Source organism: Prevotella pallens (genome assembly GCF_900454935.1).
GTDB classification, from domain to species: Bacteria; Bacteroidota; Bacteroidia; order Bacteroidales; family Bacteroidaceae; genus Prevotella; species Prevotella pallens.
Genome location: NZ_UGTP01000001.1, coordinates 1,384,114 through 1,499,456 on the forward strand (window position 1 = coordinate 1,384,114; position 115,343 = coordinate 1,499,456).

A 115,343-nucleotide genomic window follows, 5' to 3' on the forward strand; every position below is an offset into this window, starting at 1 on the left:
TAAATGAAGAAAAATAGAAGTTTAGTAGAAACAAGTGTTATATTTCTTGTTGCAAGCATTTTTCTTTTTTCGGCTTGTAATAAAGATAATAATGATAACGAGAAGACAGCTATATCAAATAATAACTCAAATCAAAATTTTCCTAATCCTTATACACATCGGTTAGAATTTCCAAAAATACGAGGAGGGAAAAGTATAATAATCACCCATATTGACCAAAGTACCAATGAAGTGAACTATAGTCTCGAGTGGGACGGAGAAAAGAAATCGAATCGTTGGACGTGCTATCAAATATACAACAGTAATAGTATATGGAATACAGGTAGATGGTATGGAAATCCTCAATACCCAGCTGACCCATTAATTTCTTCTTCAATGACCTTCGGTTACGATCCATATTGGGGAACAGGATACGATCACGGACATCTTTGTCCATCAGCTGATAGAAGAAGCACAGAAGAGGCACAAAGACAAACTTTTTACTTAAGCAATATGCAGCCACAACTTAGTGCATTTAATGGAAGTGTGAAAGGTGGTGGAATATGGCTAACAATGGAAAATAAAATACGAGATTCATTTAAGATGGAATCAATTGATACAATGTATATATGTAGAGGTGGTACCATTGATCAAACTTCACAAGTAAAAGCCTTTCTTCGCAATGGTTTTATTGTACCAGGATATTTCTTTTCTGCAGCTCTGTTAAAATATTATAGCAAAACACAAAAGAAATGGGAATATAAGGCTATTGGATTCTGGTTTAAACACGAAAACAATCAAGCTGCATCGCTCAAACCTTATGTTGTAAATATAAAACAACTTGAAGAACTCACGAATATAGATTTCTTCTGTAATCTTCCTGACGATATTGAAAGAAAGGTAGAAGGAATTAACAAAGATATTATCATTAGATTGTGGAATATAAAATAATTTTCGCTGGAACCTCAGGATTTCAGGAAATGATTTATAAGTTTTTGCAGAAAGAAAATGGCAAATAGAAGAAATTACATAATTTGAAAACAAGAATATTATAGCGTGATTACAGAAATATACACAAGTAAGAATAAAAGCATTTAAAGATACTGCAGAATATCGCTTATCTCACTAACTGTAACTAAATTCGTGTGGTCGTATTCATCAATATATTCGTGTTGCCACAATGTTTTAGATGGTACATAAATGGCATTTCCACCTAATTCTAACACTGGAGCAATATCAGAACGGAATGAATTTCCTACCATTACAAGTTCATTTACAGAACAATTGAAACGCTTACAAAGGTATTCATATTCATCGGAAGTCTTATCGGATACTACAATAGTTGCATCGAAAAAAGATTGCAATCCAGAACGTCGCAGTTTATTTTCTTGATCCAATAGTTCACCTTTAGTAAAAACTACCATCTTATATTTACGTTGCACATTGTTTAATGTCTCAAGCACGCAGCGGACACCCTGCAATGGAGTTGCAGGCATATTCAAAAGTTTTTTTCCACAATTTAAAATCTGACCAATTTTATTGGCTGACAATTCTCCATTGCTAATCGAAATTGCATTCTCTATAAGCGAAAGTACAAAGGCTTTACAGCCATAACCTAACAAAGGCATATTAGCTGTCTCTGTTTCAAATAATCTCGATGAAATTTCAGTAGCCGTTCCATAATCGCTTAATATACTTTGGTATTCCTTTTCCACAGCATCAAAATGCGATTGACAATCCCACAGAGTGTCATCAGCATCAAAAGCAAGCAGTTTTATCTTATCTTTTTCTATCATTCGGCAAAATTACTAAATAAAATATGAAAAACATTCTATATTTGCTATTTACACTAAAGGTCGTCAAAAAAATATAGTACCTTTGTAACACTAACAATATTAAGCTCACAAAACATAAACATATATGACACTTCAACAATTAGAATACGTAATGGCAGTTTATCGTTGTAAACACTTTGCGAAAGCAGCCGACTATTGCAATGTTACCCAACCCACTCTAAGTTCGATGATTCAGAAGTTAGAAGAAGAGTTAGGCGTAAAAATATTCGACAGACGTAAACAACCCATTAAGCCTACTGTTGAAGGAATGCTCATCATAGAGCGAGCTTGGAATATTCTCGTGCGAGCAAAGCAACTGAAGGAAGTTATTGAAGAAGAACGACAAACTCTTTCAGGTACCTTCCACATTGCTGTACTACCTACCATAGCACCTTATCTTATTCCACGTTTTCTTCCACAACTAATGAATGACTATCCACAGTTAGATATTAGGGTTAGCGAAATGAAGACAGAAGATATACATAGATCTCTTAAACATGGCGATATAGATGCAGGCATTGTGGCAGAAGTCGAAGGTCAAGACGATTTTAACAGACAACATTTATACTACGAGAAGTTCTTTGTTTATGTTTCAAAAGGCGACCCATTATTTAAAAATAAAGCAATACGTACATCTGATCTTACTGGTGAATTTCTTTGGCTACTCGATGAAGGACACTGCTTCCGCGAACAACTTGTGAAATTCTGTCACTTAAAGTCGGCAGCAAAAAGCAAAAAAGCATATAATCTTGGAAGCATAGAAACCTTTATGCGTATTGTAGAAAGTGGCAAAGGCGTAACCTTTATTCCTGAACTTGCAATAAAACAACTTACAGACGGACAGAAAGATTTAGTACGTACTTTCGCCCACCCTATTCCAACTCGCAACATCATACTGCTAACACAAAAAAGCTTTATACGAAACTCGATAAAACAACTTATTATTGACAAAATCCGTGCTTCTGTTCCAGCAGAGATGCAACAAATCAATAGAACTCAACAAGCATTATAAACTTCACAAGATATATCAAATGTCATTACAAAGTTGCATAAAAAAACTCTAAAATACGCTGTAAAAGCAGTAATAAAGCACATTAACGAAATAGAAACATTGCACACGTGTTATTTTGTGTAAAATGTTTGTCCCTGTCATTTCTTTTTTATACTTTTGAAGTCGCAAAGATAACATTACTCTAAAGAAGGATAACAAACTGCACGCTATATATAAAGCAAGCTTAATACCCTTCTAACAGTAGAAAATAAAAGTAAAGAATATTTTTAACAATACATTTACAAAGGTAAAATTATGAAGATTGAAAAAGTACACGCTCGTGAGATTATAGACTCACGTGGCAATCCCACAGTTGAAGTTGAAGTAACACTCGAGAATGGTATAAAAGGTCGCGCTAGTGTACCATCAGGTGCATCTACTGGTGAAAATGAAGCATTGGAACTTCGCGATGATGACAAAAAACGTTTCGGTGGTAAAGGTGTTCTGAAAGCAGTAGAAAATGTAAACGATAAGATTGCTCCTAAATTGAAAGGTTTCCGCATCACAGACCAACGCGCAATTGACTATGCTATGTTGGCTCTTGACGGAACTCCAACTAAGAGCAACCTTGGTGCAAATGCTATTTTAGGTGTTTCTTTAGCAGTAGCTCACACTGCAGCCAAAGCATTAGGATTACCTTTGTATCGTTATATCGGTGGTGCTAACGCTTACGTTCTACCTGTCCCTATGATGAACATTATCAATGGTGGTGCACACTCTGATGCTCCTATAGCATTCCAAGAGTTTATGATTCGCCCAGTTGGCGCAGATAATATTCGTGAAGCTTTGCGTATGGGTGCCGAAATCTTCCATACATTGCAGAAAAACTTAAAGAAACGTGGTCTTTCAACAGCTGTTGGTGATGAAGGTGGGTTCGCACCTAAGTTCGAAGGTATTAAAGATGCACTCGATTCTATTATGCAAGCAATAACAGATGCTGGCTACGAACCTGGCAAAGACGTAAAGATTGCTATGGACTGTGCTGCTTCTGAATTTGCTACATTGGAAGATGGTAAGTGGTACTACGATTACAGCAAACTTAAGAATGGTATGCCTAAAGATCCTAACGGCAAGAAACTTACTGCGGACGAACAAATTGCATACTTGGAAGAACTTATCACAGAATATCCTATCGACTCTATCGAAGATGGTCTCGATGAAAATGACTGGGATAATTGGGTTAAACTTACTAAAAAAATTGGCGACCGTTGCCAATTAGTAGGCGATGACTTGTTTGTTACCAATGTTAAGTTCCTAGAAAAGGGTATCAAGATGGGTGCAGCAAACTCTATTCTTATCAAAGTAAACCAAATTGGTTCTTTAACAGAAACTCTCGAAGCTATAGAGATGGCTCATCGTGCTGGTTATACAACAGTAACTTCTCACCGCTCTGGCGAAACTGAAGATACAACTATTGCTGATATCGCTGTTGCTACAAACTCTGGACAGATTAAGACAGGTTCAATGTCTCGTACTGATCGTATGGCTAAGTACAATCAACTTATCCGCATTGACGAAGAGCTCGATTGCACTGCACGTTACGGTTACAAGAAAATCAAGTAAATTCTTTTTTCATTATAATAATAAGGAGACAGCCTGCTTGTTCTGTCTCCTTATTTTTGTTATATAGAAGTAAGGAAATATCAGAATAATTAAAGTTTCTTTTGATAGATTGGGAAGGATATACTAATGAAAAATATAAAAAACACTGTACATTGGAAAGAAAAACAATACATAAAAATTTCCTTCTCGAAAATAAAATCCTGATTACTAATAACTTAAATTAGTTTATTGATATTCTCAATTGTATGATAGATATTTTCTGTTGGTTACTTTATTGTTTAATACTAACTTTGCAGCGTAAACAAATTAATAATAATATTAATCGGTATCCAACGATATAAATCAGAGGAACCTAAAACAGAATAATAAAAATATGGAGACAATTATCAATGCAATGGCTCCTGAATTTAAAGTTCAGGCTTTCCAAAATGGAGAATTCAAAACAGTATCAAACGAAGATATTAAAGGCAAGTGGGCTATTTTCTTCTTCTATCCAGCAGACTTCACATTCGTGTGTCCTACCGAACTTGTAGACCTTGCAGATAAATACGAAGAATTAAAAAAAATGGGTGTTGAGGTTTTCTCAGTAAGTTGCGATACTCATTTTGTACACAAAGCATGGGCAGATGCTTCTGACAGTATCAAAAAGATTAAATACACTATGCTTGCAGACCCACTCGCAGTGCTAGCAAAAGGGTTCGGTGTTTATAAGGAAGATGAAGGCTTAGCATATCGTGGTACATTCCTCGTAGATCCAGAAGGTAAAATTAAATTGGCTGAGATTCAAGATAACTCTATCGGTCGTAATGCTGACGAGCTTGTTCGTAAAGTAAAAGCAGCACAATTTGTAGCCTCTCACCCTGGTGAAGTTTGCCCTGCAAAATGGAAAGAAGGTTCTGAGACCCTAAAACCAAGTATCGATCTTGTAGGTAAAATATAAGTAACACCACAGTAAAAGCCTTTTTCACTATACATAACATTATGATTTATCTCTCACTCTCCTATCAAACCTCTTTTTAATAAAAGGTAAGATAGGAAAGTAAGAGACTTTTTTTTAGCCACCTATAAAGCTTTTATAAAATCTCTCATTAATTCTTTCTATACCTTTTATAGTGGACAAATTATTGCATTATATAACAAGAATATAGTAGGTTACAGGATTAGAGGTTAATAAAATGTCAATAGGAACACAGGAAGCAATAGAGAGTAATAGTATATAAAAAGATAATGACTCTTAGGGTCTAATAATATTAAAGATTGCAGCTCTATACGAAACAAAACGAATTCATAAGAAATAGAACTATGTTAGATAATAATATATTAAACCAAGTAAAAAGTATATTTGCATCGCTAAAATCGCAAATCACATTTGAAGTTATAGGTAATAAGAATGATGAAAAGAAAGATGAACAACTGGATTTTCTCAACAATATAGCTTCAACATCAGAAAAGTTATCTGTTAGTTTCACTGAAAAAGACAATACACAACTTTATTTTAGACTAGTAAAAGATGGTAACAATACTGGGATTTCTTTCCGTGGTCTACCAAATGGACACGAATTTTCTTCGTTTCTTCTAGCTATTCTCAACACAGATGGACAAGGCAAAAACTTCCCTGACGAAATAATACAACGCAGAATTAAGTTATTAAAGGGAAAAATAACACTGAAAACATACGTATCACTCACTTGCACTAACTGTCCTGACGTGGTTCAAGCACTCAACCTTATGGCACTTATCAATCCGAATATTACACATGAAATGGTTGATGGTGGCATTTATCAACAAGAAATAAACAACTTAAACATACAAGGAGTTCCTGCAGTGTATTGTAATGATGAGGCATTACACATAGGAAGAGGTGATCTCAGTATACTTTTACAAGAGTTGGAGGATATGGTAGGTAGCGAAGTTCCAGAAAACGAAGAAACTATAGAGTACGAATACGATGTAATTGTTATAGGTGGTGGCCCTGCTGGTGCATCGGCAGCTATATATTCTGCACGAAAAGGATTAAAAGTTGGATTGGTTGCAGAACGTATTGGCGGACAAGTAAATGATACCACAGACATTCAGAATCTTATTTCAGTACCTAATACAAATGGGACAAAGCTAGCTAATGACTTAAAAGTGCATCTCACAAACTATCCTATAGAGCTCTTCGAACATCGAAAGATAACAAAAGTAAATTTAAATGGGAAGATAAAAAGAATCAATGTGAAAGGCGGAGAAATATTCAAAGCTCCAGCTATAATTATTGCAACGGGGGCAAATTGGCGTAGACTAAATGTTGGAGATGAAGCAAAATATATAGGGCATGGTATTCATTTCTGCCAACACTGCGATGGACCTTTCTATAAAGGAAAAAATATTGCAGTGATTGGAGGTGGAAACTCTGGTTTGGAAGCGGCTATAGATCTTGCTGGTATTTGCAATAAAGTTACAGTGTTTGAGTTCAGCGATACTCTTCGTGCCGATACTGTGTTACAAGAAAAGGCTAAGCAACTAAAAAATATAAGTATCTTTACGAATGCACAGACAACCAATGTAAAAGGCGATGGTATAAAATTAACTGCACTAACAGTTAAAAATAGATTGACAGAAGAAGAGAAAGATTACGAATTTGATGGCGTCTTCGTGCAAATTGGTCTTGCTCCAAATAGTGAACTTTTCAAAAACGAGTTAGAACTGACATCACGTAACGAAATTAAGGTTGATGAATCTTGTCGCACTAATATTCCGGGTATCTATGCAGCGGGAGATGTTTCTACTGTGCCATATAAGCAAATAATAATTGCAATGGGCGAAGGTGCGAAAGCAGCATTATCAGCGTTTGATGATCGTTTGCGCGGAATTATATAATGAAAAGTTAGATAAAACTTGAACAATATAGGCAAAAGAGATGAACAACTCTCATTTTCCTATATTGTTATACAACTATAGTTCTATAAATTAAGGCTATATCTGTTTGATAACACTTATCGACTAGATACAAAAAAAAGACTGTAAATTCTTATATGAGATTTACAGTCTTTTAGTTGTGAACAAAGATTAAGCTTCTGCAGGAGTCTCTGTCTCTGTTGCCTCAGGCTGAGCTGCTTCTGCTTCTGCAGCTTTCGCAGCATCTTCAGCTGCCTTTGCTGCAGCTTTCTTCTCTGCTACCTTCTTTGCAATAGCTTCATTAGCCTTTTTCTCATCTTCGAGATTCTTTGCAGCACTTGCCTTCTTCTCATCAGCAGTCTTCTTTTCTAATGCTTCCTTAGAAGTATCTTTAACTTTCTTCCAAGCATCAAACTTCTGTTGACATACGGTTTCGTCAAATGCACCTTTCTTTACACCACCACGAAGATGTTTCATCATATAAACGCCTTCTGATTTCAGCAAGTTACGAACAGTATCGGTAGGTTGTGCACCTGTTTCTACCCAATACAGTGCGCGTTCGAAATTCAAATCTACTGTGGCTGGATTGGTATTTGGGTTGTAAGTTCCAATCTTTTCAGTAAATTTACCATCACGTGGTGCGCGAACGTCCGCAATTACAATTCTGTAAACGGCATAGCCTTTACGACCTCCGCGTTGCAATCTGATTTTTGTTGCCATAATTCTTTAATTTTATAATTAGGTTTGAATTTTATACTATTATCTCGTAATAGCGACTGCAAATTTACAGCTTTCTTTTTAAGTATACAAACTATCAAGCTATTATATTATTCTTTCACAGTCTATTTATTTTATTTCTTATTTCTCAGTCTATTCCTGCAACTTAATATTATCTTTGTAATATCCAGTTGATGGCAGTTATTTTTCCATTCTCTATTTGTGCTTTAATCGTATATTTGTTAGAACCCTTACCTCCTTCACGTACTATTTCTAAACGAGCAGGGATTGTTATCTTCTGCACTGTTGTTCCATCGTCAGACTTATCAGTCGTAGCATTTAAAACCGTGCCTAATTGCCATGTTATTTCCTTTACGTCTGCTTGATAAAGCTTTTCACGCATATATTTCGATACATCGGCTATTGTTGCCCCACCAGCACCAAGAAAATTAAATGAGCTTGCTGTTACTCCTTCTATTTTCGAGGTACTTTTGCTATTAAGTCCTTGCAGAAACTGACGTACAGCAGACACCGCAACTTTTTCTTCACTGGGAGTTGATGTATTATCTAGCATTATCTTCAACTTCTCATCTGCCTCCTTCACATGAATTCCTTTTGGATACTTCTCTCTATAGCCTAAATAGGCAGCCTCTGTATTCTGGTTTACAACTTCATTCCAATACAACTCTTCTACCCGCTTTAAAATTTCATTTTTATAGGAAGTATTAGGGTGAGTTTCAAGATATGCTTTATATGATGCAATTGTATTCTGTTGGATTACACGCCCCCACTCATCATTATTTTGTTGAGTTTGTTTCAATAAATCTCTAATACTATTAATATGTATTAGCGGAGCATTTGGATAATCTTCCAAATATTGTTCCATCACCTGACGATTGTTACTTTTTAATGCTATTTTATATTCCTCAGCTTCATGATTGTCATTACCTCGCTTATAGAAAAACAAGAGCACTGCACATATAACAAGCGCAATCAGTAAAGATACAAAAAGTGGAGTATGATTATTATTCTTTGATTCTGGTTTTACAATCATATCATCGGTAGATACTTCGGCATCACTAGATGGAGATTCTATAGTTAAAGTATCTTGCGTAGGTGTGCCATCTAAACGAGGTTCTTCTTCGATTGATTCAGCAGACACTACTAACTCAACTGACGATGGTTCTGCCTCAGAATAATCTCCATTATTCTGAGAGTCGTCCTTTACAGGTTCCGTCTTTACATCATCTTCGTTTACACTATTGTCTGTAGACGCCGAGTGATGACAATTGGGACAAACTGCATCTTCCTTTAAGTAAATTTCTCCACAGTAGGAACATTTTATAAGATGTCCTGCAATCTCTACTCCACAACTTGGACATATTGGAGCTTTATCGCTGACTTGATGTCCACATTCTGGACATTTTATTATCATTGCTACTTTTTAATTTTAAAGTTATGACTTTGATAGTAATCGAACATTATTTTTGCCGATTTATCCATTTACTAATAATAATGTATATTCGTCTTACGCCGTGGAAATCTAATTTCACGCATACTATGTCGCCCCATTAACCTACTTTTATCAACATAGCCTCGAACTCCATTAATATACCCCTTACCAGTATATTGCCATGCAAAAATATCACGACCGTCATTCAATACAGGCTCACGAGAAGTATACTGCGCAATAAACAGTTTATATCCGGTTAATGAACCCATAAGATGGCGATTATAGAAATTTGTATAAGTATAAACCAATGGGCGAACACCATATTCTTTTGTCATTAAATCTAAGAACTTCAGTAGACTATCTTGTAAAGCATAATCACTCAATCCACCAGTAGTCTCGATATCCACCATTGGTATTAAATCCTGATCTTGAGGTCTACATTGTGCACGAAAGTTTTGTAGCTGTTCCATTTGCGACACTTGTGGACGGTAGAAATGATAAGATCCAACATTCATTCCATTACGTTTGGCAGCTTGTATATTTTCATAATACCGTTGATCTATTAACGAGCTGCCTTCTGTCGCCTTCAAATATACATAATTCAATTTGTGATTACTATTCGTTGCTACAGTCTCCCACCATACATCTCCTTGATAATGACTCATATCTAAACCGTGGACATGATCGCACGTATCTTCACATTGTATGTTATATTGTGCCTTTATCCCTAAAAGCGAAAACATCCATAAAACAACAAATATATATATCTTTTTGCTCATAGTTGCAAAGTTACTATTTATAATTGATATGTAGAAATAGTACATCTTTTTATTAATCGTTTCCTTATATTTTTAGTATTCTTTTACACGTGCATATACCAAAACTGATATTGCATCTTACTACTCATAGCTTTTCTAAACGACTATAATTTACAAGAGAAAACAACGCTTATTAATCATATTTTAAGTTCATTTAAAATATAGAACGATAGAATCTTATATCTAATAATCAATAATTCTTGTTAGTTATATTCTTATTGTACTCCTATAGAAAATAAGTAGAGAAAATCACAAACAGAGTCTACGGATATTCTCTGATGTGTTGTAACCCCCCAGACATAAGTTACTCTTATTTCAGATATCTATCACACTTGTCTTAGATATCTATTACGCTCGTCTTAGATATCTACTATTTTTAGATTAGATATCATAACCTAACTGCAATATTTATGGTTCCAGATTATAAGACTTAAAAGATATTTTTTTTGTGATGAATAGTATGAATTTCTTTTTCGTATATTTAAAATTATGTGTTACTATAAGCTGTTGAGCAATAATATATTGTTTTAGACCCGACTATATAGTCATTCCCTAAAAACTATATATATCCTTTCACACCTTTATAAAAGTTGCGAGATAATCGGTGGTCTGCTTTAAGATGTCCTATTGTTGGTTCTATACCTGCTCGTTTACAAAATAGTTTGTGTTTCTTTTTCTTTTGGTAGTAGCTGTCTTTAGCTTTAGGAACGTCTGGAATGAGTATCTTTGTCTTCCCAATCTGCTTTATACCTCTATACCCTCTATCTCCTGCTAACTTATCAACCTTCCTTCCTGTCATCCTTTGGGTTTGTTACAACGTCTTTTTGGTAGTATGTCCATCATATTCATTCCTAAAAGAACATGCACCAAGAATAAGTCCTGACCATGAGCGAAGAATAGATACTTTATTACCAAACTCATATTGCTTATGCTCCTTACCTTTGCTGATACAAACTACATCTGGTTCGTGCAGAGAATATACTTTGTTCTTTGACTTCCTATTCTGAGAAAGAACTTTGTAATATAGCTCAAACATCTTCTCATATCCTTTCCTTCTCCCAAGATTACGCTCTAGCTCTCTTACCAATCTTCCTGCTATGGTTCTTAGTTGCCTATCTGCCTTAAGAGCTTTCTTACGATTCTTGGGATGATTACGAAAACGTTGGGAACGGTAAATCCCTTTCAACGTACGCGTATAACTTTGTCGCAGAGGAAGACACTTGTCATGAACTATCTTCAGAACGTTTTTGATTATCTTTTTATGCAACTTCGCATCTGTAGGATAGGTTATATTCTTCTCCTGCACGGTAGAATCAATGAAAGCCGTATCAAAATGATCTTCGTTATCATGGTCGGTATTAACGCGGATGCTTTCTGCTAATATTAATTCCATACCTTCCTCGCCTATACGATTTCTGAAGTGAACTAACTCGGAAGCGTCACAGGGTTGTTTGGGCATAAATTCAAGTCCACCACAGAAATATTGGTAGTAAGCATTCTCGCTCCATTGAGAAACCACCATTTCATCTGACACATTACGCAAATGTTTTAAGATTAAAAGACCACACATCAGGCGAATAGGATGAGCCGGGCGACCATTAGTGCTGCAATACAAAGGAGAAAAAGCATTTTCAAAACTCTCCCAATTAATCTTATTACTAAGTTGGAAAAGGGGATGTTCATGGCTAAGCATGTCCTCTAAAGAAGAGAACATAGAGAGCTGTTTGGATATACGTTTAAGCAGGCGTAATGGACATTTGGTAGGCTGAAAACCTCACGTGTTTTAGTAATGGACATTTGGTAGGCTGATCATTCCAGCCTACTTTTTGTATTTATGAATCCATCTATAAACTTCTTCTTGTTAGCTTCATTCAATCCATTATGATTATGTAGTGCCCTTTTAAGCTGTGAGTTAAATCCTTCCAATAGATTTGTTGTATTAGGAATTTGTAATTCTGTATAATCCTCATACGTATAGAGCCATTTAAGATGAGTCTTAACAGAACGTCTTGCAGTTCTCAGTCTTCTATGTGTATAGGTCGTCTTGCCAGAGATTAGAAGAGTTCGTTCGTCTAGAAACTCTTTCCATTGTTCACACCATTTCTCAAAAGCTGTTATAAACTCTTCTTTTCCCAAAGAGAACATACTTCTCATTAAAGTTAATAGTTCAACGCCTGCAGGTAAATGTGGATTGTTAGTAAGAAGCCTTCTAACTATCTGGAATTGGTGGAACTGACACATTTGTACGGGACAGAAACTTATAGCTTGTAAAAGTCCCATGTGTCCATCACATACCACTGCTTTTATTGTAGTTCCACGCTTCGCAATATACCGAAGTCCATCAAGATAATCCTTATTAGTTTCGTTCTTAACAAACTTGCGATAAAGTATTTTACCTGATGATGCGTCCTGGAAAAGCATCACGCCAAATGTCTTGGAAAAGTAAGTCGTATCTATTATTATTACTGCAGATTTGGGATAAGTAGCAGTAAAACTATCCACCACTAAACTTAACCTACGTCGTATGGTTCGTTCTGAGCATTTATAAAGAATGGATAGGTCTGAGATTGTTCTATTTGCAGCAAGATTGTCATTCCAGAGAGACACATTATTTATACGTAATCCACCTTGGAATTGCCTACCACAATCCCTGCAAAGATACATCTGAACATTACGTCGATGACCATTCTTTTTAACATTTGAGCTGTTGCAGAATATACAGTTTTTTATTCATAGGTTTTCAAATGCTGCAAAGGTAGTAAATAAAAGCGTTCCGTGAGCTTTCAGCCTACCAAATGTCCATTACGCCTTTAAGCATAAATATCTGCAAGAATTATAGTGTAAAGGTACAAAAACTTGCAGATATAAACAAATAATTTACAGGATAATGTACTATGAATCAGCAGAATATTAGGTTTATAAGGGAGGACTATGTAGAGGATAAGAAGGTAAGGTAAATCAGATATTACGGCGTAATGGACATTTGGTAGGCTGAAAGCTCACGGAACGCTTTTATTTACTACCTTTGCAGCATTTGAAAACCTATGAATAAAAAAACTGTATATTCTGCAACAGCTCAAATGTTAAAAAGAATGGGCATCGACGTTCTGTTCAGATGTATTCCTGCAAGGATTGTGGTAGACAATTTCAAGGTGGTCTGCGTATAAATAATATTTCTCTATGGAACGACTATCTGACGGCAAATCGAACGATATCTGATCTATCCACTCTTTATAAATGTTCAGAACGAACCATACGACGTAGGTTAAGTTTAGTGGTGGATAGTTTTACTGCTACTTACCCCAAATCTGCAGTAATAATAATAGATACGACTTACTTTTCCAAGACATTTGGCGTGATGCTTTTCCAGGACGCATCATCAGGTAAAATACTTTATCGCAAGTTTGTTAAGAACGAAACTAATAAGGATTATCTTGATGGACTTCGGTATATTGCGAAGCGTGGAACTACAATAAAAGCAGTGGTATGTGATGGACACATGGGACTTTTACAAGCTATAAGTTTCTGTCCCGTACAAATGTGTCAGTTCCACCAATTCCAGATAGTTAGAAGGCTTCTTACTAACAATCCACATTTACCTGCAGGCGTTGAACTATTAACTTTAATGAGAAGTATGTTCTCTTTGGGAAAAGAAGAGTTTATAACAGCTTTTGAGAAATGGTGTGAACAATGGAAAGAGTTTCTAGACGAACGAACTCTTCTAATCTCTGGCAAGACGACCTATACACATAGAAGACTGAGAACTGCAAGACGTTCTGTTAAGACTCATCTTAAATGGCTCTATACGTATGAGGATTATACAGAATTACAAATTCCTAATACAACAAATCTATTGGAAGGATTTAACTCACAGCTTAAAAGGGCACTACATAATCATAATGGATTGAATGAAGCTAACAAGAAGAAGTTTATAGATGGATTCATAAATACAAAAAGTAGGCTGGAATGATCAGCCTACCAAATGTCCATTACTAAAACACGTGAGGTTTTCAGCCTACCAAATGTCCATTACGCCGATATTACCATAATCTAATATATGGAGAAACACAACAAGGGCTGGCACCGAAGACATTAAGATCTACGACGTCAGCCCTTAATAAAATCTATATGGCTTAGCTCATCTCTAACGTTGATGCAACTTAAAGAACTTCCGCATAAACAGTATATATATAATAGATAATATTATAATCTGGCAAAAGAGTGTAAGATAACCTGGATACAGAATATACCAAATACAACATAATAATTGTACTGCCATATACACTGCAGAAACTATCACATGAGGAACTTTTAGCTCATTTGCCATAATCTGAAACAAATGCTTTCGATGAGGTTGAGAAATATTCTCATGCAACATTAACCGATGTAAAATAGTCAAACAACCATCAACACCATAAACTACGAGGAAAGACAGCCAGGAAAGGTTTCCGGTATTTACTACAATAAAACCAAGAGAAAACAGGATAATAAAGGCGATTGAAACGGAACCAACATCTCCTGCAAAGCACTTGGCTCTACTACGGAAATTAAAGAAACAAAATACAAGGGCAGCCGATAAAACTATCTTTAATAAAGATACAATGGTCTCAACTTCTGATGACTGACCCAACAAAGTTTCTTTATCTAAAATGAAAAGTATAGCTGAAAGAACTATTAATGAATATCCACCTGTTATTCCATTAATACCATCCATGAAATTAAAAACATTCATAGCTCCCGTACAAATCACCAAGCCCAAAACAAGAATAAGGACTATAGTAAAGAATCCACTACTGTTTATATCTATTATACTATTATTCCCAAGAATTAACTGGGATAATAACAGTAACATTCCTATAAACTGCAATGGTAAACGTAAACGTGCACTTAAAGAATGTATATCATCGACAAAACTAAGTATAGAGACCATACTAAGTCCTGTAAAGAAAAGCCAATACTCCGTCCCATAAAACAAGAACCATATAAAGGCGCTAATATAAAAGATAATACCACCTCCTCTAAGAGTAATAAACTTTGAAGAACCACGTTCTGATGGCTTATCTATAATATTAAAGTAATCAGCAACCTTAAAATATAAAACTTCAAGAATGAAAAGCGAAAGAAATATAATTGCTATCTGCAACATGCTTACTTATTTTAATATATCTTGTTCTGTTATAGGAGTATACGGACCATCCTTTGTTTCGAAGATTATAGTACCAGACTCTAAAACTTCCATAGAATGCCATACCCCAGCAGGGATATGAACACCATAACATCCATGAGATTGGTCGAGAACTTCCTCGTCAATAATTACTTTCTCTTCATTATAGAAAAATATCTTAAGCTTTCCACGCAGTAGTATATAAGTCTCTGCTGTATGTCTATGACGATGGATAGGGACAAAAGTTCCAGGTTCCAAAGCATTCAACATACGCTGACATGGAGCCTCTAAAGTTTCATGAAAATTATGATTCATCCGCAAGCGTTCTGACGACTTTGCTGCTACACTTACAGTATCTAACAAATTCTTATCTATGATTTCCATTTGCTATTTTTCCTTAAAACTATGTATCGTATAAGAAAGACCTTCACGAGCAGGAACAGGCATTCTGTCTATCTTTAACGCATTCTTAATCTTGCTATTATCAACAATATAGTTCTCTGTAAGCTTAGCCAAACGTTCCGTGGTTAGAGGTAAATGCAACTTGTCACCAATCTTAGCTAAAGATGACATAGCAGAACGTCCAAACTTCCAGATTCGTGTTGGACGACCTAAGTTGTCACAAATAATACTAATCAGCTCATTTGTAGACAGCACTTCATCATCAGCCAAATTATAAGTCCCACTATTTACATCAAAAGCCAAAAGCTGCCCCACTACAAAACAAACATTGCTTATGGAACAGAAAGAACGCTTATTCTCAAAGGCCCCTAATGGCCAAGGTAATCCTACATTTACAACTTTATATAGCAAATTCAAATTACCTTTATTACCAGGCCCATGCATCATACAAGGACGCAAAATATACACGTGACGAGAGTTCTTTTGATTCATGTCCCAATTACTCCATACCTCATTTATTTCCTTCTCTGCCTCTGCCTTACTTTCCCCATAAGGACCTTTAGGCGTCATCGGCATGTCCTCATTCAAAGCTTCACCATTTACTTGGTCAGCCGCAGCCTTGACAGAAGAGAAGAATATAAACTTTTCTATATTTGGATGATTGATGAAGTAATTAAAGACTTTCATCGTCAAATCAACATTAACTTTGAAATAAACACCAGCCTCTGTCTGATTCTTCGTATCATGTGCTTTACCAGCAAGATGAATTATAGCATCCACTTCTGGCAGTTTATTGCTTTCTAAATCTTCCCACAAGTAATCTCCCGAGCGGCCAAGCCCATAGATAACATGTCCCTTCTCTTTCAAGAAAGGTATAAGATTTTGTCCGACAAAGCCATGATAGCCGGTAATAAGTATTTTCATATCAATATAATTTTTCTATTTCTTTCCAAACAATATGATTCTCAAAGTTATCACGAACCCACTTGCGTGCCTTTATACCATCTATACTTGTTTCTCCATTGTGAATACAACGAATAGCTGCAGCCAACTCATCAACATCATGCCCTACAAACAATCCTGTCTCATTTTCAAGTATAGAATCACAGCACCCTGTAGCATGAGTCGTAATAACAGGGACCTTCATTGACTGAGCCTCCAAAACACCTGTAGGAAATCCCTCACGATAAGATGCAAGGACATAGACGTTCATCATTGCGTAAAAATATTCCATATCACAATTCTGAAAGTCAGTCCATATAATCTGAGTATCTTTCTTTATATCGTCTTGTACATCATCGGGAAGAGCATCACGAACCTCAAACATTCCAACAAGAAGAAGTTTATAGTGAGGGTTATCCTTCTTTACCGAACGAAATGCTCTTACCAATTCTATTATACCTTTGTCTTTCACTAAACGACCGGAATACCCTATCACCCAATCGTTAGTACCAATGCCCCACTTTCTTCTCATAGAAGATAGCTTAGCTGTATCTATATTATCTGGATTAAACTTCCCTTCGGTATCAATACCACAGCACGTCCCTTTATGAAGAATTAATTGTTTAGTAGCTGGTGCTAAATGATCCTCGACAGAGTGTTGTAAAACAGAAGGAGACACACATACTATCTTGGTCGCACAAAGAGATGCCAATCGATCTACACTTATAAGGATAAAACGTTTTAGTCCACGTGAAGTTTGATAGACAAGCCCATGACGAAAATAAATACGATTTGGCACCCTCATTAACCATCCGGATATCATCGACAACAAACCACCTTTAGGCGTGTGTCCAACAACTATCCCTATTTCCTTTTCTTTAATATATCGACAAATACCAACAATGGTCTTAAAATCTTGAAGAATATTAATAGATCTCAAAACAGGCATCACACGATAATCAAAACCGTTATCCTTGGCATAAACTTCCAAGTATTCTGACGCCGAACACACAACGTGGAAACGATACCCCTTCTCTTTAAAGTACTTAAATTGCCCTCCTATAAAATAAGGAAGTACAAAGTAAATATTTACAACATGGAGTATGCTTTTATTTTTATATTTCATTATATACCTTGTTATAACCAACAACCATCTTACTGATATCAAACTCTAAAGCTCTATTGTAACAGCGTTCAGCAATCTCGTTATAATAAGTCTCATCACTTGCTAATCGGTTGATTTCTTCAGCCAATGCCTTTGCATCCTCATGTGGAAAAAGAATACCATATCCTTTAGTAACCTCTTTCAAGCCATTAACATCAGAGGCTATAAAAGGTTTATGCGCACTCATACCCTCTACATTGCTAAGACTTAATCCTTCCCAATGAGATGACATCACAATAACATCTGCAGCTCTCAGAACATTTGGAATATCAGTACGTATGCCTAAAAATCTAACTCGCTCACTAACCCCAAGTGAATCTGCTAACTGCTTAACAATTTCTTGACGTATACCAACACCAGCAAACCAAACCTCAAAGTCACTGTTATTGAGTAATCCTAAAGCTTTAACAACCGTATCCTGATCTTTTGCATCTCGAAATCCAGCTACCATCAAGATTGCCTTTCTTTGTTCCTTTAATGACAACAAAGCATTATCTGGAGTTGCATCACTAATAGCCTTAACATCTACGCCATTATTAATCGTTGAGATTTGCTTATATTGAGGATTAGTCTTATCTAACCAGACTCCTCCCATATACTCTCGCAATTTATCTTCGGCAATCTGACTTATACAAATCACATGATTATATTGCCCATACATCCAACTCTCAATAGGTGCATACCATTTCCAATCACGCTTACGATTAGAAGTTGTATGTTCTGTAGAAACCAGCTTTTGCGAACAAAATAAGTTGGTAATAGCAACAAATAGTTGTGGTGAAGAATTATGCGTATGAACAATATCATAATTCTTCATTATCTTTATTAGCTTTAATATATAGAGAGGATTATAAACCTCATTTCCTAACGCATATATCTTTGTCTGTGGACTCTCTTTTCTTAATCGCTGAGTCAATGGTGTTTCTTTTCCATTAAAGATACATAAATCCACAGTATTCCCCAAAGCCTGCAACCTTGGTATCAAATTAACCACCAAAGTCTCAGCCCCACCCATATCCAAAGATGTAATGACTTGAAGTATCCTCATTATTTTATATTAAATTAAATCGCTTTAATATCTTACGTATCCACATTCTATCAAATCCTAAAGTATCTGTAACTATAATATTCTTATAAGAGTTAAACGTATGACTCCCGACATTCAAAGTAGGATGTGTAGAATAAATCCTTCTAAGCTCTTTGAAACTGAAATTTTTTATATTTGTTTCTTGTAATGTGACTGCGTGCCCATACTGCAAATTACATTCTTGTGTCGGGCGTATAAGCTTATTATTATAATAAAAAAAAGCTCCAGACATACGAGCAACATTTTCCTTAAAGGATAATGATTTCAAGAAAACAAACTTTTTTTCTTCAGAAAGCCATTTATATATATGTAGAATATTTCCATTAGGATTCTCTCTCGGAGTACAGAATAAAAAAGTTTGATTATCAATAAAGAAAGGAACAGCATCCTCAACACCTTCATCCAATACATTGTATAAGAATGCGATTTTATTTGATAGTGGGAAATATCTATATATGCTTAAATGTCCACTTTCCCCATTTTCAGGTAAGATATATACATAAGGCTCATTAAAGGAATTTACATGAGTATCTATATCTCTAATAAAAAAAGACAAAGGGTCTTCTTGCCTTATGATAAAAGGAAAAGAAAGGTGTGTTGTTAAATCAAGGATAACATCACAACTCTGCAAGTCGTTTGAAGCTCTATCTATTGTTAGCTTAGAAATTCTCCCTTTATTTGCTGGCTTAAAAAATTCTTCTACTAAAAGTTCTATTTTCTTTTCAGTTACATCCAAAATAAATGGATCCGCAAACCATGAATTTTTATAATTATGTTTAATCCAATTCACTTTTAAAGGGGAATTATTCAATATGTCTTCTATAGAATTCTGAATAAAACCAACATTCCAACGTTCTTCTGTTAGTTTCTTAATTTTCTTTTTTAGAAACATAATATACATATCTAATGATTGAACAAAACGTTAATATTCATCTTACAATATATGAAGATAGTTAGTTACAGTTTACTTCTTCATTTTACATAACTTACATAACGTTAAGATTATCTTTTATACTATCATTGCAAAGCAATAAAAAACCAAGTAATATTCGTAACTATTCAGCGATAAGGTGTATAAACTATTATTGATTATCAATAAGTTACATAAATGGATACATGCAAATTCTAATAAAGAATGTCATTTCGAGCCTTTTTTGCCACAATGTTACGTTTATAAGTTCTTGATATTCAACGTTCATTATCGCTGAATAGTTACTAATATTCATTCATATTTTAATTAAATAAAAAAATATTTTCCATACTATTCATCTATCCTTATCAGTATTATTTATCTAAAAGATAGACATCCTTTATATGCATTCCCCAACCTATTAGTGACGCAACATTCCATATACCTCTTATTTTCGGAAAAGAACCTTTACCATAATAACAGAATCTAAATCGCCAATAATTTATTGCGGCCTTTAATTTATAAATATATGGGATATCGTTTTGTAAAATCTCTGCATAACACATCATAGAGGCAATAGGGCTTTGCATACGTATCTTTACTATTTTAGATGTTAGACCTCCCTCTAAATAATCACGCAAATAAATAACATCATTAATAAAAAGTAACTTGAACTTTTTTGCTATTCTATTTAAGACTAAATCTTCTGGGCAAAATCTCTCATTTTTAATTTCTGGGAAAGGGAACATTTGTAAAATTCTTGTTTTGAAGACTTCACAAAGATCCCCTTTAAAACCATATTTATAGCGCATCTCAATAGAACTAAGGGGTTCTGCTTTTGTAATATTTCGACTCCCGATTACAGTCCCATCATGATGTGCCATTAAGCCACAAATACCGCCAATGGAATGATCGTCTTTTATCTTTAAATATTCCTCATTTATCAAAAATAAAGAATTGCAAGGAAGACTATCATCACTGTCTGCTATTAAAATAAGTTCACCTTTCGCTTCTTGCACTCCCCTATTTATAGCAGTATGTTTTCCCCCATTTTGTTTATAGAAATACCGAATAGGAAACTTATCCTTATTCTTTTCTATTATTGCTTCTATAACCTTTTTAGTATAGTCTGTACTCCCATCATCAACAATAAGCCATTCAAAATTATTAGTAGTTTGTTCTTGAAGACTTTCATACAATCTTGGAAGAAGATCTGCCCTGTTATAAGTTGGTGTAAATACGGTTATCAACATTTCCTTAACTGTTATCTATAGAATTTATCTCTATCATATCCATCATCGTATTCATACTTATTGAAGATATAATCATTTTCTCTATGCCCATTAGTCAGAAAGGGTTTATATGGATACAATAAAACTCCCCATGACGTGAGAATACGCAAGAAAAGGACAAAGCCAACAATAGAAAGCTGTAAGCCCATCTTTATTTTCTTCCCATAATTGGTAGTCGATAACTGTGTCAGAGAAAATATTAACCCATATACAAAATACCAACTTAAGCGTCCTCCGTTCTCAGACCGAATAAACAATAATAAAATAGTACAAAATCCTAAGGCTATATTATATAAAACAATACTTTGCCTGATATTTGGTAAATACTTATAAGACTTAATTAGAAAAAAAAGAAAAAATCCTGATTCTAAAATGTAGGCAACTCGTGTGTCCTCTTGAGCAGCATAATCAGTATGGGCTCCACGAGAAGAAATATCATCAAAGAGATTATAAAGGCCACTTGTTATTCCGCTAACACCTATAATAAAACATACAGACGTTAACAACAATATATGTGTTTTCGAGTACTTCTTATTTGCAATAAAGTACATTGGAAAGAATATAATAGCTGAATTATGGAATGAAAAAGCAATAAGAAGTATAGCACAAAATTTTAAGAATTCTCTTTCGATAATATACTTTATAGATAGTCCTATAATTGCAGCAGCAAACATTTGTCGTAGATACGTAAACGAAAAGAAGAAAATCAAAGCCATAAACAAAATAGACGCTAAGTAGTAGTTCTTCGCATATTTTTTAAAACATTCTATAATAATAGCATACATGCATATAGTATAACAGAAAATAAAAATATACCTATTATTTGTAATGTGGGCTATAAGCCAATTTAAACCAACATATCCGAATTCGGAATGATAAGCAATAAATAAGCGAGAAGAAGTTGTAGGAATTCCTATTCTTAATTGGTCTGCCAAATTATCGAACAACTCACCATAAATATAACGGTCATAACCACCTAACATATCTCCCAATCCAACAAATAAAGCTAACGCAATAAAAAAGATTATGAATGGTTTATAGGGTACCTGTTGCTTCTTATTATAACAGAAATATAGGATAACAGGGATGAAGAAAAGTAATATGTATATAGCCATAATTATAATCTCATAAAAAATATTATCTTTTAATTGTAAAAAAGTCAGCTATTCTCTTTATCAGAAGAACCATAGTCTCCCAATTAACCAATAATACAAACAAGTTAGCTTTCCTATTATATGTAAACCTTAAAGGAAAGAGTCCTTTTGAACGATATTTATTTATTCCACGTCGCAAACTATTTAATGAATAGAATCGAACAAGACTATATAGATGCCCAATGATACTAAAATTTTCTATTTCCGACAAGATTTTTCTTTTATCTCCATCTTTTGTTTCTAAATATTGATTAAGGGCCGTATGTATCATAAAAGAATCTTGGCTCAGTTTTATAAGATTTCGATTATTTCGACATCGTGAAGTCGAGTTTATATTAAGATTGTTGTATGTATAACCATATAGGTTCTTACAAAAAATTTTATCCATATCAACTATGGTTTCCAAACAAAATAACATATCTTCTATATTCTTTGTCCCATTTAGGAAACGAATATTACCAATAGCAGAACGTTTGAAAATTTTGTCCCATAAATAGAGGCGATGGTGAAGACTTAAATACCCTACTCCATCATATTCTTTTGACTGATGGAAGTTTTCATTCTTATCTATAGATCTTTCATTTTCAACATAATAATTGAAACAAATTAAGTCAATATTTTCCGAGAAATCCGTATTCAATTCATTAATTAAATTCGTTGCCTCAGAACTTATTTTATCATCACCATCAACAAACCAAACCCATTTCCCCTTAGAGATTTCTAATCCTTTATTTCTTGCAGCAGAAGCTCCGGCATTCTTCTGAGTTACCAACCGGAAATTTGAAAAAGTATTCTCGTATTCTTTACATATTATATAGCTATCATCTGTACTACCATCATCAACAACAATTACTTCAAAGTTCTCTTTATTTAAATCAATAGTATTATAAATACTATCAAGACAATTCCTTATAAAGCTTTGACAGTTATATAATGGTATAATAAAGGAAAGTAACATTTTTAGTTATAGGTATTTTGTATATCAATCATCTTAGTTAACTAATCCTGTATGATATTTGATAAAGTTAGAGATAATCCATAAATTAGCAATAAACTTCACCAAAAGAGTGGAAGTAATATGTAACAAAGTCCATTCTATGGGGGAGCAATGATAATTGTATTGTTCGATATCATGCATAAGTCTTTTCATGTAAGGGTGTCTTTTTACACATATAATATCTGGAGTGTTAGCCGCAATAGCAACCAACCCGTTTATCCTGTTATGCAATATATATGGCATATAGGCTTCTTTTAAATGTGGAGGGATAGATAGGGAACGAACAGAATCAAAAATTTCTTCATGTTCAATGCTACTAACTTTTGTATGAGACACACTTATCGGATTACGTCGAAAATTGTATACTTTTTTAAATATAAACCGTGGAGGACGTTCTATCTTAAAAAATAAGCGGATATTCATAATCATATCTTCTTCTCCGTCTATTTCTCTGGGGAAGTCAAAGACATCGTCCGACAATATATTTCTTCTGTATAATTTAGCCCATGGTGTTGGTGGAACTCGTTTCCCAGATATTAGAAATTGTCTACATTCTGTAAGTGTTAGTTGCTTTTTATGGCATGGTGTTTCTGGAAAACCAATAACTATGTCTGTATTATCTGTAAGGCAAAACATATCGCTTAAAGCATCTGCTGGTAAAGAATCATCATTATCACAAAAACAAATCCAAATGCCTTTAGCTTCCTGTACACCACGTTTCCGAGTTGCATTTATTCCTTCATTTTGTTTATGTATAACTCGTACCCTTTGGTCTTTCTTTGCATAATTATCGCATATCTGACCAGAGCCATCTTTGCTACCGTCATCAACTAATATTAATTCAAAGTCTGTGAAACTTTGATTAAGAATGCTATCAATGCACTCATAGAGATAACGTTCCCCATTGTATACAGGGACAATAACAGATATTTGTGGATTCATTTTTTATTATATTTATTCCATTCACGATTCCATCTTCTCCAAACGAGGCGTCCTGGTTCCTTATGTGAGATGACTTTTGCGGGGTTCCCTGCGACAGTACAACCTTCTTCTACATCTTTTACAATTACAGAACCTGCTCCTATTGTTACTCCATCTCCTATCTTTACATCCTCCACTATACAAACAGATGGACCTATATAAACATTATTTCCTATCTGAGCAGCTTTTAAAAACATACTACCTATTGTCGTATACTGATAAATATCAACATTATCACCTATCGTTGCAGAAACATTTATAACTATAGGTCCATTATGTACTATTCTTAGTCCATAGCCTATTTTAGTCTGTCGGTGTATAGAAATTTGATATTTCAATCCTAATATTTGATAAAAGAAACGACTTACCCCTCCAACCAACAAATTATTACAGTTAGACAAACGTAGCCAAAACAAAAAGTGAAATCCACCATCTAACCATGTTGTAATCCACATTTTAAAGATGTTGACATCGCATTGTCCGTATATACGATAATAGTCACTCCTTATATAATCTAGACATTCTTTATATTCTATGCATTTAAATTAATTGTTTCAAGAGACTTATCCAATCTTTTTTAATAACTTCTCCTTCAAATCTAAAAGAAGAATCTAACGCTTTTTTTCCCATCATATTACGCAAATTATTATCTTCTATAAGTTTACAAATACGATCAGATAAAGTATATATATCTCCTACTTTGTCTACAAGGAAGCCATTTTCACCTTCCTGAATAATTTCATTTGGACCTTGATGACAATTAAAAGATATCATAGGTAAACCACAACTAGATGCTTCTAATAGAGCCAAAGGAAAACCTTCTGCACGAGAACTCATAACATAAATCGAATGTTTACCATACTCCTCTTCTATTTGCTTTGTTACACCACACAGCCTCACTTTATCATGTAACCCTTTTCTGTCTATCTGATGTTGTAATTCTAATCTATCTGGACCTTCTCCAAAAATATCCAAATGCCAGTCTGGATGTTTATCATCAACCAACACCCAAGAGTCTATAAGAAAGTCGAAACCTTTTTGCCATCCAAGCCGTCCTACCGCTATCACAGATTCTTCTGAAAGATTAGAAATTACCTTTCTATCGATTGTGATTGGGTTGTAAATGTATTTAACATTATTACAGAATCTACTCCATGAGTCACAATCCGATTTTGACAAGACAACTATTGTATCAAATTTCTTTGCAAAATAAATCCTACGTATTGTATGGATATAATATAATAAATTCAATTTCCAACCATGGAATCTTTCGCTCAAGAACATTTTCGAAACATCAAATGCGAAATGAAACCACATAACTTTTTTGCTTCCATCTTTTATCTGAGGTAAAAAAAATAGTTCTAATCCCGCTAAAGAAATTACAACACTAAATCGATGATCTTGTAAATATCGAGTTAACGATTTCTTATATTCTTCTTTATAATTTGTACTACTTACACATAAATCAACAACATTAATATTCTGTGCAAGATTATATGCATGTTCCCTACCCCTTTGATTAGCAACAATTATCGTTATCGAATAAATATCAGATAAAAGATTTGCACACACCGATAAAATTCGTTCCATACCGCCATGGTTATAAAAACCTTCTATGCAATATGCAATATTGTATTTCATTTTGCTTGAATAAAATTTTCACATATATTTTTTAACTTTTCAGCTATATTATACCATAGCGGTTTATTAGAAAAGTTACTTTTATATGTTAAAGGTAATTCTATTGGAAATAAAGATCGCAACACGCCATTGTCATTTTCAATAATATTAAAAAGCTCTCTTAAACCATCTAGTCGACATGCACTTGTGTCTGATTGTTGTTTATTCTCAACATATATTACTGGTGTCTCTAATCCTAAACATGGAAGAGCACAATGTATTCTTGAAGTAACAACATATTTTGCTTGGGCATATTCTTCTACTAATCGTTGAGCTTCTGCAAATCGCTCTTCTTCATCCTTAAAATTATTTTTATATCGTTTACTTTCTTGGCAAACATATTCTGCATTTAACAACACCTCTTTTGAGAACAACTTAATATATTGTCTATAAAAAGATGTAACTACAACTCTATGAAAAAAACCTCTATGCCAGTAAAATTCAAATTTAGAAGCTATAACACAAATCGTTTTCCAGTGTTTCAGTAGATAGAGAGAATTATAAAGAAATTCTTTAAGAGAGGAAGGAGTTTTAAAATAAGGATCTACAAAGTAAATCTTATTGTTTTTTTTCTCAGAATGATAACAACAACCTAAAGTCAATGTCATACATCCAGAAAAGAATGCATCAATTCCCTTAGCTCTCAATATATTCATCGTATAATAATCCCTACATCCTATAGGCCCATACTTTTTTAAATATTCAATAGCTTTAGGCGAAAGCAGTTGCTCTTTAAAATTAGAGTTTATATGTAATGCTACAAATAATGGAATGATTTGTTTAGATGGTGGCCAATTCTCTGGATAATGCATATACCATCCATTCATTATTACTTTAGACAACTCCCCTTCATATTTGCCAACAAGCTCTCGATCTATAAATCCATCTAACCGCGGGAGAAACTGTGCAGAAGCAACCCCTTGGATATAGTCCCCTATATTTATAAAATCAGTAGGTATTTTTTTACCAATAGATAAAACCTGATATTTCATCTTTTTAAAATTTTATTTATTTTACAAAAATATCTATTCTGTAGTTTTTATTTTAACATCTAACAATCGTAATAGAGGAGAACAAATAAGTATCCTAAACCTATCAATCACTATTGCACATACGAAAATCCCAAATAAAAGAGCAATGAATCCAAGAATTACTAAAATCTCAGTGGAAAAAGTATAGATATTTCGACTTAACTTATAAATAAGTGTTGCAATCCCACCCCTATTCGAAAAAAGATAAACAGCCAACATAGATTTTGCTACATCATTGACAAACTTGATGTTTCTTATTTCTAATCTTGCAAACCAACTAAAAACACAAACAGCAGAGATAATAACAAAAGGAGAATTATAATAATGAAAATTCCAATACTTCATTCCAAAATAACTTAAAATAATAGTTATAAACGAAGAAACCAAATATAATAATATAAAATATTTCTTCTTAATTTCACACAACGTTTTAAAATGTTTATGTATTAAGTGCCCTAAATAATATATATAAATAAATTGTGATAAATTGTACCCACTATTATTGACATCATTATGCAAAAAAAAGCCAAGATAAACATTTATAAGAGAAAGGCATATTAAGATTAATACATCCAATTTCTGATCCATTTGTTTGAAAGCTAAGTTAAGTAAAGGTGAGAATAAGACTAAACAAAAATATACATTCATAAACCATCCTCCAGGATGACTAAAAGCCATAAAAGCTTTTATGTAATCACCAGGAGTATGAACTATATCAAATAATATTGAGTCAAGAAAGACATGAAGTAGATTAAAAAATAAACATAAAAAGAAAAGGTTCAGTAATGAACTCCATCTAAGTTTTATAGAAAAGAATCCTGATATCAACAGAAAAATATTGACCCCTATAATTGTGATAGAATCAAGCGCTTGTATTATAAAGCCTCCACTTTCTATTCCATAAATACATAAATGATGGAGTACAATTAATAACATTGTAACAATCCTTAATATTTCTATGTTAGATTGACGAGAAACACATTTGCTCTTATTTATAGAACCTATCATATATATACGCAAAATTATTAATAATAAACTTCAAAATATATGTTTTCCATGAAGAACATGCTCCTTTAATAGGAAAGAGATGCATTTGATATGCCTTACACATGAACTGTCTCTTAAATCCATAACTTAAATCACTATTGTTAGCTAGGTGTAAACATAAGCCAATTAACTGCGAATTTGATTTTCTTATATAGAAAGACTTTAGTTTATCACTTAAAGATTCGTTGAGACTAAAATCTACTAAATTTTTGCATATTTGCAAATCTGATAGAATTGAACGTTTTTGTTTGTTAATGTCCATCAATCGATCAGTTGATTCTGGATTATAATAATACGTATAAACATATACATGACAGAACATAAAACGTTTAATATGAGCAAACAACTTAAGCTGGAAGTCTACATCTTCGTGCATAATATCCGTCAAGAACTGTATACCAGAACGAAGTAAAAAATCTCTCTTAAAAAAATGCGCACAAACTGAAGCTGGGAAATATCCATGCAACAATAACCATGAACCCGTATAAACCTCTACTTCGGAGAAATTTGGAGCATTAACTTTGGCAGGTTTACCGGAAGGTAAAAGACGTTTTATACGCATACAACATACCTCCAAATTATTGTCTATTGCTTTTTGGAGGCAATCTTTAATCTGATAGTCTATTAAATAATCATCAGCGTCAATAAACATAATGTAGTCACCAGTAGCGACCTCAATACCAAGGTTTCTTGCGCTACCCTGTCCGCCATTACTTTTGTTAAATATTGACAAATTAGAATAAAAGTCTTTCATTCTATTTAGAACAACAGATGTATTATCAGTTGACCCATCATTAATAAGAAGAACTTCAAAATCATTTATATTTAGCCCTTGATGATATACAGATTCCACACATCGTTCTATATACTTCGCTGCATTATACATTGGGATTATAAAAGATAGTTTTACCATCACTTATTTTATTTATAATATATTTTATTTATAATATAAGACTTTGTTAGTTCAGAAGGTGGATTAATCTTCTTATTTGTAATAGCAACAGGAAATATTTTTTTATATAATAATATTTGTAATCTAGAATATAAAAAACTTGGAATAGACCTTTGAGACTATAATACATTTTTATATTCTTGGCTAATTATAATTTTCACTTCGTACTCCTATGATTTAAATATTTATTTACGATTATTTATCTTGGAGGTTAATATTATAAATATTCACTTACTCATTTCTTATAATTGCACTGTTAGCTTTGAGAATATGAACAAAATATTTATAATTTTAATTTAGTGCTATTTCTAAATATTTTAAAGAAAGTTCTACTTCTCTATTCAATTTTTCATTTACTTTTGAATAGTTTATCACTTCAAAATTAGGTTCCTCTCCTATTTCTAAGCAACGATTGTCTAGATCTAATTTATTCAGTAAAGATAATAATCTTAAATCTGAATTTGATTTTTGTTTTAAACAATAAAACTCCTTGTTGTATATAAGAGAAAATGCTAAACCATGAAAAGATGTTGTAACAACAAAAGAAGCATTTTGAAAGTATCCTATAAACTCTGATGGAGAAGCTGTTTGGATTAATCCACTTTTGGGTATTATTGGATGTGATGTAATTTCTATAATTTCAAGATTTAATTTTTTAGCAATTTTAACTGCTAATCTATTTAGTTCTTTCCATTGTCCTATTTGGTATAAAAGAAGGTATTTATTCTTTTTAGATGGTATAGCTATCTTGTCAAAAATTCTTCTACCAGCTAAAAGGGTAGGATCAATAACTATTTTAATTTCTTTATCAATTAAAGGTTGTAATAAACTTGCTAGAGAATCTTCCCTTACACTAATATGCTCTATTTTTTGTAGAGCGTTTGAAAAAAAATCTTTTTGCTGTTTAGATAATTTTTCAAATCTACTACTTGCTGCATACGAAACAATTTTACATTTAGCATCATTCCCAAAATAAACTCCATCAAATTTCCCACCAGTTATTCCAGGATTCCATATCTGATCACTTCCTAACACTAAAACATTATATTCTGAAAAATCCTCATTTCTTTTATAAGGATGCAGGTCTAAATATCTATTCATAAAATTTTCAAAAGCATACCATCGTTTAATTCTTATCGGTTTTACTATTAACTCTATGAATAGCCTTATGATACATTTATAAGGGTCCCTTGATAACCAATTTCTAAGATTATTTTTTTTATATGCATTAACTATGTAGCGAGGTCTATAGTTAATTATATTTACTGAATACCCTAGTGTTTTTAAATATTCTTTTAGGGCATAAGCTTGTAAGACTGCTCCATAATTATGTGCACATTGAAAAGTAATGATTCCTATTTTCATAATTTCTTTTTTATAGTTGAAAGTATTTTTGCTATAAATATTTTAGTTTTATAAATCTTACCCATATCTCCATATTTATGAGCTACATACTTGAATCCTCTTTTCTTATAGTCTTTAAGGAAATTCTTACGTTTTATATTTGGCTGTATGCATTTTCTTAAAACATCCTGCATACATTCTTTAGTATTACTTGGTAATATTTCTAAGAGTTTAGATGCTTCTTCAAATATTTTTTTTCCTATTGACGAGTTAATAAGAACTAATGAAATTCCTTTATTATCTCTAAATTCGTTATAAGATGTATCCTCCCAATGCCAAAAATCACCTAATGAAATATCTCCTACACGTTTTAAGTTTGTATAGGGACAATTAAAACAACTTTCTCTTTGGATGTAATGCGAAAAATAGAGATAAAGGTAAGACTCTGTTATAATCCTCTTTTTATTTTTAAAGGTATATGTTTCTATTCCACCTTTCCAACCTAAGAGCTTATTTCTCATATTTACATTTTGCAAAGAGGAAGAATACTTAACTTCAAGATAATGTAAATAATCCTCCCACACCTTTGGAGCCCCCACGCCATGGCACAATATATCAATAGTTATCAATTTTCCTCTTTTAAGTCTTTCTGTTTGCTTCCTTAAGTTTTCAACTTGGCAAGGTACTCCTGAAAATAAAACAAGCTTATCATTTTTTAATTCATTAATCACATCTAAAAATATACCATCCAAGTTACTTTGTACATATTTAGAACCCTTTATAGAATTTAACGCCTCTTTATTTGTTATTTTACAATGACTAATTTTATAGTTTTCAGAATAAGCAACACCATAAACGACACCACCTCTTGCAAGTATTGTTTCCGCAATTGCAGAAAATACACCACCACTTTGACTTTCTCTTAATTTCTTTTCATCTTTAAATCGTGCAGCATATACGAGTGGCTCCTCAAAATCATTAAATATTTTATAAGATGGTATAAACTGACAATCTCTAAAACACTTTCCACAATTAGTACATAGATTATTATCTATTAAAGGATAATTAAATCCCAAGTCATCAGGATTCATCTTTATAGCCGCAAAAGGACATGAAACAACACATGCCGTACAACCACAACATTCTTGGGGTATTTTACTATCGACTCTTAGTTTTTCACTCATTAAATAAGTTTTTTGATTAATTTATATATAGAGCTTTTAATAGTTTCTCTTTCAGATGAGGAGCAACCTATTATATAAATTACAAATATAGTCAAAAATAATGTTATACCTGTTACAACTATAAAAGATGAGAAGCTATTAGATAAATTTAAAGATAAATAAATAGGGAAGGCCGAAGAAATAATACCTACAAAACCTACTTTAACAACTACATTCTTTATGTAATTTCTTACTTTTAACCCTATCATTTTTCGTAATAAAATCAAGCGGACAATCAAACAACAGAAGTTTAAAATAACTGCAATTATAAGAGTTATTTCTGGGAAAAAACCGTTTTCTAAAAGAATATATGATAAAGGTAAACATAGAAATTGAAAGGCTCCTATCATTAATTGATAATTTCTAATATTGCCAGTAGCAAGAATAGCTGTGATTAATGGTCGAGAAGCAGAGTCGCATAATGCATAAAAAAGGATTAATCTGACAAACCATACAGTGTGTTCTGGAACTATTTTTAACCAAATAGTTAGTAAATATGATGTTTCTATCATAATTGGCAAAGATAAAAATAGTAGTAGGAATAATGAGAATTTAGCACTTTTATAAATTAAGTCAAGCATATATTCTTTCTCATTAGCTGCATAAGATTTTGTTATTTGCGGATTTACAGCTGTCATAAAATTCGAAGCGAAACTATTCACAGCTCCATTTACCTGTTCTGCTATGCCACGAGCAGCATTAACAATAGGACCTGCATATAAGTTCAACAAGATATTTGAACCTTGATCTCTTAAAATGGCAGAAGAAGAACCAATAAAAGTCCATCCAGAAAAAGCAAACATCTCTTTCATTAAAGTTTTATCAATGTAAAAGTGCCAATCCGATTCTCTAAAATTACGTTTACAATATATACCATTTAGAAGTCGTATTATTATATATGTAGATACAAGAAGAAAGGAATAAAGTATTAATTTATCAAAGACAAAAAAAGGTAAGATTAGTGCTATCCCCAATTTTAATAAGATATGAACAATCCCCAAATATGCAAATGCCTTCATATGTTCATGAGCTATAATAATAGCATTGTAAGGAATGGTTATGAGATCAAGTACAAGTACAAAAACAGAAGTATGAAATACGCATTTTGCTGCAAACATTCTATTTGGTTCTATATTCATTTTTTCAGTTAGAAACCATAAGCCTAAGGTTTCTGAAACTATAATAATTAAGATAGATAATATTACTTGAATATTAATTGATGTACAAAATACTTTATTTAGTTTACCAATATTTCCTTTACCTAACTCAAAAGTTAAGAATCTGCTGATAGCCCCAGAAAGTGAAGAAGATAATATTGTGAACATACCGACAAAACCGCCAACAACATTATATATACCATAATCGGTTACACCTAATTCATTTAGAATTATACGACTTGTATAAAGAGACACAACTAATGAAAAAAATGTTCTAAAATATAGTGCTAATGTATTTTTAGCAATTCGTTTGTTATTAGATGAGATATCCGACATATAATAATAAACTAGATTATCTTGAAAATCATAGTCTTCTAAGGTAAGTAGTGATTGAAAAGGATCATTTCTCCAAATTATGGTATTACATACTATACCTCACTATTGTTACAGTTTACTTCGCCATTGGTTTTTACACCATAAAGTATGCTTGAATATATTTCTATCCTATAATTTCCTTAAGATATATATTAAGCAACAGATAGATAGAAAGAGCTATAAAACGTGAAGCACATCATTCTCTGAACCTCTATAGATAGGGATATTATATTTATCTAAACAAGTCTCTATTACATCATTATTAGGATTTATAGATGTAGCAACAACAATGTTTATATCCTCTATTTGTCTCAACTTTTCTATTAATAACTCTAATATACATTTGCCTTTATAAAAGGGTAATAATATCTTATTGGGGAGTCGACTAGAACCTACACGTGCTTGTATAATGAACGTTATATTTTTATTAATAAAGTATGACATATTTTTTTCTTCAAATATTTGAATCACATATTATTAGTCTCTATGGTAATTTGTAAATCCATAAAGAGTATGCTTTAATGGCGATGTTACGGTGATAATTTTGTTATCCATATTTATTTATTTTACTCTTCTTCCCACTCAAATGGTTTGGAGTGTGCACCGCTAGCGTTGCCTTCTCCTATTTGTGTTCCGAATTCAATGTTTCTGTTATTATTCATTCCACTGGGGAGAGTTCCACTATTGTGTGAAGAACCTGCAGTTAGGAATATTGAATTTTCAATATGTATTACTTTTAATATTGGTTGCTCGTATACTTTTTTGTGTTTCATTTTTAGTAAAGATTATAGGTTTTATATCTTTTCTTTTTAAACTCTGTTTCAGAGTAGTATAAAGTTTACGCTAAAGTTTTTATTTCATATTAGTTCACATATATTTTCCTCCCATTTCTAATATATATTCCTGTTTTTAAGTTACTGGTAGAATATACTTGTCTTCCGTCTAATGTGTAAACCCTCTCGTGTGTTTTAGATGGAATATCGTTTGTATCGTGTAAAACAATAGTAGTTGTTCCATCTAATGATATATTATATTGTGATTGTTTTGCGTGCGATGCATTTTTTATTCTGAAGAATGCACGCATTCCATTTATCTTTTTATCGTTTGCAGACGGTTTATAGAGATTATCTTTGTCGCCAAGAAAAAGTTCTGTCCCGTCTGTTTTTAATTCAGTTGGACTATATGCTCCTACAAATGCATAGTTTCCTGTTTCGTCTGTTATTATTTTTGGCTCAACTTCCGTAATAGTAACATTACGAAATATTGGATTTACAACATCTTTCTTTGGCTTTATGATATATGGAATTTCTGCTTTTATTTCTGTTGCATCTTTAAATAGCATTGTAGTGCCATCTACTTTTCCGGTAAATTCTCTTAATTCTGGATCATTTAAATACAATTTTACAGAATCTTTATCGACATTGAATGGTAAACAGAATGTATTCCAATAATCTTTTGAAAGGGTACGTGTAACCTGAATGATATTATTTTCTATGCCTTTGTTACTTGTGATAGTTGTTGAATTATCTTCGTTTTGATCAATTTCGTTTGTAACTTCAATACTTTGTACTGCTATAAAATAGGTTTTATTTTTATCGTAGAAGATTTCTATCTTAGGTCTGTCATTGATAACTATATTCGCAAATGTAAAAGAGATGATAGAATCATTAATATAACCTTTTTCCACAGGAGATATTCTTTTGTCATCAACAGCCATAACAGTATTCAACAATTTTCTGAGTTTATCATCGGTACTGGTTTGTAAAGATATAACTATTTTTCTTATTTTTGATTTACTAATATCTGGTTTTAATTCTAAATAAGAAGCTCCACTTGACGATGTACCAACTTTAAGACAATATGTATATTCATCAAAATCTCTTATTACAGCATCTGTTTTTATATCCCAACGTCGTCCATTTATATTTGCCCAACTGGTATAAACTTTATTTTTTTTTGGATTCCTATTTTTATAAAAATCATTTGTTTTAAAGCTGTAATACTGTGCATAAGATTTACAAAATGCAAGATTACATAAAACGAAAAACAAAAGTAGTTTTAAATTTTCCCAGCTATAGAGTATTGTGTGTTGTTTCGATGGTATCATATTAATTATATTATATAAGGTGTTAGTTTTCTAAAGAGTGTTGATACCATTTATATAGTTTCTCAACCCCTTCTTCTATCTCTATTTTATGTTTCCACCCTAACGAATGAAGTTTATCTACATTGATAAGTTTCCGTGGTGTACCGTCTGGTTTTGTTTCGTCCCAAACTATTTTACCCGTAAAGTTTGCAGTTTTTGCTACTAATGCAGACAATTCTTTTATGGTAAGTTCTTTACCCGTACCTATATTAATATGGCAATTTCTTATTTCTCCGAGTTCTGGTATTGCACCACCACGCCCTTCGCTATTGTTGCGGTTTACCTCGCCATTGGTTTTTACACCATAAAACACGCTTGAATATTTTTCTATGCCAATGATGTCCTTAAAATCTACGTTAAGCAACAGGTAAACAGAAGCATCTGCCATATCTTCGCTCCAAAGAAATTCGCGCAATGGAGAGCCAGTTCCCCAAAGTGTTACTTTATTGTTTTCTATTCCATAGAAAGCTAAAGCCTGTAAGATACGTTCCTTTGAAGAATTACCATCTACATTTTCTGTTCCAATTTGTTTAGCAAGTTTGGAAACAGGGTTAATGGGGCGTTTATTCATATCTACTTTTATGGCGTCCCAATTATTTTCGTGAATAAGTTTTGCTAGATATACTTTGCGCATCATTGCTGGCATTACGTGGCTATTCTCTAAATGGAAATTATCGTTAGGTCCATAAAGATTAGTTGGCATTACAGCAATATAATTTGTTCCATATTGCAGATTATAGCTTTCGCACATTTTTAATCCTGCAATTTTAGCTATGGCATATTCTTCGTTGCTATATTCTAATGGAGATGTAAGCAGTGCATCTTCTTTCATTGGTTGTGGTGCATTTTTAGGATAAATGCAGGTAGAACCTAAGAAAAGAAGTTTTTTTACCTTATATTTATATGCGGTTGAAATGATGTTGCATTGCATCTTCATATTTTGCATTATAAAATCGGCACGATAAAGACTATTTGCCATTATTCCACCAACAAAAGCAGCGGCTAAAACAACGGCATTTGGTTTTTCTTTTGCGAAGAAATTTTCTACAGCTTGCTGGTCTGTAAGGTCTAATTCATGATGAGAACAACCTATAAGGTTTGTGTATCCACGTGCATTCAGATTGTTCCAAATAGCAGAACCTACCAAACCTTTATGTCCAGCAATATATATTTTTGATGATTTTTCTAACATCTTTATATTGTGTTATTTATGGATTATTTTTATAGTATTTCTTTAAAATTTCCGTATTCGAATTTTAATAGTGGAATACTCTTCTTTGTATTGCTTTTTTAGAAATCTTACGAAAGGAAATTTTATAATCTGGTATAAATAACTTTGCTTATTCTGAGAATGTGTTATATGTTTACTTGATGTGGTTATTTGATAAAAGGGACTCTCCCTCCCTTTCTGAAAAGGTTGGAACATTTATCCCTCTAACGCACTCTCCGCCTATAGGTTTTTTATTACCCGCAGAGTTATTTAGTCAGATTCGTTTATATATCGGTTGCAAAGATACACATTTTATTTAATAATGGCAACAGATATTAATTGAATTTTTGAGGTAACTTGACGAGGTTGCAAAACAAAGTGGCTACACCTTTGCAACAAAGTTTGTTGTTTTGCATAACAACAAAACAAATTTTATTAAGGTGCTAAGAATGGTTTGGGTTAAAGGCATATTTTTTAATTATAAAATAAAAAATTGTAATTACATTTTTTAATTTTGTAATTACAATTTCTATGAGTTTTTATTATATTCTATACTGATAGAACCTAATGTTGCAGATTTTAAGCATTATCACGCATTTTGCGTAAATGTTCTTTTTGGTTTTCTGTTAACGAAGTAGGTAGTTTTACCCTATACGTTAATATTGTATCAACCGAATTGTCTTTTCCTTTAATCTTAACTTTGGTACCGTCTTGGGTATAAGGTTTTACTTTCAGTTTAATTTTTCTTCCTTCAGGTAACATTACAACAACTTCTCCCCCTAATAAAGCTGTATATATATCTATACTAAGTTCAACTTCTCTTTCTTGTGGAGCAGGTTTTCGGTAAGTTGTTCCTCTTTTAAATCCGCCTCTTGCTCCTCCGCCAAATAAATCTTGGAAGAAACTGCTGAATCCGCCTCCCATTCCATTAAAATCGAAGCCGTCGAAAGCTGTATTATAGTTGCTAAAACCTTGTTCTCCTCCTCCTGACTGTTCAAAAGCGTCGGCGTTTCGCCATTGTTCTCCATACTTATCGTATTTTGCACGTTTATCTGGATCGCCAATTACATCGTAAGCTTCTGAAAGTGCCTGAAATTTAGCTTTTGCTTTTGGGTCGTTTGGGTGAAGATCGGGGTGGAATTGTTTTGCACGTTTCCGATAAGCCGCACGAACTTCGTCTTGTGGTATATCTTTTTTTACACCTAAAATTTTATAATAGTCTATGAATGCCATATTCTTAATCCTTTTCTATTTGTTTTTTGCTAATTATTTATACAAAATATGTGCCATAAGTGTTTTAATGGCACATATTATCAGACTACTTTTTTGAAATAATTTTATAAGTGTATGTAAAAGAAGGTTTAATCCATACGGAGTTTATAATCGTTGTAATTAAAACTCCGCAAAGTTTCTATTTCTCCATTCTGTTTTAATAGAGCAATATCAGGGTGTGTTATGCCATTAAACATATTAGTTTTAACAGTAGTATAGTGAAGCATATCTTCGAAAATAATATTTTCGCCTATTTTTAATTCGTGATCAAAAATCCAATAGCCCATCCAATCTCCGCTCAAACAACTATTTCCTCCTAAACGATAAATATGGTCTGTGTGTTGGTCGTTATTTTCAATATGTTTTGCAAATCTGACATTAGGATAATATGGCATTTCTAAACAATCGGGCATGTGACAAGTGAAACTAACATTTAAAATTGCTGTGGTTATACCTTTATCTTCCACAATATCTACAACTTGCGATACAAGTGGTCCTGTTTGCCAAGCAAAAGCACTACCTGGTTCTAATATTACTTTAAGCCATGGATACCTTGATTTAAATGCTCTAAGAATATTAATTAGCAGTTTTGTGTCGTAATTTTTACGTGTCATTAAATGACCGCCACCAAAGTTTATCCATTTAATTTGTTTAAACCACGGAGCTAATTTCTTTTCGACGTGCTGCAATGTGCGTTCGAAAACATCGCTTCCATTTTCGCAATGGCAATGAATATGAAATCCCTCGATATCGGTAGGCAATTGTGTAGGAAGTTTATCAGCAGAAACACCAAAACGCGTGCCAGGTGCGCACGGATTGTAAAGTAAGGTTTCTACTTCCGAATATTCAGGATTAATACGTAAACCAATACTAATTTTATTGTTAGCCTGTTTAGCCTTTAAATGAAAGTTGTTGAATTGTGAGAAAGAATTGAAAACCAGATGCGATGAACATTTGGCAATTTCGTTTATCTCATAATCTGTGTAAGCTGGCGAGAAAGTATGCGTAGGAGCACCAAATTCATAATAACCTAATTTAGCTTCGTTAAGCGAAGAAGCTGTAGTAGCATTAATATATTCACGAATAATTGGAAATGTTTTCCAAAGTGCGTATGCTTTGAAAGCCAAAATAATTTCGATATCAGCCTCTTTTGCTATTTTCGCTATAAGCGACAAGTTGCTACGTAGTTTTGTTTCGTCTAAGATATAAGCTGGATGCTGCAGCTCTTCGAATGTTATTGCATTTATTTTCATGCTGCAAATATACAGAAAAGTTTGTAAAAGTCGGAAATATTATTTACCTTTGCAACAAATTATTGGGTATGAAACTGGTCGTTATGACTAAATCCACATACTTTGTGGAGGAGGATAAAATATTGACAGCACTCTTTGAGGAAGGACTTGAGAATCTCCATATCTCAAAGACCGATGGTACCGCCCTTTACTTAGAGCGTTTACTGTCGCTTATTCCCAAAACCTATCATAAACACATTACTATTCATCAACATTATTATCTTAAAGCAGAAAAACAGTTGGCAGGTATTCATCTTGATACAGAAACCGCAGTTCCACCTATAGGGTATAAAGGTCAGATAGGACGGACATGTAGGAACTCTATGCGATTAAAAGAAATGAGAAAGAGTTCGGACTATGTTTTTTTAGACAATATATACGATGACAAACACAATGTTGCTACAGACGAACATAAATTTTCTAGTTTAGAATTAACTGAACTGAAGAAGCAAGGATTGCTTGGAAAACGAGTATATGCAATGGGAGGAATTTCCTTAGAGCATATTCCTGATATAAAACAATATGGTTTCGGTGGCATTGTTGTGGGAAAAGAATTTTGGAAGCACTTTGATGTGTACAATGATATTAATTATAAAGGTATAATAAAATACTTCTATAATCTTCAGAAGGCAATAGAATAAACAAATAACACCTATATTTAACAACTAATAGAAATGAGTGAAGAAAACTCTTTTTTAGTATTCTCGGGAACAAAGACGAGATATTTGGCAGAAAAAATCTGCGCAAGTTTAGGTTGTCCATTAGGCAACTCTTTAATGACACGCTTCTCTGATGGAGAATTTGTTGTTTCTTACGAACAAAGTATTCGTGGAAAAGATGTGTATCTTGTGCAAAGTACATTTCCTAATTCAGACAATCTGATGGAATTACTCTTGATGATTGATGCTGCAAAACGTGCATCTGCTCGCAATATTATAGCAGTTATGCCATATTTTGGTTGGGCGCGCCAGGACAGAAAAGATAAACCACGTGTAAGTATTGGTGCAAAATTGGTTGCCGACTTACTAAGTGTGGCAGGAATTGACAGACTTATAACAATGGACCTACATGCCGATCAAATTCAAGGTTTCTTTGATGTTCCTGTAGACCATCTTTATGCTAGTGGTGTATTGCTTCCGTATTTGCAGAGCCTACGATTGAAAGATATGGTAATTGCTAGTCCTGATGTTGGCGGTTCAAAACGTGCAAATACATACGCAAAATATCTTGGTTGCCCATTAGTGCTTTGCAATAAAACACGTGCTCGTGCTAACGAAGTTGCTTCAATGCAGATAATTGGTGATGTAAAAGATAAAAACGTTGTTATTGTAGACGATATGGTTGATACGGCAGGAACAATGACAAAAGCTGCTGATATTATGAAAGAAGCTGGAGCAAAAAGTGTTCGTGCATGTGCATCGCACTGTGTTATGAGTGGTCCTGCTAACGAACGTGTTGAAGCTTCTGCATTAGAAGAAATAGTATTTACCGATTCTATTCCATATACCGATAGATGTTCTAAGGTAAAGCAGATTTCGGTTGCAGATATGTTTGCTGAAACTATTCGTCGTGTAGTAAACAACGAAAGTATATCTAACCAATATCTTGTTTAAAATTAAAGATATTTGATTAGAAGAAGTAAATGATATACAGCCTTTAAAATCAATTTTACAATCAGAATAACAGTAGTAGCTAAAAGTAATAGAAATTATAAGCTAACGATTGATTTGATATTATAGGTGCGTATAGGTCGGATAATAATAGCCAACATAAACAAAACATAAAAGGGGTGCCAAAACTGACACCCCTTTTATTTATTATCACTATTAATAATGAAACTAATTGTTTATTATTGTTGATAAAATTAGTTATTAATAGAACCACCTACAATATCTAACAATTCTGACGTAATAGCTGCTTGACGAGATTTGTTATATTGTAGCTTTAATCCACGAAGCAATTCATCAGCATTGTCGGTTGCAGATTGCATTGCAACCATTCTAGCAGCATGTTCCGATGCATTATTATCTAATAAAGCCGTATACACCATTAAATGAAGTAACTTAGGAATTAAAGAAGTTAGAACGGTTTTCAAATCAGGCTCAACAATAAAATCATCGTTCAGTGGTTTTATTATTTCGTCTTTATCGTTTGATTGCATATTCCGTTTATGCTCCTTTAAATACTCCTGAGCCTTTTTGGTTGTGATATTCGAGGTTAAATCGCGTTCTTTATCGAGACTCAATTCTGTATCTAAATCTATTGGTAGATAAGTTTTTCGTGTAAGAATCTGACTTCCTGCACTTTTAAAATGATGATAAATCATTTCTACCCTATCAATATCATTATTAAGCCACAGTTTCTCAATCTCAACAGCAATATTTCTGCACTCTTCTGAATTAGGCTTTTCGGCAAGTTCCAAGAAGGTTCCTGCACTTTTAAGTCCCATTTTAGCAACCTTTTCTGCAACTTTACGCCCAATTGGATAGACAATAATGTTATCTTTAGTTACACCTTTTGCCAAATAATCATTTAAAGTGCTTTGGAGCATCTTTATAATATTTGTATTAAATCCGCCACACAAAGAACTATTAGAAGAGAAAACCAACAAAGCTACTCGTTTTATTTCTCTTTCTTCACTAAATGAAGTATTTGTATCAGGAGTAGACACTAAAAATGCTTTCAGAATATGTTCAAGCAAATTTTCATAAGGAAGCATATTTTCTATTGCAACCTGTGCATGATGAAGTTTGCTGGAAGCTACCATCTTCATAGCACTCGTAATTTTACGAGTACTATTAACACTGGCAATTCGATTCTTTATTTCTTTTAAAGATGGCATTTATTTGGTTTTATTTATATTGCGCAGTTATATTACTCATCACTTCTTCAATAACCTTAATATCGCTATCAAGAAGATTACCTAATGCTAAGTTATCTAAGACTTCTTTATGCATATTACGCATTGCTTCCAAGAATTGGTCCTGACATTCTCTAACCTTTTCAACAGGAACTGCATATAGTAAACCATGAACACCACAATAAAGAATAGCAATCTGCTCGCCAACTGGCATTGGTGAATATTGTGCTTGTATCAACAACTGGTTATTCTTTCGTCCTCTATCCAAAGTCATTGCTGTAACCTTATCCATATCAGAAGAGAACTTAGAGAATGCTTCCAACTCGCGATATTGAGCCATATCTATTTTCAATGTACCTGCAACTTTCTTCATACTCTTTACTTGTGCAGAACCACCCACACGAGAAACAGAAATACCTACATTAATTGCTGGTCGGAAACCTTGGTTGAATAAATCGCTCTCCAAATATATCTGTCCGTCAGTAATAGAGATAACATTAGTAGGAATATATGCAGAAACATCGCCAGCTTGTGTCTCAATAATAGGAAGTGCTGTTAACGATCCACCACCTTTTACCTTGCCTTTCATACATTCAGGCAGGTCGTTCATTTTTTCTGCAATTTCTTGTTGATTATTAATACGTGCTGCACGCTCTAATAAACGAGAATGGAGATAGAAAACATCGCCAGGATATGCCTCACGTCCAGAAGGACGTCGAAGAATTAAAGATACTTCACGATAAGCAACAGCCTGTTTAGATAAATCATCATAAACAACAAGTGCAGAATATCCACGATCGCGGAAATATTCTCCTATCGCAGCACCTGCAAAAGGAGCGTAATATTGCATTGCAGCAGGGTCGGCAGCAGTAGCACTTACAATAATCGTATAAGGTAAAGCACCATTATCGCGTAATATCTGTACAAGATTTGCCACTGTGGAAGCCTTCTGCCCTATCGCAACATAAATACAATATACAGGATTTCCTTTTTCGTATGAAGATTTTTGATTTATAATGGTATCAACAGCAATAGCTGTTTTACCCGTTTGGCGGTCGCCAATAATAAGTTCACGTTGTCCACGCCCAATAGGGATCATAGAATCAACAGCCTTTAAACCTGTTTGTAGTGGTTCTTTTACAGGTTGACGATAAATTACTCCAGGAGCCTTACGGTCTAAAGGCATTTCAAAAGCTTCTGATAAATCAATATCTCCTTTACCGTCAATTGCTTGACCAAGTGGGTTTACAACACGTCCTAAAAAATTATCATTAACTCGAATAGAGGCAATACGATGTGTACGTTTAACTGTTTGTCCTTCTTTTATATCCGTAGTTGAACCAAGAAGAATACAACCTACATTATCCTCCTCTAAGTTCATAACAATAGCCATTGTACCATCATCAAACTCTAAGAGTTCATTTGCCTCAGCATTACGAAGACCATAAATACGAGCAACACCATCGCTGACTGTTAGTACTGTACCAACTTCATCGAATTTTTCTTCTGCATTTACGCTCTGAAGTGCCTTTAAAAGGACATCAGACACTTCGCTTGGTTTTATCTTATTCGACATATTTATTTCTATTTCTTTAATTGTGTGAGGAGTGAATTTAGTTTTGTCTTCACACTTGCATCCATTCTGTACGTATCATATTCAAGAATGAAGCCTCCTATTATATCAGGATCTATTGTTGTGGTAAATTCTACAGTTCCACCTGCATTTGAATGTACCAACGCCTTCATTTTCTTTTCAATAATAGGCGAGACTGGGACTGCTGTTATAAGCTTTCCTTGAATAATATCCTTTTGCTTCCTATATAACGTAATATAAGAGTTTGCGATGAATTGTAAAAATCCCTCGCGTCTCTCCTTCAGAACAAGAGCAAAAAATGATTTTAAGAGAGAACTAACATCGCCTCCACTTGCAATTTCTAATAACTCTTGCTTCGCCTCTTTAGATAGCATTGGGTTATTCATTGTAGAATGCAATTGTGGAAACTCAGTATAGCTACTGAATAACGTTTGCATCTCCGCATAAATTTTATCTTCTTGCTTTGCTATTGTTGCTCCTTTTAAAAGTGCACGTGCATAGCGAACAGAGACTATCCCAATATCCATAATACTAATTTTAATTCATTATTTACTGGGAGAAGAAACATTATCCAGCAATTTTTCTATCAACTCCATCTGCTTTTTATCGTCAGAAAGTTGTTCGTGGAGAATTTTCTCTGCTACTTTTATACTGAGTTCCGCTACTTGACCACGAATATCATTAAAGGCATTTTGCCTTTCAGTGGCAATCTCTAATCTCGCCTCTGCAATAATTCGTGAACTTTCTTCATTCGCTTTATCCTGTGCCTTCCCAACTATAATATCATGTGTAGCAGTCGCTTCTTTTAATAGAAGCGCTTGCTTTTCACGTGCTTGTTGTATGACGGATTCACCTTCTTTTTGAATATTAGACAGCTTTTCATTGGCTATATGCGCCTTACGAAGACTTTCATCTATAAACTCCTTACGTTCGTTTACCATATTAATAATAACAGGAAAACCAAACTTAATAACAATAAATGCTACTATAAGGAAGACAAGAGTCAACCAGAAAAGGAGTCCACTATTGGGGACTAATAAATCCATACGCTGGTTTTATTCTTTCTAAACTAATCTATATTACGTGGATTAACACGTAGTATCCATAATTACATTACAATTGCAAGGATTGAAACGATTACAGCCAAAAACGCAACACCTTCTATCAAAGCTGCAGCAATAATCATAGATGAACGAAGGTCGCCAATTTTTTCTGGTTGGCGTGCTATTGCATCCATTGCTTGTCCACCAATGCGTCCAATTCCCATACCAGTTCCAATTGCAACTAAACCTGCGCCAATGGCTGCTCCTAATTTTGCGATAGCAACATCTGCTAATAATAATGATAACATAATCTTAATTTTTTAATTTATTATTAATATTTATTTTGTTCTATTCTATTTTACATATTAGGCTTTATGCTCTTTTACATGTGCTTGTGCTATAAACACTGCACTCAACATTGTAAATACTAATGCTTGAATATAACTAACAAGGAATTCAAGTAGCATCATAAAGACGCTTAAGAGTACACCTATAATTGACATACTAGTTCCAGCACTCCAATTCACTAAAGCATTATTAGAAATGCTAAACATTATAAATATAATTGCACAGAAACATAATGCAATAGCATGCCCAGCAAACATATTTGCAAAAAGTCGGATTATCAAAGCTAAAGGTTTTGTGAATATACCAAAGAGTTCAATAATCGGCATTAGAGGTATTGGAAATTTCATCCAAACAGGAACATCTGGCCAGAATATTTCTTTCCAATATTCTTTTGTACCTGTAAAGTTTGTAATGAGGAAAGTACATATTCCTAAAAAGAAAGTACAGGTTATATTACCAGTTAAATTACCACCACCTGGAGGAAATGGAACTAATCCCATAAGGTTTGCGAAGAAAATAAAGAAGAAACACGTAAGTAGCCAAGGAGCATACTTCGGAGTTTCATCACCCAAGCAAGGCTTTATAACTTCGTCATATATATTCATAATGAACATGTGCATTAGTCCTGTGAATCCTTTAGGAGCTGGATCATCTATCTTATGTTTACGACACCAATGAGCAGGTATCAAAATAACCAAAAGAAGCAATATTCCATCTATAAAGACTGTACAAACAACTTTTGTTATAGAAAGATCAATAGGACGTACTTCTTTATTACCAATTTTCTCAACTATTAAGTTTGGATTTACTTTATCATCTCCACTTTTTATAACAAGATTGTATGGTCCAGGTCTATCTCCATTTGCATCTCTCTCTTCAGCAAACATACCACTACTAAAGATATGCCAACCAGTAGATGTCTTTACTATTATGGGAAGATGTATTACTACTGGGTGAATATTTCCCTCAGTTCCTAAATCTGTAATATGCCATTCATAAGAGTCTTTTATGTGTCCCCATAGGATTTCCTTCACATCTATATTTTCTTTTTTCGACATATCTCGTGAGAATGTCAATATAGGTGTAGTAAATAGAAACAACAAGAGAAGTACTCGTCTAGTAAATTTCATATAGTCTTATTATTTATTTTGTTATTTTTCTCAATGCGGAAGAAATATACAGAGTCAAAAAACATTATCGAAATATAGTAAAAGGCAAATACAAATACATACGTAAGCATCTTTTCATTATCTCCTCGAAAAACTAATATTCCAATAAAAGTTATAATAACTGCAAGAAACATTCTCAGCATAGAACCTACAAGATAGAATTTCCCTAAAGCCATTGGAGAGTTAGTTGCAAAATACTTCCATAATTTTCCATATATCTTATTTGTTATAATGAAAAATATCGCACTAATTATCAATGGGGTTATTAGAGTTTGCTGCAACAATATCTGAGACATTATCAAACCTATCAAAGTAATTGCTACCAGAATCCAAAGATTAATCTTATTATAATTCTTTTCTATATCTGTAATACTCATAGATTTAAATATGCTTAAAGAGACATTGAGAGTGTTTATTCTATTAACAATTATAGTTCTACACAAAGATTTACTTCATTTTTCTTAACTTCTACAAAACCTCCATTTATCGTAATTTCCTTCTTTTCAGAACCAATGGTATAAACGATGCGCCCTTTTATTAATGTAGAAATAATTGGTGCATGATTCATTAGAATTTCAAACTCTCCCAATTCACCAGGAACTAAGACATTCTCCACATTGCCTTTAAAAAGGATTTTCTCGGGTGATATAATTGTTAAAAATAACATTGTAACTATATCTATTTGTCAATTAATTATTCTTAGCTGCATCAAGAAGTTTCTTTGCTTTCTCTTTCGCATCTTCAATTGTTCCAACATTAAGGAATGCTTGTTCAGGAAGATCGTCTACTTCGCCATTCAAGATAGCATTAAATCCTTTAATTGTATCTTCAATTGGCACCATTACTCCTGGAATTCCTGTAAACTGTTCAGCAACAGTAAATGGCTGAGATAGGAAACGTTGTACGCGACGTGCCCGATTTACAACTAAACGGTCTTCATCTGACAATTCGTCCATACCCAAAATAGCAATTATATCTTGCAATTCGTTATAATGTTGCAATAATTGCTTTACTCGTTGTGCACATTCATAATGTTCTTTACCAACAACTAATGGGTCAAGAATACGTGATGTACTTCCTAACGGATCTACGGCTGGATAAATTCCTAACTCTGTTATCTTACGACTCAACTCAGTTGTTGCGTCCAAGTGTGTAAAGGTTGTTGCTGGAGCAGGGTCAGTTAAGTCATCTGCAGGTACATATACCGCTTGAACAGAAGTAATAGAACCTCTCTTTGTAGAAGTAATACGTTCTTGCATTGTTCCCATTTCGCTAGCAAGCGTAGGTTGATATCCAACAGCTGAAGGCATACGCCCAAGAAGAGCTGAAACTTCAGAACCTGCTTGTGTAAAACGGAAAATATTATCAATAAAGAACATTATATCAGCTGCCTCACCATCTTTCCCTCCATGATCGCGGAACTCTTCTGCTACTGTTAATCCAGAAAGTGCAACTGATGCACGTGCCCCAGGAGGTTCATTCATTTGCCCATAAACAAGGGTTGCCTGTGATTTTTTTAGTTCTTCTTTATCGATAAGAGAAAGATCCCACTTTCCTTCTTCCATTGCTTTTAGGAACTTTTCACCATATCGAATAACTCCAGATTCAAGCATATCGCGTATCAAGTCGTTTCCTTCACGAGTTCGTTCACCTACACCTGCAAATACAGAATATCCATTATGTCCCTTTGCTATATTATTGATAAGCTCCATAATAAGCACAGTTTTACCAACACCAGCACCCCCAAAGAGACCAATTTTTCCACCTTTCATATATGGTTCAAGTAAATCAATCACTTTGATACCTGTCGCTAACATTTCTTTCTGTGTAGACAATTCATCAAACTTAGGTGGTTCGCGATGAATTGGATAAGCTCCTTGCATATTAAGAGTATCCATACCATCAATAGGTTTACCTATTACATTCATCATTCTTCCCTTAATTTGTTCGCCTGCAGGCATTACAATTGGACTTCCAGTTGGAATAACTTCTAAGTCGCGTTGCAACCCCTCTGTATTATCCATCGCTACACATCGTACTGTATCTTCACCGATGTGTTGGTGCACTTCTATTATCAGGTCGTCTTCATTATTCGGTCTCTTTACGCGAAGAGCATCGTAAATCTTCGGGAGGACTTTTTCTGGATCTTCACCTTTAACATCAAAGTAGACGTCTATTACAGGCCCAATAATCTGAGAAATGCGTCCATTAATCTGTGACATATATTTAATTTTTTATTATTTAATGCTTTATTTTTTACTACGTATTATATACTAAGTACATCTAAAACCTTTATTAGTTTCTTATCAAATGGTTTATCAGAACGAATTGCTTCTGAAAGGGGTATATATACGATAGAATCGTTATGAATTCCTACCATTATATTTCGCTGCCCTTGCATAATAGCTTCTATTGCGCCATAACCAGTTCTACTCGCCAAAATTCTATCTTTTGCAGATGGTCGTCCGCCTCTTTGTAAATGTCCAAGTATTGAAACCCGCACATCGAAACCTGGAAATTCCTTCTTTACACGATTTGCATAATACATTGCTCCACACTTGGGACTTTCTGACACAATAACAATGCAACTTCGTTTAGATTTTCGAATGCCACGTTCCATAAACTGGGCTAACTGGTCTACATCTGTAGAATCTTCTGGAATAATTGCTGCTTCAGCACCACTTGCTATTGCAGAGTTTTGTGCAAGAAAACCTGCATCGCGACCCATTACTTCAACAAAAAATATTCGTTCATGGCTTTCTGCCGTGTCGCGTATTCTATCTACACATTCAATAATGGTATTCAATGTTGTATCGTAACCAATAGTACTATCGGTTCCATAGAGATCGTTATCTATAGTGCCTGGCAAACCTATACAACAAAAATCATATTCTTGAGCAAAAAGCATAGCAGCTGTTAAAGAACCGTTACCACCAATTACGACCAATGCGTCTATTCCTTCTTTTACTATATTATCATAAGCCTTTTTTCTGCCTTCTTTGGTCATAAACTCTTTAGAGCGCGCGGTCTTCAATATAGTTCCACCTTCACAAATAATGCCACTAACATTTTCTGTTGAAAATGGTTGTATCTCCCCTGAAAGCAGCCCGTCATATCCACGATAGATTCCTTTAATAGAAAAGCCATAATATATTCCAGCACGTGTAACAGCTCTAACAGCAGCATTCATACCTGGAGCATCTCCGCCCGAGGTTAAAATACCTATTGTTTTAACTTTTGCCATACCTTTATCTATTTGTATAAATCGTAGTATTTAAATTCAGCGCAAAGTTAATAAAACTTTTCATAATACAAAAACTTCCTGGTGTTTTTTATAATTATCAGTTTTACACTAATTGGTTTTGTTTGTTTTCTTTGTTCGCTTTGGGGTTCCGCGATTTGGGAAATAGATTATAAAACAAGAATATCCTGTTTTTTTAAGTTTGATTGGAATATTCTAACGAATTGGTATTAGACCATAACTTCAAAATGGTTTGTTTATATTATTGATGGTTTAGTAGAATAAGAAGTGGACATTCAGATTTCCAAGCAAGCAAATTATGGGTTCTTGCACGTCTAGTAATACCAAGTGTCTATTAGTCCAATATAGATTCTAATTCTACATTCAATTATCCTGCAGATACAACAGGAAAATGTCTACCAAGATAATTAATATAATCAAAAAGAGTCTAGCAAAATCAAGAAAAGCCATATTAAACGATATCAACTCTTATTTCAGATATCTATCACGAGCGTCTTATATATCTACTACGATCATCTCAGATATCTATCAACTACAAATTAGATATCACAAAAAACTACAACCGTTATAATGCCATGTTATAATAGATAGAAGATGTTTATTTAGATGAAAATTATGACTTCAATATTTCACTCAACAATGTTGTTACTGTTATTCACTATGACATTCTAATATCTATTGTTGATAAAAATAAAACTTGTTTTGTTTTTTATTCAATTTTCTTTTGTATTTTTGTATCGTCATAAATATAGGAACTATTTTACAAGTAAAAAGAAATCGGTTTAGAACATACTTTATATACATATTTATATTTGTTTTATGTTCTTTTTTCTCATCTTGTTCACAAGTAGATAAACAGAAAGTGGATAAGTTGAATAGTTTGTCTTATTCATTTCATTATCGCAATATAGATTCTGCATATTTCTATGCAAATAAAGCATTACATTTATCAAAAGATTACGATGCAGGGCAGGCAGAAGCATTAAATAACTTAGCTTTTGTGGACATTGTTAGAATGAACTATAAAAGTGCTTACAAAAAGTTAGATAGTGTTCTTTTCATCACGAATAACCAGGTAGAACTTTTGGTTGCCGATGTACAACTAATGCGACTATGTCAAAGAGAATCGAGAAACAAAGAATTTTACGATTTTAGAGAAAAGGCGTTAAGGAGACAGAAACGCATAGCTGAAGAAGAAGACTTACTAACAGAACATTTACGTAAACGTATGGTTTATGCTAATTCTGAATTTAGCATAGTGTCTTCCACATATTATTATTATGTAGGTTTGCGTAATTTGTCGGCACAAGCAATGGCATCAGTAAACGAAGAACAAATTGCTCGCGATGATACTGCACAATATCTTAAATATCTTTATAATGTAGGAGCAGGAGGAGTTTTAAGTACTGGAACACAGAATGATGTTAATCAACAAGAATTCGATTACTTAATGCGCTGTTTTATTATGGCACAACAAACGGGATATGTGTATTGGCAAGCAAATTCATTGCAAGGTTTAAGTGAGCATCTCCTATTGACAGAACATGATAGATTGATAAAAGATAATTATCCATCAATACGATTTATAAATACAGACAATGTCCCCGATAGCTTATTAGCAGGTAACTTAGCCGAACGAGCAACCGATTTGTTTATTAGATATGGAGATGTTTATCAAATTGCGAGTGCTTTTCGTACATTAGCTTCCTGTTATTGGCAGATAAAAGATTACCAATCTGCTATTGTTTGCTTACAAGATGCATTGGAAAGGAATAAAGCTATAAATCAAGCACCAGACTTAATAGCTTCTATTCGCGAACAGTTGAGTGTCGTATATGCTGCTGTAAATGATAAACAAGGAAGCGACTTTAACCGTAACATCTATTTAGATTTACAAGAACAAACACGACAAGATAGATATTTAGAATCTCGTGCAGGAATACTTGAAAAGAGTTCGCACCAACTGAATCTTATGATAATTGCAGTGTTGCTGATGATAGTGTTAGTGGTAAGCCTGCTTCTGTTATTCCATTACTTAAAGAAAAGAAGAAATGCAGATGGAAAATCATTAAAAGAACTTCTTACACCTTTAGACGAATGGCAAGTACAGAATAAGAAAGAACTTGAGAGGTTAAACGAAGAATATCAAGAAATACAAGAAAATTATAACATAGCTGCTACCAATGTAGTAAAAGATAAGAAGAGAAATATAGAGAAACGTTCTAAGCTGTTTCTTGCTAATACACTAAATCCACTAATAGACAGAATGGTCCATGAGATTAGTCAATTAAAGAAACACAAAGAAACCAATGAACTTAGATATGAACGTTATAATTATATAGCCGAACTAATAAACGATATCAACAACTATAATAATGTGTTAACTCAATGGATTAAGTTACAACAAGGAGAACTATCGTTGCATATTGAAAGCTTCTCTCTACAGCAAATATTCGATATAGTAGCAAAATCTAGAATGAGTTTTCAACTAAAAGGTATAACGTTAAATATAAAAGAAACACAATGTGTAGTGAAAGCTGACAAAGTGCTTACTTTGTTTATGCTAAACACATTGGCAGAAAATGCACGTAAATTTACGCCTACTAACGGCTACGTATCTATATATGCTGATGAAAAACCTGATTATGTTGAAATATCAGTGAAAGATACTGGCATTGGCATCGACGCCGAAACTAAGAATCATATCTTCGATAGAAAGACTATTATAGACAATAAAAACGAAAAGTCGCATGGATTCGGACTTATGAATTGCAATGGAATTATAAATAAATACAAGAAACTTAGTAAACTTTTTGCCGTTTGTATGATAGGCGTTGAGAGCGAATCAGGAAAAGGTAGTAAGTTTTATTTTCGTCTTCCAAAAGGAATTATCCGTGTTCTATTTTTAATTTCCTTGTTTACAACCTCCTTATTCTCATATTGCAAAGATATGAGAACTATTATTAATATTTCACCAAACGGTCAAAATACATCTTTACAAGAGTTGGATATGGCGAACCGTTATGCTGACTCTGCTTATTTCAGTAATATAAAAGGAACTTACAAGCGTACACTAGATTTTTCAGATACTTGCCGATATTACCTAAATAAGTATTATCTAAAATTGCAACCCAATGGCAGACATTTAATGAAACGTATTGCAGACGACAATATAATACCTGCTGAGGTTTATTGGTTGCACGAAAACTTACCAACAAACTTTAGTATAATTCTCGATATTCGTAACGAAAGTGCTGTTGCTGCTTTGGCTTTACACGATTGGGACTTATATAAGTATAACAATAATGTTTATACGCTATTGTTTAAAGAAAATTCGGCGGATAAGAATTTAAGTGCTTATTGCAGAATGATGCAACGATCTGAATCGAATAAAAATGTTGCTATTGTTTTGTTGATATTACTTCTTCTCTCTATATTCCCATTATATTATTTTATGTACTATCGACAACGATTTCGTTATCAATCGTATATTGAAAATATCCGGCAAATAAATGCTATACTTTTAAGCAATGGAACTCTTCCCGAAAAGCAACAAATGATTAAGGCTATCGGGACAAATAAGTTTCCTGAAAGTTTAAAAGAAATTACTCTGAAGATAAACAATGCACTGAAAGAGTTTATTAAACAGTATAATATAAGTTCTACTAATATAGAGTTAGCGAAAGACGAATTGCACAGAATGGAACTTGAAAGCAATAGACTACACGTAAACAACAATATTTTAGACAACTGTCTTTCTACTCTGAAGCACGAAACTATGTATTATCCTTCAAAGATAAGCCAGCTACTATCTAAAAGAGATGCAGAGTTAAACACTATCGATGAACTCTCTATATATTATAAGGAACTATATTCTACACTAAGTATACAGGCTATACAGCAAGCTTCTATGCTTAAACCTATGTATAGCCGGATAGAAGTTAATAAGCTACTTACAAAAAATATGAAACTTTTATCGCCCGAAAAAGGTAAACTTGTAGTTTTGGGAGATATAGATTTGCTGAAATATCTATTCGAGCTACTACAGAAACAAGATAGTGAAGAGAATATAATGATTGATGTTGACGATTTATCGCCAAAATATATAGTATTCCATTTATATATGTCCCAATTACAATTATCTGATGAGGACTGCACCAATCTGTTTGCGCCCGATATTAAACATATACCATATATGGTTTGCAAACAAATAGTGCGCGAAAATGGTGAATGTTTCAACCGACATCGTTGTGGTATTATTGCACACAATACAAAGCAAGGTACCACACTTAGTATAACATTATCGCAAGCAAAGAAAGAACAATAAAAAATATGGAGAATTTTAAAGTAATTATTGTTGAAGATGTGCCTTTAGAATTAAAAGGCACAGAAGGTATCTTTCGTAATGAAATACCAGAAGCACACATTATAGGCACTGCAGAAAACGAAGTTGCTTATTGGAAGTTAATGAAAGCAGAATTACCTGATTTAGTGTTGTTAGATTTAGGATTAGGTGGTTCAACTACAATTGGAGTAGAAATTTGTAGACAAACTAAAGAACTGTATCCGAATCTAAAAGTGCTTATATTTACGGGAGAACTACTTAACGAAAAACTTTGGGTAGACGTATTAGATGCTGGTGCTGATGGAATTTGTTTAAAGAGTGGCGAATTACTTACACGTGGTGATGTCTCAAGTGTTATGAGTGGAAAGCGTTTAGTTTTTAATCAGCCTATTTTACAAAAGATAGTAGAACGATTTAAAAATAGCATTAATAGCGAACTTATGCACCAAGAAGCTCTGATAGATTACGAAATAGACGAGTACGATGAACGTTTCCTACGCCATTTAGCATTAGGATATACAAAAGAACAGATAACAAATCTGCGTGGTATGCCTTTTGGAGTAAAAAGTTTAGAGAAACGACAAAACGAACTTGTACAGAAATTATTTGGTAGCGAACGTAAAGGAATGAGTATAAATGCAACCCGATTGGTGGTACGTGCATTAGAATTACGAATTATAGATATAGACAATCTGTATTCAGATGAAGAATAAATATGGGATTATAGCATTAAGCTTAATAGTGTTGCAGCTATTAATCGTGTTTAGTTCATGGTTAATTACTGCAGCATTCCCTTATGTCAATATTAACTCTTTATTAAGTGGCAGTGGACTACGATGGTTTGCAGGACAATTTACTAACAATTTAAAAAGCAATATGTTAGTATGGCTATTGCTCTTATCTATTGATTGGGGTGTTTATAAAACAAGTGGTCTTCACGATATTGTATATAAATTAATATTTCGACACAATAGATTTTCTGAACTCCATTATAGAGAACGAGTAGGAATAAGATTTGCACTGTTTTGTTTCTTTTGTTTTATAGCTCTAAGTATAGTATTCACTATTTTACCTGAAGCACCCCTATTAAGTGTTACGGGAAGTTTATTTCCAAGTAGCTTTTCGTCAGGACTTATTCCTGCTTTGTCTTTCATTATTGTTGTTTCGTCTCTATCGTATGGAATGGCGTGTGGCAAACTAAAGACGCTTTCCGAAATATACAATTCGCTTTCTAGTGGTTTAATATTTTGCAGTAAACTATTTCCGATGTATATCTTAGTTGTCCAACTATTTTATATGGTAGTTTACGTATTCAATCTAAACATATCTATCAATATTATAAGTATATAAACGTAAAGTATCAATAAAATTATTGTATTCAACTCACATTATATTGATATTGTTTTTAAACACTCAAATGTTAAGAACGAATGGTCGAAATCTAATTTCATTATTTTTTCTTTGTAATCTTCGGAAATAACAATATTAAAAGCCCCACCCCACTCTTTCAATCGAAACACTTGCGTTTTGGGTGGAATTTTATTTCCTCTTAATACTGGTTTAATAAAGAAACGACCTCGTTTATTTTGCCAATCTGCAATTTTGGTTCCTTCTGGCCAACGATCTACTTCGGATAAATCCCAATCAACACAATCTATCGACTTATCGTTGTTCAACAAAAGATATCTATTATTTGCTTTTTTGCTTTCAATAACAACCATATTATCTTCTTCGTTAAGAGAAAGAATATCTGAAATCGAAGCATCAAATACGATAAAGTCTGCACCTATCGAATTAATTGGGGGTATTTTACCATCACGTAGAGTTGTATATTCTATTTGTTTTCCGTTTCTTAACAAATCTGGATCAGTAAAAAGTTTTGTACTTGTTGTCTCAATATTATCTACCCAAAGTGATGACGAAATATTTTCGTATTTCGCCCATTTCTTACTGCTTGGATTTATTCCTAACTTATAAAACATGTCTATTGCACTTTATATATATTCTTTTTCAACTATAAACTAAAAATACTGCGGACAAAAGAGTTTGCTTACTATTAAACTAACAAAGAATAGCTTGCTGCTCTACTTAAGTTTCTATATTATCTGCAAAGAAACATTTTTTATCAATTCTCTCTCTTTTTTTATGAGTTTTCCAATTCCCATTAACATCTTTGAATTTAAAATTGTATCGTTCAAACTCACAGTCAGATAGTTTGTATTTAGTCCCGTCAGATAACAAAAAATCTTTCTCATCAACTATCTTTCCTAATCGAACATTTAATAGTTTGGCTCCTTTTTCTATTTGCTGATGCCAACCCGCTAAGTCTTTATTGTAAGAAAAGCCATAAAAATATCTATTCGTTGGCGTAATAATGATAAAATTACTATTCAATACTGCACCACTCTGAGGAAGAAACGGACGATATGCATCTATTATTTTATCAAGATGTCCACTTCGGTCTCGTTTTATTATATCGTTTTTACCATCAGGAATTACATCACCTGATGGAACTTCAGCAAAAAGATATGCTCTTGTTTCTGTATCTTTTATTCCTTCAAAGTTTATTCTCATAATATAATTGTACGTTGTCAAACAAAAGTGTACAACTGCAAATGTAGCTATTTATTTTCTTATTTTTCATATTCTATCTTTATTAGTTCCTTTCTTAAGAGAGTTTATTTAAGTTCTGATACTTCTTTCCAAATGTTGCGTAACTCTTTTTCGTATTTAGTTGGCTGTGCTATGTGTGTTCTTTTTAGGTATTTACCTAATTCCGTAGGCTGTTCTTTTAGTAAATAATATTCGATTAGAAATGAAACTAAAAAGTTTTTATAGTAAGGAAGTTCTTCAATGGTATGAGGTTTATCGTCGTCTAAAATTTCTTCTCCTTCGGGATATTCATCATCTTCATCGAAGTTATATTGCATCTTTTTTAGAACAAAACACAAAGTTTCCTTCATGTTCGAGCTAAACAAACATTCTAATTCTTCTATTGTAACTTGAGTTGCCTTTAATCTTTCATTATCATAATCTAACAACGCAAAAGGAACATTATCATCAATTTCTATGTTACATATTGTTTGCACATTTTTCAGGAGAAGTTCATAATTTTCTCCGTTTATAAACTCATTTATATTATCCATATTGTCAGGTGTTTGTTCTCTATTTTGTTTTATCTTTTAAGTGCAAAACTCAATATCTGTATAAACAATTAATGAATTTTCTAAAGTGCTGATTTACAAGAAGTAGTTTGCCAAGAAAAAATTATAATTATATTTTAGCAAATTTATAATAATAAATTACTCGAATTTTAATTATAAATTTTTATTTTGTAATTATAAATTTTCAACCTACACGTAATCAATGCAAAAGCGCATAGCTAAGTTCTCTAAATTAAGTATGTATTTTGTTTCGCTTACTTTTTATTCCCTATACTATTAAGGTACGTTTTAACATCTATATCATATTCTTCGTAGACAGAATCGCATATCTCCTTGAATTTAGGAAGATTGAAATACTTCTGTTCGTAAAGATATTTGTAGAAGTTTTTATTGTAATATAGCTCTTCTCCAAAAAAAATTGGATTCGTTTCTTTATACTTTGCCCTTAGTTTATACAAATAATATCCGAAATAAGCTGCTGCCTTATATCGTTCCTTTTTTGTAAAGTCGAAATACCAAGCATAAGTGTCTTTGGTTCCATCTTTTATGAGGAATCCTATATAATTATCAAGCATTGCTAACCATAAACTATTCTTTTCATTTACTGGTAAGCGCAGAAGAGACTTTAATAAGCCTTCTCTAAGTTCCATGTGCGGTTTGTTATAAAATATTTTACGTATGAAGGTGTTAAACATACCAGATACACTTCCGTCTTGATCATATCTATTTAATATATCTGCTAGAACAACATTATTAATTTTTTCGTTCGTGTCGTAACCATAAGTCTTAAGAAGACCTATCAATAATAGCGGAGTATTTTGTTTTAGCCATAAAAAACTGGCTTTATCATCGTTTAAGAAGAACTTATTAAGATGCACTATTTCGTCGTTTAAACTAAATACGACATTATGCTTCTTTTCTTTTAAGTAATCTGCAATATATGTTGTTGGCAAAATAAAATTGTATCCTTTTACATAAATATAATTTGAAACTCCATATCTAATATAGTTAAGTTCCTTTTTATCAATACCATCTTTAGCTACCTCATCATACCACCCAGCATCAAGAGGTGGCATAGAAAAATAGTGTTTAGTTTCATTGATTATTGGAATTTTCTTCCTTTCTTGCATCTCCAAGCCCAATATTTTTAGTTTATTCTGAAATTGAGTTGCAGACAAAGGCACAAATCCTCGCTTTATCAAATCGTTAAAAGCATAAGGAATTAAAGTTTTTATGTACTGTTCATTATTTGGAAACCATTCTGGTTCTTCATAATCATCACCTTCGGACTCATCAGCTAAAGCACTTTTATAATCTTGTATCAGCGAATCCATTCTTATAGAATCAAATGGCAATATCATATCTTCCGATATTCCCAACTGTTGTTGAATTGCTAAAGGCAAAGAGCTTTTGTTCTCCATATTAAGCACTTTAGTTGAATCGTTGTTATCAGAATTATTTTCTTTTGTATTTGAATTATGTTTGCAGCCAAATAAAATTAAGATGGGTATTAGTAACAAATATTTTTTCATTATTTCGTTGTTTTATTTTTATTCTTTTTTCTCATTATCAATTCACCTTTCAACTTTCGCGATTAAGCAAAACACTCTATTATTTAAGGTTATTATCTTATCGCTTTAAGGATTATTTCAAGTTCGTTTCTGTTCATTTTTCTTACTTTAATGATACAAACTTACTTCTTTTTTTCAAATTATAAGTTTCTTTAGACAGAGAAAAAACAATTTTAATATTTTTCTGTTAAATCATACACAAATTAGATGTAGAAAAATATATTTAAAATATGGTGATAGTGGTAATATTTTGTATTTTTATAGTTGATAATAAAGCTCTTACCGAGTAATTAGCAACAATTAATAAACGCCAGAGGTTTTGAAATTTCTTATTAAGGGGTTAAATCAGAATTTGAATGTTAACCAGAACAATACACTATATTTGATTATCTATAATGGTTATGGAAAGTATTGTAAGAAATGGGAGAATATATTGTTTTTTAGTGTAAAACAAAATAAATTATACAAATATAGGTAGGCTCATTTGTCTATTTATAACAAAAAAGCCCACCTATACTTGTAGAAAGTCAGACAAACAACAAAGTCTGTCTAACTCATTCTAATATATTATATAAGGTGTAATTGCATTTAATCGGGCAATAGCTGATAAGGTTTTTCTATAAAAAGAGTAGCTCCGTGCTCTATTAAGAATTCTTTATCTCGAAATCCCCATAATACGCTAGCACAAGGCATATCACAATTTTTTGCAGTCATAACATCTACATCGCTATCGCCAATATATACTGCTGTTTCTTTTGGTGCATTTAGTTGTCGTAAAGCTTCTATTACTGTATCGGGAGCAGGCTTTTTTCTAATATTTTCGCGTTCGCCAATAGCAACTTTAATGGTATCGGGAAAGAAATGTTTAGCAAGTTCTTGCGTAGCAGCATAGAACTTGTTGCTTACAATAGCGAGTTTTTTTCCTCGAGCCTTTAATTCGGTAAGCATTTCTGGTATACCCTCGTATGGTTTAGTGGTATCGAGACTATGTTCTAAATAATGCTGGCGAAATGTAGCATAAACTTCTTCAAACTGTGGATTACTTATACCATTAGGAATAGCTCTCTCCATTAGTTTCTTTACACCATTGCCCACAAACATTCTAACATTTTCTATAGAATGTTCTGGCATATTATGCGTTCGTAAAGCATAATTGGTACTTGCTGCTAAATCTCTCAATGTTTCAAGGAGAGTACCATCTAAATCGAAAATATAAGTTTCAAATTCCTTCATTTTAGTTATACTTTTATCTTTTGTGTTATTATCTGAAAACAGACGACTGTCTACCTTCGTTTATCGTCGATTTTTCTTTTTTTTATTCCAATCTTTATTCGGGTTGTACGATTCCTTATTGCGATTTCCCCGATTGTTAGAAGGACTACTTCCTATAGCCTTAGGGTCGTAGTTCACTTTTCCGCGGAAAGGTTTATTATCGTAGAGTTTACCAATAAGGTCAATTCTACCAATTCGTTTCAATTCTTTTTCAATATTTCTTCGTTCTTCAGGCTTATACCAAAAGAAGAATTGACGTTGTGCTAACTTTTCACGTGGAGTCTTTGCAGAAAAAACTTGTTCTAATGTATAAGGGTCGTAGCCAGAATACCACGCTTCTGTAGAAACAGTCATAGGTGTTGGAGTAAAGTCTTGTACCTGTTCCAGGTGAAAATCAAGATCTTTTGTTATTACTGCAAGTTCTGCCATATCTTCTTCTTTACAACCAGGATGCGAAGATATAAAATAAGGAATAATTTGTTGCCGTAAATTTTCTTCTTTATTTATTTTATCAAATATGCGTTTAAATTGATAGAATTGCTTAAACGAAGGCTTTCTCATAAGATATAAAACACGATCGGAAGTATGTTCTGGGGCTATTTTTAGTCGTCCGCTTACATGATTCTTTATTAATTCACGTGTATATTCTTGTGTAGAGTGGTTTGTTTTTTCGTCCTTTACATTATGCAGCAATAAATCATAGCGTACTCCTGAACCTATAAAACTTTTCTTTATACCAGGTAGAGCATCTACAGTTCTATATATATCGAGTAATTTAGAGTGGTCAGTATTAAGATTCGGACAAATTTCTGGGTGTATACAACTGGGACGCTTACAATGTTCACAGGCTTTTATATTCTTACCTGCCATACCATACATATTTGCAGAAGGTCCACCTAAGTCAGAAAGATAGCCTTTGAAGTCAGGCATTTGTATTACTTGCTTTACTTCTTTTAGAATACTTTCTTTAGAGCGACTTGCAATAAATTTACCTTGATGAGCCGATATTGTACAAAAAGAACAACCACCAAAGCAACCTCGATGGATATTTACACTGAACTTTATCATTTCGTAAGCAGGTATCACCTTTCCTTTATATTTAGGGTGTGGTTCTCGAGTGTAAGGTAAATCGTATGTAGCATCAACTTCTTCAGTAGTCATTGTAGGATAAGGCGGATTTACCACAATATATTGACTGTCTACTTTTTGAAGTATTCGTTGAGCATGTTTTTTATTCGATTCTTCTTCGATATGCTTAAAGTTTTCTGCCTGAAATTTCTTATTATATAAGCATTCTTCGTGCGAATGCAATACTATATCATTTGTAGTAATCCCTTCAGGAATATCTCTCTCTTTACAAAGATAAGCTGTTTGTGGTATATCCTTTATAGCTTTTATTTTCCTACCATTCTCTAAAGCTTGTGCAATGCTGATAATCTGCTTTTCACCCATTCCATAAATTACAATATCAGCACCAGAATCGCACAACACACTTTTACGAATACAGTCTTTCCAATAATCATAATGAGTAAGACGACGCAGCGAAGCTTCAATTCCACCCAATACAATAGGAACATCTGGATAAAGTTGTCGAAGAATATTTGAATATACAATAGAAGGGTATTCAGGACGTAAGTCGTGGCGACCATTTGGTGAATAAGCATCTTCAGAACGTAAACGTTTATTAGCAGTGTATTTATTCACCATAGAGTCCATTGCACCAGCGGAAACTCCAAAAAATAAACGTGGACGCCCTAACTTTTTAAAATCTCTGAAATCGCCGTGCCAATCAGGTTGTGGTATAATTGCTACACGATAACCGGCAGCTTCTAAAACACGCCCTATAACAGATACTCCAAAAGCTGGGTGATCTATATAAGCATCACCAGAAAAAAGAATAACATCTAACTCGTCCCACTCTCTTAGCTCAACTTCTTTCTTTGTAGTAGGTAGAAAGTCGGTGAGCATAAAACGTGAGTTAGTTTGAACAATTTGATTCTTGTTCTTTTGTTCTCCTGTATTTAAATCTTTTTGTAAAGGCTTTATATTTGCCTTATAAGAGGGTTTGTTTTGCCTTCTTGTGGATTTATTGTTACTCAAGTTATATCCTCTATTTTATATTCTGTTTGTCTTACAAAAAATAATGCCAGCTATACGCATCTCATCTGGTAAGACAAGATAAAAAATATGATATCATATTTTTATATACGAAAGTCAATGCAAGAAGCGCTTATAGCGAACTTTCTTCTGTTAGTTCTTCTTCGGATTGTTCTAAAGATTCTTGTTCTTTATTCCATTGTTTATAAAAATCTACAAGGTTCTTTAATCCAAAAGCCTTCATATTCTGATTATAAATTACATCTAAGCATAGGTCGAGCAACGCACTATCTTTTCCCGCCTCTGATTCTAACAAACTGCGTACATTCAGTTTTAATTTATCAAGTATTGTTTCATCTATTATTCCTGTAGAGCCAACAAGATTAGATAATAATGAATATTTTTGTAAGGTCTCAAAATGTGTATTACTAACCTCTATATATCTTGTTCCAGATGCGTTTGCTTGAATTTTGTACATCATCTCTCATTTAAATTTATGTTCAACTCTCGTATTCCGATTTCATTAATTTAGCAGATAAGCCACAATACCACGCATTATTCTATTACGTATTTCCTTATTCTTAATACACTCAAATGGAAAAGCCATAACAAAAGTGCGGAAGTCTGAACCTTTATAAGCTACAGCAGCACTAGTATTATCTGCATATTTCATAACACTAAATGCTGTATCTAAAGGTTGCAATATATCAGGCGAATAAGCTCCATAATGCTCTTCATTTATTGCCCTATATATATCAAATTGTGAACCTAATCCATTAATTATTGAATTATAATTGTCCTGATTACTTCCTGCTGCAGAAACCTTAAAGAATTTGGCAAGCCATTCTTGCTCAACATTACTTTTCATATCAGTAGCAAAATAAGCTCCGTTAACAAGAATTCTACCACCACGCATTAGATAATTTGCTATTTGAGTTTGCATACTGGGACGGAGAGCCTTATAATAGCATAGACTATGTCCATCATCTTTCTCCAATCCTAAGGCTAAATCTACAAGCGCATATTTTTGAAGTTTTACATAACCATTCTCAATCGCCTTACTTGAACAACTCACTATATTATAATTTCCACATGAGGCTATTGCATCTGCATGTGTCCTAACATAATTGAAATTATTTCCTGCTATGAACTTTCCTACAAACTCATCGCCACCATATCCTAAAGCAGCAGACCCTTCTTTACCTGATTGAGTTTTATCAAAATTACTTTGACGTCCATTCCACCCTGCGGTTTTACCATAACTAATTCCAGGGTCAGCTTCAAAATTGAAACCTTGTTCTACATCATTATCAATTACAGCTGGTGAAGAAAGGCGGTAAAATCCATTCACTATTAAAATAGTTTGCTTTGCACCTTCTTTATTGTATGCAGATAATACTTCGGTTGGAAAACTCTCGCCTCCACGATTACACGCTGTTATCCGAAAGTTATATACTACATTGGGTTCTAATGTCATTTCGTACGAATTGGTATTTACATTTACACCATTATCGAAATCACTTGTTCCTGTAGCCATATATATATTATAAGATGTAGGTTTGGCTGTAGGCTCTAATGGATCGTTTACTTCATTCCATCTTAAACGTATCTTGTTTTTTGAAATATATTCCATTCTAAAGTTATCCGGAGCCAATGGTTGCACAATACAAGCTTTATTATGGAGTGATGCCGTATAACGAAGAATAGTTTTATATATAGAACGTGCAAGTGTGAATTTGAAATTAGGATCTTGTCCAAACTTCATATCTGCAAAGTTTTGATGAGAAAGTGTCTCAATGATAGATGATGGAACGTCAGGAAGGCGTGTTTCGCTATAATTTGCATCTTTAACACCACGTGTATTCCAAGGTTTCTTAAATGTAGATTCTATATCGCGCTTCGCATTTGTTATGAGTTGAGAAGCAAAGGTTTGAGACGTTCTACGCGAAAGTCCGTTGCCGAAAGTTGGATTCCCCTGTTGTGTTGTACAAATAGATAATGTTCCTACTGTAGTCCCATCTGCTTTTACTCCAGCATCACTATGTACAGCTAAGACTAATTCGATAGGAACTTTTAAACCTTCTTTCTTTGGTATATACGAAGATCCGCCTGCAAGCCAATTAGTATAAAGTGAACGTGAATTAATATCATCATTATAGTCATTCGTTCCATTACTTTTACTGACAACATCTCGAGGTGCACCTGCCCATTGTGTATAATATCTTGCTCCTTCAAGTGCACGAGGTAAGCCACTAATTTGTCCTCCTCGAGTTATATTTCCCATACCACCGCCAAAACGAACTGCATCTGCAGTAACAACACCTCTGTGTTTGCTATGATTCGTTAATATTACTCGATTAAAAATATTGCAGCCTTTATCGAAAGCAAATGTACCAAGGTAGACCCAAGTACCACCACCCATTTGTTGATTCACTCGAAAATGGGTTTCTTGCCCTTTATGAAAAACAATATATTCAGCATCATCTACGCTTTTCTTTATAGTTTTATAACTTACATAGACAGCATAATCTCCATCTTCAGGAATGTTTGGTTGATAAGCTACATAACTAAGTTTGCTATTACGTTTCCTCGATTTTATTTTACGCGCAGATCCTGCAATAAATGGATTCTCTCCATCAGCGTATGTCCCTTGATGGTATGCAAATCCTGAACCTTCTATAGTTTCCCATTTCTTTTTATTATTTACTTCACTGTAAGAAATAATACCTGTTATTTTAGGATTGTCGTTATCCACTATAACTTCTTGCTTTTGCCAATCGCGTTCACGTGGAGAAATAACAACAGCCCCTGCATTCTCCAACATCGGAAGAAGATATGGTATTACTATGGTTTGTGTATATAAGTCTTCTGTTGTACCAAAGAGATTCGGACGTTGCCATTTCCAATATCCTTTATTCACATCATAATAACGACCATGAGAAGACCATATAGAGAAATGTCTATCATTTAATCCATCTGTAATTGTATTTGGACGAGAAGTATTCTCAATCCATGGACGTCCCGTATATTCCGACTTTCCCCAATCAATTTTTTTTGTTTGCGCAGATATTTCGAAAACAAATACGAAACATAGTATAAAAGTAAGAAAATCCTTTTTCATTCGTCTACCTCTCCTATAGTGAATGATTCAGGATGCTTTCCCTTAAAATTCTTAAAATAGAGTTTAATAGTTCTCATATCAGCTTCAATATCTCCACTTGGCACAATAGATTGCGTACACTCTATCGTTTTTGTTTTATAATCCAATCCGTAAAGAAGAATTGGAATATTAGCTTTTAATGCTATATAATAGAAACCTTTCTTCCAATCCGGATTTAATGAACGAGTTCCTTCCGGGGTTATACATAAACCAAATTTATCTGTCTTTAATGCATAATCTGCTAATCTATCCGTCATACTAGTATGTTTACTTCTAAACACAGGAATACCACCAATTCTTCTTAAAAACATACCTAAAGGCCAAAAGAACCATTCTTTCTTCATTAAGAAATTACTTCGTATACCTTCAGCCTTCGCGTAGAGTTGTCCAAAGAAAAAATCCCAATTACTGGTATGTGGCGCAAGACAAATTATAAATTTATCAGGAAAAGCAATTGTAACTTTCTTCTTCCATTTTAATTGTTTATAAAGAAGCCATGAAGCAAGTTTTTTAAGCATATTGTTATACTAAATTACTAATCTGATCTATTATTTCGTTTGTTTCTGCATCAAATTTCTTCCTCAAATCAGTAAAATATATTTTTGCACTCATACCAGGCTCAACATGCGAAATACGACTAACATATTCACTACGTAAAAGAACAATAGAGGTTAATAAAGCATCTATCTCTTCCTTGTTCGTATTATCTCCATAAAGTGATGCGGCTATAGTTTCAGTAAACAAACTACCACAAATTCCGTTTATTAAACGTTTTAAATTTCTTTTATTTCCCATCTTTTTATAGAATTATCTTTCCTTTTATTTATTTTGATGAGTCAAAGATAATATAAAAAAACTGCAAAAACAAATATGTATCAAGAAAATTAGTATTATTTCTTATTTTAGCAGCATTTATGCCTAATTGTCAATCTAAAACATTACTTTTGCAACAGTAATTAGATTGTTTCAATAATAACTGTTTAAAAAGATTAGAAGATGGAAACGAGTGCTTTACAAAAGGAACGCGCAACTTATAAACCAAAACTTCCAAAGGCACTTAAAAGTGCTGTGAAGATTAAAGAGGGAGAACCAACTCAAAGCGTAGATAATCATAAAGAAATTAAGAATTTATTTCCCAACACCTATGGTATGCCTCTTGTAGAGTTCGTACCTGCTGAGAAGCAAGACTCAGTTAGAATAAATGTTGGAGTAATATTATCTGGCGGACAGGCTCCTGGTGGACATAACGTTATATCTGGTTTATATGACGAGGTTAAAAAGTTAAACCCAGAGAATCGTTTGTTTGGTTTCCTAATGGGACCTGAAGGTTTAGTAAATCATAATTATATTGAAATTACAGAAACGCTTATTAATAAATATAGAAATACGGGCGGATTTGATTTAATAGGTTCTGGACGTACTAAACTAGAGAAAGAAGAACAATTCGAAAAAGCATTAGAGATTATTCGAGAACTTGACATTCGAGCTCTTGTAATTGTTGGTGGTGACGATTCAAACACTAATGCGTGCGTTCTTGCAGAATATTACGCTGCAAAAAATTATGGAATACAAGTTATCGGTTGTCCTAAAACTATTGATGGCGACTTAAAAAATAACCAAATAGAAACTTCGTTTGGTTTTGATACTGCTACTAAAACCTATTCTGAGTTAATAGGAAATATTGCACGCGACTGTAACTCTGCACGGAAGTATTGGCATTTCATTAAATTAATGGGACGTTCAGCTTCACATATTGCACTTGAATGTGCTTTACAAACACAACCTAATATATGTTTAATCTCTGAAGAGATAGAAACAAAAGATTTATCTCTGAACGACATAATTGAAGATATTGCTAAGGTTGTGGCACGCCGTGCACAAGATGGACGTAATTATGGAGTCGTTTTAATTCCAGAAGGGCTTATAGAATTTATTCCTTCTATTGGTAGACTTATTGGGGAATTAAACGACTTATTAGCAAAACATGGAAACGATTATAAGGATCTTGACATTGAAGCACAACGAGCTTATATTATAGACCATCTCTCTGAAGAAAATAAAGCCACATTCGAGACTCTCCCTGATGGAGTTGCAAGACAATTATCATTAGACAGAGATCCTCATGGAAATGTTCAAGTTTCACTCATTGAGACAGAAAGACTTATTTCTGATATGGTTGAAATGAAACTTAATAAATGGGCTAAACAAGGTAAATACAACGGACACTTCGCTACAATACATCATTTCTTAGGATATGAAGGACGCTGTGCCGCTCCATCAAACTTTGATGCTGACTATTGTTATGCACTTGGTACTTCTGCAGCTCAACTTATTGCTAATGGAAAAACTGGGTATATGGCAATTGTTAAGAATACAACTGAGAAAGCTGAAAATTGGATTGCAGGCGGTGTACCAATTACAATGATGATGAATATGGAACGTCGCAATGGTGAATTAAAACCAGTTATCCGTAAAGCTCTTGTTGATCTTGAAGGAGCTCCATTCAAAAAATTCGTAGAACTACGAGACAAGTGGGCTAAAGAGACTAGTTACATCTATCCTGGACCTATTCAATATTGGGGACCATCAGATGTTTGCGACCAAACTACGAGAACATTGGCATTGGAACAAGGTAAAGATGTTTTCACTTATTGAAATAAGATATAATGGTATATAAATAAGGTAATGAATATTCCTAAAACAATCCATCTACTTTGCATTAAATTGCATAAAATGCCTAAATGGGTATGGCAGATTGGAGGAATATTCATTGCCTTATTTTATTGTTTTTGGCTTTATTTTTTCTTAGTTGCTCCATCAGGCTTTCGCTGGCGTGCTATTTATGGTGATCCAGATTATCCTGACGGATATGAGATACATGGAATTGATATTAGTCATCACCAGGGTAATGTTAATTGGGCTCGTTTGCGTAATGCACTCATAGAACAATCGCCTGTTCGCTTCGTTTTTATGAAATCAACAGAAGGTGATAGCCACGTAGACCGAAACTTTCGTTCAAACTTTGCAAACGCAAAAGAAGCAGGGCTTATTAGGGGTGTTTATCATTTTTGGAGCAATAACTCATCACCTCGTCGTCAGGCTTATTTCTATTTAGCTATGACACCCTTAGAACCTGGCGATTTACCTCCTGTATTAGATGTAGAAACAAAACCAAATGGAATTAGCACAGGAGAATTTCAACAGAATATTCTTACATGGCTACACATTGTTGAAGATAAATTTCATGTAAAACCTATTATCTATACCTTCTATAAATTCAAAGACCAATATTTGTCTGATTCACGCTTTGACGATTATCCATATTGGATTGCTCATTATTATGTAGACAAAATGGAATATCCTGGAAAATGGCTTTTTTGGCAACACACAGATGCAGGTAAACTTCCTGGTATAAAAGGCTATGTAGATTTAAATATCTTTAATGGTTCGTATTATAATCTTATGCAATTGCTTATTCCTAAACCTAAAATTGATAAAAAGTCAGACACGCCCATTTATGATTCACTTTACATTGACTCTTTCTCAGTCCAAGACTAAGTGCTTTTTCTTCTAATAAAGAGACGTCTTCTTCATAAAATCCACTTAATATTAATATTCCCTTTGTTTTCATTGCACATACAAAGGCAGACATATCAGCAAGCAGGATATTACGATTTATATTTGCAACAACAACATCAAACTTCTTTTCAGAGAAATTCTCTATAACTTGTTTATCGCCTTCTTTTACTTCAAGTGATACATTGTTGGCTTCTGCATTCTCTATTGTATTTCTCACACTCCATTCGTCAATATCGTAACCACAAACTGTTTCGGCTCCACACTTGGCTGCAATTATTGAAAGAATACCTGTACCACAGCCACAATCTAACACTTTAGTCCCGTTTAAATTCATTTCTAACAGTTGAGATACTATCATTTGTGTAGTTTCATGTGTTCCTGAACCAAATGCCTGCTTCGGATCTATTCTTACAAGCAAAGGTTCTCTACCTTCTACTTTTTCTACCAACCTATATGGATTTTCTTCTTTTACACTACAGATAATGCAATTATTATTGATTATTATAGGAGTAAAGTTATCTCTCTCCCATTCTTCATTCCAATTTTTATCTTCTGCCTTCTCTACTTTGTATTCTATTTCTATGTTAGGCAGAATAAAGTTGGAAATAGCCTCTTTTAAAGCTGCTTCTTCAAAAGCATTTTCAAGGCAATAGCCCATCACTACATTCTCTTCTTCCGAAAACGAATCACAACCAACTTCACCTGCCATTGCTACTAAGAGTTCACGTGCTAGTTCTGTGTCTGGTGTTATTTTAAACGTAATTTGTAGATATCTCATTGTAATTAATACTTTATGTAGAATACTTAAATGTAGTATTATTTGAAGAAATTAGCCATCTCTTTATCTAATAGCTTTATACCTTTCTCAGTACAAATACTTCTTATGTAGAACATAATAAAGGTTTTTAATATTTCTTTGTAGTTGTACTCATCGTATAGAAAATTTGTCATTATATATTCGCCAGAAGCTGAAGTAAGCCTACTATATAGCTTTATATCTATATTTGACAAGAAACACCCTTCACTAACTCCACGCTCTATGAATTCAACAAGTTTTTCGTATTTCTCTTCTTCTCGTGCGGCAAAATAAGTCTGCAACTTAGGATATTTTCCTAATTCTTCGTAGAATAAAGGATTAACTTTATTAAATTCTTCGGTTTGCAGCCGTAATACATGCATAACAATATTGATGACATTGAGACCTGGCTTATCAAACCTCTCTATCTCTTCCTTTTTATGCTTAGCATTCATCATCACAACCTCATAAAGCAGGTCTTCTTTGTTTTGATATATTTCATAAAGTGTTCGCTTCGATATTTTCAAATGCGCAGCTATATCGTTCATTTTCACTTTACGAATGCCATATTGAAAGAACATTTTAGAAGCTAATGAAAGTACTCTTGCTTTTAGCTCTTTCTTATATTCATTTTCTATTATCATTACCATTGTTTATTAAGCAGTACAAAAATACAAAAATAAAATCACTAACACTATCTTTATTGTTTTAATTTAGTAACTTTGCACAACCACACGCTTTTTGTGCGCGAAATTAAGTTAGTATTAAAATCATATTATGGTTAAAATAACAAAAGAGGCGGCACTTGCGTATCATGAGAAAGGTCGCCCAGGAAAGATAGAAGTTATTCCTACAAAATCTCACAGTACACAAACCGATTTAAGTCTTGCTTACTCGCCTGGAGTAGCATACCCTTGTTTAGAAATTCAGGAAAATCCAGACAACGTTTACAAATATACCGATAAAGGAAACCTTGTTGCAGTTATAACAAACGGAACAGCTGTTTTAGGACTGGGTAACATTGGTGCTATGAGTGGAAAGCCCGTTATGGAAGGTAAAGGGTTGCTATTTAAAATTTATGGTGGCATTGATGTTTTCGATATAGAGATTAACGAAACTGACCCCGACAAATTCTGTGAAACTGTTGAAAAGATTGCTCCTACGTTTGGTGGAATTAATCTTGAAGATATAAAGGCACCTGAATGTTTTGCTATTGAAGAGAGACTAAAACGCACGTTAGACATTCCGGTGATGCACGACGACCAGCACGGCACAGCCATTATATCTGCCGCTGGTCTGAAAAATGCGCTCGAGGTTGCTGGAAAAGATATAACAAAGGTTCGACTTGTTGTAAATGGAGCAGGTGCTGCTGCCATCTCGTGTACGAAACTATATGTAGCTTTAGGCTTAAAGAAAGAGAATATTCTTATGTTAGATTCGCACGGAGTTATTACTGCCGACCGACCGAACTTAACTGAACAAAAGAAGCTATTTGCTACCAACCGTACAGACGCACACACGTTAGAGGAAGCCATTAAAGGTGCTGATGTTTTTGTAGGACTCTCAAAGGGCAATATCCTTTCGAAAGAGATGATACAGTCTATGAATAGCAATCCTATCGTATTTGCGCTGGCTAACCCTGTGCCTGAGATTTCTTACGAAGATGCGATAGAAGCACGACCAGACGTTATTATGTCTACTGGACGGTCCGATTATCCAAACCAGATTAACAACGTTATTGGTTTCCCCTACATCTTTAGAGGTGCTCTCGATGTGCACGCTAAAGCCATAAACGAAGAAATGAAGCTTGCTGCCGTGCACGCCATTGCCGAACTGGCTAAGCAGCCTGTACCTGATGTTGTGAACGAAGTGTACCACGTGAACGAACTCACGTTTGGACCAAAATATTTTATACCGAAACCTGTAGACCCACGACTTATTACTGTGGTGAGTGCCGCTGTGGCAAAGGCTGCAATGGATAGCGGGGTGGCAAGAACGCCTATTAAAGACTTTGATGCATACAAAGAACGCCTAATGCAAATGCTGGGGCAAGAAACCAAACTTACTCGCTATTTACACGCAACTGCTGCACGCCACCCACAACGAGTTGTTTTTGCCGAAGGTGTACACCAAAATATGCTAAAGGCTGCTGTACAAGCAAAGCAAGAAGGTATTTGCCAACCTATTTTATTGGGACACCCCGACCGCATTAAACGCATAGCGAACCGACTGAAGCTCGACCTAACTGGCATTGAACTTATTGATATGCGCGCCGACAAGGAACAACGACGCAGAGCCAATTACGCAAAACACTTGGCTGAAAAACGGGCACGAGAAGGCTACACTTTCGATGAGGCTTACGACAAAATGTACGAACGAAACTACTTTGGTATGGCGATGGTTGAGAGTGGCGATGCTGACGCTATGATTACAGGACTCTACACGAAATACAGCGATACCATAAAGATTGCAAAAGATGTTATTGGCATTCGTCCTGAATACAAACACTTCGGCACAATGCACATTCTGAATACTAAGCGTGGCATTTACTACATTGCCGATACGCTGATAAACCGTATGCCAAACGCCGAAGCGCTGGTAGACATAACGCGCCTTGCTCACCACTCTGTGAAATTCTTCAACGACGACCCCGTAATGGCAATGGTATCGTTCTCTAACTTTGGTAGCGACGAGGGAGGCTCGCCACAACAAGTGCGCGAGGCATTAGCCATAACACAAGAAACGCACCCCGACTGGTTAATTGACGGCGAAATGCAAATAAACTTCGCATTAGACAAGAAGTTGCGCGACGAGAAATATCCTTTCACACGCTTAAAAGGCAAAAGTGTAAACACGCTTATTTTCCCTAATCTTGCTTCAGCCAACAGTGCCTACAAGCTGCTACAAGGCTTTAGCCCAGAAACCGAAGTGATTGGTCCTATCCAGATGGGACTAAACAAACCTATCCACTTCACCGACTTAGAATGTTCCGTTCGCGACATTGTAAACATCACGGCAGTAGCAGCCATCGATGCTTACATTGAGAAAATAAAGAACAAGAACAAGTAAGAGCCTGAAATTAAACTCCACACAAATAGGAAGAAAGCTAAATAGTTTTCTTCCTATTTTTGTTTTCGCACAACCAATACCATAAACACATATTATAACAGCGCAACAGAAAAGAAGACAATTCTAATAAATTCCACGACCATATAACAAAAGCAGAAATAAAACATTGTTGCTCAGAAGCTCATAAAAACAAATAAATAGAAGCACCAGAAACAAAGAACCTCACAACGCTTCAGCCAAATAAATAGCCTTTAAACATTTATAATATAAGAACATAAAACTCATAGTTTGTTCCTTTAACTCCATACCCATACGCACCCCATTCCACAATTAAACCGCCCGAAGACTATACATAAACAAACAAAAGCTTATAAGCTATCAATAAAAAGCTTATAAGCTATTAACAAAAAGCTTATAAACTATTAACAAAAAGCTTATAAGCTATCAATAAAAAGCTTATAAGCTATTAACAAAAAGCTTATAAACTATTAACAAAAAGCTTATAAGTTATCAGGAGAAATATCAGAGTGATAACTCTGCGGATAGCCGTATATTCTTAACCATTCTATAAGTGTTAGCCACCAAAAGCACCACATCAGCTACAAATACCATAATTATTAGGTTATAAGAAGCTGTATCGTTTTTTTTTAGTACTTTTGCAAACACATACAACTTCTTGAATGGATAATAAGAAAGCAACATTAGAACTTGGCACAAAACCAGTAGGCAAGCTATTAGCGCAATATGCGCTACCAGCCATTACGGCAATGACGGCAGCATCGCTCTACAACATAATCGACCGCATATTCATAGGGCAAATAGTAGGTCCAATGGCTATTTCGGGGCTTGCTATAACATTTCCATTCATGAACCTTGCAGCCGCATTTGGTGCAGCAGTAGGCATCGGAGCCTCAACAACCATTAGTGTAAAGTTAGGACAGAAAGACTATCAGACGGCAGAAAACATACTTGGTAACACCATCACCTTGAACCTTATTGTAGGATTAACATTTGCTGGCGTCTGCCTATTATTCCTCGATCCAATACTCCGTTTTTTCGGAGCAAGCGATGCCACCCTCCCCTATGCGCACGACTTTATGCATACCATACTCTTAGGCAATGTGTTTTCGCACATGTACTTCGGTATGAATGCCGTATTGCGTGCAGCATCTAAACCAAAGAAAGCAATGTGTGCCACCATTTTCACAGTAGTAATGAACATATTGTTAGATGTTGTTTTCATACGCTGGTGGCATTGGGGCATAAAAGGAGCAGCACTCGCCACAATAATATCACAAACATTAGCCCTATGCTGGCAAATGACACTATTTGCAAACAAGAACGAACTATTGCATTTAAAACGAGGCATATACAAACTAAAAGCTAACTTAGTGAAGAACATTATATCCATAGGAATATCTCCTTTCTTAATGAATGCTTGCGCCTGTGTCATTGTCATCTTCATAAACAACCAGTTAGTGCGGTTCGGAGGCGATATGTCGGTGGGAGCATACGGCATAGGCAACAGCATAGCGATGATATTCATAATGTTTGTAATAGGTCTTAACCAAGGAATGCAACCTATAGCAGGCTACAACTACGGAGCACAACAATACGAAAGAATGATGCGAGTAGTGAAGTTGTCCATCATAACAGCAACTTGCATTATGCTAACAGGCTGGTCGCTCGCTATGTTTGTTCCATACCATTGCGTGCGCCTCTTCACCACCAATCCAGAACTCATAAAAAGATCAATCAATGCACTACACATCATAATGATGATGTTCCCGCTTATAGGTTGCCAAATGGTAATAACCAACTTCTTCCAATGCATAGGAAAAGTAAAGATTAGCATATTCCTATCGCTCTCTCGGCAACTATTGTTCTTACTTCCATTACTCATTCTACTACCAAATTTCTATGGAATAAATGGAGTTTGGGCATCAATGCCAACAAGCGACTTCATAGCTGTTGTAGTGGCAATAATAACAATGACAGTATATCTTAGACGATTTAAGAAAGATATGCAAAGCAAAAACAGTTGAAACAAATAACCTCTCGCTTATGGAAAAGAAACTAATAATAAACGTTGGACGACAACTTGGAAGCGGTGGAAGCTTAGTAGCTAAAGCACTTGCCAACGAATTTAATTGTCAGTTCTACGATAAAGAAATACTGAATCTTGCAGCAAAAGAGAGTGGTTTCTCAGAAAAGTTCTTTGAGAAAAACGACGAACAGAAGAGATTTCTAAAATCGCACTTCCAAATAAACCTGCCTATATTTAGCAATAACGATTTCTACAAAAACAACTTCTCGCAAGAAGGTCTCTATCAATTTCAGTGCGATGTTATTCGAAAAGCAGCTGAAGAAAATAATCGCTGCGTATTCGTAGGAAGAACAGCCGACTATGTATTGCGCGAAAATCCCAACATAATTAATGTTTTCATAACAGCAAACATTAACTCAAGAGCGAAAAACGTAAGCGAACGACTTGGTTGCACAAAAGAAGAAGCCATAAAAGTAATTGAGAATAAAGAAAGCGAACGTGCAAAATATTACAATTACTACACAGGAAAAGTATGGGGACACGCCGAAAGCTACGACCTTTGCGTAGATGCAAGTATATTAGGAATAGAAGAAACAAAAGATTTCATAGCTTGTTTTATACGAAAGAAGCTGGCAATAGAGTAAATTCTGTATGAAGAGAATTGGCATTATAAGCGATACACACGCCTATTGGGACGAGAAATACGAATTCTATCTGAAAGACTGCGATGAGATTTGGCATGCTGGCGACATTGGGGCATTAGAGATAGCCAATAAGTTCGAAGCTATGAAACCTACTTTCAGAGCTGTATATGGTAACTGTGACGGCTATGATATTCGTGCACGCTATCCCGAAATACAGAGATTTAGATGTGAAGATGTAGACGTTTTGCTTAAACATATTGGTGGCTATCCAGGCAGATACGACCAATCAATACGTAATACACTCTACTATTCGCCACCTAATCTCTTCGTAGACGGACACTCGCATATATTAAAGATAATGTACGACAAAACATTAAATCTGCTACATATAAACCCAGGAGCAGCAGGCTTACAAGGATTTCACAAAGAGAGAACCATTGTAAGACTCGCTATTGAAGGCAATAAAATGGGCGATTGTGAAGTTATTACATTATCAAACAACAGAAATAAATAATTAAGATACAAAATATTAACAACTTATGAAAACTTATTTAGTAACTGGTGCTGCTGGATTTATCGGCGCAAACTACATTAAGTATCTGCTTCACAAAAAGTATGTGAACGAAGATATTAAGATTATTGTACTTGACGCATTAACTTACGCTGGTAACTTAGGAACAATTAAAGATGATATTGACGATAAACGATGCTTCTTTGTAAAAGGCGACATTCGCGACAGAGAATTGATTGATAAACTGTTTGCTGAAAACGATATTGACTATCTTGTAAATTTCGCTGCTGAAAGCCATGTGGACCGCTCTATAGAAGACCCACAACTATTCTTGAGCGTAAACATATTGGGTACTCAGAACCTTATGGACGCTGCTCGCCGTGCATGGGTTACGGGCAAAGACGAGCAGGGTTACCCTACGTGGAAAGAAGGAAAACGTTACCATCAGGTGTCTACCGATGAGGTCTATGGTTCGCTTGGGGCAGAGGGATATTTTACCGAAAAAACTCCACTATGCCCTCACAGCCCATATTCGGCAAGTAAAACCAGTGCCGATATGTTTGTTATGGCATACCACGATACGTACCACATGCCCATCAGCATTACACGTTGCTCTAACAACTATGGTCCTTACCACTTCCCCGAAAAGTTAATTCCATTAATCATCAATAATATTCTTGCAGGTAAACCACTTCCCGTATATGGCGAAGGCTTAAATGTCCGCGACTGGCTATACGTAGAAGATCACTGCAAAGCTATTGATATGGTAGTTCGCGAAGGACGTGTAGGACAGGTTTACAATGTTGGTGGACACAACGAAATGAAGAACATCGACATTGTTAAGCTTACCATTAAAACTATTCACGATATGATGGCTGAAGACAAAGAGCTTCGCAAAGTTTTAAAGAAACAAGTGAAAGATGAGAATGGCAATATTGATATCTCATGGATAAACAACGATTTGATTACACACGTTGCTGACCGACTCGGCCATGACGCACGTTACGCAATTGATCCAACAAAAATAAAAAACGAATTAGGCTGGTATCCTGAGACGAAATTTGCCGATGGTATTGTGAATACCATTAAATGGAATTTGGAGAATCAGTCATGGATAGAAGAAGTAACTAGTGGTGATTATCAGAAGTACTACGAAGAGATGTACGGAAACCGATAAACAGAATCATTCCCCTGTCCTTTAAAACTGGTCAGGGGAAGTTCTTAAACTCACAAGTATGACAAAAATAGGAAAGATAATTGAATTGCCAAAACGATTAGACCGTCGTGGCAACCTTACTGTAGCAGAAGAAATGAAAGACATTCCTTTTAATATTGCACGCGTTTATTGGGTTTACGATGTGCCGGGAGGAGAAAATCGTGGCGGACACTCGCACAAACATTGTCGCGAATTTATTATTGCTGCAAACGGTTCTTTCACTGTTACACTCGACAATGGCACAGAAAAAGAATCTTTCTTACTCAATCACCCTTATCAAGGCTTACTTGTAAACACAGACACATGGAGAACACTTGAGGATTTCTCTTCTGGTGCAGTATGCTTAGTGTTGGCTGAAGATCCTTTCGACGAAAGCGACTACATCAGAAACTATGATGAGTATTTAAAATTCATAGGCAAAACAAAATAAGAATGGTGAAGGGAAACACATTCGGAACGAAAGCTTACATATAACTTGCTATTATTTTAAATTTTGGAATAGCATATATTAAAGAATACCATAATATGATTGAGATTAAACAGTATAACCTTGACGATGCCGTGAAATGGAATGAATTTGTTTCTATTTCCAAGCAAGGCACCTTTCTTTTCAATCGCAATTATATGGACTATCATGCTGATAGGTTTGCTGACTGTTCGTTTCTTATAATGGAGAAAGGGCACATCGTTGCTGTGTTACCTGCCAATAGGGAAGGCGATACCCTATATTCGCATCATGGACTTACTTATGGAGGATTACTCACTACAGAGAAAATTACTGCTGAGAAGATATGCAACATCTTTTCTGAACTGAACATTTTGCTCAAGGAAATGGGTATAAAACAAGTAATCTACAAAGCTATTCCATATATCTACCACCGTATTCCTGCCGAAGAGGACCTCTATGCACTTACCAATATTTGCCACGCACAACTCATCAGCCGCGATATTTCATCATCGTTCAGTCTCCACAACGTACGAAAGTTTACCGAAAGTCGCAGAAGTGGCATTCGAAAGGCTATCAAAAATGGCATTCTCGTAGGAGAAAGTCAAGATTTAGCTGCATTTTGGAATATTCTCAATAATAATCTTACCACCAAATACAATACACACCCTGTACATTCTTTAGCAGAATTAGAACTCTTAAGAAGTAGATTCCCAAAGCAAATAAAACTTTACTTAGCTACAACAACCGACAAAGAACCACTGGGTGGCACTCTCATCTATGAAACACCGAACGTTGTTCATACACAATATATTTCAGCATCACCAAAGGGGAAAGCAATGGGATCACTGGATTTGTTGTTCGATTATATAATAAATAATGTGTATAAGGGCAGAGATGGTTATTTCGACTTTGGTAAAAGTACCGAAGATGGAGGTACAATACTAAATCAGCAGCTTATCCACCAGAAAGAAGGATTTGGCGGACGAGGTATTTGTTACGACACTTACAAATGGAATATATCAGTTTTATGATAGAATATTTATCACTCAAACGCATCACAGCGATGCACAAAGACGAAATAAACAAGGCTATTTCAAACGTTGTGGCATCGGGCTGGTATCTTAACGGCAATGCTGTTAAACATTTTGAAGAGCATTATCGCACCTACATTGGTACGCAACATTGTGTTAGTTGTGGAAATGGACTCGATGCTCTATATCTTATTCTGCGTGCTTACAAAGAGCTTGGACAACTTCACGATGGCGACGAAGTAATTGTACCTGCTAACACTTACATTGCCACCATATTAGCTATAACCGAAAATAACCTTACGCCCATACTAGTAGAACCTGATATCGCAACGTTAGAAATAGACGACAGCCGTATAGAAGCTGCTATCACACATCGCACTCGTGCCATTATGCTCGTACATTTATATGGTCGGTGTGCATATACAGAAAGAATAGGAAATATTTGTAAACGCCATAATATAAAGCTGATAGAAGACAATGCACAGGCACATGGTTGCACCTTTAACGGTAAGCATACAGGAAGCCTTGGCAATGCAGCAGCTCACAGCTTCTATCCAGGCAAAAATCTTGGTGCATTGGGCGATGCTGGTGCCATAACCACAAACGACTTGGAACTAACCAAAACTATTCGGGCGCTTGCTAATTACGGTTCGAACCGCAAATATGTATTCGAGTTTCAAGGTAAAAATAGTCGTATGGACGAAATACAAGCTGCTGTGCTCAGTATAAAACTAAAGTATCTCGATGAGGAAAATGAACGTAGGAAAGAAATTGCCCATTACTTTGAACAACATATAGAGAATGAGCGTATTACCATTCCTAAAGCTTTAAACCGTGATAACGTCTATCACATATTTCCAATACTCTGTGCAGAACGCGATAAATTACAGGAATACTTAACAGATAACGGTGTACAGACTCTCATTCACTACCCTATTCCACCCCACAAACAAAAAGCATATAAGGAATGGAATACTCTTTCATTCCCACTTACAGAACGTATTCATCGGGAAGAACTTTCCATTCCGTGCAACCAAACTATGTCGTTAGGCGATGCCGAACAGATAGCTGTATTGCTAAGTAACTTTGCTTAGCTTAATTGTAGCATAAAAGGCATTATAAATCTCAGCAGAATAAATATCTTTCAAGTGGTATAATATAGCATTATAAAGGTTGCTGCTTTTTGTGATATCTAATTTGTAACTGACAGATATCTGAAACGCAACTCACAGATATCTGAGACGATCGTGATAGATATCTAAAACAAAAGTAACTATATTGCATTGACTTTTATAAACACCTGAGGCGTTCTATTCCATTGGTAGACAGACTATAGGCAGTGGTTATAAATTCATTATTCATTTTCGTCAGAACCATTGATTTGATAACGTAAACTGGCTAATTCAAACGGTATATCTTTCCAGCTGTATAAGGCAATGCAGTTATATTACATTATGTTAGAACACAAATAAACAAGAATAAAACGTAGAGAAAAAAGTTGCAGAAGATGACGGAGAACTATCATATTCATAATGTTTTTCAGGCTAACTTTACATAAAATTATAAGAGGTATACCTATCTGGTACACCCCCTTTCGTATATTATATATTCATAATTCATTATAAATTATAAGTGAATATTAATATACACATTTTATTAAAGTTTCAATTACTTAGTTTCCAACAAAACAACATTCTCTACATGAGGCGTATGTGGGAACATATCAACTGGCTGAACGGCTACAACTTTATAGTCTCTATCTAAAAGTGCTAAGTCGCGAGCTTGTGTTGCAGGATTACAACTTACATAAACAATTCGTTTGGGATGTGCACCCAATATAACATTCACTACATCGGCATGCATACCAGCACGAGGAGGATCGGTTATAATGACATCTGGGCGTCCATGTTGTTTTACGAATGCTTCGGTTAGAATATCTTTCATATCGCCAGCATAGAACAGCGTGTTGGATATTTCGTTTATTTCCGAATTTATTTTTGCATCTTCTATTGCTTCAGGCACATATTCAATGCCTATCACCTTTTTAGCCTTTTTAGCTACAAAGTTTGCAATGGTTCCCGTACCTGTATATAGATCGTAAACCAATTCATTACCAGTAAGTTTGGCAAAGTTGCGCGCAACACTATACAAATGGTAAGCTTGGTCTGTATTGGTTTGATAGAAACTTTTGGCACCAACCTTAAAGCGAAGATCCTCCATTAACTCAAATATATGGTCGTTACCTTTAAATACTGTCAATTCTAAATCGTTGAAAGTATCGTTACCTTTCTGATTATCTACATATAATAATGATGTAATTTCAGGAAACTCATCGGCAATGAACTGCATTAAGTTCATAGCACATTCTTCATCGTCCACCTCATCGTAATGAAACTGAACAAGCACCAACCATTCGCCCGTGTTTGAATTTCGCATCATAATGTCGCGTAACAAACCGTGTTGTTCTCTGATATCGTAAAAACTAAGTTTGTGCTCCACAGCATAATTGTAAATAGCATTCCTTACCTTATTACAATAGTTGTCCATAAGCACACATTTATTAATAGGATAAATCTTATCAAAGGCGCCTGTTATATGAAATCCTATTGCTCCCTGAGCTAACCCAACCCCTTCAGGTAATGCATCTAACTCTTCTTTGGTATACCACCGTTTATTTGAACAGGCAAACTCAAGCTTATTGCGATATTCCTCTGTTTTCTCAGACCCCAATATGGGAGATATCATTGGCAGTTCAACCTTTCCAATACGTTTTAGTTGGTCGAGAACTTGTTGTTGTTTGGAAACCAACTGTTCTTTATAAGGAAGGTTTTGCCATTTACACCCACCACAGACACCAAAATGTTCGCATTTAGGAGTAATACGCATAGGACTAGGCTGTATCATTCTCAGTACAGTTGCTTCACAATAGCTGTGTCGTTTCTTGCGCACTTGCAAGTCTACAATATCACCTGGTACAACAAAAGGTACAAACACAACCATATCGTTTACGTGTGCTACACATTTACCTTCTGCAGCAACAGACTCTATTTCTACATTCTCTAATATAGGTAATGATTTTCTTTTCCTACTCATATTTTAATATTTGCTGCAAAGTTAGTTATTTTTTCCTATTTACATAACACACGTTAAATAAAAGAGAGAAGCTTTAACGCCATAATATTCCATTATATCATTCTTCATAGACGGTAGTAAAGCAAGGCAATAGGCATATTTTATAATACTTTTAGCGAAAGTTTTAAGAAATGTTCTCATTTTTTACAAATTGTCTGTATCTTTGCAGAGTGAAACTATAAACTTAATATTCAAAGGTAAATATATGAAAAAAATCTTTATGTTAGCTGCCATAGCGTTAGCATTCTCTAATGTATCTGCACAGACAGCAAAGTGGATCGACAATGTGAAGCTATCAGGGTATGGCATAGCGCAGTACCAGTTTACTAATCAAGACAAGGCAAAATCTAATTCGTTCAATCTACGTTTAGGTCGTGTTTCACTCGACGGACGTCTTTTTAACGATTGGGCATGGAAAGTACAAATTCAGTTTAATGGCAATACGTCTACTTTAGGCTCATCGCCACGTGTAGTCGATTTGTTCACAGAATGGCAAAAGTACACATTCTTCCGTGTAAAAATTGGTCAGTTCAAGAACCCATTCACTTTTGAGAATCCAATCCACCCTATTACACAAGGGTTTATGGGGTATTCACAAGTCGTTAGCAAATTTGCAGGGTTTGCAGATAGAGCAGGAACACATAGTTCAAATGGACGCGATATAGGAGTACAAATTCAAGGCGATTTTCTGAAGAATTCTGCTGGAAGAAATTTGCTACACTATCAGGTCGGCGTGTTTAACGGACAAGGAATTAACGTGAAAGACGTAGACGAACAAAAAAATATTATCGGTGGTGTTTGGGTTATGCCTGTAAAAGGTATGCGTATTGGTTGGTTTGGTTGGACTGGTTCGTATGCTCGTAAAGGAACATGGATTGATGCTACTGGTGCACCACAAACAGGCGTACGTAAGTTGCAACAACGTCGCTATGCAGTTTCTGCCGAATATATAGTAAACGACTGGACATTCCGTTCAGAATATGCACATTCTACAGGAGAAGCTTTTGCAAAGTCGCTTGTAAACACAAATGATGCTGCAGCAAAAGACTGTAATATAGGTAGTAATGGCAGTAAAGCACAAGGAGTTTATGCTTTAGTGATAGCACCTATAGTAAAGGAAAAACTGTATGGAAAAGCACGTTACGATATGTACCAACCTTCAAAGGGCGCAGAAAAACAACGCACATTATACGAAGTTGGTTTAAACTACCAATTTAATAAGAATGTGCTGCTTTCAACTGAATATGCTTATGTTCACGACCGTAGCTTAGCAAAGCCGAACTACTCTTTAGTAGACGTGCAACTGAGTTTTAAATTTTAAATAGATTAGACTGAAAATATAAAGAAAGTATCTGAGAAAGATACTTTCTTTAGGATAACACCAACCTACAATAATGAGAAGTTCACAAGGAAACAAAAGAAAGTACCATTACGATCAGTATTCAGGATTCAATCAACAAAAACATTCTTCTTTAGTTCGCAGAAGAAAGATTATAGCACGTATAATGCTAACTATTACATGTATAATAGCTCTAGTTATTTCATTCCTCGTATTTTGGTTATATTTTAAATGTTAGGGTAAGTTCTATCGTTTAATTCTAATGTATGATGCGAACCATTATACGTTATTCGCATCATCTTGTTATGTATTTGGAAATTATTAGAAAGCGATAAAGCGACATGCCCCATTGTACGGCGAAAGTTTATTTCAACAAAAGGATGAATAGCATATAATGAAGAAGTAGATAAAGATCTCTTCTCAACAATCATCATATCAATTCCCAAAGGACCCTTGTAGTTATATTTAATATTGCATTCTAATAAGTTTATTAGAGTAAGTTTTATTGTATCCAATAATTCTATATCCACATACTTACTTAAGAAATTGCGTTTTCTTTCTTCTGTATCAATAATACTACCTGTATACGCCCCATGTAAAGACTGGAAAATAGACAAACCACAATATTTTACTTCACCTTCTATATAGAACTCCATAGCAAAATCTTGCACCTTATTATAATATGGCTCTAAAATAATGCCCTGCTGATGTGTTATAATATTCTTTGCCCAATTTAGGTGTACTGTAGAGATATTTCTGTCGGTAAATCGTAATCCTCTACCACTACCGCTCCAAGGAGCTTTTATTACAGCTTTCCCTATCTCTTTAGCCTTTGCACACAAATCATTAATGTTGTTATAATAGTATGCCTCTCCAACTGTCGTAGCGTAAGGAAGATGCGCCTTTAAAAACAATAACCAATTTATAGATGCCTTTCTATTATTTAAATTGCGTATTTCAGATAATTGCTTGCTTGAAGGCAAAAGAGTCTGCGATATACCTAAACGTTTTAAGTGCTCCTTTATTGCGCAATCCCATCCCCAAGGTAGAATAGCATCTATTTCATCTGAATACTTTTCTAAAATGTCTGCATCTATAAAAGAAACATTCTTATCTTTCAATCGAAGTTTTTCAACGGCTTCATACGCCTTCATTACATCATTTACCAATATAACATCGCCTTGAGCTGCCCAGATATAAGGAATAAAATCCAAATCATTACGTATTTGCAATGCTGCACGTGATGGGGTTTGATTAGGATTATTTTGCGCTAACGAAATATCGTGCTCAGGATTGAATACATGAAGTTTCATTTTATTTTTTCTATTATGACTTTTGCAAACATTCTACAAATGAGAGTAAAGAAAGTCTACTAACCGTATGCAAAGATACAGCAAATACTTAAAAAGACAAAATATAAATAATAGTAAAAAGGTCTTTTTTGCCATGTATAGTTTGCAAATTAAAGAAATAAATATTATCTTTGCACACAATATTATTAGGTATATGCATATATAAATGTGTTGCCTGATAGTGCTATTAGGATATGAAATAATTTTGTTATAAGATGGATGCATTTTTCCGTACTCACACCTATTTAGTGGAACATAATTATGCTCCAGTGAGACGTATGCTTATGGACGAGATTGATTGGAATGATCAGTTGATAGGCATCAAAGGAACACGTGGCGTTGGAAAAACGACCTTCCTTCTTCAATATGCTAAAGAGAAGTTTGGTGCTAACGACCGAAAATGTCTTTACATAAATATGAACAACTTCTATTTCCAAGAGAAAGGTATTTCTGACTTTGCAGGAGAGTTCTATCGAAATGGGGGACGCGTCTTGCTTATTGATCAGGTTTTTAAACAGCCCAATTGGAGTAGCGACTTGCGTAGATGTTATGATAATTATCCTGAATTAAAGATTGTATTTACTGGGTCTAGTGTTATGCGTCTAAAAGAAGAAAATCCTGAACTTAATGGTATTGTTAAGAGCTATAATTTACGAGGTTTCTCCTTTAGAGAGTTCTTAAATTATATGTCAGGAAATAGTTTCTCAAGCTATTCGCTTAATGATATCATTGAGAACCACGAACAAATAGCAACACAAATACTGACAAAGATTAATCCACTCGAATATTTCCAAGATTACATTCATCATGGCTATTATCCTTTCTTTTTAGAGAACAGAAATTATTCTGAAAATCTATTGAAGACTATGAACATGATGACAGAGGTTGATATCTTGCTCATAAAGCAAATAGAATTAAAATATCTCACTAAAATCAAGACACTTTTTTATCTGCTTGCTTTAGAAGGTCCAAAATCACCCAATATAAGCAATTTAGCTAAAGAGATAAATACAAGTCGTGCAACTGTTATGAACTACATTAAATATCTATCAGATTCACGCTTGATAAATATTATTTATTCTGTTGGTCAAGATTTTCCCAAGAAGCCTGCAAAGGTAATAATGAATAATTCTAATCTCATTTACGCAATATATCCGATACACATAGAGCAGCAAGAGGTAATGGAAACATTTTTTGTGAATGCCCTACTTTCCAAGCATACAATAAATGAAGGAAACAAATGTGGATACTATATAATAGACAGAAATAGACGTTTTAGGGTATGCGATGCAGAGAATACAAAAATGCGTTTAAACAATGATACAATATATGTACGTTACAATATGAAAGTAGGAAAAGACAATAAGATTCCTCTTTGGCTCTTTGGCTTTCTATACTGAAACTAAGACTAAAGTACATACATAAATGATATAAAAAAGATTGTTAATAGATAGGCCTATACAAAACAGACCAAAAACATTATAGAAACATTTAATAAAATAAAGACAATGGCGAAAGAAAAAAAGTATATTACCTGTGATGGTAATGAAGCTGCAGCACATGTAAGCTACATGTTTTCAGAGGTAGCAGCAATCTACCCTATTACTCCGTCTTCTCCAATGGCAGAGCATGTTGATACATGGGCAGCGAAAGGTCGTAAAAATCTTTTCGGCCAAACAGTAACTGTTCAGGAAATGCAATCAGAAGGTGGTGCAGCTGGTGCTATGCACGGTTCACTCCAAGCCGGTGCACTTACAACAACATTCACAGCTTCACAAGGTTTGTTGCTGATGATACCTAATATGTATAAGATTGCTGGTGAGATGTTGCCTTGCGTGTTCGATGTTTCTGCACGTACACTTGCTACTCACTCATTGTGTATCTTTGGCGACCATTCAGACGTTATGGCTTGTCGTCAAACAGGTTTTGCAATGTTCTGTTCTGGTTCAGTACAAGAGGTTATGGACCTTACAGCAGTTCCACATCTTGCTTCGTTGAAGACAAGCATTCCATTTGTAAACTTCTTCGATGGTTTCCGCACATCTCACGAATATCAGAAGATTGAGATGATTGACCAAGATGAAGTAGCTAAGTTACTCGATCCAGCTGACGTTAAACGATTCCGCGACCGTGCACTCTCTCCAGAGCGTCCTGTTACTCGTGGTACTGCTGAAAATCCAGAAACATTCTTCACACACCGTGAGGCTTGCAATCAATACTACGAGAATATTCCAGAAGTAGTTGAAGATTACTTAGCAAAGATAAAAGATATTACTGGTCGTGAATATCACCTTTTCTCATACTATGGTGCTGAAGATGCAGAAAACATTATTATCCTTATGGGGTCTGCTACTGAAGCCGCACGCGAAGCTATCGACTATCAAATTAGGCACGGTAAGAAAATTGGTATGATTTCTGTTCACCTTTATCGTCCTTTCTCTGTTAAGCATTTGCTTGCAGCTGTTCCAAAGACAGTAAAGCGTATTGCTGTACTCGACAGAACAAAAGAACCTGGTGCAGAAGGAGAACCATTGTATCTTGATGTAAAGAGCGCATTCTACGATGTTGAAAACAAACCTTTAATTGTAGGTGGACGTTATGGTCTTGGTTCTTCTGATACCACACCTGCACACATTATTTCTGTATTCAACAACCTAGAACTTCCAGAGCCTAAAGACCACTTTACTGTTGGTATTGTAGATGATGTTACTTTCACTTCGCTTCCATTGATTGACGAGATTCCTATGGGTGGCGAAGGTATGTTCGAAGCTAAGTTCTATGGTCTGGGAGCTGACGGTACCGTTGGTGCAAACAAGAACTCTGTTAAGATTATTGGTGATAACACTAACAAACATTGCCAAGCATATTTCTCTTACGACTCTAAGAAGTCTGGTGGTTTTACTTGTTCTCACCTTCGTTTTGGAGACAGCGAAATCCGTTCTACTTATCAGGTAAATACACCTAACTTTGTTGCTTGTCATGTTCAGGCATACTTACGTATGTACGATGTAATTCGTGGTTTACAGAAGAATGGTACTTTCCTTTTGAATACAATCTTCGAAGGCGAAGAACTTGCAAACTTCATTCCGAACAGAATTAAACGTTACTTCGCTCAGAACAATATTACCGTTTACTATATCAACGCAACAAAGATTGCACAAGAAATTGGTCTCGGCAACCGTACCAATACTATTCTTCAGAGTGCATTCTTCCGCATTACAAAGGTTATACCTGTAGATTTGGCTGTTGAGCAAATGAAAGAGTTCATTGTTAAGTCTTACGGTAACAAGGGACAAGATGTTGTAGACAAGAACTATGCTGCTGTAGACCGCGGTGGCGAATATAAGCAATTGACTGTAGATCCTTCATGGGCTAATCTTGCTGATGATGCTGAAGACTCTAATGACAATGCACCTGCATACATCAAAGAGATTGTCCGTCCTATCAATGGTCAGGTTGGCGACTTACTCAAAGTTTCCGATTTCATTAAGTACGATATGGTAGACGGTACAATGAAGAACGGTTCTGCTGCATTCGAAAAGCGTGGTGTTGAGGCATTCAACCCTGAATGGACCCCAGAGAACTGTATACAGTGTAATAAGTGTGCATACGTTTGTCCTCATGCTTGTATCCGTCCATTCGTTCTTGATGACGAAGAAATTAATGGATTTGGCGACAATACATTGGATATGAAAGTACCAAAACCTATGGCTGGTATGCACTTCCGCATTCAGGTTAGCGTTCTCGACTGTGTTGGTTGTGGAAACTGCGCCGATGTTTGTCCTGGTAATAAGAATGGCAAGGCACTTGCTATGGTTCCATTCACACGCGATCAGCAACAAATAGATAACTGGGACTACTTGGTTAAGAATGTAAAAACAAAGCAACATTTAGTAGACATAAAGAGCAACGTTAAGAACTCTCAGTTTGCTCAACCATTGTTCGAGTTCTCTGGAGCCTGCGCTGGTTGTGGTGAAACACCATACGTTAAGTTGGTTTCTCAACTCTTTGGCGACCGTGAAATGATTTCTAACGCTACAGGTTGTTCTTCTATATATTCTGCGTCAATTCCTTCTACTCCCTACACAACCAATGAAAATGGTCAAGGTCCTGCTTTCGACAACTCTTTGTTCGAGGACTTCTGCGAATTTGGTTTGGGTATGGCTCTTGGTAATAAGAAGATGCGTGAACGCATTACTAAACTTTTGAACGATGCTATGAACGAAGACCACGTATCTGCTGAATTCAAAGCAGCCGCACAAGCATGGATAGAGGCTAAAGACAATGCTGATGCATCTAAGGAAGCAAGTGCAGCATTGAAACCAATGATTGCTGCTGGTGCTGAAGCAGGTTGCCCAATCTGTAAGGAATTGAAGACATTAGACCACTACTTGGTGAAGCGTTCACAATGGATTATTGGTGGTGATGGCGCTTCTTACGACATCGGTTACGGTGGCCTTGACCACGTTATTGCTTCTGGCGAAGATGTAAATATCCTTGTTCTCGACACTGAGGTTTACTCTAACACTGGCGGTCAGAGCTCTAAGTCTACACCACTCGGTGCTATTGCACAGTTTGCTGCACAGGGTAAGCGTATCCGCAAGAAGGACCTCGGTTTGATGGCAACCACATACGGCTATGTTTATGTTGCACAAATAGCTATGGGTGCTGATCAGGCACAGACTCTTAAAGCTATTCGCGAAGCTGAAGCATATCCTGGTCCATCACTCATCATCGCTTACGCACCATGTATCAACCATGGTCTAAAGGCTAAAGGTGGTATGGGCAAGAGTCAGGCAGAAGAAGGTCGCGCTGTAGAAAGTGGTTACTGGCACTTGTGGCGTTACAACCCTGTATTGGCAGAAGAAGGAAAGAACCCATTCTCTCTCGACTCTAAAGAGCCAGATTGGAGCAAGTTCCAAGACTTCTTGATGGGTGAAGTACGCTATCTCTCAGTTAAGAAAGCTTATCCTAACGAGGCACAAGAACTCTTCGATGCTGCAGAGAAAATGGCAAAACTTCGTTACCAAAGTTACGTTCGCAAGAGCAAGGAAGATTGGAGCGAAAATGCTTAATACTGATTTATAAGATATCTTTATTTTATTTTGATAGAAGAGCACGCCATTTTGGCGTGCTCTTTATCGTTATACTAGTAGTGTAAAAGGCTGAATATTCCACTGATGGATATCAAACTCAGTCAAGCAAGCAATCCATAAGCTTTTGTATGTCTTATATAATAAGATAAGGTTTCTGTAACTCTAGTAAAAAGCATCTACTTATATCTAACAATTTAGGTGTGCATTGTTAGAAAATATCTATTGAAGTTTACCCCCCCTTCTATTGTGCATTTCTGTATCAATAGTTATTATCCTTTCTTTTTCTATGTAAAATAATAAGGTGCATTATGGTTTCCTTTTAGATATGGGCAATTATAATAATGGGCGATACTTGCTAAATAGTTGTCCACCATCTGCAGAGCGAGTGTGAAGAATAGGCGTACTTACTGTGTATTGTGAATTAACTGCATTACTTATGGCACTATATTGTGTCTTTTGCAGATATTTGTCGACTCAAAAGTCTCTTTAAAGGAGGTTCGTTTGTCTTGTTTATAGCTTACATTGTTTTAGATATCTGTAAGCATCGTTTCAGATATCTATTCTTCTCTTCTTAGATATCTGCAAAAGTTGTTTCAGTCATCTGAGATTAATATGAGTAACTTTTAACGTTATATTGTGAGAGTAATTTAATGATAAATCCTTAGCTATCAATAGTTTGCAAGAAATGTATTATCACCTCTTTAGTTGTATTACGTAAACGGCTTGCAGCTACTTTGACGTCCATTGCTTCGGATAAAGAAGAATTTGAAGGATTAATTCCGAGCACTTTATAAAACCCTGCTGATAATAATAAATCAATATTATCAACACGCCCAGCAAGTGCAATAGTTGGAATATTGTTGGCTTTAGCAAGCGACATTACACCAAAGGGAAGTTTATTGTTTAGTGTTTGGTTATCTATTTTACCTTCACCCGTTATCACCAAATCAGCACCTTGCAAATGTTTAGTTAGTTCTGCCGCATCTAAAACTACATCTATACCTTTACGTAACTGCGCACCGAGCATACGAAATGCATAACCCAATCCGCCCGCAGCTCCGCTACCGGGAACAGTAGGGTCATTCTTACAAAGGTGAGCAAAGTTTCTTAAGCCACTATCTAACAATTCTACTTCTGTAGGGTTTGCTCCTTTCTGAGGTGCATAAACGTATGCGGCGCCATTATGCCCAAACAAAGGGTTATTAACATCACAAAGTATTTCTATCTGAATATCTCGTAACGTAACGAGCGAAGAAAAATCTACAGAGGTAATATGGATAAGGTCGTTCCCTGTCGGATAATTAACAAGACAATTGCCTATATAGAATTTTGCCCCCAAAGCAGCCAACATACCTGCTCCGCCATCGTTTGTTGCACTCCCACCAATACCAATAATTATGTGTTGAGCACCAGCAGCTATGGCATGGAGAAGCATCTCTCCTACTCCATAAGTAGTTGTTCGCATTGGATTTCGCTTGAGTGGATCCACCTGTGTAAGACCTGCTGCAGCTGCCATTTCTAAAATAGCAATATGCGAATCTGAACTAAGAGCATAGCGAGCCATAATTGGGCGCATTAACGAATTGTGAACTTTACATACAGCCCACTTCGCATTTGTGTAACGTGCAAGAACTTCAACCGTACCTTCACCTCCATCAGCCATTGGCAAACAAACAATTTCGGCTGCCGCAGAGGCATCAGATACTCCTATGGCAGCCGTATGTACAGCTTGATCGGCAGTGAGTGAACCTTTAAAGGAATCGAAAGCAAGTATAACTTTCATTATCTTACAGAAAAATAATAGCTTGTATAACTACCTTTAGGATAAGGAGGCTTTGGCTTCATTCCTTTCGATAACAATGCATACAACTTATAAGCTTCTGCGTAATATCGAGGTCGAAGACTATCGACTGGATAGTATTTCTGAACTAATTTTTTAAATGTTGGAAGATTACGATCTAATAAATATTCGTTTAACTGATAATGCACAGAGCTGGAAGTAGCCTTCTTTATAACACTATCGGGAAGAAAAACAGAATGGACTTTACCTGGATACAACACATCTTTTCCACCAATTAAACGATATTCGTACAGACTATCGGGTAGATGACCAGTACGTGCAACACAATATATAGTAAGCATTGTAGTAGCCGAGTCTACATTTCTCATTCGCTTTATATTGCTCAAAGCTGCCTCATATTGCTTATTGAGTACTAATGTTTCAACCTTCATTCTTTCGTGAAAGCTTCGATCTGAATTACTAAAGATACCTATTAGCAATAAAAAAGATGTCAATGTTCCAAGATTTATCCACAATAGTTGAGAAACAAAACCAGAACACCTTATTTCTGGCTCGTATGGCTCGTAACGCCGCACGTTGTATGCTATAATAAAATATAAAATCAACAACAGAGGAGCTAACCAAGCCCAAGTATCCCATATTGTAGATATCGGTCCGTTAGACTTAATAGAAGTAAGTATTGTAAGGAAGAGGACAGAAGGGAAATAAGTTAAAGCATATCCGCGTTTATTAAGTTTCAACACAGAATAAACACAAACTTGAAGAAGCTGTAACACAAATGTAATTAAGCCAGCACCAAGCCATGCCACATAATGAGTCTGCCCATTAGAAGCCTCATATTGTGTATAAGAGAGAATATCGGTCTGGTAAAAGTATAAATAACAAAATGTAAAAACACAAAATGTTATTGCACAACAAATACGCATAGACCTATATTTTATATTCATCGTATTATTTTTCCTTTCGTAAAACTAAGGCACTTCGAGCCGGGATGTAGAGTTTCAACCATCCTTTACCATCTTTTTCATAAAGAGGATCGGATAAAGTAATGTGCTTAACTTTTTCATCTACAAAACCAAAGCCTCCATATTCCCACGAATCAGTATTCAATACCACTTTATAACTACCATTAGGAACAAGAAAACCATAATCGGAGAATGAACGTGTAGGTGAAAAATTGAAAACGAATATCAAATTATTCCGACTAAAAGCTAGTATTTGGTCTGAGTCGTTATGCCATATTTCTTGCAATACAGTATCGTTAAAGTGAGGCTCACTCTTTATAACTTCCAGCATTTTCTTATCAAAGTCGCTGAGAAAGTGGTAACAAAGCTCTTTATTATCTACCAGATTCCATTGACGTCGCGCATATTTATAACTCCACCCATTACCTTCTCTAGGAAAATCTATCCATTCTGGGTGTCCAAACTCGTTACCCATAAAGTTTAAATAGCCACCATTTATAGTACTTGCTGTTACCAATCGTATCATCTTGTGCAATGCAATACCACGTCGTGCCCTATCATTCTCATCGCCTTTTTTGAAATGCCAATACATATCAGAATCTATTAAGCGAAAAATAATAGTTTTATCACCTACTAAAGCTTGGTCGTGCGACTCGCAGTAAGATATTGTACGTTCATCGCTACGTCTATTTTTTACTTCCCAGAATATAGATGATGGTTTCCACGCCTCATCTGGTAGTTCTTTTATCGTCTTTATCCAATAGTCTGGAATATTCATTGCCATACGATAATCAAATCCATAGCCACCATCTTTAAATTTTGCAGCTAATCCTGGCATTCCTGAAACCTCTTCAGCAATTGTTATTGCTTGATGGTTTACTTCGTGTATTAAGTAGTTTGCTAATGTGAGATAACAGATTGCATTATCGTCCTGATGTCCATTAAAATAGTCAGCATAGTTACAAAAAGCTTCGCCCAAACCATGGCTATAATACAACATCGATGTTACACCATCGAAGCGAAAGCCATCGAACTGAAATTCTTCGAGCCAGTATTTACAATTCGATAAGAGAAAGTGTAACACTTCGTTCTTCCCATAATCGAAACAAAGTGAATCCCAAGCAGGATGTTCGTGGCGCTCTCCTGGATAGAAATATTGATTAGGGTCGCCTGCAAGATTTCCTAATCCTTCTATTTCATTCTTCACAGCGTGTGAATGAACAATATCCATAATAACTGCTAATCCGTTAGAATGCGCTTCGTCAATGAGTTCCTTGAGCTCTTCAGGAGTACCAAAACGAGAACTTGGAGCAAAGAATGAACTTACATGATAGCCAAAGCTACCATAATATGGGTGCTCTTGTATTGCCATAATTTGAATTGCATTGTATCCTTCGTCTACAATGCGTGGTAATACATTATTTTTAAATTCGAGATAAGAACCAACTTTTTCAGCATCTTGTGCCATTCCTATATGACATTCATAAATAAGAAGTGGAGATTTGTTTGGCTTAAAGTTCTTATGTTTCCAATGATATTTCTTTTTAGGACACCATACTTGGGCTGAGAATATTTTTGTTTCTTCGTCTTGAACAACTCGTTGTGCCCATGCAGGAATACGTTCACCTTCTCCTCCTTCCCACAAGACATACATTTTAAACAAATCGCCATGATGTATTTTATCTTCATCAAGTGTTAATTCCCAATCGCCATCAGTTCCTTCTTTCCTTTTACATTCGTAATCTTCACAGCATTTCCAATCATTAAAGTCGCCTATCAAATACAGGTGTGTTGCATTGGGTGCCCATTCACGAAATATCCATTTCCCCTTTACTTTATGTAAGCCATAATAATTATATCCATTAGCAAAGTCGGAAAGAGTTTGCTTGCCTCCAAGAGTTAATTCCTTAATACGTTCTACAGCATGGTTATGTCTACCACAAATAGCCTCATTAAAAGGAGTTAAATAACTATCATTCTTTACTATACCCATCAAGTGGGTATTATTTTCTGCACTCGTGGCTGTTATTATTTTATCCTGTCTTTTCATAACTTTTTTGTTTTGCTGTTAATTGTTGTGACGAATACCTTTTTCGTAATAACCTTGCGCAACTACGTTCCCATTACTATCAGTTTCAGTAAACTTTCCATCACGTATGTCATCTCGATAGAATCCTTCGAAACGTATTCCTTTTTTATCTTGTTCTATTGCTCCTCCATTACGTTTTCCATTGCGATACATACCACGAAACCTACTTCCATCTGCATAATGGATTATTATTTGCCCGTCCATATAACCATTACGAAACTGTCCTTCTATAATATCCTTATCCTTTTTTGTTAGTTTTCCTTGTCCGTTTTGTAATCCATTCTCCCAGTTTCCGACATAGGTATCGCCATTTTTCCACACCATAGTACCAAATCCGGACTTCAACCCTTTTAAGAATCTGCCCGTATATTGCTCACCATTTTTATAGCGTAATATCCCTTGCCCAGTCCTTTCATCATCAAGATAGTCTCCCTCGTATATATCACCGTTACTAAACTTATATACTCCTTTTCCATTGCGCAGGTCATTCTTCCAATCACCATTATATTCTTCACCACTGTGATAAATATAAATACCTTTACCTTCTTTCAGATTATTATTCCAATCGCCTACGTATTCTGAGCCATCTTTCCAAACAAAACGACCATGGCCACTCTTAACATCATTCTTCCACATACCATCGTAATACGCACCATTGGCAAAAGTATAACGCCCCATTCCATTTCGTTTATCCATAGCCCATTCGCCATCATAAACATCACCGTTATAATAACGCATTACCCCATGACCTTGCTGATAGTCTTTATACCAAAGACCATCATAAACATTTCCATTCTTAAATGTAAATACTCCTCTACCATGTTGTTGATCCTGAAACCATTGTCCAGAATATTTTTCTCCATCTGAGAAGAAATAAGTACCTTCACCTTGACGTTTCCCTTTCACAAATTCACCTTCATATACATCTCCATTCTTATATCGAATTTTATTATAGTCAGATGATTTGCCTGTTACAATCTTTTCTTTATTTTGAGTGTCTTTCTTTGAAACAGTAGAATTCACTCCTCCATTCTGTGCCAGAATTAAAGATGGCATAACAGAGAATATTATCACAATATATAGATTCTTCATCATATTCACAATTACCTTTAGTTGCAAAGATACGTTTTTCAAATGGCTTTTCCAAGAATCTAAACTCTTTTTTACTTATTTATCCAACATGTAACCAGAATGTAATCAGAATATATCGATTGTGTAAATTCAATCCATATATTAGTCTTTAGGTTTAATAGTCGTTTATTTATAACATCTACCTTCATTTCCTGATAGGTAAGATGCTGTTCAGAATAGAGTTTATACACTGCCTCTTTTGCGCACCACACAGTCAATAAATCAGGTGTCTCATTGTATATTTCATCTGGTCGCAAAAATCTTTCGGCAATCTTTTTTATCCTATCAGAGTAGTATTCTATATCTATTCCTACTTGTAAATGTTTTGACAAGAGTATGGCTACAATTCCCTTTGTATGTGATACACTAATATTATATCCTTTTATAAATGGTTTTCCATCTTCATTATGGGTAATACTAACATCGTTACCTAACATCTGCCTTAGCAATTCTTTTTCTCCTTGCTTCTCAGCATCTCTACCGAGTGCAATATCAAGAGTGCCTAACATTAAATCTTTAGCAGGATAACTAATACTGCTTCCCATCTTTTTGGATTGTTATTTTAATTTTACTTATACGCAGATTTTCAATAGCCATTACTTCGAACTGAAAGTTCTTATATCTTGCTGTTTCGTGTAAAATTGGGAAATCTCCCTTTATTTCTAGTAACAATCCTGCCAGAGAATCAGCATCACCTTGTATCTCCTCAAAAGTATCATCATCAATATCTAACACTCTCGTAAAATCGCCAATAGATGTTTTTCCTTCAAATATATACTCATTAGTTGATAATTTCCGATAAAAAGATTTATCGTCATCAAATTCATCATTTATCTCACCAACTATCTCTTCAAGAATATCCTCTAATGTAACAAGTCCACTTGTTCCACCAAATTCATCAACAACTATTGCTATGTGCATTTTATTTTCTTGAAATTCACGCAATAAGTCATCTATCTTCTTTGTTTCAGGTACAAAAAAAGGAGGGCGTATCATACTTTGCCATCTAAAGTTAGTTGGCTTTGTTAAATATGGAAGTAGATCTTTTATATATAGGATACCACGAATATTATCTTCATTATCTTGATAGACAGGTATCCGAGAATAATTATTTTCTACAATACATTTCAAAACTTCTGCATAATTAGAACGCACATTAAGGTCTATAATGTCTTGTCGTGATGTCATAATCTCCTTCACTGTCTTATCGACAAAACGAATAATGCCCTCAAGCATATCTTGCTCACTGCTTATCTCATTCTTGTTTGTTAGTTCTAGAGCCTGTTCTATTTCATCCATTGATAACCGTCTTGTTTTCTTCTTTAGAATTTTTTCTGCGAAGAAACTACTACACATCAAGATGTTTTCTATCGGCCAGAATACACGACGAGCTACCAATATTCCATTAACAGCATAACGACAAAACCTTAGTGGGTTCATACTGCTATAGACTTTAGGCATAATTTCACCAAAAAGAAGAAGAAGGAAAGTTAGAAGAATTGTTGCACAAAATATTTCAACCCAAGCAACTTTAAACACCACAGTTTCACGTAACACGAAACCAGATAACATTACAATCGTAACATTAACCAAATTGTTTAAAATAAGTATTGTTGCCAATGTGCGTTCACTATCATCGCGAAGCATTTGGATATTCTTATCCACCTTGTTCTTTTGTGGTTCAAGTTCGTCAATATCAGTAGGAGACAAACTAAAGAATGCTATCTCTGAGCCACTCGCAAAGCCAGAAACATAAAGAAGCAAACATACTAAGATTGCAGCAAACACGACTCCAAGTGTTGGAGTATGGAACTCTACAAGAGAGGTTATAAATGTAGCTAAATCATCCATTAAAATGATTATTTGAAATTATCTATGTTGTCTGTCAGTGGTAATGGGTCGTCAGTGCCAACATTAGAGACTTCATTCTTTTTAGATGTAGCTAACCATTCTAAAGAATCTACATAAATTTCTGTAACTTGCCGACGAATACCTTTTTTATCATCATAATTACGATATCGCACCCGACCTTCTACATAAAGTTTATCGCCCTTATGAATATATTTTTCAGCATATTTACTAAGATTCTTAAATAACACTATATCATGCCAATCGGTATGATCAGGCACCTTTGTTCCATTTGCTAAAGTATATCCTCGTTCTGTGGTTGCCAAAGGGAAAGATGCAACGCATTGGTCAGTATCATAATAATGTACCTCAGGTTCTTTACCTACATATCCTATCAACATTACCTTATTCATAACTGAGAATATAATAATTATCAACTTTCAATTGGTATTATTTCCACATACCAAGATATCTAAAGTTAAAGTTTTTTCCTTTAGCTGATGGGAACTGACTACGAGAGTCTACACGATCTCTTAAGTAATCAACAATACGGTTATAACAGTCAATACCAGAAACAGACTTACATTGTGCAACAAATATAGTATCTCGATACTCATATTTTCCTGTTGCAACAATATAAACCACACGCTTAAAATTTAGAGTACCTTCATACCACCCATCACGTTCTTCATTAAGATGCATTATTGTTGGGTTTTCTTTTTTCAAAGTCATACCTCCCATTCTGATAGCTTTTTTCTGCTTAAAATCAAGCATTGTCTGAGCCTCTGTCTTTATTATAATAAAGTACACGCGCGGGCGTACCTTATATCGTTTTGGGTAATAAACATCACTCTCAGCATACAAGCGTATATCATCTTCCAACTCTGGTGTAAGTTGAATATCCGGAATTGAGGCAAGAAAATCTAATGCCTCTTCAACATTATATGCTAATGTCTCATTATCGAAATATCTTAAATATAAATTCATTTAGCTGGTGTTAGTATGTTTCTCGTTAAAAATAAGAGCGGAAAACGAGACTCGAACTCGCGACCCCAACCTTGGCAAGGTTGTGCTCTACCAACTGAGCTATTTCCGCAACAACAATTCATTTCTCTTTCAAGAAATTATATCTAATATTAAGTGAAGAGGAGGAGACTCGAACTCCCACGAAGCAATTTTCACTACCCCCTCAAAGTAGCGCGTCTACCAATTCCGCCACCTCTCCATAAGTGCATATATAAGTAACTGTGCCCAGAACAGGACTCGAACCTGCACGTTATAAACACACGCACCTGAAACGTGCGCGTCTACCAATTCCGCCACCTGGGCTCGCAAGAGCAGGTCTTTATCTACTTATACTTATTAAAAAAATCAATAAGAGCGGAAAACGAGACTCGAACTCGCGACCCCAACCTTGGCAAGGTTGTGCTCTACCAACTGAGCTATTTCCGCAAATAACATTTCACTAAATGCTTTTAAAGTCGGGGCGACAGGATTCGAACCTGCGACCACCTGGTCCCAAACCAGGAGCGCTACCGGGCTGCGCTACACCCCGCTGCAATAAAATAGATTTCCTATTTCTCATTTGCGGGTGCAAAGGTATTATATTATTTTTATCTCTCCAAATTTTATCGCATCTTTTTTCATTTTTTTTTAATATAATACTCCTTTCTTACGAATACATTGATGGTTCAGCTCCAATAGAATCTTTATATAAATATGATTATAAGAGTTTTACAGACATCAAGAGCATATTTATAGATTCTGTAGAAAAAAGGTGAAGAATTTATAAGTAGTGTCTACTGTCTATACATCAATCAAATAAAACGTTTCAGATGTTTAGAAAAGACTATCAGATACAGCTACTTTTATTTTAGATATCTATCACGTTCGTCTTAGATATCTATAACTTTCGTCTCAGATATCTGTCAGTTACAAATTAGATATCACAAAAAGCAGCAACCTTTATAACGTTATATTATACCACTTGAAAGATGTTTATTCAGATGAAAATTATGAATTCTTTTATTCTACAATATCTTAAAACTATTATTACTATAAGATTCTGAACAGTAATACATTATTTCATACCCGTTGCATAGAAGTGAAATTTATTTCAATAGCCATATCTTCTAAAATATACGCATCAGATGTAAAAAGACTAGCTATCAGTGAGGACGGCGACCCCCTCATATTATCCTCAAAGAATAAGGTGGAAAGCCTTTCCACTCCTACTGATAGTTTTGTCTTTTGCCGACAAAGTTATGTAATTCTCTCAAACAAAACCAAAGAATAGATAACTAATTTACACCCATATCACGAAAAGATAATGAAAGCTTAATAGACTATGTTCAATAGCCACAGCAGCAAGCAATACCTACCGATGATAAAGGAAACTTATTATATCACGAAGCACCAGTAGAACTCACGATAAAGGATTTGTACGACGGTTCATTAGACGATACAGAGATTGCCGACTTTATTTCTGCAAATATCGAAGCAGCACAAAAGGAATATAACAGTGTTGTAAAGAAAGCACCGAAGATTAGCACAGACAAAGCAAGATACCTGCAGGAGAAGAAAGCCTATCAAGAAGAAGTTGATAAAGCGAAAGCAAAGGTAGACTACTGGCAAGCTGTAGAAAACGAACGCCAACGCATTACCCACACCTCCCCCGAAGAACTTAAAAACGCAGAAGACGAATTAAGCGGAGAAGCAGCACGAAAAGATTACAGAGGAATAACGGCAGGAGACGAAGAAAATCCTACGTCCGTAGAAGACCTCGTGAGAGACTTCTTACGAGGTGCAAAAATAACTCCCGAAGATTTCAGAAAAGAAACAGGGCTATCCATAAGCGAACAGAAAAAGTTCGTTGGTATGATTTCAAAACAAGGAAAGACTATTGCAAGGCTCGGAGAAGAACTTGCAGACTACGATGCAATGAATCTAGGTGGTAGATTCTTTGATGGAGATAGCAACGCAGCACGTGGAGCAATTATAGACGCACTTTTAAGTTCGAGAACACGTGGCGACTTCAAACAACAGGACGCAACGGAAGAAGAAGAACGCTATATAGAAGCTGTAGAACAGCAAAGAGAGCAGTGGTATTACGAAAACTACCATATGACATACGAAGAATATCTGCAATACAGAGAAATCGTATTGCCCGAATTGTTGAGAAAATACGCTAACTTTGCACCCGATGTATTATATCCACAATTTGTAGCATCATTCGAAGATGCATACGCTGCAGAACATTCACAAACAAACAATACAGAAAACAATGAGCAACAAAGAAATGACACCACAGCAGAAGAGCCAACAACTACTCCAGGCGATACAGTTTTGCAAACAGAAGAAACTAATAACAGCAGAGGAGATAGCCAAAGCAAAGAGCAACCAACAGAAGTTCCAACTGGCGTGCGAAGCAGTAATGAGAATGGAACTCTACCTCAAAGCGCACCCACAAAAGTAGACAAAGAGCCGCAACCGATTGGAAACAGTTTCTTCGGAAAAGTATATAACCAATTCAAAGGAAAAGCAAAGGAAGCTGTAAACTTCCTTATGAGACATAAGAGTGGAAAACTCTTAGGGGTATTCCATCGCAACGACATTGGAGAAATCAGCCTCGTATGGGGTGATGAAAAAGGAGGACTTGCTCACATTATTAGTAAGCACATTGTCGAACAAAACGACTTCAATAACATAGATGAAGTTATTAACACAATGCAGCAAGTAATCAACAATGGAACTATCACTCGCGAAAATAAGGATAAGGTCGTTATTGATTACAATGATTACCGTGTAGCCATCAGAAAGCAGACACGAGATAATAATGGTAATGTTGTCGAACAAGGAAATTGGATTGTTACCGCCTTTGATAAAAGTAGAAGTAAAAAAGATAAAACACCGTCTGAAAAGACTTTATCAACTCCTCCTTTCAATCAAGAGACCGATGGGGTGACTTTACCATCGAACGGTGTTACTGCCGACAAAGTTACACAATCTTCTCAAACAAAAGAAACAAAAGAAGATAAATTTTCACCCACACCACGCAAAGACGGTGAGAGCATAACAGACTATGCCGAAAGAGTAGCAGAAGAACACCAGGCACAACGTACACGCAAAGAAGAAGCAAAGGTTGATACCAATCCTACCGATGCACAAAAGGAAGCTGGCAACTACAAAAAAGGACACATCAAAGTAGACGGACTCGACATTACCATCGAACAGCCAAAGGGTAGTATTCGTCGTGGCACTGATGCAAACGGCAAACAGTGGGAAAGCGAAATGCACAACACCTACGGCTACATTCGTGGTACTGAAAGTGTAGACGGAGACCATATAGATATATTCCTTTCTGACAATCCAACAGAAGGAAATGTGTTTGTTGTAGACCAGGTAAACAAAGACGGCTCATTCGATGAACACAAGGTTATGTATGGCTTCTCCGATATGGAAAGCGCAAAGCGAGCCTACTTGTCAAATTATGAAGAGGGCTGGCAAGGCTTAGGAAGCATTACCGAAGTCAAAAAAGAAGACTTCAAGAAATGGATTGACAGCAGCAAGCGAAAGACAAAACCGTTTGCAGAATACACGTCTGTAAAGACACAAGACGATACGCAAACTAAAAAGCCAACAGAAGAGAACGCTGCACCAGCCAACACAGAAACAAACGAAAATTATGCGCATAATTCAGAGGATATTATGCACAAACAAAAGAATGTACAACTGCAGCAAGCTATCAACGCCTACGAAAACACAACTAAATTCTACTATCAGCAACTAAAGGAAGGGAAACTCGACAAAGTATTCGAGAGTAAACAATGGAAAGATGTACTCCGCAAACAAACAGAACTACAAAAAGCACTATTGCAACTCAACTCCGAAGAACTGAAAGAACTACTCAAACAAACAACTAACGAAGACACCAAAAAGGAAATCAAAGGAGCATTAGGCGCAGTACTTAGACAAGAACAACGGTCTATAGAATATAACGCAGTCTTAGACAAGCAAGAACCCATAACGCCTATATACAAAGAAGAGAAGAAATCCATTGCCGTTACAGAGTTTGTAGAAACGGACAAGAAAGAAGCAGAGATACACCCCGTTCTCACTGGCGTTTACCACGACAACGGCTATGTTGTGGGCACTAATGCGCATATCTTGTTGGCTCGTAAAGAAGACTATAACAAATCTTTAGAGGGAAAGATAACAAACAAGAAAGGCGAGGTTATAGATGGCAAATATCCAAATTGGCGAGCTGTAGTCGAGGGTGAAACTACAACAAATTCGTGGGGTATCAATCTTGATGAACTGCACGCATTTGTAAGAGGCGTGCTTACCAACCTAAAGGCAGACGGAGCAAAGAAGAGTAGTATCGACAGCGCAACTATAGCATTTAAGGACACTGACGGAAAAATTATTGTGTGCAACGCAAAAACACTCGACAAGGCGTTGCGTGGAGCAAAAAGCATAGGGGCAACTGAATTTGGAAACAAGTCTGAAACATTCGCACACGCACAAACCAAAAAAGGCTACGTCGTTTGCCCAACAATCTCCACATACCACAGCATAAACGATAACTGTTTCGTATACGCCCCAAAAGAAGCGGCACGACAACAAACCACTGCAACACTCACCAACGACACAGAAGCAAAGCAGAAAGCCACAGAGGCAGTCTTAGCAGCTTTATCTAAAGCAGGTATAGAGGTTGTGCGTGCGACAGACGAAGAGGTAAAAGCATTGCTTAGCAACTCCCATGCAACCACTTTGCGCACCCCACAAGGCACAATTTATGGTTGGTCGGTTAATGGTAAAATTTATCTTACAGAAGCAGGAATAAACCCTGATACGCCAATCCACGAGTACACCCACTTGTGGGCAGAAGCAATGATGATAAAAAACAAGAAAGGCTGGGATAGTATAAAAGTACTATTGAAAGATAATCCAATTTGGAATGAAGTCGTTGCAGATGCAAACTACTCTAATATTGCGGACAATGAAGATGCTGTTGCAAGTGAAGTCTTAAGCCGTATCAGCGGCAAAAAGAATGCTGCAAAAATGGAGGAGGAAGCACAAAGGGCTATAGATGAAGCTAAAGGTGTTTTTGAAAAAGCGGAAGCTACAACTATCCTTACCAATCTGAAGAAAGCACTCAATAGCTTATGGAAGTGGGTAAGCAAAAATATCTTTGATGTTAAAGAGTTTAGCAGCATAAACGAGGTAACAGACAAAGTATTATACGACCTTATACATGGTACAAAACTAATAAACGACAAATCTTTAATAGGCGTACATAATATATCTGAACAAAAGCTACGCAAAGTGTTAAAGCAAGGTGGATTTGCCAATCCGTCTATAGCTGTTATTGATACAGACAAGCAGGTGCATAATGATTATGGAGAAATTTCTCTCATTTTGCCATCTCGCAAAGTCAATAAGTCTACAGGCAAAAATGTAGGAACATACGAGGGCGACGCATGGACACCTATGTATCCTATTATCGAAAAGCAAATGAGCAACGATGGTAATCTAATAATGCACAACGATATCAACTCTGTGCCAAATGAAATGCAGAGTGAAGTTCGCAATGCTTTGAATAGATGGTTAGACAATGGTTCGGATACCGATTTATCATATCTTTACCTATTCCAACAAGGGAAAGCTCCAAAGATGGCTACTGTAAAGCCTAAATATAGCAACGAAGTTTATAAATCGCTAAGAGACATTATGTTTGGTGTTGATAGCGTTTATAACTTAACGAAAGGTGAGGTAAAGAAGTTGGTAGAGCTTTATGTGCAAACAGAGCTAAACGGCGACATTGACGAATACAACAAAGCCAATGAGAGAAGAATTACAAAGTATAAAGAAACAATAGAAAGCGGAAGAACCAACTCTATGTATTACAAAATAGCAGAAAGAAATTTGGAAGAAGTCAAAAAGTATGGCTATCCACTTTCTTCTTTGAAAACATTTGCAGACGATGTACAGAGAGATAAAACTAAGCAAGGCAGTAAAAATGTACAAAAGACTCTTAACGCAGCAAGTCAAATTATAAAAGACGCTGGTCTTGAAGAAGATTTTAGGAATTGGGTAGAGGGCTTAAATAATCGCTACCAAACAAAAGAGGTTATTTTTGACGGCTTCACCCCAACAGGGAAGCGTAGATACATTCCTAACACTTTAGAAAATGTATCTAAGCTTATGAAGAAACAGGGACGACAAGCGTCTACAGGATTAGGCGTATCATTCTCAAACTTCGCTGCAAGCGTAATGAAAGCCAACGGAAGTCTTGCTAATATCAGAAAAAAGAAAAGCAAACTCACAAACGAACATAAAGATATAGAAAACTTTGAAGAAAAATGGAAAGAAGTATATTTCGATTTAGCAATGAAGTTGCAACCTAATGCAAGTACATTTGACGACTACGGCTTTACACGTTTACAAGAAGCTGCACTTGAGGCTGACCCGCAAGCATTTCTAAGCAAAGAGTACGGAGTAACATTATCTAAAGAAGACGTTCGCAAGTTGCAGCAAATGGTTAAGGCTATCCAAGAAGAAAGACCTGCTATGTACTTTGAAACAAAGTTTGAACGCCCTGTTACTCTCAATGAATTCTCTAAAGCCGTTGTTCCTGAAGACCTCTCTGATGATTTGCAAAAAACATTAAGAGATAATGGAATAGAGATTTTCACATATAAGCGAGGAGACGCTGAAGACCGACAAAAAGCAACACAAGAAGCAGCTTACAGTAGTGATGATATAGCATTTCAAATAATAAGCAATGGCAATAACGAAGCCAACAATGATAGCGACACACGTTTTCAGATAGTAGGCAATAGTCTGTCAGATGAAGAAAAGAAGATTGTCGAAACTGCAAAGGCAAACGACACTTATATGAAAGCACCTAACGGCAAGCCTACCAATCTTAGCGAAAAGCAGTGGACACAAGTAAGAACCACAGCTTTCAAAAACTGGTTCGGAGACTGGGAAAAAGCTGCACGCATAGAAAAGGTGCGCAGGAGCAAAGCTGTCGTTATTAGTGGCAGCGAATACAAAGACAAATATGAACTAAACAGAGACAGTGCCAAAGAATGGATAAAAGATAATCTACGGGGGGAATATACCATTGCTGATACAGAAGAAATAGTTAGCCTTACCAAAGTTGGAGCAAATAAGGTAACTTCACACGGAATGAGCAACAAAGCTCATCTTCAGTCAATTGCGGCTATTCCACAATTGATACGGCATGCTATATTTATTGAAGAACGTCCTAACGAAAAGCATAATAATAAATACGACAGTTACAAATATTATATTTGCGGATTAAAAATTGGCACAACTGACTATACCGTAAAGCTGACTATTGGAGTAAAGAGTGGAAAAAAGTATTACGACCACGCTTTGACAGAGATTGAAAAAGGGAAACTGCTTGACCGTATTAACGACCAAGCAGACAAAAAAGGCTTTACAACAACTGGGGACGCACCTTTACAGTCTTATGCCCTTTCTATTGGCAAAGATAGCAAGTTACTTTCAATCCTCCAAACAAACTCATCAAAAGTTGTTGATGAAAATGGAGAACCTATGGTGGTGTACCACGGAACTTTGGCTGATGGCTTAAGGCAATTCAATACGGATTTTATAGGTAGCCGCTATAGTTACGATGAGAAAGGGTTCTTTTTTATAAGCAACAGGAAGATAGCTGATGATTATGCTGTTTCAGAATTTGATGCAAGTCGCAGGGGAGAGGTGATAGATGCTTATGTAAGCTTAGGAAATCCTCTTGTTGTCAATTCGGAATGGTGCAGGAAGAATGGTCTTGGCAGTAATGTCTTCAAGGATAATGACGTTATAGAGTTCTGGGATAACTACCAATCGCTTATAGTGGAAGAGTCTGAACAAAACGACGGCGTGATTGTAACAGATGGAGAAACGTCAATGGTTGTGGCTTTCTTCCCCAATCAAATAAAGAGTGCAACAGGCAATAACGGCAATTTCTCTACCACAGAAGACGATATCCTCTACCGCACCGTCTTCGGTGGTAATAGTGGTTACGTAGGCTACTCAATGAGCAAACGTGCTGCAGAAGCTAAAGAAGAGGGCAGATATCCAAAAACTGAATTTAGAAGAGAATACCACATAACAGCAAAGTCGCTCGATATGCTAACAAGTCTTGGTTTCATCGACAATTCAGAATGGCATCATACCAGTATGTACGGCAACAAAACACCATTCTATGGCTGGGCAGAAGATGAGCTTGCAGACGATTATCTCAAACACAAGAAAGAAATAGACACACTCTGCAAAGGCATCGACCCTAAAACAAAACAGCCGCTGATAGAGAAAGTGGAAAAACCACAGTACGAGTACAAATTTGAGCTACCGCAATATAACGAAGCAGCAACAGCCGCAAATCCAATTATAGAGTGGAGACACAAGCAGATAGAAAAATACGACCAGTTTACAGGCTTTAAAGGTTACGCATATGAAACAAAAGAAAAAAAGAAAGAAAGAGACGCTTTCTTGCATTCTCTCAACGAACAAATGGAAGAGAAGATACGAGAGATGTTAGCAAAAGACTTTCCCGACTATCTTGCAGCCAAAAACGCCATTGAAGCCTACAACAATTACGATGAGAATTTACGCAAAGCAATTGGCGAACGCATAAAGGAATACTTAGACATTGACAAGTATAGCCAACGGTGGAGAGAACAAACCACTACCACACAGCCCACAGCCAATACAGAAACACTTACCAACCACGCAGAAAGTGTTGTGCAAAACTTACATCTTAACAACGTGGAGATAGTACCCGATGGCAGCAGCCTCAATGGCGAGCAAGCCACTGCAAAAGGGTTCTACAACAAGCGCACAGGTAAAATCGTAGTAGTGGTAAGCAACCACACAGACATTGCAGACATAGAGAAAACAGTACTCCACGAAGCAGTAGCGCATCACGGATTAAGAGAACTCTTTGGAGACAACTTCGACAACTTCCTCGACACCGTATTTGCAAAAGCCGACATCGAAACAAGGCAACAAATAGCCCACCTGTCAGCAAAACACGGCTGGAACATACGCACGGCAACAGAGGAATATCTTGCCTCAATGGCAGAAGATACCAACTTCGAGCAAATCAAACCCACACTGTGGCAACGCATCAAACAACTCTTTGGAGAAATAATGAGCGCATTTGGTTTACATCACGCTAACATCACCGACAACGACCTACGTTATATACTATGGCGTAGTTACAAGAACCTACAAAGCAGTGGCAAACACAGTATACTCGACAAGGTAGAAGATATTGCAATGCAGTACCGTCTGAAAGCTGGTAACTATGCCGACAAGGCGACAGACAATGTTTTGTATCGAAGTGGCATAGACCCTACAGCAACAGAAGTTCTACCCGATGCACGCACACGTTACGAAAAGGAAACAAAAGAACCCGACAATATAGATTCTGTGCCAAAAACGCACAACTTCTTTAGACGTTTCTACAAATCGTACGTAGACAGTATGCTTGCATTGAAGTCATTCACAAGCAGCGTACTCGAGGCAACAGGCGACAAGATGGCATCACACGAAGACACCTACAAAGCCGAAAACGCAATGACCTCCAAAAACAAAACAGACGGTGAAGTTTACAACCCATTGTTCCCATATATGCCCCTATATCTTTATATGTAAGGAATATTATTTTCTAACGCTAGAATTGTTTTATTTATACACATATAAAGTTTTACTTATGTTTAAATAATAACGTTTCATCAGCATCTAATTGATATGAAATGCGATATAATAAAATGTGTAGAATGCTATTATAACAATGTTGGACTGCAAATTGTCAGCCCAACATGATATAATATATTTATCGTATGTGTCCTACCCCACTTTTTGCTTTTGTATATAGTTGTTACTGATGTTCTTCGCGCAACAAGTCGTTTACAGTTTTTACAGGATTAAACGTAACTGCAGGAACTTCAACAAATATAGTATTCCAATTGCTCATTGCACCATTCCAAAGTCCTGGTAGTTCTAATGCTTTTAGTTCTTTTCCGTCTTTCGACTTAGCACTAATAAAGCCAGTAGAAGGATCTACAAATTGAGGAAGATTATAAGGAATCCCATCGCAATCTTTTATTGCACACACTAAATCTACCGGATTAAAATGGGTTCCTTCTTTAAACATTCGCATTGATTCAGGATTATCCTTATCAATTTGTAGGCTTTCTAGTATCTGCAAACTAACAGTATTATCGGCATTGTAAACGTAGAAAGGTCCACCGCCAGGTTCTCCACTATTCTTAACCATTCCACAAACACGCATAGGGCGATTAAACTTTTCGAGCAAATAAGTTGGCAATTCTTCGTTACTAATATCGCATATATCCTTATGACGACAGTGCAAATCGTTTTCCAGGAAGTTCTTCATACATTGCAATTCGGAAGGCGTATAGTTGTTTGTTCTCAGCTTTTTAATATATTGGAAAGTCTTTTCCTGCAATGTTACCAAAAGTCCCGCTATTATATTCTTCCACTTAATAGTTTCCTCTTTCAGGCGGTCGGGGGTTACATTATCTATATTCTTAATGAAAACAATGTCAGCATCTATATCGTTAAGATTCTGAATAAGTGCGCCGTGCCCTCCAGGACGGAACAACAATGAACCATCTTCGTTACGGAAAGGTGTATTATCAAGATTGGCAGCTATGGTATCTGTACTTGGCTTCTGTTCGGAGAAACTTATAGAGAAGTGTGTGTGATACTTTTCTTCATATATAGGTTGCTTTTCAGTAGCCTTTGCTTTGAAAAGTTCAAGATGTTCATGTGATACCGTGAAATGGACACAAACCTCGTTGTTGCACGCTGCATATTGTGCACCTTCAACAAGATGTTCTTCCATAGCAGTGCGTGCACCTTCAGCATATTTGTGGAACAATAGTAAGCCTTTGGGCAATTGTCCATAGTTCAGTCCGTCAGTGTGCAAGAGTGTTTCCACAACTATTTTATAGTTATTTGCAGCCAACAATTCCTCAATGTCTTTTCCGTGTGTAGTTTTGCATTTTTTGTTAAGTTCGTCATAGAAAGCAAAGCGTTTCAGATTATAGAAAAAGAACTTCTCAAAATCGGTTGTAGGCGTCTCGTATGATGCATCAAGGAAAGCAAAAAGATTTTTAAACATTCTGCTAGCAGCTCCAGAAGCAGGAACAAATTTCACCACTTTGTGTTTTTCAGCCTTATAGTTATTCCAAGCTTCTGTAACAGTTTTAATTGCATCTTCGTTTAACCGCACAATACCATTACCAATTGTTGCCGCACTTTCTAATCGCAGAAATGGAAATCCTGTTTTAAAATCAGCAAGCTGTTTCTCAAAGTCAGCAAACTTAATACCCTTTGATTTCAATAATAGTTCGTCTTGTTTTGTTAACATAACAGTAAAAGTTTTATGTGTTTAGATAGAACAGTGCACCATGGTTCACCGCATTTGTTGTTTCTTTCGCAAATTTACTTACTTTTTCTTAATTTAGAGAGCAATCAGCTGTTTTTTTGTACCTTTGTATGGTATTATTAAAGGCGATGAATATGATTTTTACAGACGACGAACTAAAAAATCTTCATATCCTTACTAAGGAATTAAACGAAGAGTTAGCGAACGATATAACAGAAGAAGACAAAGAACGATTAGCTTCTTACATTAAATTAATGGAAGAAAAGGGAGCAATAGAACGCAATGTCTTTGGTTTAAACGAACTACTTTGTGCAATGCAGACGTCGCTAATAGCTGTTCGCAGTATAGGTTTAAAGCGCGAGTCGGTATTCGCAACCGTGTTGTATGCTGGTTACGAAAATGGCGTATTAGAGATAAAACAAATTGAGACTGATTTTGGGCAGAATGTTGCACAGATTATTCAAGGATTGGTGCGTATTCAGAATCTGTATAAAAAGAATCCTATCATAGAAAGTGAAAACTTTCGTAATCTCTTACTCTCGTTCGCAAAAGATATGCGAGTAATATTGATTATGATTGCCGATCGTGTGAACTTAATGCGACAAATACGCGATACTACTAATAAAGAAGCACAAAAACAGGTTGCAGAGGAAGCAAGCTACCTGTATGCACCACTCGCGCACAAGTTGGGACTCTATCAGTTAAAAAGTGAACTAGAAGACCTATCATTAAAATACCTAGAACACGATGCATACTACCATATAAAAGAAAAGCTGAACGAAACAAAGAAAGAACGAGATGCCTACATAAAACAATTCATTGAACCTGTTAGTAAAGCTCTTCAGAATGCAGGGTTACGTTTTCATATAAAAGGAAGAACAAAGTCGATACACTCTATTTGGCAGAAAATGAAGAAACAAAAGTGTGCGTTTGAGGGTATATACGACTTATTTGCTATTAGAATTATCTTGGACTCGCCGCTTCAAATGGAAAAGATGCAATGTTGGCAAGCATATTCTATCGTAACAGATATGTATCAGCCAAACCCTAAGCGTCTGCGCGATTGGTTGTCTGTACCAAAGTCTAATGGCTATGAATGTCTACATATTACGGTTTTAGGACCAAATGCAAAGTGGGTAGAGGTGCAAATTCGTACTGAGCGTATGGACGAAATAGCCGAACATGGATTAGCAGCTCATTGGAGATACAAAGGAATAGAAGCAGAAGAAGGAATGGATACGTGGTTGGCTTCTATCAGAACGGCATTGGAAGCAGGCGACAACTTGGAAATGATGACACAGTTCAAACGCGACCTATACGACAAAGAAATTTACGTATTCACACCAAAAGGAGATCTACTTAAGTTTCCTAAAGGTGCCACATTGTTAGACTTTGCTTACCACATTCATTCAAAAATTGGAAACCAATGCGTTGGTGGAAAGATTAATAACAAAAATGCCTCTATAAGAACCGAACTACACAGTGGAGACACAGTAGAAGTAATAACCTCTACTACACAAAAACCAAAGCAAGAATGGCTAAACATCGTTAAATCTGCCCGGGCAAAGTCGAAAATACGTCTTGCACTAAAGGAAACACAAGTGAAAGAAGGCGCCTTTGCAAAAGAAATGCTCGAAAGAAGATTCAAGAATAAAAAGATAGAAATTGAAGAACAAACACTTTATCAAGTCATCAAACATCTTGGCTTCAAAGAGATTTCCATATTCTATAAACAGATAGCTGACGAGAAACTCGATATTAATAATGTTATTGAAACTTATCAGCAACTTTACAACCAAACACACAATCAAAATACACCAAAAGAGACTGAAAGTGCAGAAAAGTTTGAACTTGCTGATGAAACAAGCGAATTGCTAAAGAATAACGAAGATGTACTGGTAATAGATCAGAACCTAAAAGGTATAGATTTCTCACTATCTAAGTGTTGCAATCCCATCTACGGCGATCCTATCTTTGGTTTCGTTACTGTGAATGGTGGAATAAAGATACATAGAGAAGACTGTCCGAATGCACCTGAATTGCGGAAACGTTTTGGCTATCGCATAGTAAAAGCAAAATGGAGTGGTAAAGGTGGAGCAAATTATAGCATAACATTACGCATTATAGGATACGATGACATAGGTATCGTAAACAACATTACTAATATTTTATCTAAAGAGGAGAAAGTTGTGATGCGTTCTATCAATATAGACTCACACGATGGCATATTCTCAGGAAATCTTGTCGTATTAATAGAAGACACTTCAAAACTGAATTCAATTATAAAGAAGTTGAAGAATATAAAGGGGATAAAGCAGATTATAAGACTATAAAGATTATAAAGGCTCAGTAGGAAACAAAGGGAGAAATTGAAAGCATCGCCTTATTGTTTTCACAATTCGAACAACAATCGCAGATTTTTAGGAGAAGTCTCTATGATGTTTAGAGATGTTCCATCTGACGTTATCTACTCTTATTTCAGATATCTGAAACGCTCGTCTTAGACGTCTATCACGTTTGTTTCAGATATCTCTCAGTTTCACATTAGATATCATAACAAACTATAAACCTTATGAGTCTATATTATAATACCAAGAAGATATTTATTCAGATGAGAATTACGAAAGCTTTTACTCTGCATTATTTTGATTGAGATGTTGCTACAAGTTAATGAACAGTAACATATTGTTTAATGTATTGTTTTATCATAGTAGAATTCATTACAAACATATCCTTTTCTAAATAGACTCCACACCCCTTCTATTAAGCTTATAAACTACAATCAACATACAGAACGATAAAATTAATTAGCTTAGAAAAACAAAGAGTGTCATAACTATGTTGGTTATGACGGCTCAGTAGGAAAAAGGTGGGGATTATGCATATAGGTTTTTGATTCTAAACAAAAAGAAACTTTTGTCTCTGACTCCTCTCAGATTCGTTCTGAATAATTTTATTTTTGAGTTGAAAGATTCTGCTGCTGCATTTGATGCTCTATTGTTGTAAAAATTAAGGATATCATCATAATGCTCATAGAATGTAGCTGCAATAACATTGAAAGAATCAAACCCTGCCTCTTCCACCTTATTGTACCATTTAGCCATTGATAACCTTGCTGCATTTTTGATGGTATTCTTGGCAAAAATCATTCTTAAGGAATGACACAGACCATAGGCCGTCTGAAGCTTAGGATAAAGTTCGAAGAGTATCTTAGCTCTCTGTTTCTGTGAGTCTGTCCATTTCTCTGAAGACTTGAACAGAAGATATCTACTCCTGGCTAGCAGTTCCTTCTTCGTATCTCCATTCTCAAAGGTGCGAGGTTGATACTTCTTTCCTATAAGTTTGGCTTCCTCCATTTCATCATTTGCCTCCTGTATGGCTCTCCAACGATAGTCTATCCTCATCTGCTGTACAGCATCACAGGCAAGCTTTTGAACATGAAATCTATCAATGACTCTTTTGGCTTTAGGGAAGCTATGGCGTACTATCTTACGCATACTGTCTGACAAGTCTAGTGTTACCTCCTCAACCTTCTCACGCTTTTGTTCATCTATCCTATCAAGTGCCTCACATACCTTCTCAGACTTTGTTCCAGCAACCACTGCTACAAGGCAGCCCTTCTTGCCATGTCTGTCCCTATTAGTTACTATCGTATAAAGTTCTCCGTTGGAGAGAGCGGTCTCATCTATAGCAAGATGTGAACCAATATTATCAGCAAACAGAAGCCAGTCCTCAGCGTGATCTAGCTGATCCCAATCCCTATAGCCGCTAAGCACCTCCTTATATTGTTTCTCAAACTGATGTCCATCGATATGATAAAATTCCTCAAGCGTACGGCAGGTCACTGGGGATGTCTCCATACGTTTCTTTTAAAAAAGCTCCGAACTCTTTGGAATAACGAGTACCGGAGGCTGTAATATCAATCTGTAAAGGAAGAGAGAAACTCTTGCCTGTATGCGTATCTAACCAACGACGACGGCGAAGAATAAGAATAACTTTATGGTCACGAATAGGGAAGTCGGTAACCTCAACAGCGTCCATGAAGCCTTTAGACTCAAAATGAAGGTCATCGGAAAGTTCTTTCTCCATCTTCTCATCAAGATGGATACGCAATAATGAAGGACTAGGTTCTATTTTAACCACAGAGAAGTATTTCAATACATCCTTAGGGAGAACCAACGATGCTAAATGATATAGATAAGTATCTTCCATAATGCAAAGGAAAGAAAAAGATATCAAATAAAGAAATTTCCCCACCTTTTTCCTACTGAGCCGTTATGACACTCTTACATTTCTTTTCTTTCTCTCCTATTAGAAATTTATGTGGTACCACCAGGAATCGAACCGGGGACACAAGGATTTTCAGTCCTTTGCTCTACCAACTGAGCTATGGCACCATTAAGAAATTCAATATATATACTTCATTTCTGTTTTGCGAGTGCAAAGGTAGTACTTTTTTTTTATTACTGCAAATATTATGCTAAATATTTTAATACTTAACATTAATTTACAATATCCGGTAAGATAATATTCTCCATAATGAACGTCCACTTTATATATTGTGAAGAAACTAATTCCTCTAAGTTCTATAAATTTACAAGGGGCGAGTTCTGTTAGCAGAACTCACCCTTGTACACACAGAAACATTCCGATCGAAGATCAAGATTATGTATTCTACAAAGATAAAATAGAAAAAGCATCAATGAATAATGTCGTCCTTTTTATCTTTAAAAAATATAGCAATGCTACATTTCTAATCTCTCCTTTATAAGTTCTAACGAAACGTCTATTCTTATATCCAGCCTTGTGCTGTAAGTTGGAATTCATTTCCATCTCGTGCAATAAGAAATTCTCCCAATTTACTTTCTGTAACATAACCTATTTGATGAATATTTTTAAGCGATGTTATTTTTGCATGCTCACTAATAGGTATCGTAAAAAGAAGTTCATAATCTTCACCACCATTCAAAGCTGCAGTAGTAAGATTCATATTAAATTCTTCACAAGCAGCAGCTGTCTGATAATCGATAGGTATTTTATCTTCATAAATTCTACACCCTACATTACTTTCTTTACAAAGATGTTTTAAATCACTTGCAAGACCATCAGAGACATCTATCATTGAAGTTGGTCGAATATTTGCATTACGAAGTTGTTCTAGCACTTCACCTGGAGCTTCAGGTTTTAATTGGCGATCTATTAAATATTCTTTACCTGCAAAGTCTGGTTGGAAGTTTTCTATTATTGCACGTTCATTATTTAGAGCCTCAAGCTTTCCTCGGTCATTTTCCTTTTGTGCTTGCGTCAGCTTTTTGTTAAATTCTTCTACCTGTTGATAGTAAACTGTTTTCTCTCGCTCTAGTATTTGTAAGCCCATATAAGCTGCTCCGAGATCTCCTGAAACACATATTATGTCAGTAGGAGTAGCACCTTTTCTATATACAATATCTTCTTTTACACTTTCTCCAATACAAGTAATGTTAATGGACAATCCTGTATAAGAAGATGTAGTATCACCTCCTACAATATCTACATTCCATTTACTACAAGCTGTCTTCAGACCATCATAAAATTGATCTAAATCTGTTACATTAATACGCTTTCCCATACCTATAGATACTATTATCTGACATGGCTGCCCATTCATTGCAAATATATTAGTCATTGCAACCATAGCGCATTTATAAGCCAGATGTTTCATATCAATATAAGTAAGGTCGAATTGAATTCCTTCCATAAATAAGTGGGAAGAAACCAAGACTTCTTTATCTGAATAACGAAGAACAGC

At 35.2% G+C, this 115,343-nt stretch carries 91 protein-coding genes, 6 tRNA genes and 2 pseudogenes (1 of these 99 running past the window's edge); 27 read left to right on the forward strand and 72 right to left on the reverse strand.

Annotated elements, in window-relative coordinates; translation table 11 throughout:
• The first annotated feature begins 3 nt into the window (after positions 1 to 3).
• Positions 4 to 930 (forward strand): DNA/RNA non-specific endonuclease, encoded by a 927-nt coding sequence (locus tag DX009_RS05895; protein WP_115083338.1) that lies wholly within the window; start codon positions 4 to 6, stop codon positions 928 to 930.
• A gap of 143 nt (positions 931 to 1,073) precedes the next feature.
• On the opposite strand, the gene DX009_RS05900 is transcribed toward DX009_RS05895, so the two are convergent.
• Entirely contained in the window at positions 1,074 to 1,775 is a 702-nt protein-coding gene (locus tag DX009_RS05900; protein WP_115083339.1) for an HAD family hydrolase, read from the reverse strand.
• Positions 1,776 to 1,899: 124 nt separating this feature from the next.
• On the opposite strand from DX009_RS05900, the gene DX009_RS05905 reads away from it, so the two are divergent.
• From DX009_RS05905 to ahpF, 4 genes are all read left to right on the forward strand, one after another.
• A complete protein-coding gene (locus tag DX009_RS05905; protein ID WP_115083340.1) occupies positions 1,900 to 2,826 on the forward strand; it encodes a hydrogen peroxide-inducible genes activator in 927 nt (308 codons plus the stop codon).
• 294 nt (positions 2,827 to 3,120) lie between these two features.
• Entirely contained in the window at positions 3,121 to 4,428 is a 1,308-nt protein-coding gene (gene eno / locus DX009_RS05910) for a phosphopyruvate hydratase (protein WP_115083341.1), read from the forward strand.
• A 373-nt stretch (positions 4,429 to 4,801) separates the two neighbouring features.
• Positions 4,802 to 5,368, forward strand: a complete 567-nt coding sequence (ahpC, locus tag DX009_RS05915) for an alkyl hydroperoxide reductase subunit C (RefSeq protein ID WP_115083342.1) — start codon at positions 4,802 to 4,804, stop codon at positions 5,366 to 5,368.
• Positions 5,369 to 5,730: 362 nt separating this feature from the next.
• A complete protein-coding gene (gene ahpF / locus DX009_RS05920) occupies positions 5,731 to 7,290 on the forward strand; it encodes an alkyl hydroperoxide reductase subunit F (RefSeq protein ID WP_115083343.1) in 1,560 nt (519 codons plus the stop codon).
• Between the two features lie 189 nt (positions 7,291 to 7,479).
• Here ahpF and DX009_RS05925 read toward each other — a convergent pair whose 3' ends face one another.
• The 5 genes and pseudogenes from DX009_RS05925 to DX009_RS05945 all read right to left on the reverse strand — a co-directional run bounded on the left by DX009_RS05925 (position 7,480) and on the right by DX009_RS05945 (position 13,014).
• Entirely contained in the window at positions 7,480 to 8,028 is a 549-nt protein-coding gene (locus DX009_RS05925) for a 30S ribosomal protein S16 (protein ID WP_115083344.1), read from the reverse strand.
• A 169-nt stretch (positions 8,029 to 8,197) separates the two neighbouring features.
• Positions 8,198 to 9,460 (reverse strand): zinc ribbon domain-containing protein, encoded by a 1,263-nt coding sequence (locus tag DX009_RS05930; protein ID WP_115083345.1) that lies wholly within the window; start codon positions 9,458 to 9,460, stop codon positions 8,198 to 8,200.
• A gap of 71 nt (positions 9,461 to 9,531) precedes the next feature.
• Positions 9,532 to 10,257: a glycoside hydrolase family 25 protein gene (locus DX009_RS05935; protein ID WP_006044763.1), complete on the reverse strand. Its 726-nt coding sequence runs from the start codon at positions 10,255 to 10,257 to the stop codon at positions 9,532 to 9,534.
• 607 nt (positions 10,258 to 10,864) lie between these two features.
• Positions 10,865 to 12,040: pseudogene (locus DX009_RS05940) on the reverse strand (IS5 family transposase); the annotation flags it as partial.
• 65 nt (positions 12,041 to 12,105) lie between these two features.
• Positions 12,106 to 13,014 (reverse strand): IS256 family transposase, variant Zn-binding type, encoded by a 909-nt coding sequence (locus tag DX009_RS05945; RefSeq protein ID WP_458693515.1) that lies wholly within the window; start codon positions 13,012 to 13,014, stop codon positions 12,106 to 12,108.
• A gap of 343 nt (positions 13,015 to 13,357) precedes the next feature.
• On the opposite strand from DX009_RS05945, the pseudogene DX009_RS13875 reads away from it, so the two are divergent.
• Together DX009_RS13875 and DX009_RS05950 are read left to right on the forward strand one after the other, a co-directional pair.
• A pseudogene (locus DX009_RS13875) lies at positions 13,358 to 13,405 on the forward strand (hypothetical protein); the annotation flags it as partial.
• Between the two features lie 6 nt (positions 13,406 to 13,411).
• Positions 13,412 to 14,266, forward strand: a complete 855-nt coding sequence (locus DX009_RS05950; RefSeq protein ID WP_115083347.1) for an IS256 family transposase, variant Zn-binding type — start codon at positions 13,412 to 13,414, stop codon at positions 14,264 to 14,266.
• 174 nt (positions 14,267 to 14,440) lie between these two features.
• Here the strand turns inward: DX009_RS05950 and DX009_RS05955 are convergent, their stop codons facing one another.
• The 24 genes from DX009_RS05955 to nspC form a co-directional block, all read right to left on the reverse strand.
• The gene (locus tag DX009_RS05955) at positions 14,441 to 15,442 is read right to left on the reverse strand and encodes an MraY family glycosyltransferase (RefSeq protein WP_181792317.1); all 1,002 of its coding nucleotides are present in this window, start codon (positions 15,440 to 15,442) and stop codon (positions 14,441 to 14,443) included.
• A gap of 6 nt (positions 15,443 to 15,448) precedes the next feature.
• Entirely contained in the window at positions 15,449 to 15,844 is a 396-nt protein-coding gene (locus DX009_RS05960; protein ID WP_115083348.1) for a WbuC family cupin fold metalloprotein, read from the reverse strand.
• A gap of 3 nt (positions 15,845 to 15,847) precedes the next feature.
• The gene (locus tag DX009_RS05965; protein WP_115083349.1) at positions 15,848 to 16,786 is read right to left on the reverse strand and encodes an NAD-dependent epimerase/dehydratase family protein; all 939 of its coding nucleotides are present in this window, start codon (positions 16,784 to 16,786) and stop codon (positions 15,848 to 15,850) included.
• 1 nt (position 16,787) lies between these two features.
• Positions 16,788 to 17,930, reverse strand: a complete 1,143-nt coding sequence (locus DX009_RS05970; protein WP_115083350.1) for a glycosyltransferase family 4 protein — start codon at positions 17,928 to 17,930, stop codon at positions 16,788 to 16,790.
• Positions 17,920 to 19,017: a glycosyltransferase gene (locus DX009_RS05975; protein ID WP_115083351.1), complete on the reverse strand. Its 1,098-nt coding sequence runs from the start codon at positions 19,015 to 19,017 to the stop codon at positions 17,920 to 17,922. Before DX009_RS05975 ends, DX009_RS05970 begins: the two co-directional genes overlap by 11 nt.
• Before the next feature lie 4 nt (positions 19,018 to 19,021).
• Positions 19,022 to 19,948, reverse strand: coding sequence for a glucosamine inositolphosphorylceramide transferase family protein (locus DX009_RS05980; protein ID WP_115083352.1), 927 nt, complete (start codon positions 19,946 to 19,948; stop codon positions 19,022 to 19,024).
• 392 nt (positions 19,949 to 20,340) lie between these two features.
• Positions 20,341 to 21,219: a glycosyltransferase family 2 protein gene (locus DX009_RS05985; protein ID WP_115083353.1), complete on the reverse strand. Its 879-nt coding sequence runs from the start codon at positions 21,217 to 21,219 to the stop codon at positions 20,341 to 20,343.
• Positions 21,220 to 21,230: 11 nt separating this feature from the next.
• Positions 21,231 to 22,373, reverse strand: coding sequence for an EpsG family protein (locus DX009_RS05990; RefSeq protein ID WP_115083354.1), 1,143 nt, complete (start codon positions 22,371 to 22,373; stop codon positions 21,231 to 21,233).
• Positions 22,374 to 22,395: 22 nt separating this feature from the next.
• On the reverse strand, positions 22,396 to 23,370 hold the full coding sequence (locus DX009_RS05995; RefSeq protein WP_115083355.1) for a glycosyltransferase family 2 protein: 975 nt from the start codon (positions 23,368 to 23,370) through the stop codon (positions 22,396 to 22,398).
• 33 nt (positions 23,371 to 23,403) lie between these two features.
• On the reverse strand, positions 23,404 to 24,351 hold the full coding sequence (locus DX009_RS06000) for a glycosyltransferase family 2 protein (RefSeq protein WP_115083356.1): 948 nt from the start codon (positions 24,349 to 24,351) through the stop codon (positions 23,404 to 23,406).
• Positions 24,348 to 24,845 (reverse strand): serine O-acetyltransferase, encoded by a 498-nt coding sequence (locus DX009_RS06005; RefSeq protein WP_245944596.1) that lies wholly within the window; start codon positions 24,843 to 24,845, stop codon positions 24,348 to 24,350. The genes DX009_RS06000 and DX009_RS06005 overlap by 4 nt, the downstream gene beginning before the upstream one ends.
• Positions 24,846 to 24,930: 85 nt before the next feature.
• Complete coding sequence (locus tag DX009_RS06010) at positions 24,931 to 26,031, reverse strand: glycosyltransferase family 4 protein (RefSeq protein WP_115083358.1); 1,101 nt, start codon at positions 26,029 to 26,031, stop codon at positions 24,931 to 24,933.
• Positions 26,028 to 27,062, reverse strand: a complete 1,035-nt coding sequence (locus DX009_RS06015; protein ID WP_115083359.1) for a polysaccharide pyruvyl transferase family protein — start codon at positions 27,060 to 27,062, stop codon at positions 26,028 to 26,030. The genes DX009_RS06010 and DX009_RS06015 overlap by 4 nt, the downstream gene beginning before the upstream one ends.
• Before the next feature lie 33 nt (positions 27,063 to 27,095).
• The gene (locus tag DX009_RS06020) at positions 27,096 to 28,109 is read right to left on the reverse strand and encodes an acyltransferase family protein (RefSeq protein WP_115083360.1); all 1,014 of its coding nucleotides are present in this window, start codon (positions 28,107 to 28,109) and stop codon (positions 27,096 to 27,098) included.
• A complete protein-coding gene (locus DX009_RS06025) occupies positions 28,090 to 29,061 on the reverse strand; it encodes a glycosyltransferase family 2 protein (RefSeq protein WP_115083361.1) in 972 nt (323 codons plus the stop codon). The genes DX009_RS06020 and DX009_RS06025 overlap by 20 nt, the downstream gene beginning before the upstream one ends.
• 330 nt (positions 29,062 to 29,391) lie before the next feature.
• A complete protein-coding gene (locus tag DX009_RS06030) occupies positions 29,392 to 30,465 on the reverse strand; it encodes a polysaccharide pyruvyl transferase family protein (protein ID WP_115083362.1) in 1,074 nt (357 codons plus the stop codon).
• Positions 30,462 to 31,628: a Coenzyme F420 hydrogenase/dehydrogenase, beta subunit C-terminal domain gene (locus DX009_RS06035; protein ID WP_115083363.1), complete on the reverse strand. Its 1,167-nt coding sequence runs from the start codon at positions 31,626 to 31,628 to the stop codon at positions 30,462 to 30,464. The genes DX009_RS06030 and DX009_RS06035 overlap by 4 nt, the downstream gene beginning before the upstream one ends.
• Positions 31,628 to 33,160, reverse strand: coding sequence for an oligosaccharide flippase family protein (locus DX009_RS06040; protein ID WP_181792319.1), 1,533 nt, complete (start codon positions 33,158 to 33,160; stop codon positions 31,628 to 31,630). The genes DX009_RS06035 and DX009_RS06040 overlap by 1 nt, the downstream gene beginning before the upstream one ends.
• 216 nt (positions 33,161 to 33,376) lie before the next feature.
• Positions 33,377 to 33,643 carry a cytidylyltransferase domain-containing protein gene (locus tag DX009_RS06045; RefSeq protein ID WP_245944597.1) on the reverse strand — a complete coding sequence of 89 codons (267 nt, stop codon included), beginning with the start codon at positions 33,641 to 33,643 and terminating at the stop codon, positions 33,377 to 33,379.
• Positions 33,644 to 33,765: 122 nt separating this feature from the next.
• Positions 33,766 to 33,972, reverse strand: a complete 207-nt coding sequence (locus tag DX009_RS06050; RefSeq protein WP_115083365.1) for a hypothetical protein — start codon at positions 33,970 to 33,972, stop codon at positions 33,766 to 33,768.
• A gap of 89 nt (positions 33,973 to 34,061) precedes the next feature.
• Complete coding sequence (locus DX009_RS06055; protein WP_115083366.1) at positions 34,062 to 35,306, reverse strand: hypothetical protein; 1,245 nt, start codon at positions 35,304 to 35,306, stop codon at positions 34,062 to 34,064.
• Positions 35,307 to 35,328: 22 nt separating this feature from the next.
• Entirely contained in the window at positions 35,329 to 36,537 is a 1,209-nt protein-coding gene (locus DX009_RS06060) for a GDP-L-fucose synthase family protein (RefSeq protein ID WP_115083367.1), read from the reverse strand.
• Positions 36,538 to 37,134: 597 nt separating this feature from the next.
• Complete coding sequence (locus DX009_RS06065) at positions 37,135 to 37,788, reverse strand: DnaJ domain-containing protein (RefSeq protein ID WP_115083368.1); 654 nt, start codon at positions 37,786 to 37,788, stop codon at positions 37,135 to 37,137.
• Between the two features lie 128 nt (positions 37,789 to 37,916).
• Positions 37,917 to 39,080 carry a carboxynorspermidine decarboxylase gene (nspC, locus tag DX009_RS06070; RefSeq protein ID WP_115083369.1) on the reverse strand — a complete coding sequence of 388 codons (1,164 nt, stop codon included), beginning with the start codon at positions 39,078 to 39,080 and terminating at the stop codon, positions 37,917 to 37,919.
• Between the two features lie 68 nt (positions 39,081 to 39,148).
• Here nspC and DX009_RS06075 point away from each other — a divergent pair, with 68 nt between their 5' ends.
• Together DX009_RS06075 and DX009_RS06080 are read left to right on the forward strand one after the other, a co-directional pair.
• A complete protein-coding gene (locus DX009_RS06075) occupies positions 39,149 to 39,760 on the forward strand; it encodes a thiamine phosphate synthase (RefSeq protein WP_115083370.1) in 612 nt (203 codons plus the stop codon).
• A 33-nt stretch (positions 39,761 to 39,793) separates the two neighbouring features.
• Positions 39,794 to 40,732: a ribose-phosphate pyrophosphokinase gene (locus DX009_RS06080; RefSeq protein ID WP_115083371.1), complete on the forward strand. Its 939-nt coding sequence runs from the start codon at positions 39,794 to 39,796 to the stop codon at positions 40,730 to 40,732.
• A 251-nt stretch (positions 40,733 to 40,983) separates the two neighbouring features.
• Here the strand turns inward: DX009_RS06080 and DX009_RS06085 are convergent, their stop codons facing one another.
• From DX009_RS06085 to pfkA, 10 genes are all read right to left on the reverse strand, one after another.
• The gene (locus DX009_RS06085) at positions 40,984 to 41,961 is read right to left on the reverse strand and encodes a F0F1 ATP synthase subunit gamma (protein ID WP_006044735.1); all 978 of its coding nucleotides are present in this window, start codon (positions 41,959 to 41,961) and stop codon (positions 40,984 to 40,986) included.
• Between the two features lie 10 nt (positions 41,962 to 41,971).
• Complete coding sequence (gene atpA, locus DX009_RS06090) at positions 41,972 to 43,555, reverse strand: F0F1 ATP synthase subunit alpha (protein WP_115083372.1); 1,584 nt, start codon at positions 43,553 to 43,555, stop codon at positions 41,972 to 41,974.
• A gap of 8 nt (positions 43,556 to 43,563) precedes the next feature.
• Positions 43,564 to 44,100: a F0F1 ATP synthase subunit delta gene (locus DX009_RS06095; protein WP_115083373.1), complete on the reverse strand. Its 537-nt coding sequence runs from the start codon at positions 44,098 to 44,100 to the stop codon at positions 43,564 to 43,566.
• A gap of 18 nt (positions 44,101 to 44,118) precedes the next feature.
• A complete protein-coding gene (atpF, locus tag DX009_RS06100; protein WP_006044732.1) occupies positions 44,119 to 44,619 on the reverse strand; it encodes a F0F1 ATP synthase subunit B in 501 nt (166 codons plus the stop codon).
• A gap of 62 nt (positions 44,620 to 44,681) precedes the next feature.
• Entirely contained in the window at positions 44,682 to 44,924 is a 243-nt protein-coding gene (gene atpE / locus DX009_RS06105) for an ATP synthase F0 subunit C (RefSeq protein ID WP_115083374.1), read from the reverse strand.
• Between the two features lie 57 nt (positions 44,925 to 44,981).
• On the reverse strand, positions 44,982 to 46,094 hold the full coding sequence (gene atpB, locus DX009_RS06110; RefSeq protein ID WP_006044730.1) for a F0F1 ATP synthase subunit A: 1,113 nt from the start codon (positions 46,092 to 46,094) through the stop codon (positions 44,982 to 44,984).
• Entirely contained in the window at positions 46,091 to 46,510 is a 420-nt protein-coding gene (locus DX009_RS06115) for a hypothetical protein (protein ID WP_115083375.1), read from the reverse strand. Before DX009_RS06115 ends, atpB begins: the two co-directional genes overlap by 4 nt.
• Positions 46,511 to 46,560: 50 nt before the next feature.
• Positions 46,561 to 46,800 carry a F0F1 ATP synthase subunit epsilon gene (locus DX009_RS06120; RefSeq protein ID WP_006044728.1) on the reverse strand — a complete coding sequence of 80 codons (240 nt, stop codon included), beginning with the start codon at positions 46,798 to 46,800 and terminating at the stop codon, positions 46,561 to 46,563.
• Between the two features lie 22 nt (positions 46,801 to 46,822).
• On the reverse strand, positions 46,823 to 48,355 hold the full coding sequence (gene atpD / locus DX009_RS06125; RefSeq protein WP_006044727.1) for a F0F1 ATP synthase subunit beta: 1,533 nt from the start codon (positions 48,353 to 48,355) through the stop codon (positions 46,823 to 46,825).
• Between the two features lie 44 nt (positions 48,356 to 48,399).
• On the reverse strand, positions 48,400 to 49,377 hold the full coding sequence (gene pfkA / locus DX009_RS06130; protein WP_115083376.1) for a 6-phosphofructokinase: 978 nt from the start codon (positions 49,375 to 49,377) through the stop codon (positions 48,400 to 48,402).
• A gap of 880 nt (positions 49,378 to 50,257) precedes the next feature.
• Between pfkA and DX009_RS06135 the strand changes: the two genes are divergently transcribed.
• From DX009_RS06135 to DX009_RS06145, 3 genes are all read left to right on the forward strand, one after another.
• Positions 50,258 to 53,722, forward strand: a complete 3,465-nt coding sequence (locus tag DX009_RS06135; protein ID WP_115083377.1) for a sensor histidine kinase — start codon at positions 50,258 to 50,260, stop codon at positions 53,720 to 53,722.
• A 5-nt stretch (positions 53,723 to 53,727) separates the two neighbouring features.
• Entirely contained in the window at positions 53,728 to 54,453 is a 726-nt protein-coding gene (locus DX009_RS06140; RefSeq protein WP_115083378.1) for a DUF5932 domain-containing protein, read from the forward strand.
• 163 nt (positions 54,454 to 54,616) lie between these two features.
• On the forward strand, positions 54,617 to 55,090 hold the full coding sequence (locus DX009_RS06145) for an AbgT family transporter (RefSeq protein ID WP_245944624.1): 474 nt from the start codon (positions 54,617 to 54,619) through the stop codon (positions 55,088 to 55,090).
• A gap of 38 nt (positions 55,091 to 55,128) precedes the next feature.
• On the opposite strand, the gene DX009_RS06150 is transcribed toward DX009_RS06145, so the two are convergent.
• The 10 genes from DX009_RS06150 to DX009_RS06195 all read right to left on the reverse strand — a co-directional run bounded on the left by DX009_RS06150 (position 55,129) and on the right by DX009_RS06195 (position 65,799).
• Complete coding sequence (locus DX009_RS06150; protein WP_115083379.1) at positions 55,129 to 55,722, reverse strand: hypothetical protein; 594 nt, start codon at positions 55,720 to 55,722, stop codon at positions 55,129 to 55,131.
• A 106-nt stretch (positions 55,723 to 55,828) separates the two neighbouring features.
• The gene (locus tag DX009_RS06155) at positions 55,829 to 56,314 is read right to left on the reverse strand and encodes a hypothetical protein (RefSeq protein WP_115083380.1); all 486 of its coding nucleotides are present in this window, start codon (positions 56,312 to 56,314) and stop codon (positions 55,829 to 55,831) included.
• Between the two features lie 104 nt (positions 56,315 to 56,418).
• A complete protein-coding gene (locus DX009_RS06160) occupies positions 56,419 to 56,886 on the reverse strand; it encodes a hypothetical protein (RefSeq protein WP_115083381.1) in 468 nt (155 codons plus the stop codon).
• 272 nt (positions 56,887 to 57,158) lie between these two features.
• Positions 57,159 to 58,436: a hypothetical protein gene (locus DX009_RS06165; protein ID WP_115083382.1), complete on the reverse strand. Its 1,278-nt coding sequence runs from the start codon at positions 58,434 to 58,436 to the stop codon at positions 57,159 to 57,161.
• A gap of 627 nt (positions 58,437 to 59,063) precedes the next feature.
• A complete protein-coding gene (locus DX009_RS06170) occupies positions 59,064 to 59,708 on the reverse strand; it encodes an HAD family hydrolase (protein WP_115083383.1) in 645 nt (214 codons plus the stop codon).
• A gap of 60 nt (positions 59,709 to 59,768) precedes the next feature.
• On the reverse strand, positions 59,769 to 61,847 hold the full coding sequence (locus DX009_RS06175) for a YgiQ family radical SAM protein (RefSeq protein WP_115083384.1): 2,079 nt from the start codon (positions 61,845 to 61,847) through the stop codon (positions 59,769 to 59,771).
• A 130-nt stretch (positions 61,848 to 61,977) separates the two neighbouring features.
• Entirely contained in the window at positions 61,978 to 62,322 is a 345-nt protein-coding gene (locus DX009_RS06180) for a hypothetical protein (protein WP_115083385.1), read from the reverse strand.
• 45 nt (positions 62,323 to 62,367) lie between these two features.
• Positions 62,368 to 64,965, reverse strand: coding sequence for a golvesin C-terminal-like domain-containing protein (locus DX009_RS06185; RefSeq protein ID WP_115083386.1), 2,598 nt, complete (start codon positions 64,963 to 64,965; stop codon positions 62,368 to 62,370).
• Positions 64,962 to 65,522 carry a 1-acyl-sn-glycerol-3-phosphate acyltransferase gene (locus DX009_RS06190; RefSeq protein ID WP_115083387.1) on the reverse strand — a complete coding sequence of 187 codons (561 nt, stop codon included), beginning with the start codon at positions 65,520 to 65,522 and terminating at the stop codon, positions 64,962 to 64,964. Before DX009_RS06190 ends, DX009_RS06185 begins: the two co-directional genes overlap by 4 nt.
• A 4-nt stretch (positions 65,523 to 65,526) precedes the next feature.
• Positions 65,527 to 65,799 carry a hypothetical protein gene (locus DX009_RS06195; protein ID WP_006044711.1) on the reverse strand — a complete coding sequence of 91 codons (273 nt, stop codon included), beginning with the start codon at positions 65,797 to 65,799 and terminating at the stop codon, positions 65,527 to 65,529.
• 201 nt (positions 65,800 to 66,000) lie between these two features.
• Between DX009_RS06195 and DX009_RS06200 the strand changes: the two genes are divergently transcribed.
• Both DX009_RS06200 and DX009_RS06205 read left to right on the forward strand, forming a co-directional pair.
• On the forward strand, positions 66,001 to 67,659 hold the full coding sequence (locus DX009_RS06200; protein WP_006044710.1) for a diphosphate--fructose-6-phosphate 1-phosphotransferase: 1,659 nt from the start codon (positions 66,001 to 66,003) through the stop codon (positions 67,657 to 67,659).
• A gap of 30 nt (positions 67,660 to 67,689) precedes the next feature.
• Positions 67,690 to 68,562 carry a glycoside hydrolase family 25 protein gene (locus DX009_RS06205; RefSeq protein ID WP_115083388.1) on the forward strand — a complete coding sequence of 291 codons (873 nt, stop codon included), beginning with the start codon at positions 67,690 to 67,692 and terminating at the stop codon, positions 68,560 to 68,562.
• Here DX009_RS06205 and prmA read toward each other — a convergent pair.
• Both prmA and DX009_RS06215 read right to left on the reverse strand, forming a co-directional pair.
• Positions 68,489 to 69,361 (reverse strand): 50S ribosomal protein L11 methyltransferase, encoded by an 873-nt coding sequence (prmA, locus tag DX009_RS06210; RefSeq protein ID WP_115083389.1) that lies wholly within the window; start codon positions 69,359 to 69,361, stop codon positions 68,489 to 68,491. The two genes, DX009_RS06205 and prmA, sit on opposite strands and share 74 nt — an antisense overlap.
• 38 nt (positions 69,362 to 69,399) lie before the next feature.
• Positions 69,400 to 70,029, reverse strand: a complete 630-nt coding sequence (locus tag DX009_RS06215) for a TetR/AcrR family transcriptional regulator (RefSeq protein ID WP_338091479.1) — start codon at positions 70,027 to 70,029, stop codon at positions 69,400 to 69,402.
• A 127-nt stretch (positions 70,030 to 70,156) separates the two neighbouring features.
• Here DX009_RS06215 and DX009_RS06220 point away from each other — a divergent pair, with 127 nt between their 5' ends.
• The 8 genes from DX009_RS06220 to DX009_RS06255 all read left to right on the forward strand — a co-directional run bounded on the left by DX009_RS06220 (position 70,157) and on the right by DX009_RS06255 (position 79,439).
• A complete protein-coding gene (locus DX009_RS06220; RefSeq protein ID WP_115083391.1) occupies positions 70,157 to 72,448 on the forward strand; it encodes an NADP-dependent malic enzyme in 2,292 nt (763 codons plus the stop codon).
• 680 nt (positions 72,449 to 73,128) lie between these two features.
• On the forward strand, positions 73,129 to 74,493 hold the full coding sequence (locus DX009_RS06225; protein ID WP_115083392.1) for an MATE family efflux transporter: 1,365 nt from the start codon (positions 73,129 to 73,131) through the stop codon (positions 74,491 to 74,493).
• Positions 74,494 to 74,512: 19 nt separating this feature from the next.
• Positions 74,513 to 75,139, forward strand: coding sequence for a cytidylate kinase-like family protein (locus DX009_RS06230; protein ID WP_115083393.1), 627 nt, complete (start codon positions 74,513 to 74,515; stop codon positions 75,137 to 75,139).
• 7 nt (positions 75,140 to 75,146) lie between these two features.
• Positions 75,147 to 75,653, forward strand: coding sequence for a metallophosphoesterase family protein (locus DX009_RS06235; protein ID WP_115083394.1), 507 nt, complete (start codon positions 75,147 to 75,149; stop codon positions 75,651 to 75,653).
• Between the two features lie 25 nt (positions 75,654 to 75,678).
• Positions 75,679 to 76,827, forward strand: coding sequence for a dTDP-glucose 4,6-dehydratase (rfbB, locus tag DX009_RS06240; protein ID WP_115083395.1), 1,149 nt, complete (start codon positions 75,679 to 75,681; stop codon positions 76,825 to 76,827).
• Positions 76,828 to 76,885: 58 nt separating this feature from the next.
• Positions 76,886 to 77,296 carry a sugar 3,4-ketoisomerase gene (locus tag DX009_RS06245; RefSeq protein ID WP_115083396.1) on the forward strand — a complete coding sequence of 137 codons (411 nt, stop codon included), beginning with the start codon at positions 76,886 to 76,888 and terminating at the stop codon, positions 77,294 to 77,296.
• Positions 77,297 to 77,391: 95 nt separating this feature from the next.
• Complete coding sequence (locus DX009_RS06250; RefSeq protein WP_115083397.1) at positions 77,392 to 78,345, forward strand: GNAT family N-acetyltransferase; 954 nt, start codon at positions 77,392 to 77,394, stop codon at positions 78,343 to 78,345.
• Entirely contained in the window at positions 78,342 to 79,439 is a 1,098-nt protein-coding gene (locus DX009_RS06255; RefSeq protein WP_115083821.1) for a DegT/DnrJ/EryC1/StrS family aminotransferase, read from the forward strand. Before DX009_RS06250 ends, DX009_RS06255 begins: the two co-directional genes overlap by 4 nt.
• A 574-nt stretch (positions 79,440 to 80,013) precedes the next feature.
• On the opposite strand, the gene rlmD is transcribed toward DX009_RS06255, so the two are convergent.
• The gene (gene rlmD, locus DX009_RS06260; protein WP_115083398.1) at positions 80,014 to 81,438 is read right to left on the reverse strand and encodes a 23S rRNA (uracil(1939)-C(5))-methyltransferase RlmD; all 1,425 of its coding nucleotides are present in this window, start codon (positions 81,436 to 81,438) and stop codon (positions 80,014 to 80,016) included.
• 244 nt (positions 81,439 to 81,682) lie between these two features.
• Between rlmD and DX009_RS06265 the strand changes: the two genes are divergently transcribed.
• On the forward strand, positions 81,683 to 82,798 hold the full coding sequence (locus tag DX009_RS06265) for a porin (RefSeq protein ID WP_115083822.1): 1,116 nt from the start codon (positions 81,683 to 81,685) through the stop codon (positions 82,796 to 82,798).
• A 245-nt stretch (positions 82,799 to 83,043) separates the two neighbouring features.
• On the opposite strand, the gene DX009_RS06270 is transcribed toward DX009_RS06265, so the two are convergent.
• Positions 83,044 to 84,129, reverse strand: coding sequence for a hypothetical protein (locus tag DX009_RS06270; protein ID WP_115083399.1), 1,086 nt, complete (start codon positions 84,127 to 84,129; stop codon positions 83,044 to 83,046).
• Positions 84,130 to 84,383: 254 nt separating this feature from the next.
• Here DX009_RS06270 and DX009_RS06275 point away from each other — a divergent pair, with 254 nt between their 5' ends.
• Positions 84,384 to 85,568: an ATP-binding protein gene (locus tag DX009_RS06275; protein WP_115083400.1), complete on the forward strand. Its 1,185-nt coding sequence runs from the start codon at positions 84,384 to 84,386 to the stop codon at positions 85,566 to 85,568.
• A gap of 108 nt (positions 85,569 to 85,676) precedes the next feature.
• A complete protein-coding gene (gene nifJ / locus DX009_RS06280; protein ID WP_115083401.1) occupies positions 85,677 to 89,243 on the forward strand; it encodes a pyruvate:ferredoxin (flavodoxin) oxidoreductase in 3,567 nt (1,188 codons plus the stop codon).
• 682 nt (positions 89,244 to 89,925) lie between these two features.
• Here the strand turns inward: nifJ and DX009_RS06285 are convergent.
• From DX009_RS06285 to DX009_RS06345, 13 genes are all read right to left on the reverse strand, one after another.
• Positions 89,926 to 91,047 (reverse strand): glycerate kinase, encoded by a 1,122-nt coding sequence (locus tag DX009_RS06285; RefSeq protein WP_115083402.1) that lies wholly within the window; start codon positions 91,045 to 91,047, stop codon positions 89,926 to 89,928.
• Complete coding sequence (locus DX009_RS06290; RefSeq protein ID WP_245944598.1) at positions 91,047 to 92,012, reverse strand: hypothetical protein; 966 nt, start codon at positions 92,010 to 92,012, stop codon at positions 91,047 to 91,049. Before DX009_RS06290 ends, DX009_RS06285 begins: the two co-directional genes overlap by 1 nt.
• Before the next feature lie 4 nt (positions 92,013 to 92,016).
• Complete coding sequence (locus DX009_RS06295; RefSeq protein ID WP_115083403.1) at positions 92,017 to 94,080, reverse strand: alpha amylase C-terminal domain-containing protein; 2,064 nt, start codon at positions 94,078 to 94,080, stop codon at positions 92,017 to 92,019.
• An 18-nt stretch (positions 94,081 to 94,098) separates the two neighbouring features.
• On the reverse strand, positions 94,099 to 95,211 hold the full coding sequence (locus tag DX009_RS06300) for an MORN repeat-containing protein (protein ID WP_115083824.1): 1,113 nt from the start codon (positions 95,209 to 95,211) through the stop codon (positions 94,099 to 94,101).
• Positions 95,212 to 95,282: 71 nt separating this feature from the next.
• Positions 95,283 to 95,795, reverse strand: coding sequence for a 4'-phosphopantetheinyl transferase family protein (locus DX009_RS06305; protein ID WP_115083404.1), 513 nt, complete (start codon positions 95,793 to 95,795; stop codon positions 95,283 to 95,285).
• Positions 95,779 to 97,101: a gliding motility-associated protein GldE gene (gldE, locus tag DX009_RS06310; protein WP_115083405.1), complete on the reverse strand. Its 1,323-nt coding sequence runs from the start codon at positions 97,099 to 97,101 to the stop codon at positions 95,779 to 95,781. Before gldE ends, DX009_RS06305 begins: the two co-directional genes overlap by 17 nt.
• Before the next feature lie 8 nt (positions 97,102 to 97,109).
• Positions 97,110 to 97,511 carry a single-stranded DNA-binding protein gene (locus tag DX009_RS06315; RefSeq protein ID WP_115083406.1) on the reverse strand — a complete coding sequence of 134 codons (402 nt, stop codon included), beginning with the start codon at positions 97,509 to 97,511 and terminating at the stop codon, positions 97,110 to 97,112.
• A gap of 37 nt (positions 97,512 to 97,548) precedes the next feature.
• A complete protein-coding gene (locus tag DX009_RS06320) occupies positions 97,549 to 98,085 on the reverse strand; it encodes a hypothetical protein (protein WP_006044684.1) in 537 nt (178 codons plus the stop codon).
• A 36-nt stretch (positions 98,086 to 98,121) separates the two neighbouring features.
• A tRNA-Gly gene (locus DX009_RS06325) sits at positions 98,122 to 98,194 on the reverse strand.
• Between the two features lie 45 nt (positions 98,195 to 98,239).
• Positions 98,240 to 98,323: transfer RNA gene (locus DX009_RS06330), tRNA-Leu, on the reverse strand.
• A gap of 23 nt (positions 98,324 to 98,346) precedes the next feature.
• Positions 98,347 to 98,427 (reverse strand) — tRNA-Leu (locus DX009_RS06335).
• A 50-nt stretch (positions 98,428 to 98,477) separates the two neighbouring features.
• Positions 98,478 to 98,550: transfer RNA gene (locus tag DX009_RS06340), tRNA-Gly, on the reverse strand.
• 29 nt (positions 98,551 to 98,579) lie between these two features.
• Positions 98,580 to 98,653 (reverse strand) — tRNA-Pro (locus DX009_RS06345).
• Positions 98,654 to 99,537: 884 nt separating this feature from the next.
• Between DX009_RS06345 and DX009_RS06350 the strand changes: the two genes are divergently transcribed.
• The gene (locus tag DX009_RS06350; protein WP_115083407.1) at positions 99,538 to 107,793 is read left to right on the forward strand and encodes an ADP-ribosyltransferase-containing protein; all 8,256 of its coding nucleotides are present in this window, start codon (positions 99,538 to 99,540) and stop codon (positions 107,791 to 107,793) included.
• A 226-nt stretch (positions 107,794 to 108,019) separates the two neighbouring features.
• Here DX009_RS06350 and DX009_RS06355 read toward each other — a convergent pair whose 3' ends face one another.
• Positions 108,020 to 109,537, reverse strand: a complete 1,518-nt coding sequence (locus tag DX009_RS06355; RefSeq protein ID WP_115083408.1) for a DUF4301 family protein — start codon at positions 109,535 to 109,537, stop codon at positions 108,020 to 108,022.
• 152 nt (positions 109,538 to 109,689) lie between these two features.
• Between DX009_RS06355 and DX009_RS06360 the strand changes: the two genes are divergently transcribed.
• Positions 109,690 to 111,888, forward strand: coding sequence for a RelA/SpoT family protein (locus tag DX009_RS06360; protein ID WP_115083825.1), 2,199 nt, complete (start codon positions 109,690 to 109,692; stop codon positions 111,886 to 111,888).
• A gap of 543 nt (positions 111,889 to 112,431) precedes the next feature.
• Here the strand turns inward: DX009_RS06360 and DX009_RS06365 are convergent.
• The 4 genes from DX009_RS06365 to DX009_RS06380 all read right to left on the reverse strand — a co-directional run.
• Positions 112,432 to 113,415: an ISAon1 family transposase gene (locus DX009_RS06365; RefSeq protein WP_115083409.1), complete on the reverse strand. Its 984-nt coding sequence runs from the start codon at positions 113,413 to 113,415 to the stop codon at positions 112,432 to 112,434.
• Entirely contained in the window at positions 113,381 to 113,767 is a 387-nt protein-coding gene (locus tag DX009_RS06370) for an ISAon1 family transposase N-terminal region protein (RefSeq protein ID WP_115083410.1), read from the reverse strand. The genes DX009_RS06365 and DX009_RS06370 overlap by 35 nt, the downstream gene beginning before the upstream one ends.
• 112 nt (positions 113,768 to 113,879) lie before the next feature.
• Positions 113,880 to 113,952, reverse strand: a tRNA-Phe gene (locus DX009_RS06375).
• 395 nt (positions 113,953 to 114,347) lie between these two features.
• Positions 114,348 to 115,343 carry the 3' portion of a thiamine-phosphate kinase gene (locus DX009_RS06380; protein WP_115083411.1) on the reverse strand. Its footprint extends 102 nt past the window's final position, so only the last 996 of its 1,098 coding nucleotides appear in the window; its start codon lies beyond the right edge, outside the window — the gene reads right to left on this strand; the stop codon is at positions 114,348 to 114,350.

Excerpts from the sequence above, each read along its gene's own strand:
- DX009_RS05895 (WP_115083338.1), top strand. The coding sequence starts at position 4 with ATGAAGAAAAATAGAAGTTTAGTAGAAACAAGTGTTATATTTCTTGTT.
- DX009_RS05900 (WP_115083339.1), bottom strand. The coding sequence starts at position 1,775 with ATGATAGAAAAAGATAAGATAAAACTGCTTGCTTTTGATGCTGATGAC.
- DX009_RS05905 (WP_115083340.1), top strand. The coding sequence starts at position 1,900 with ATGACACTTCAACAATTAGAATACGTAATGGCAGTTTATCGTTGTAAA.
- eno (WP_115083341.1), top strand. The coding sequence starts at position 3,121 with ATGAAGATTGAAAAAGTACACGCTCGTGAGATTATAGACTCACGTGGC.
- ahpC (WP_115083342.1), top strand. The coding sequence starts at position 4,802 with ATGGAGACAATTATCAATGCAATGGCTCCTGAATTTAAAGTTCAGGCT.
- ahpF (WP_115083343.1), top strand. The coding sequence starts at position 5,731 with ATGTTAGATAATAATATATTAAACCAAGTAAAAAGTATATTTGCATCG.
- DX009_RS05925 (WP_115083344.1), bottom strand. The coding sequence starts at position 8,028 with ATGGCAACAAAAATCAGATTGCAACGCGGAGGTCGTAAAGGCTATGCC.
- DX009_RS05930 (WP_115083345.1), bottom strand. The coding sequence starts at position 9,460 with ATGATAATAAAATGTCCAGAATGTGGACATCAAGTCAGCGATAAAGCT.
- DX009_RS05935 (WP_006044763.1), bottom strand. The coding sequence starts at position 10,257 with ATGAGCAAAAAGATATATATATTTGTTGTTTTATGGATGTTTTCGCTT.
- DX009_RS05950 (WP_115083347.1), top strand. The coding sequence starts at position 13,412 with ATGTATTCCTGCAAGGATTGTGGTAGACAATTTCAAGGTGGTCTGCGT.
- DX009_RS05955 (WP_181792317.1), bottom strand. The coding sequence starts at position 15,442 with ATGTTGCAGATAGCAATTATATTTCTTTCGCTTTTCATTCTTGAAGTT.
- DX009_RS05960 (WP_115083348.1), bottom strand. The coding sequence starts at position 15,844 with ATGGAAATCATAGATAAGAATTTGTTAGATACTGTAAGTGTAGCAGCA.
- DX009_RS05965 (WP_115083349.1), bottom strand. The coding sequence starts at position 16,786 with ATGAAAATACTTATTACCGGCTATCATGGCTTTGTCGGACAAAATCTT.
- DX009_RS05970 (WP_115083350.1), bottom strand. The coding sequence starts at position 17,930 with ATGAAATATAAAAATAAAAGCATACTCCATGTTGTAAATATTTACTTT.
- DX009_RS05975 (WP_115083351.1), bottom strand. The coding sequence starts at position 19,017 with ATGAGGATACTTCAAGTCATTACATCTTTGGATATGGGTGGGGCTGAG.
- DX009_RS05980 (WP_115083352.1), bottom strand. The coding sequence starts at position 19,948 with ATGTTTCTAAAAAAGAAAATTAAGAAACTAACAGAAGAACGTTGGAAT.
- DX009_RS05985 (WP_115083353.1), bottom strand. The coding sequence starts at position 21,219 with ATGTTGATAACCGTATTTACACCAACTTATAACAGGGCAGATCTTCTT.
- DX009_RS05990 (WP_115083354.1), bottom strand. The coding sequence starts at position 22,373 with ATGGCTATATACATATTACTTTTCTTCATCCCTGTTATCCTATATTTC.
- DX009_RS05995 (WP_115083355.1), bottom strand. The coding sequence starts at position 23,370 with ATGTTACTTTCCTTTATTATACCATTATATAACTGTCAAAGCTTTATA.
- DX009_RS06000 (WP_115083356.1), bottom strand. The coding sequence starts at position 24,351 with ATGAATCCACAAATATCTGTTATTGTCCCTGTATACAATGGGGAACGT.
- DX009_RS06005 (WP_245944596.1), bottom strand. The coding sequence starts at position 24,845 with ATGTGGATTACAACATGGTTAGATGGTGGATTTCACTTTTTGTTTTGG.
- DX009_RS06010 (WP_115083358.1), bottom strand. The coding sequence starts at position 26,031 with ATGAAATACAATATTGCATATTGCATAGAAGGTTTTTATAACCATGGC.
- DX009_RS06015 (WP_115083359.1), bottom strand. The coding sequence starts at position 27,062 with ATGAAATATCAGGTTTTATCTATTGGTAAAAAAATACCTACTGATTTT.
- DX009_RS06020 (WP_115083360.1), bottom strand. The coding sequence starts at position 28,109 with ATGATAGGTTCTATAAATAAGAGCAAATGTGTTTCTCGTCAATCTAAC.
- DX009_RS06025 (WP_115083361.1), bottom strand. The coding sequence starts at position 29,061 with ATGGTAAAACTATCTTTTATAATCCCAATGTATAATGCAGCGAAGTAT.
- DX009_RS06030 (WP_115083362.1), bottom strand. The coding sequence starts at position 30,465 with ATGAAAATAGGAATCATTACTTTTCAATGTGCACATAATTATGGAGCA.
- DX009_RS06035 (WP_115083363.1), bottom strand. The coding sequence starts at position 31,628 with ATGAGTGAAAAACTAAGAGTCGATAGTAAAATACCCCAAGAATGTTGT.
- DX009_RS06040 (WP_181792319.1), bottom strand. The coding sequence starts at position 33,160 with ATGTCGGATATCTCATCTAATAACAAACGAATTGCTAAAAATACATTA.
- DX009_RS06045 (WP_245944597.1), bottom strand. The coding sequence starts at position 33,643 with ATGTCATACTTTATTAATAAAAATATAACGTTCATTATACAAGCACGT.
- DX009_RS06050 (WP_115083365.1), bottom strand. The coding sequence starts at position 33,972 with ATGAAACACAAAAAAGTATACGAGCAACCAATATTAAAAGTAATACAT.
- DX009_RS06055 (WP_115083366.1), bottom strand. The coding sequence starts at position 35,306 with ATGATACCATCGAAACAACACACAATACTCTATAGCTGGGAAAATTTA.
- DX009_RS06060 (WP_115083367.1), bottom strand. The coding sequence starts at position 36,537 with ATGTTAGAAAAATCATCAAAAATATATATTGCTGGACATAAAGGTTTG.
- DX009_RS06065 (WP_115083368.1), bottom strand. The coding sequence starts at position 37,788 with ATGGCATTCATAGACTATTATAAAATTTTAGGTGTAAAAAAAGATATA.
- nspC (WP_115083369.1), bottom strand. The coding sequence starts at position 39,080 with ATGAAAATAAATGCAATAACATTCGAAGAGCTGCAGCATCCAGCTTAT.
- DX009_RS06075 (WP_115083370.1), top strand. The coding sequence starts at position 39,149 with ATGAAACTGGTCGTTATGACTAAATCCACATACTTTGTGGAGGAGGAT.
- DX009_RS06080 (WP_115083371.1), top strand. The coding sequence starts at position 39,794 with ATGAGTGAAGAAAACTCTTTTTTAGTATTCTCGGGAACAAAGACGAGA.
- DX009_RS06085 (WP_006044735.1), bottom strand. The coding sequence starts at position 41,961 with ATGCCATCTTTAAAAGAAATAAAGAATCGAATTGCCAGTGTTAATAGT.
- atpA (WP_115083372.1), bottom strand. The coding sequence starts at position 43,555 with ATGTCGAATAAGATAAAACCAAGCGAAGTGTCTGATGTCCTTTTAAAG.
- DX009_RS06095 (WP_115083373.1), bottom strand. The coding sequence starts at position 44,100 with ATGGATATTGGGATAGTCTCTGTTCGCTATGCACGTGCACTTTTAAAA.
- atpF (WP_006044732.1), bottom strand. The coding sequence starts at position 44,619 with ATGGATTTATTAGTCCCCAATAGTGGACTCCTTTTCTGGTTGACTCTT.
- atpE (WP_115083374.1), bottom strand. The coding sequence starts at position 44,924 with ATGTTATCATTATTATTAGCAGATGTTGCTATCGCAAAATTAGGAGCA.
- atpB (WP_006044730.1), bottom strand. The coding sequence starts at position 46,094 with ATGAAATTTACTAGACGAGTACTTCTCTTGTTGTTTCTATTTACTACA.
- DX009_RS06115 (WP_115083375.1), bottom strand. The coding sequence starts at position 46,510 with ATGAGTATTACAGATATAGAAAAGAATTATAATAAGATTAATCTTTGG.
- DX009_RS06120 (WP_006044728.1), bottom strand. The coding sequence starts at position 46,800 with ATGTTATTTTTAACAATTATATCACCCGAGAAAATCCTTTTTAAAGGC.
- atpD (WP_006044727.1), bottom strand. The coding sequence starts at position 48,355 with ATGTCACAGATTAATGGACGCATTTCTCAGATTATTGGGCCTGTAATA.
- pfkA (WP_115083376.1), bottom strand. The coding sequence starts at position 49,377 with ATGGCAAAAGTTAAAACAATAGGTATTTTAACCTCGGGCGGAGATGCT.
- DX009_RS06140 (WP_115083378.1), top strand. The coding sequence starts at position 53,728 with ATGGAGAATTTTAAAGTAATTATTGTTGAAGATGTGCCTTTAGAATTA.
- DX009_RS06145 (WP_245944624.1), top strand. The coding sequence starts at position 54,617 with ATGTTAGTATGGCTATTGCTCTTATCTATTGATTGGGGTGTTTATAAA.
- DX009_RS06150 (WP_115083379.1), bottom strand. The coding sequence starts at position 55,722 with ATGTTTTATAAGTTAGGAATAAATCCAAGCAGTAAGAAATGGGCGAAA.
- DX009_RS06155 (WP_115083380.1), bottom strand. The coding sequence starts at position 56,314 with ATGAGAATAAACTTTGAAGGAATAAAAGATACAGAAACAAGAGCATAT.
- DX009_RS06160 (WP_115083381.1), bottom strand. The coding sequence starts at position 56,886 with ATGGATAATATAAATGAGTTTATAAACGGAGAAAATTATGAACTTCTC.
- DX009_RS06165 (WP_115083382.1), bottom strand. The coding sequence starts at position 58,436 with ATGAAAAAATATTTGTTACTAATACCCATCTTAATTTTATTTGGCTGC.
- DX009_RS06170 (WP_115083383.1), bottom strand. The coding sequence starts at position 59,708 with ATGAAGGAATTTGAAACTTATATTTTCGATTTAGATGGTACTCTCCTT.
- DX009_RS06180 (WP_115083385.1), bottom strand. The coding sequence starts at position 62,322 with ATGTACAAAATTCAAGCAAACGCATCTGGAACAAGATATATAGAGGTT.
- DX009_RS06185 (WP_115083386.1), bottom strand. The coding sequence starts at position 64,965 with ATGAAAAAGGATTTTCTTACTTTTATACTATGTTTCGTATTTGTTTTC.
- DX009_RS06190 (WP_115083387.1), bottom strand. The coding sequence starts at position 65,522 with ATGCTTAAAAAACTTGCTTCATGGCTTCTTTATAAACAATTAAAATGG.
- DX009_RS06195 (WP_006044711.1), bottom strand. The coding sequence starts at position 65,799 with ATGGGAAATAAAAGAAATTTAAAACGTTTAATAAACGGAATTTGTGGT.
- DX009_RS06200 (WP_006044710.1), top strand. The coding sequence starts at position 66,001 with ATGGAAACGAGTGCTTTACAAAAGGAACGCGCAACTTATAAACCAAAA.
- DX009_RS06205 (WP_115083388.1), top strand. The coding sequence starts at position 67,690 with ATGAATATTCCTAAAACAATCCATCTACTTTGCATTAAATTGCATAAA.
- prmA (WP_115083389.1), bottom strand. The coding sequence starts at position 69,361 with ATGAGATATCTACAAATTACGTTTAAAATAACACCAGACACAGAACTA.
- DX009_RS06215 (WP_338091479.1), bottom strand. The coding sequence starts at position 70,029 with ATGGTAATGATAATAGAAAATGAATATAAGAAAGAGCTAAAAGCAAGA.
- DX009_RS06220 (WP_115083391.1), top strand. The coding sequence starts at position 70,157 with ATGGTTAAAATAACAAAAGAGGCGGCACTTGCGTATCATGAGAAAGGT.
- DX009_RS06225 (WP_115083392.1), top strand. The coding sequence starts at position 73,129 with ATGGATAATAAGAAAGCAACATTAGAACTTGGCACAAAACCAGTAGGC.
- DX009_RS06230 (WP_115083393.1), top strand. The coding sequence starts at position 74,513 with ATGGAAAAGAAACTAATAATAAACGTTGGACGACAACTTGGAAGCGGT.
- DX009_RS06235 (WP_115083394.1), top strand. The coding sequence starts at position 75,147 with ATGAAGAGAATTGGCATTATAAGCGATACACACGCCTATTGGGACGAG.
- rfbB (WP_115083395.1), top strand. The coding sequence starts at position 75,679 with ATGAAAACTTATTTAGTAACTGGTGCTGCTGGATTTATCGGCGCAAAC.
- DX009_RS06245 (WP_115083396.1), top strand. The coding sequence starts at position 76,886 with ATGACAAAAATAGGAAAGATAATTGAATTGCCAAAACGATTAGACCGT.
- DX009_RS06250 (WP_115083397.1), top strand. The coding sequence starts at position 77,392 with ATGATTGAGATTAAACAGTATAACCTTGACGATGCCGTGAAATGGAAT.
- DX009_RS06255 (WP_115083821.1), top strand. The coding sequence starts at position 78,342 with ATGATAGAATATTTATCACTCAAACGCATCACAGCGATGCACAAAGAC.
- rlmD (WP_115083398.1), bottom strand. The coding sequence starts at position 81,438 with ATGAGTAGGAAAAGAAAATCATTACCTATATTAGAGAATGTAGAAATA.
- DX009_RS06265 (WP_115083822.1), top strand. The coding sequence starts at position 81,683 with ATGAAAAAAATCTTTATGTTAGCTGCCATAGCGTTAGCATTCTCTAAT.
- DX009_RS06270 (WP_115083399.1), bottom strand. The coding sequence starts at position 84,129 with ATGAAACTTCATGTATTCAATCCTGAGCACGATATTTCGTTAGCGCAA.
- DX009_RS06275 (WP_115083400.1), top strand. The coding sequence starts at position 84,384 with ATGGATGCATTTTTCCGTACTCACACCTATTTAGTGGAACATAATTAT.
- nifJ (WP_115083401.1), top strand. The coding sequence starts at position 85,677 with ATGGCGAAAGAAAAAAAGTATATTACCTGTGATGGTAATGAAGCTGCA.
- DX009_RS06285 (WP_115083402.1), bottom strand. The coding sequence starts at position 91,047 with ATGAAAGTTATACTTGCTTTCGATTCCTTTAAAGGTTCACTCACTGCC.
- DX009_RS06290 (WP_245944598.1), bottom strand. The coding sequence starts at position 92,012 with ATGAATATAAAATATAGGTCTATGCGTATTTGTTGTGCAATAACATTT.
- DX009_RS06295 (WP_115083403.1), bottom strand. The coding sequence starts at position 94,080 with ATGAAAAGACAGGATAAAATAATAACAGCCACGAGTGCAGAAAATAAT.
- DX009_RS06300 (WP_115083824.1), bottom strand. The coding sequence starts at position 95,211 with ATGAAGAATCTATATATTGTGATAATATTCTCTGTTATGCCATCTTTA.
- DX009_RS06305 (WP_115083404.1), bottom strand. The coding sequence starts at position 95,795 with ATGGGAAGCAGTATTAGTTATCCTGCTAAAGATTTAATGTTAGGCACT.
- gldE (WP_115083405.1), bottom strand. The coding sequence starts at position 97,101 with ATGGATGATTTAGCTACATTTATAACCTCTCTTGTAGAGTTCCATACT.
- DX009_RS06315 (WP_115083406.1), bottom strand. The coding sequence starts at position 97,511 with ATGAATAAGGTAATGTTGATAGGATATGTAGGTAAAGAACCTGAGGTA.
- DX009_RS06320 (WP_006044684.1), bottom strand. The coding sequence starts at position 98,085 with ATGAATTTATATTTAAGATATTTCGATAATGAGACATTAGCATATAAT.
- DX009_RS06355 (WP_115083408.1), bottom strand. The coding sequence starts at position 109,537 with ATGTTAACAAAACAAGACGAACTATTATTGAAATCAAAGGGTATTAAG.
- DX009_RS06360 (WP_115083825.1), top strand. The coding sequence starts at position 109,690 with ATGATTTTTACAGACGACGAACTAAAAAATCTTCATATCCTTACTAAG.
- DX009_RS06365 (WP_115083409.1), bottom strand. The coding sequence starts at position 113,415 with ATGGAGACATCCCCAGTGACCTGCCGTACGCTTGAGGAATTTTATCAT.
- DX009_RS06370 (WP_115083410.1), bottom strand. The coding sequence starts at position 113,767 with ATGGAAGATACTTATCTATATCATTTAGCATCGTTGGTTCTCCCTAAG.